At 71.3% G+C, this 113,193-nt stretch carries 103 protein-coding genes, 2 pseudogenes and 2 riboswitches (2 of these 107 cut by a window edge); of the genes and pseudogenes, 28 read left to right on the forward strand and 77 right to left on the reverse strand.

The window, feature by feature from the left end; translation table 11 throughout:
- The 4 genes from QFZ58_RS09285 to QFZ58_RS09300 all read right to left on the reverse strand — a co-directional run.
- On the reverse strand, positions 1-1,754 hold the 5' portion of the coding sequence (locus QFZ58_RS09285; protein WP_307124447.1) for a Na+/H+ antiporter subunit A. The gene continues 1,150 nt to the left of window position 1, outside the view; 1,754 of the gene's 2,904 nt are visible here — the first part of the coding sequence; the start codon lies at positions 1,752-1,754; its stop codon lies off the left edge, out of view.
- A gap of 169 nt (positions 1,755-1,923) precedes the next feature.
- Entirely contained in the window at positions 1,924-2,154 is a 231-nt protein-coding gene (locus tag QFZ58_RS09290; RefSeq protein WP_307124448.1) for a hypothetical protein, read from the reverse strand.
- A 708-nt stretch (positions 2,155-2,862) separates the two neighbouring features.
- Positions 2,863-3,264: a RidA family protein gene (locus QFZ58_RS09295; protein WP_307124449.1), complete on the reverse strand. Its 402-nt coding sequence runs from the start codon at positions 3,262-3,264 to the stop codon at positions 2,863-2,865.
- Entirely contained in the window at positions 3,261-4,394 is a 1,134-nt protein-coding gene (locus tag QFZ58_RS09300) for an acyl-CoA dehydrogenase family protein (RefSeq protein WP_307124450.1), read from the reverse strand. The genes QFZ58_RS09295 and QFZ58_RS09300 overlap by 4 nt, the downstream gene beginning before the upstream one ends.
- Positions 4,395-4,485: 91 nt before the next feature.
- On the opposite strand from QFZ58_RS09300, the gene QFZ58_RS09305 reads away from it, so the two are divergent.
- From QFZ58_RS09305 to QFZ58_RS09320, 4 genes are read left to right on the forward strand one after another with little or no spacing between them, the layout of a single operon-like run.
- A complete protein-coding gene (locus QFZ58_RS09305) occupies positions 4,486-6,105 on the forward strand; it encodes an AMP-binding protein (RefSeq protein ID WP_307124451.1) in 1,620 nt (539 codons plus the stop codon).
- A gap of 4 nt (positions 6,106-6,109) precedes the next feature.
- Positions 6,110-6,940 carry a PaaX family transcriptional regulator C-terminal domain-containing protein gene (locus tag QFZ58_RS09310; protein WP_307124452.1) on the forward strand — a complete coding sequence of 277 codons (831 nt, stop codon included), beginning with the start codon at positions 6,110-6,112 and terminating at the stop codon, positions 6,938-6,940.
- A 43-nt stretch (positions 6,941-6,983) separates the two neighbouring features.
- Positions 6,984-7,805: a GNAT family N-acetyltransferase gene (locus QFZ58_RS09315; protein WP_307124453.1), complete on the forward strand. Its 822-nt coding sequence runs from the start codon at positions 6,984-6,986 to the stop codon at positions 7,803-7,805.
- Positions 7,802-8,260, forward strand: a complete 459-nt coding sequence (locus tag QFZ58_RS09320) for a hypothetical protein (RefSeq protein ID WP_307124454.1) — start codon at positions 7,802-7,804, stop codon at positions 8,258-8,260. The genes QFZ58_RS09315 and QFZ58_RS09320 overlap by 4 nt, the downstream gene beginning before the upstream one ends.
- Here the strand turns inward: QFZ58_RS09320 and QFZ58_RS09325 are convergent.
- The gene (locus QFZ58_RS09325) at positions 8,247-10,532 is read right to left on the reverse strand and encodes a bifunctional salicylyl-CoA 5-hydroxylase/oxidoreductase (protein WP_307124455.1); all 2,286 of its coding nucleotides are present in this window, start codon (positions 10,530-10,532) and stop codon (positions 8,247-8,249) included. The two genes, QFZ58_RS09320 and QFZ58_RS09325, sit on opposite strands and share 14 nt — an antisense overlap.
- 4 nt (positions 10,533-10,536) lie before the next feature.
- Positions 10,537-11,364 carry an enoyl-CoA hydratase family protein gene (locus tag QFZ58_RS09330; RefSeq protein WP_307124456.1) on the reverse strand — a complete coding sequence of 276 codons (828 nt, stop codon included), beginning with the start codon at positions 11,362-11,364 and terminating at the stop codon, positions 10,537-10,539.
- 305 nt (positions 11,365-11,669) lie between these two features.
- On the opposite strand from QFZ58_RS09330, the gene QFZ58_RS09335 reads away from it, so the two are divergent.
- The gene (locus tag QFZ58_RS09335) at positions 11,670-12,116 is read left to right on the forward strand and encodes an ATP-binding protein (RefSeq protein ID WP_373428653.1); all 447 of its coding nucleotides are present in this window, start codon (positions 11,670-11,672) and stop codon (positions 12,114-12,116) included.
- Here QFZ58_RS09335 and QFZ58_RS09340 read toward each other — a convergent pair.
- From QFZ58_RS09340 to QFZ58_RS09420, 17 genes are all read right to left on the reverse strand, one after another.
- Positions 12,082-13,551 (reverse strand): amino acid permease, encoded by a 1,470-nt coding sequence (locus QFZ58_RS09340; RefSeq protein ID WP_307124458.1) that lies wholly within the window; start codon positions 13,549-13,551, stop codon positions 12,082-12,084. The two genes, QFZ58_RS09335 and QFZ58_RS09340, sit on opposite strands and share 35 nt — an antisense overlap.
- A gap of 202 nt (positions 13,552-13,753) precedes the next feature.
- Complete coding sequence (argF, locus tag QFZ58_RS09345; protein ID WP_307124459.1) at positions 13,754-14,770, reverse strand: ornithine carbamoyltransferase; 1,017 nt, start codon at positions 14,768-14,770, stop codon at positions 13,754-13,756.
- Positions 14,771-14,952: 182 nt separating this feature from the next.
- Complete coding sequence (locus QFZ58_RS09350) at positions 14,953-16,185, reverse strand: arginine deiminase (RefSeq protein ID WP_307124460.1); 1,233 nt, start codon at positions 16,183-16,185, stop codon at positions 14,953-14,955.
- A gap of 55 nt (positions 16,186-16,240) precedes the next feature.
- A complete protein-coding gene (locus tag QFZ58_RS09355) occupies positions 16,241-18,784 on the reverse strand; it encodes a polynucleotide kinase-phosphatase (RefSeq protein WP_307124461.1) in 2,544 nt (847 codons plus the stop codon).
- Positions 18,781-20,280 (reverse strand): 3' terminal RNA ribose 2'-O-methyltransferase Hen1, encoded by a 1,500-nt coding sequence (locus QFZ58_RS09360; RefSeq protein ID WP_307124462.1) that lies wholly within the window; start codon positions 20,278-20,280, stop codon positions 18,781-18,783. The genes QFZ58_RS09355 and QFZ58_RS09360 overlap by 4 nt, the downstream gene beginning before the upstream one ends.
- Before the next feature lie 45 nt (positions 20,281-20,325).
- Positions 20,326-21,270: a homocysteine S-methyltransferase gene (mmuM, locus tag QFZ58_RS09365; RefSeq protein WP_307124463.1), complete on the reverse strand. Its 945-nt coding sequence runs from the start codon at positions 21,268-21,270 to the stop codon at positions 20,326-20,328.
- 102 nt (positions 21,271-21,372) lie between these two features.
- Positions 21,373-22,320 carry an LLM class F420-dependent oxidoreductase gene (locus QFZ58_RS09370; protein WP_307124464.1) on the reverse strand — a complete coding sequence of 316 codons (948 nt, stop codon included), beginning with the start codon at positions 22,318-22,320 and terminating at the stop codon, positions 21,373-21,375.
- 92 nt (positions 22,321-22,412) lie between these two features.
- Positions 22,413-22,943 (reverse strand): DUF6099 family protein, encoded by a 531-nt coding sequence (locus QFZ58_RS09375; protein WP_307124465.1) that lies wholly within the window; start codon positions 22,941-22,943, stop codon positions 22,413-22,415.
- A gap of 123 nt (positions 22,944-23,066) precedes the next feature.
- Positions 23,067-23,426, reverse strand: a complete 360-nt coding sequence (locus QFZ58_RS09380; RefSeq protein ID WP_307124466.1) for a nucleotide pyrophosphohydrolase — start codon at positions 23,424-23,426, stop codon at positions 23,067-23,069.
- Complete coding sequence (locus QFZ58_RS09385) at positions 23,423-24,598, reverse strand: AAA family ATPase (RefSeq protein WP_373428538.1); 1,176 nt, start codon at positions 24,596-24,598, stop codon at positions 23,423-23,425. The genes QFZ58_RS09380 and QFZ58_RS09385 overlap by 4 nt, the downstream gene beginning before the upstream one ends.
- 55 nt (positions 24,599-24,653) lie before the next feature.
- Positions 24,654-25,061, reverse strand: a complete 408-nt coding sequence (locus QFZ58_RS09390; protein ID WP_307124468.1) for a cell division protein SepF — start codon at positions 25,059-25,061, stop codon at positions 24,654-24,656.
- A gap of 75 nt (positions 25,062-25,136) precedes the next feature.
- The gene (locus QFZ58_RS09395) at positions 25,137-26,468 is read right to left on the reverse strand and encodes a cytochrome P450 (protein WP_307124469.1); all 1,332 of its coding nucleotides are present in this window, start codon (positions 26,466-26,468) and stop codon (positions 25,137-25,139) included.
- Complete coding sequence (locus tag QFZ58_RS09400; RefSeq protein WP_307124470.1) at positions 26,465-27,079, reverse strand: ATP/GTP-binding protein; 615 nt, start codon at positions 27,077-27,079, stop codon at positions 26,465-26,467. Before QFZ58_RS09400 ends, QFZ58_RS09395 begins: the two co-directional genes overlap by 4 nt.
- A complete protein-coding gene (locus QFZ58_RS09405; RefSeq protein ID WP_307124471.1) occupies positions 27,057-27,410 on the reverse strand; it encodes a DUF742 domain-containing protein in 354 nt (117 codons plus the stop codon). Before QFZ58_RS09405 ends, QFZ58_RS09400 begins: the two co-directional genes overlap by 23 nt.
- Positions 27,407-27,829: a roadblock/LC7 domain-containing protein gene (locus QFZ58_RS09410; protein WP_307124472.1), complete on the reverse strand. Its 423-nt coding sequence runs from the start codon at positions 27,827-27,829 to the stop codon at positions 27,407-27,409. Before QFZ58_RS09410 ends, QFZ58_RS09405 begins: the two co-directional genes overlap by 4 nt.
- Entirely contained in the window at positions 27,826-29,220 is a 1,395-nt protein-coding gene (locus QFZ58_RS09415; protein WP_307124473.1) for an ATP-binding protein, read from the reverse strand. Before QFZ58_RS09415 ends, QFZ58_RS09410 begins: the two co-directional genes overlap by 4 nt.
- Before the next feature lie 81 nt (positions 29,221-29,301).
- Positions 29,302-30,297 (reverse strand): MBL fold metallo-hydrolase, encoded by a 996-nt coding sequence (locus QFZ58_RS09420; protein WP_307124474.1) that lies wholly within the window; start codon positions 30,295-30,297, stop codon positions 29,302-29,304.
- 488 nt (positions 30,298-30,785) lie between these two features.
- Here QFZ58_RS09420 and QFZ58_RS09425 point away from each other — a divergent pair, with 488 nt between their 5' ends.
- Positions 30,786-31,679 carry an SIS domain-containing protein gene (locus tag QFZ58_RS09425; RefSeq protein WP_307124475.1) on the forward strand — a complete coding sequence of 298 codons (894 nt, stop codon included), beginning with the start codon at positions 30,786-30,788 and terminating at the stop codon, positions 31,677-31,679.
- A gap of 66 nt (positions 31,680-31,745) precedes the next feature.
- On the opposite strand, the gene QFZ58_RS09430 is transcribed toward QFZ58_RS09425, so the two are convergent.
- Together QFZ58_RS09430 and QFZ58_RS09435 are read right to left on the reverse strand one after the other, a co-directional pair.
- On the reverse strand, positions 31,746-32,384 hold the full coding sequence (locus QFZ58_RS09430; RefSeq protein ID WP_307124476.1) for a hypothetical protein: 639 nt from the start codon (positions 32,382-32,384) through the stop codon (positions 31,746-31,748).
- A 203-nt stretch (positions 32,385-32,587) separates the two neighbouring features.
- Positions 32,588-33,481 carry a LysM peptidoglycan-binding domain-containing protein gene (locus tag QFZ58_RS09435; protein ID WP_307124477.1) on the reverse strand — a complete coding sequence of 298 codons (894 nt, stop codon included), beginning with the start codon at positions 33,479-33,481 and terminating at the stop codon, positions 32,588-32,590.
- Positions 33,482-33,485: 4 nt separating this feature from the next.
- Positions 33,486-33,672, reverse strand: a riboswitch (cyclic di-AMP (ydaO/yuaA leader).
- Positions 33,673-34,028: 356 nt separating this feature from the next.
- Between QFZ58_RS09435 and QFZ58_RS09440 the strand changes: the two genes are divergently transcribed.
- On the forward strand, positions 34,029-34,265 hold the full coding sequence (locus tag QFZ58_RS09440) for a hypothetical protein (RefSeq protein WP_307124478.1): 237 nt from the start codon (positions 34,029-34,031) through the stop codon (positions 34,263-34,265).
- 117 nt (positions 34,266-34,382) lie between these two features.
- Here the strand turns inward: QFZ58_RS09440 and QFZ58_RS09445 are convergent, their stop codons facing one another.
- The 3 genes from QFZ58_RS09445 to QFZ58_RS09455 form a co-directional block, all read right to left on the reverse strand.
- The gene (locus QFZ58_RS09445) at positions 34,383-35,069 is read right to left on the reverse strand and encodes an SMI1/KNR4 family protein (RefSeq protein ID WP_307124479.1); all 687 of its coding nucleotides are present in this window, start codon (positions 35,067-35,069) and stop codon (positions 34,383-34,385) included.
- 318 nt (positions 35,070-35,387) lie between these two features.
- On the reverse strand, positions 35,388-35,840 hold the full coding sequence (locus tag QFZ58_RS09450) for a flavodoxin family protein (RefSeq protein WP_307124480.1): 453 nt from the start codon (positions 35,838-35,840) through the stop codon (positions 35,388-35,390).
- A gap of 99 nt (positions 35,841-35,939) precedes the next feature.
- The gene (locus QFZ58_RS09455) at positions 35,940-36,530 is read right to left on the reverse strand and encodes a cysteine hydrolase family protein (protein WP_307124481.1); all 591 of its coding nucleotides are present in this window, start codon (positions 36,528-36,530) and stop codon (positions 35,940-35,942) included.
- A 250-nt stretch (positions 36,531-36,780) separates the two neighbouring features.
- Between QFZ58_RS09455 and QFZ58_RS09460 the strand changes: the two genes are divergently transcribed.
- The 3 genes from QFZ58_RS09460 to QFZ58_RS09470 all read left to right on the forward strand — a co-directional run bounded on the left by QFZ58_RS09460 (position 36,781) and on the right by QFZ58_RS09470 (position 39,917).
- Entirely contained in the window at positions 36,781-37,782 is a 1,002-nt protein-coding gene (locus QFZ58_RS09460) for a GlxA family transcriptional regulator (RefSeq protein ID WP_307124482.1), read from the forward strand.
- Positions 37,783-37,895: 113 nt separating this feature from the next.
- Positions 37,896-38,408, forward strand: a complete 513-nt coding sequence (locus tag QFZ58_RS09465) for a hypothetical protein (RefSeq protein WP_307124483.1) — start codon at positions 37,896-37,898, stop codon at positions 38,406-38,408.
- A gap of 438 nt (positions 38,409-38,846) precedes the next feature.
- On the forward strand, positions 38,847-39,917 hold the full coding sequence (locus QFZ58_RS09470; RefSeq protein ID WP_307124484.1) for a glycoside hydrolase family 43 protein: 1,071 nt from the start codon (positions 38,847-38,849) through the stop codon (positions 39,915-39,917).
- 145 nt (positions 39,918-40,062) lie between these two features.
- On the opposite strand, the gene QFZ58_RS09475 is transcribed toward QFZ58_RS09470, so the two are convergent.
- Positions 40,063-41,625 carry a polysaccharide lyase family 1 protein gene (locus QFZ58_RS09475; protein WP_307124485.1) on the reverse strand — a complete coding sequence of 521 codons (1,563 nt, stop codon included), beginning with the start codon at positions 41,623-41,625 and terminating at the stop codon, positions 40,063-40,065.
- Between the two features lie 809 nt (positions 41,626-42,434).
- Positions 42,435-42,902: an Rrf2 family transcriptional regulator gene (locus QFZ58_RS09480; RefSeq protein WP_307124486.1), complete on the reverse strand. Its 468-nt coding sequence runs from the start codon at positions 42,900-42,902 to the stop codon at positions 42,435-42,437.
- Positions 42,903-43,048: 146 nt separating this feature from the next.
- Here QFZ58_RS09480 and QFZ58_RS09485 point away from each other — a divergent pair, with 146 nt between their 5' ends.
- The 3 genes from QFZ58_RS09485 to QFZ58_RS09495 all read left to right on the forward strand — a co-directional run bounded on the left by QFZ58_RS09485 (position 43,049) and on the right by QFZ58_RS09495 (position 44,495).
- Complete coding sequence (locus QFZ58_RS09485) at positions 43,049-43,246, forward strand: hypothetical protein (RefSeq protein ID WP_307124487.1); 198 nt, start codon at positions 43,049-43,051, stop codon at positions 43,244-43,246.
- Positions 43,243-43,974: a CU044_5270 family protein gene (locus QFZ58_RS09490; protein WP_307128810.1), complete on the forward strand. Its 732-nt coding sequence runs from the start codon at positions 43,243-43,245 to the stop codon at positions 43,972-43,974. The genes QFZ58_RS09485 and QFZ58_RS09490 overlap by 4 nt, the downstream gene beginning before the upstream one ends.
- Positions 43,975-44,135: 161 nt before the next feature.
- Positions 44,136-44,495: a hypothetical protein gene (locus QFZ58_RS09495; protein ID WP_307124488.1), complete on the forward strand. Its 360-nt coding sequence runs from the start codon at positions 44,136-44,138 to the stop codon at positions 44,493-44,495.
- 99 nt (positions 44,496-44,594) lie between these two features.
- On the opposite strand, the gene QFZ58_RS09500 is transcribed toward QFZ58_RS09495, so the two are convergent.
- From QFZ58_RS09500 to QFZ58_RS09515, 4 genes are all read right to left on the reverse strand, one after another.
- Positions 44,595-44,903, reverse strand: a complete 309-nt coding sequence (locus QFZ58_RS09500) for an SCO5918 family protein (protein ID WP_307124489.1) — start codon at positions 44,901-44,903, stop codon at positions 44,595-44,597.
- Between the two features lie 48 nt (positions 44,904-44,951).
- Positions 44,952-45,356, reverse strand: coding sequence for a hypothetical protein (locus tag QFZ58_RS09505; RefSeq protein WP_307124490.1), 405 nt, complete (start codon positions 45,354-45,356; stop codon positions 44,952-44,954).
- Between the two features lie 43 nt (positions 45,357-45,399).
- Positions 45,400-46,896: a DEAD/DEAH box helicase gene (locus QFZ58_RS09510; RefSeq protein ID WP_307124491.1), complete on the reverse strand. Its 1,497-nt coding sequence runs from the start codon at positions 46,894-46,896 to the stop codon at positions 45,400-45,402.
- A 361-nt stretch (positions 46,897-47,257) separates the two neighbouring features.
- Positions 47,258-47,461 carry a cold-shock protein gene (locus QFZ58_RS09515; protein WP_045556499.1) on the reverse strand — a complete coding sequence of 68 codons (204 nt, stop codon included), beginning with the start codon at positions 47,459-47,461 and terminating at the stop codon, positions 47,258-47,260.
- Between the two features lie 856 nt (positions 47,462-48,317).
- Between QFZ58_RS09515 and QFZ58_RS09520 the strand changes: the two genes are divergently transcribed.
- A complete protein-coding gene (locus QFZ58_RS09520) occupies positions 48,318-49,514 on the forward strand; it encodes an MFS transporter (protein ID WP_307124492.1) in 1,197 nt (398 codons plus the stop codon).
- A gap of 79 nt (positions 49,515-49,593) precedes the next feature.
- Here the strand turns inward: QFZ58_RS09520 and QFZ58_RS09525 are convergent, their stop codons facing one another.
- From QFZ58_RS09525 to QFZ58_RS09535, 3 genes are all read right to left on the reverse strand, one after another.
- Positions 49,594-49,932, reverse strand: a complete 339-nt coding sequence (locus tag QFZ58_RS09525) for a P-II family nitrogen regulator (protein ID WP_307124493.1) — start codon at positions 49,930-49,932, stop codon at positions 49,594-49,596.
- Positions 49,929-51,251, reverse strand: coding sequence for an ammonium transporter (locus QFZ58_RS09530; RefSeq protein ID WP_307124494.1), 1,323 nt, complete (start codon positions 51,249-51,251; stop codon positions 49,929-49,931). Before QFZ58_RS09530 ends, QFZ58_RS09525 begins: the two co-directional genes overlap by 4 nt.
- A gap of 206 nt (positions 51,252-51,457) precedes the next feature.
- A complete protein-coding gene (locus tag QFZ58_RS09535) occupies positions 51,458-52,684 on the reverse strand; it encodes a right-handed parallel beta-helix repeat-containing protein (protein WP_307124495.1) in 1,227 nt (408 codons plus the stop codon).
- Positions 52,685-53,239: 555 nt separating this feature from the next.
- On the opposite strand from QFZ58_RS09535, the pseudogene QFZ58_RS09540 reads away from it, so the two are divergent.
- Positions 53,240-54,019, forward strand: a pseudogene (locus QFZ58_RS09540) (aspartate aminotransferase family protein); the annotation flags it as partial.
- A 43-nt stretch (positions 54,020-54,062) separates the two neighbouring features.
- On the opposite strand, the pseudogene QFZ58_RS09545 reads toward QFZ58_RS09540, so the two are convergent.
- The 3 genes and pseudogenes from QFZ58_RS09545 to QFZ58_RS09555 all read right to left on the reverse strand — a co-directional run.
- Positions 54,063-54,392, reverse strand: a pseudogene (locus tag QFZ58_RS09545) (SDR family oxidoreductase); the annotation flags it as partial.
- Positions 54,393-54,466: 74 nt separating this feature from the next.
- Positions 54,467-54,952, reverse strand: coding sequence for a rhodanese-like domain-containing protein (locus QFZ58_RS09550; RefSeq protein ID WP_307124496.1), 486 nt, complete (start codon positions 54,950-54,952; stop codon positions 54,467-54,469).
- A 127-nt stretch (positions 54,953-55,079) separates the two neighbouring features.
- Complete coding sequence (locus QFZ58_RS09555; protein ID WP_307124497.1) at positions 55,080-56,099, reverse strand: helix-turn-helix domain-containing protein; 1,020 nt, start codon at positions 56,097-56,099, stop codon at positions 55,080-55,082.
- 825 nt (positions 56,100-56,924) lie between these two features.
- On the opposite strand from QFZ58_RS09555, the gene QFZ58_RS09560 reads away from it, so the two are divergent.
- Entirely contained in the window at positions 56,925-57,485 is a 561-nt protein-coding gene (locus tag QFZ58_RS09560) for a hypothetical protein (protein ID WP_307124498.1), read from the forward strand.
- A gap of 299 nt (positions 57,486-57,784) precedes the next feature.
- Here QFZ58_RS09560 and QFZ58_RS09565 read toward each other — a convergent pair whose 3' ends face one another.
- The 6 genes from QFZ58_RS09565 to QFZ58_RS09590 all read right to left on the reverse strand — a co-directional run bounded on the left by QFZ58_RS09565 (position 57,785) and on the right by QFZ58_RS09590 (position 63,155).
- On the reverse strand, positions 57,785-58,096 hold the full coding sequence (locus QFZ58_RS09565) for an SCO5918 family protein (protein WP_307124499.1): 312 nt from the start codon (positions 58,094-58,096) through the stop codon (positions 57,785-57,787).
- Positions 58,097-58,153: 57 nt separating this feature from the next.
- Positions 58,154-58,558 carry a CBS domain-containing protein gene (locus QFZ58_RS09570; RefSeq protein WP_307124500.1) on the reverse strand — a complete coding sequence of 135 codons (405 nt, stop codon included), beginning with the start codon at positions 58,556-58,558 and terminating at the stop codon, positions 58,154-58,156.
- Between the two features lie 63 nt (positions 58,559-58,621).
- Positions 58,622-60,133, reverse strand: coding sequence for a DEAD/DEAH box helicase (locus QFZ58_RS09575; protein ID WP_307124501.1), 1,512 nt, complete (start codon positions 60,131-60,133; stop codon positions 58,622-58,624).
- 345 nt (positions 60,134-60,478) lie between these two features.
- Positions 60,479-60,682 (reverse strand): cold-shock protein, encoded by a 204-nt coding sequence (locus tag QFZ58_RS09580; RefSeq protein WP_307124502.1) that lies wholly within the window; start codon positions 60,680-60,682, stop codon positions 60,479-60,481.
- A 450-nt stretch (positions 60,683-61,132) separates the two neighbouring features.
- Entirely contained in the window at positions 61,133-62,122 is a 990-nt protein-coding gene (locus QFZ58_RS09585; protein WP_307124503.1) for a helix-turn-helix domain-containing protein, read from the reverse strand.
- Between the two features lie 232 nt (positions 62,123-62,354).
- On the reverse strand, positions 62,355-63,155 hold the full coding sequence (locus tag QFZ58_RS09590) for a M23 family metallopeptidase (protein WP_307124504.1): 801 nt from the start codon (positions 63,153-63,155) through the stop codon (positions 62,355-62,357).
- Positions 63,156-63,385: 230 nt separating this feature from the next.
- Here QFZ58_RS09590 and QFZ58_RS09595 point away from each other — a divergent pair, with 230 nt between their 5' ends.
- Positions 63,386-64,714, forward strand: a complete 1,329-nt coding sequence (locus QFZ58_RS09595; RefSeq protein ID WP_307124505.1) for a hypothetical protein — start codon at positions 63,386-63,388, stop codon at positions 64,712-64,714.
- Positions 64,715-64,749: 35 nt separating this feature from the next.
- Positions 64,750-66,033, forward strand: coding sequence for a hypothetical protein (locus QFZ58_RS09600; protein WP_307124506.1), 1,284 nt, complete (start codon positions 64,750-64,752; stop codon positions 66,031-66,033).
- Between the two features lie 46 nt (positions 66,034-66,079).
- Here the strand turns inward: QFZ58_RS09600 and QFZ58_RS09605 are convergent, their stop codons facing one another.
- From QFZ58_RS09605 to QFZ58_RS09630, 6 genes are all read right to left on the reverse strand, one after another.
- Positions 66,080-66,835, reverse strand: coding sequence for a hypothetical protein (locus QFZ58_RS09605; RefSeq protein ID WP_307124507.1), 756 nt, complete (start codon positions 66,833-66,835; stop codon positions 66,080-66,082).
- A 690-nt stretch (positions 66,836-67,525) separates the two neighbouring features.
- On the reverse strand, positions 67,526-68,830 hold the full coding sequence (locus tag QFZ58_RS09610) for a YncE family protein (protein ID WP_307124508.1): 1,305 nt from the start codon (positions 68,828-68,830) through the stop codon (positions 67,526-67,528).
- Positions 68,831-69,447: 617 nt separating this feature from the next.
- Positions 69,448-69,840, reverse strand: a complete 393-nt coding sequence (locus QFZ58_RS09615; RefSeq protein WP_307124509.1) for a type II toxin-antitoxin system death-on-curing family toxin — start codon at positions 69,838-69,840, stop codon at positions 69,448-69,450.
- Positions 69,837-70,031, reverse strand: a complete 195-nt coding sequence (locus QFZ58_RS09620; protein WP_030703572.1) for a ribbon-helix-helix protein, CopG family — start codon at positions 70,029-70,031, stop codon at positions 69,837-69,839. Before QFZ58_RS09620 ends, QFZ58_RS09615 begins: the two co-directional genes overlap by 4 nt.
- A 408-nt stretch (positions 70,032-70,439) precedes the next feature.
- Positions 70,440-71,798 carry a class I SAM-dependent RNA methyltransferase gene (locus QFZ58_RS09625; protein ID WP_307124510.1) on the reverse strand — a complete coding sequence of 453 codons (1,359 nt, stop codon included), beginning with the start codon at positions 71,796-71,798 and terminating at the stop codon, positions 70,440-70,442.
- A 113-nt stretch (positions 71,799-71,911) separates the two neighbouring features.
- Positions 71,912-73,963 (reverse strand): APC family permease, encoded by a 2,052-nt coding sequence (locus QFZ58_RS09630; protein WP_307124511.1) that lies wholly within the window; start codon positions 73,961-73,963, stop codon positions 71,912-71,914.
- 491 nt (positions 73,964-74,454) lie between these two features.
- Between QFZ58_RS09630 and QFZ58_RS09635 the strand changes: the two genes are divergently transcribed.
- Positions 74,455-75,123, forward strand: coding sequence for a TrkA family potassium uptake protein (locus tag QFZ58_RS09635; protein ID WP_307124512.1), 669 nt, complete (start codon positions 74,455-74,457; stop codon positions 75,121-75,123).
- Complete coding sequence (locus QFZ58_RS09640; protein ID WP_307124513.1) at positions 75,123-75,800, forward strand: TrkA family potassium uptake protein; 678 nt, start codon at positions 75,123-75,125, stop codon at positions 75,798-75,800. The genes QFZ58_RS09635 and QFZ58_RS09640 overlap by 1 nt, the downstream gene beginning before the upstream one ends.
- A 155-nt stretch (positions 75,801-75,955) precedes the next feature.
- Here the strand turns inward: QFZ58_RS09640 and QFZ58_RS09645 are convergent, their stop codons facing one another.
- The 8 genes from QFZ58_RS09645 to QFZ58_RS09680 form a co-directional block, all read right to left on the reverse strand.
- Positions 75,956-76,744, reverse strand: a complete 789-nt coding sequence (locus tag QFZ58_RS09645) for a DUF3159 domain-containing protein (protein ID WP_307124514.1) — start codon at positions 76,742-76,744, stop codon at positions 75,956-75,958.
- A 3-nt stretch (positions 76,745-76,747) separates the two neighbouring features.
- Positions 76,748-77,098, reverse strand: a complete 351-nt coding sequence (locus QFZ58_RS09650; RefSeq protein WP_307128811.1) for an OB-fold nucleic acid binding domain-containing protein — start codon at positions 77,096-77,098, stop codon at positions 76,748-76,750.
- A gap of 151 nt (positions 77,099-77,249) precedes the next feature.
- On the reverse strand, positions 77,250-77,942 hold the full coding sequence (locus QFZ58_RS09655; protein WP_307124515.1) for a response regulator: 693 nt from the start codon (positions 77,940-77,942) through the stop codon (positions 77,250-77,252).
- A gap of 55 nt (positions 77,943-77,997) precedes the next feature.
- Complete coding sequence (locus QFZ58_RS09660) at positions 77,998-80,541, reverse strand: ATP-binding protein (protein ID WP_307124516.1); 2,544 nt, start codon at positions 80,539-80,541, stop codon at positions 77,998-78,000.
- A gap of 166 nt (positions 80,542-80,707) precedes the next feature.
- On the reverse strand, positions 80,708-81,442 hold the full coding sequence (locus QFZ58_RS09665; protein WP_307124517.1) for an ABC transporter ATP-binding protein: 735 nt from the start codon (positions 81,440-81,442) through the stop codon (positions 80,708-80,710).
- Positions 81,443-81,663: 221 nt separating this feature from the next.
- Positions 81,664-82,437 (reverse strand): DUF3710 domain-containing protein, encoded by a 774-nt coding sequence (locus QFZ58_RS09670; protein ID WP_307124518.1) that lies wholly within the window; start codon positions 82,435-82,437, stop codon positions 81,664-81,666.
- Position 82,438: 1 nt separating this feature from the next.
- The gene (gene dut, locus QFZ58_RS09675) at positions 82,439-82,969 is read right to left on the reverse strand and encodes a dUTP diphosphatase (protein WP_307124519.1); all 531 of its coding nucleotides are present in this window, start codon (positions 82,967-82,969) and stop codon (positions 82,439-82,441) included.
- Entirely contained in the window at positions 82,966-83,550 is a 585-nt protein-coding gene (locus QFZ58_RS09680; protein WP_307124520.1) for a PaaI family thioesterase, read from the reverse strand. The genes dut and QFZ58_RS09680 overlap by 4 nt, the downstream gene beginning before the upstream one ends.
- 58 nt (positions 83,551-83,608) lie before the next feature.
- Here QFZ58_RS09680 and QFZ58_RS09685 point away from each other — a divergent pair, with 58 nt between their 5' ends.
- On the forward strand, positions 83,609-84,064 hold the full coding sequence (locus QFZ58_RS09685) for a DUF3093 domain-containing protein (protein ID WP_307124521.1): 456 nt from the start codon (positions 83,609-83,611) through the stop codon (positions 84,062-84,064).
- Between the two features lie 6 nt (positions 84,065-84,070).
- On the opposite strand, the gene QFZ58_RS09690 is transcribed toward QFZ58_RS09685, so the two are convergent.
- The 4 genes from QFZ58_RS09690 to QFZ58_RS09705 form a co-directional block, all read right to left on the reverse strand.
- Positions 84,071-85,024 carry a hypothetical protein gene (locus tag QFZ58_RS09690; protein WP_307124522.1) on the reverse strand — a complete coding sequence of 318 codons (954 nt, stop codon included), beginning with the start codon at positions 85,022-85,024 and terminating at the stop codon, positions 84,071-84,073.
- Positions 85,025-85,035: 11 nt separating this feature from the next.
- Positions 85,036-85,332: a DUF4193 domain-containing protein gene (locus tag QFZ58_RS09695; protein ID WP_003965732.1), complete on the reverse strand. Its 297-nt coding sequence runs from the start codon at positions 85,330-85,332 to the stop codon at positions 85,036-85,038.
- A 404-nt stretch (positions 85,333-85,736) separates the two neighbouring features.
- Positions 85,737-86,969, reverse strand: coding sequence for a cell wall metabolism sensor histidine kinase WalK (locus tag QFZ58_RS09700; RefSeq protein WP_307124523.1), 1,233 nt, complete (start codon positions 86,967-86,969; stop codon positions 85,737-85,739).
- A gap of 7 nt (positions 86,970-86,976) precedes the next feature.
- On the reverse strand, positions 86,977-87,630 hold the full coding sequence (locus QFZ58_RS09705) for a response regulator transcription factor (RefSeq protein ID WP_073721987.1): 654 nt from the start codon (positions 87,628-87,630) through the stop codon (positions 86,977-86,979).
- Between the two features lie 361 nt (positions 87,631-87,991).
- Between QFZ58_RS09705 and QFZ58_RS09710 the strand changes: the two genes are divergently transcribed.
- Positions 87,992-88,165 carry a hypothetical protein gene (locus QFZ58_RS09710; protein WP_307124524.1) on the forward strand — a complete coding sequence of 58 codons (174 nt, stop codon included), beginning with the start codon at positions 87,992-87,994 and terminating at the stop codon, positions 88,163-88,165.
- 94 nt (positions 88,166-88,259) lie between these two features.
- Here the strand turns inward: QFZ58_RS09710 and QFZ58_RS09715 are convergent, their stop codons facing one another.
- On the reverse strand, positions 88,260-89,060 hold the full coding sequence (locus QFZ58_RS09715) for an inositol monophosphatase family protein (protein WP_307124525.1): 801 nt from the start codon (positions 89,058-89,060) through the stop codon (positions 88,260-88,262).
- Between the two features lie 324 nt (positions 89,061-89,384).
- Positions 89,385-90,509: a ferrochelatase gene (locus QFZ58_RS09720; protein ID WP_307124526.1), complete on the reverse strand. Its 1,125-nt coding sequence runs from the start codon at positions 90,507-90,509 to the stop codon at positions 89,385-89,387.
- 126 nt (positions 90,510-90,635) lie between these two features.
- On the opposite strand from QFZ58_RS09720, the gene QFZ58_RS09725 reads away from it, so the two are divergent.
- Both QFZ58_RS09725 and QFZ58_RS09730 read left to right on the forward strand, forming a co-directional pair.
- A complete protein-coding gene (locus QFZ58_RS09725; protein ID WP_307124527.1) occupies positions 90,636-91,883 on the forward strand; it encodes an MFS transporter in 1,248 nt (415 codons plus the stop codon).
- Positions 91,840-93,162: a D-arabinono-1,4-lactone oxidase gene (locus QFZ58_RS09730; protein WP_307124528.1), complete on the forward strand. Its 1,323-nt coding sequence runs from the start codon at positions 91,840-91,842 to the stop codon at positions 93,160-93,162. Before QFZ58_RS09725 ends, QFZ58_RS09730 begins: the two co-directional genes overlap by 44 nt.
- A 19-nt stretch (positions 93,163-93,181) precedes the next feature.
- Here QFZ58_RS09730 and QFZ58_RS09735 read toward each other — a convergent pair whose 3' ends face one another.
- Positions 93,182-94,321: a hypothetical protein gene (locus QFZ58_RS09735; protein WP_307128812.1), complete on the reverse strand. Its 1,140-nt coding sequence runs from the start codon at positions 94,319-94,321 to the stop codon at positions 93,182-93,184.
- Between the two features lie 496 nt (positions 94,322-94,817).
- Here QFZ58_RS09735 and sepH point away from each other — a divergent pair, with 496 nt between their 5' ends.
- Positions 94,818-95,879 carry a septation protein SepH gene (gene sepH, locus QFZ58_RS09740; protein ID WP_307124529.1) on the forward strand — a complete coding sequence of 354 codons (1,062 nt, stop codon included), beginning with the start codon at positions 94,818-94,820 and terminating at the stop codon, positions 95,877-95,879.
- A gap of 179 nt (positions 95,880-96,058) precedes the next feature.
- Here sepH and QFZ58_RS09745 read toward each other — a convergent pair whose 3' ends face one another.
- Positions 96,059-96,886: a sulfurtransferase gene (locus QFZ58_RS09745; RefSeq protein WP_307124530.1), complete on the reverse strand. Its 828-nt coding sequence runs from the start codon at positions 96,884-96,886 to the stop codon at positions 96,059-96,061.
- A 250-nt stretch (positions 96,887-97,136) separates the two neighbouring features.
- On the opposite strand from QFZ58_RS09745, the gene QFZ58_RS09750 reads away from it, so the two are divergent.
- The gene (locus tag QFZ58_RS09750) at positions 97,137-97,913 is read left to right on the forward strand and encodes a VOC family protein (protein WP_307124531.1); all 777 of its coding nucleotides are present in this window, start codon (positions 97,137-97,139) and stop codon (positions 97,911-97,913) included.
- Between the two features lie 486 nt (positions 97,914-98,399).
- Here the strand turns inward: QFZ58_RS09750 and QFZ58_RS09755 are convergent, their stop codons facing one another.
- The 4 genes from QFZ58_RS09755 to QFZ58_RS09770 form a co-directional block, all read right to left on the reverse strand.
- Positions 98,400-99,050, reverse strand: a complete 651-nt coding sequence (locus tag QFZ58_RS09755) for a thymidine kinase (protein WP_307124532.1) — start codon at positions 99,048-99,050, stop codon at positions 98,400-98,402.
- A 98-nt stretch (positions 99,051-99,148) separates the two neighbouring features.
- On the reverse strand, positions 99,149-100,336 hold the full coding sequence (locus QFZ58_RS09760) for an alkaline phosphatase family protein (protein ID WP_307124533.1): 1,188 nt from the start codon (positions 100,334-100,336) through the stop codon (positions 99,149-99,151).
- Positions 100,336-100,932 (reverse strand): DUF5998 family protein, encoded by a 597-nt coding sequence (locus QFZ58_RS09765; protein ID WP_307124534.1) that lies wholly within the window; start codon positions 100,930-100,932, stop codon positions 100,336-100,338. The genes QFZ58_RS09760 and QFZ58_RS09765 overlap by 1 nt, the downstream gene beginning before the upstream one ends.
- 261 nt (positions 100,933-101,193) lie before the next feature.
- A complete protein-coding gene (locus QFZ58_RS09770; protein ID WP_307124535.1) occupies positions 101,194-104,154 on the reverse strand; it encodes a bifunctional GNAT family N-acetyltransferase/acetate--CoA ligase family protein in 2,961 nt (986 codons plus the stop codon).
- Between the two features lie 164 nt (positions 104,155-104,318).
- Here QFZ58_RS09770 and QFZ58_RS09775 point away from each other — a divergent pair, with 164 nt between their 5' ends.
- Positions 104,319-104,600: an HPr family phosphocarrier protein gene (locus tag QFZ58_RS09775; protein WP_012378711.1), complete on the forward strand. Its 282-nt coding sequence runs from the start codon at positions 104,319-104,321 to the stop codon at positions 104,598-104,600.
- A gap of 190 nt (positions 104,601-104,790) precedes the next feature.
- Here QFZ58_RS09775 and QFZ58_RS09780 read toward each other — a convergent pair whose 3' ends face one another.
- From QFZ58_RS09780 to QFZ58_RS09795, 4 genes are all read right to left on the reverse strand, one after another.
- Positions 104,791-105,495 (reverse strand): GntR family transcriptional regulator, encoded by a 705-nt coding sequence (locus tag QFZ58_RS09780; RefSeq protein ID WP_307124536.1) that lies wholly within the window; start codon positions 105,493-105,495, stop codon positions 104,791-104,793.
- Between the two features lie 280 nt (positions 105,496-105,775).
- Positions 105,776-106,558, reverse strand: coding sequence for a M23 family metallopeptidase (locus QFZ58_RS09785; protein ID WP_307124537.1), 783 nt, complete (start codon positions 106,556-106,558; stop codon positions 105,776-105,778).
- Positions 106,559-106,571: 13 nt separating this feature from the next.
- A riboswitch (cyclic di-AMP (ydaO/yuaA leader) is annotated at positions 106,572-106,739 on the reverse strand.
- A 202-nt stretch (positions 106,740-106,941) separates the two neighbouring features.
- Entirely contained in the window at positions 106,942-108,324 is a 1,383-nt protein-coding gene (locus QFZ58_RS09790) for a pitrilysin family protein (protein WP_307128813.1), read from the reverse strand.
- Positions 108,325-108,350: 26 nt separating this feature from the next.
- A complete protein-coding gene (locus QFZ58_RS09795) occupies positions 108,351-109,730 on the reverse strand; it encodes a pitrilysin family protein (protein ID WP_307124538.1) in 1,380 nt (459 codons plus the stop codon).
- Positions 109,731-109,975: 245 nt separating this feature from the next.
- Between QFZ58_RS09795 and QFZ58_RS09800 the strand changes: the two genes are divergently transcribed.
- Entirely contained in the window at positions 109,976-112,426 is a 2,451-nt protein-coding gene (locus QFZ58_RS09800) for a DNA topoisomerase (ATP-hydrolyzing) subunit A (RefSeq protein ID WP_307124540.1), read from the forward strand.
- Positions 112,427-112,497: 71 nt separating this feature from the next.
- On the opposite strand, the gene QFZ58_RS09805 is transcribed toward QFZ58_RS09800, so the two are convergent.
- Positions 112,498-113,193, reverse strand: partial view of a GTP-binding protein gene (locus QFZ58_RS09805; protein ID WP_307124541.1) — the 3' portion only. Its footprint extends 369 nt past the window's final position; 696 of the gene's 1,065 nt are visible here — the last part of the coding sequence; its start codon lies beyond the right edge, outside the window — the gene reads right to left on this strand; its stop codon occupies positions 112,498-112,500.

A 113,193-nucleotide genomic window follows, 5' to 3' on the forward strand; every position in this document is an offset into this window, starting at 1 on the left:
ACCGCCCCCTCCCAGGGGCGGTCCGTGACCAGGACCGCCAGCTGCCCGGCCAGCGTCACCAGCAGGGTGATGGCCAGGTAGCCGGAGAGGGAGCCGCGCTGGACGAAGCCGGTGACCTGCAGGGCGACACGTTCCAGACCGAGCAGGAGGTGGCCGAAGACACTGTCGGCGGTGGGCCAGGCGATGCGCCGGGAGATCCGGGTGACGGTGGCCCGTCCCGCGAAGAGCACGGCGCCGCCGGCCCAGGTGAGGGCGGACAGCAGCAGGACGGTCCCGAAGCCGTGCCACAGCGCCAGGTGGTAGGGGTGGGCGGGGGTGGGGAAGGCGTCGGCGTACGCGCTCAGCAGCCGGTTCGTCCAGCCGACGCCGGGGCCCAGCACCAGGCCTGCGACGGCGAGTACGGCCGGCGGCGCCAGGAAGGCGGCGCCCACGCGGTGCACGGGGGTGTCCGTGACGCCGGCCTTACGGGCGAAGGCGCCCCACACGAAGCGGGCGGTGTACGCCACGGTCAGCAGCGAGCCCGCCACGGTGACGGCCAGCAGCCAGCGGTCGAGGGTGCCGCCGTACAGCAGGGCGTGGAAGGCGGCCTCCTTGGCGGAGAATCCGAGGAAGGGCGGCAGGGCGGCCATGGAGGCGGCTGCGAGGACGGCGACCGTGCACACGTACGGCAGCGCGGGCCCGACTCCGGAGAGCTTGCGCAGGTCGCGGGTGCCGGTCGCGTGGTCCACGATGCCGATGACGAGGAACAGCGCGGCCTTGAAGAGGGCATGGGAAAGGATCATCACGGCGCCCGCCAGGGCCGCGTCCCGGTTGCCGGCTCCGACGAGCACGACGAGGAAGCCGAGCTGGCTGACGGTGCCGTAGGCGAGGACGAGTTTGAGGTCGTTGAGGCGCAGCGCGCGCCAGCCGCCGAGGAGCATGGTCGCGCCGCCCAGCACCAGGACGGTCGGCCGCCAGAGGGGGACGTCGGCGAAGCCGGGGGCGAGCCGCGCCACGAGGTAGACACCGGCCTTGACCATGGCCGCGGCGTGCAGATAGGCGCTGACGGGGGTGGGCGCGGCCATGGCGTTCGGCAGCCAGAGGCTGAACGGCCAGATCGCGGACTTCGACAGGGCTCCGCACAGGACGAGGGCGACGGCCACGGACACGGCGGCCGTGGGCTCCGGCGGGTCGGCGACGATCGCGGAGATCCGGTAGGTGCCGGCCGCCTGACCGAGGATCAGGAAACCCACCAGCATGGCGAGGCCGCCGAGCGTGGTGACGGTGAGGGCCTGGAGGGCCGAGCGGCGGTTCTGTTTACGCTCGCTGCCGTGGCCGATCAGGAGGTACGAGAAGACCGTGGTCAGTTCCCAGAACACGTAGAGGGAGATCAGGTCGTCCGCGAGGACCAGGGCCAGCATGGCACCGGCGAAGGCCAGCAGGTTCCCCGCGAAGGGGGCGAGTTGCGGGGAGTCGTCGGTGAAGTACGAGACGCAGTACAGCAGGACGAGCATGCCCACCCCGGCGGCGAGCAGCACCATCAGTTCGGCGAGCGCGTCCAGACGCAGGGCGAGCGATACGTCGTACGTACCGAGCCACTCCCACGACCAGGTGACCGCGCCCCCGGAGGCGGTCTCCGTCCACCGGGTGGCCGCCCACACGGTGGCGGCCGCCGGCGGCAGGGCGAGCACCACGAAGGCGTACCTGCCGAGCCGCCGCACCAGCGGGCCCGCGCAGGCTGCCAGGGCGAAGTGGCAGACGATGAGCGCGATCACGACGGGTGGTCCGGGACGAAGGGCACCGAATACAGATATATCCCTCGGCCCGGTTCACCCGTACGCCGCGCCGCGCGGCGCCCGGCCCACTGGTTCCGGTCCGCGTCGGCTGTGGTCGGCACTCGCCCCGCTGTGGTCACGAAACGGCGTCTTCCCTGGTTGTCCGTGGTCACACGGCGAAATGCACAGCCCTTTCGCGACCGGTCGCCTCGCGATCGTCCTGTGCGCGCAGGGCCCGGCCGGCGGTCAGGGGCAGATGGGCCGGCACGTCGGGCACCACGTCCGGCATTCCCCGGACCCCCTCCGTGGCGTGCGGGCAGCAGTGCGCGTCGTCACAGATCGTGATGCCGTCGCCGTCGTGCGACGTGGTCGCACCGTGCGCGGCCGGTTCGCCGGTCACCGCCGTCCTCTTCCCCGGCAGACTTCGGAAGGTATGCCTGCATCTCCAGACTCGCCCCGGGGCCCGCAGCACGCCACCGGGACGACACGGGCAACTCCGGCAGTTCGACGGGCATCCGTGCACAGCGTGTGGGCGCGCTCCATTTCCGCACTGCGACTGATATCCATGGGTCCACGTGCTCAACGGATGTCACCGGTCACCGGCTGGCACCATCGCCGAAGAGCCTCCCCTGCGCACGCGCGCGTCACGGCGGACCGACTCGAGACCCATGTCGTCGCGGGCAACCCTCCTCGTACCGGCCGTCGTCCCCGGTGTCGCACTGGCGGCCCTCTGGGCCGCCACCAGTGGCCAGACACTTCTTCACTTCCAACGCCAGTCGGCGCAGGGACCGTTGGCCGAGCAAGCGGGCCAACCGGCGCCCAGGGCGCGGCGACGGCGGTGGAGGCCGCGCTGGTTCTCCCCCGGTCGCCGGACGGTGTGGCCGCCGCGCTCGCCGCCTGGGAGGAACGGCGCCGCCCGCGCGCCATGTTCGTGCAGAACCCGTCGCGCGCCCTCTGAAGCAGGAGACGCCCAGTGCGACGACCTCCGAGGAGGACGAGCTCCTGAAGACCGGCATGCCGGGCGCCGCCCACGTGCTCGTCACGCCGTACTGACCCCTCGCGCGCCGCCACGGGGGCGGGCGGCCCGTCCGTGCCGCTCCGGCCCAGGTCAGTCCAGCACCGCGATGCCGTCGAGCTCGACCAGGGCCTGTTCGTCCCAGAGCCTGACCGTCCCGACGACGGCCATCGCGGGGTACTCACGCCCCGCCAGACTGCGCCAGATCCTGCCCAGCTCCCTGGCGTGGGCCCGGTAGTCGGCGACATCGGTGGCGTACACGGTCACCCGGGCGAGGGCGGAGGGGGCACCACCCGCCGCGCGCAGGGCGGTGAGCAGATTGCCGAGCGCCGTCTCGAACTGCTCGGGAAGGGTGGCGCCGACGACCTTCCCCTCGCCGTCCAGAGCGGTCTGGCCGGCGAGGAAGACCAGCCGGCCGCCGGTGGCCGTGACGGCGTGCGAGAAACCTCGGGGCGGGGCGAGTGCGGCGGGGTTGATCCGGGTGAGCGGGTTCATGCGGACCTCTCCTGTGTCGCGTACAGCTCCTTGGCGATGATGGTGCGCTGCACCTCGGTGGCGCCCTCGTAGATCCTGGGTGCGCGGACCTCCCGGTAGAGGTGTTCGAGCAGGTGGCCGCGGCGCAGGGCGCGCGCCCCGTGCAGCTGGACCGCCGCGTCGACGACGTACTGCGCGGTCTCGGTGGCGTACAGCTTGGCCATGGCCGCGCGCCGGGGCACGCCGGGCTCCCCCGCGTCGTGGGCCGCGGCGGCCGCGTACACCAGGAGCCGGGCCGCCTCGGTGCGGGTGGCCATCTCGGCGACCTGGTGGGAGACCGCCTGCAGATCCTTCAGCGGAGCGCCGAACGCGGTGCGGTCCGCCGTGTGCTCCAGGGTGGCGTCGAGGGCCGCACGTGCCATGCCGACGGCGAACGCGCCGACGCTGGGCCGGAAGAGGTTCAGGGTGTCCATGGCCACGCGGAAACCCCGGTCCACCTCCCCGACGACGTCCTCGGCGGTGACGGGTACGCCGTCGAAACGCAGAGCTCCGACGGGGTGGGGCGAGAGCATCTCCAGGGGCGTCCCGGTGAGCCCGGGGCGATCGGCGGGGACGAGGAAGGCGGTGACGCCGCGGGCTCCGGCCCCCTCGGTCGTCCGGGCGAAGACGGTGTAGAAGTCGGCCTCCGGGGCGTTCGAGATCCAGCACTTCTCGCCGGTCAGCCGCCAGCCGTCCTCGCCCGGTCCGCGCCGGGCGGCGAGCGAGAGGGCCGCCGCGTCGGATCCGGCGCCCGGCTCGCTGAGCGCGAAGGCGGCGACAGCACGGCCTGCGCGCACCTCGGGAAGCCAGCGCGCCCGCTGCGCGGGGGTGCCCGCCCGCAGCACGGGAGAGGTGCCGAGGCCCTGCAGGGCGAGCGCCGTCTCGGCCTCGGTGCAGCCGCGGGCCAGTGATTCGCGCAGCAGGCAGAGGTCCAGCGCTCCGGATCCCAGCATCCGGTCCAGGAGGCCGAGCTCGCCGAGCACGGAGACGAGCGGCCGGTTCACCTTGCCCGGGGTCCCCTTCTCCGCGAGTGGGCGCAGCCGGTCACGGGCGAGGGCGTGGAGCTCGTCGCACCAGGCGGTTCGACCGGGATCGAGGGAGAATGCCGTCATACCGGCGCCTCTCTTGTCACGACTTATCGCGGACCGTTGACTACCGTCACCCAAACGATACGCTCCAAGGGCGACAAGGGGGCGATGCTTCATGAAGCCGTCAGGTACCTGGAGTGCGCACACCGACACGTTCGCACGCGACCATCTCCCACCCGCGGAGCAGTGGCCCGAGCTGCTCCTCGACCTCCCCGGACTGGCCTACCCCGACCGGCTGAACTGCGGGTACGAACTGCTCGACCGCACCCTGGAGCGCATGGGAGCCGACCGCCCCGCCTTCCGGAGCGGCACCGGCGCGGTCTGGAGCTACGGGGAGCTGCGGGACCGGGTGGACCGGATCGCCCACGTACTGACGAGCGACCTGGGCGTCGTACCCGGCAACCGCGTGCTGCTGCGAGGCCCCACCACGCCCTGGCTCGCGGCCTGCTGGCTCGCGGTGATGAAGGCGGGCGCGGTCGCCGTGACCGTGCTGGCCCAGCAGCGGGCGGCGGAGCTGGCCACCATCTGCTCGTTCGCCCGGGTCGGCCAGGCCCTGTGCGACTCGAGGTCGCTCGGCGACCTGGCGAAGGCCGGGGTGCCGGGGCTGCGGATCACCGCGTACGGCGGCGGGGGCCCCGGGGACCTGACGGAGCTGGCGGCGAAGCGGCCGGGGCCGTACCGGGCGGTGGACACGGCGTCCGACGACGTCGCGCTCATCGCGTTCACTTCTGGCACCACCGGGCGGCCCAAGGGCTGTATGCACGTCCACCGCGATGTGCTGGCCGTCGCCGACACCTTCTCCCGGCACGTCCTGCGGCCCGTCGCGGACGACGTGTTCGCGGGCAGCCCGCCGCTCGGCTTCACCTTCGGGCTCGGCGGGCTGGTCATCTTCCCGCTGCGGGCGGGCGCCTCCTCGCTGCTGCTGGAGCGGGCGGGCCCCGAGCAGTTGCTCCCGGCGATCGCCGCCCACCGGGTCTCGGTGCTGTTCACGGCGCCGACCGCGTACCGGGTGATGCTCGACGCGCTCGACGGCCACGACCTCTCGGCCCTGCGGCGGTGCGTCTCCGCCGGAGAGAACCTGCCGGCCGCCACCTGGCGGTCCTGGTACGAGCGGACGGGTCTGCGCATCGTCAACGGCATCGGGGCGACGGAACTGCTGCACATCTTCATCTCCGCGGCCGACGAGGCGGTCCGCCCCGGGACCACCGGCGTCCCCGTGCCGGGCTGGCAGGCGCGGGTGGTGGACGAGGACGGGGCGGAGCTCCCCGACGGCGAACCCGGCCTGCTGGCGGTGCGCGGCCCGGTCGGCTGCCGGTATCTCGCCGACGAGCGCCAGCGCCTGTACGTGCGCCACGGCTGGAACATCACCGGCGACACCTACGTCCGCGAGCCGGACGGCTACTTCCGCTACGTGGCACGCGCCGACGACATGATCATCTCGTCCGGTTACAACATCGCGGGCCCCGAGGTCGAGGAAGCCCTTCTGCGCCACCCCGACGTTGTCGAGGCCGCGGTGGTGGGACAGGCGGACGCACTGCGCGGCCAGGTCGTCGCGGCGTACGTGGTGCTGCGCGAGGGAGCCCGGCAGTCGGCCGACGGGCTGCGCACCCACATGAAGTCGGAGCTGGCGCCGCACAAGTGCCCCCGCGTCCTCACGTTCCTGCCCGCGCTCCCGAGGACCGCGACCGGAAAGCTGCAGCGCTTCCGGCTGCGCGGCACAGGCGTTCTAGAGTGAGCGCGTGGCCGAGCACACCCCCCGTTCCCTGATCGTCAGCCTGTACGGCGCGTACGGCCGAGACGCCGACGACGCCCCGCTGGCGGTGTCCGAGCTGATCCGGCTGCTGCACGCCGTCGGCGTGGACGCCCCGTCCGTACGCTCCTCCGTCTCCCGGCTCAAGCGCCGCGGTCTGCTCCTGCCCGCCCGCACGGCGGACGGGGCGGCCGGGTACGCCCTGTCGCCCGGTGCCCGTCAGCTGCTGGACGACGGCGACCGGCGCATCTACCGGCATCCCTCGCCCCGCCTCCCGGACGGCTGGCTCCTCGCCGTCTTCTCCGTACCGGAGGCCGAGCGCCACAAGCGGCACCTGCTGCGCTCCCGGCTCGGCGGGCTCGGCTTCGGCACGGCGGCCCCCGGGGTGTGGATCGCGCCCGCCGGGCTGTACGAGGAGACGCGGCACACCTTGGAGCGGCTGGAACTCGCGCCGTACGTCGAGCTGTTCCGGGGGGAGCACCTCGGCTTCGCGGCGACGAAGGAGTCCGTGGCGCGCTGGTGGGACCTGGACGCGCTCGCCCGGCTCCACGGGGAGTTCCTGGCGCAGCAGGAACCGGTGCTGCGGGCCTGGGAGGCACGGGCCGGCGAGGCCGGGCCGGACCCGGCGGAGGCCTACCGGGACTACCTCCGCGCCCTCGACGCCTGGCGGCGACTGCCGTACGCCGATCCCGGGCTGCCCGGTGAACTGCTGCCGGAGGACTGGCCGGGCGGCCGCTCGGCCGAGGTGTTCGGGCTGCTGCACGCCCGGCTGCGCGACGCCGGGAGCCGGTTCGTGCGCGCCCGGGCGGCCACAGGCTGAAACCCGGGTGCCTGACGGCCTGTTCACCCGGCACTATGAGGCAATGCCCTGGACCTTCACCGATGACGTCGGCACCTTCCTCGACGCGGCCGGTGCGTCGCTCGCCGTTCGGCCCGCCGAGAACACCCTGGTGCTGACCGTCACGGCGACCCTGCGCCACAGCGGCCCGCACGCCTACGGCGACGGTACGCCGGTGCTGGGCTGGTGGCGCGGGGCCGACGGCGAGGTGGCGGGGACGCTGGTGCGGACGCCGCCGTACGTGCCGGTCCTGGGCACGGTGGCCCCGGAGGCGCTGGGTCCGCTGGTCCGGGCGTTCCCGCTGACCGGCGTCAACGCGGACCGCGCCACCGCGCAGGCCCTCGCCGCCCACTGGCCCGGCCACCGGGTCGACGCGGAGCACCGGCTGTACCAACTGGGCGAGTTGGTACCGCCCTCCCCCGCGCCCGGCGGCCGGCCCCGCACCGCCACCAGCGCCGACCGGGCGCTGCTCGTCGACCGGCTGCGCGCCTTCTGCGAGGAGACCGGCCAGCCGGGCGACCGGGCCGGGCGGGTCGCCGACGAGCGGATCGCACAGGGCGGGCTGACGCTCTGGGAGGACGACGGGGTCGCGGTGTCCATGGCGGGCGTCTCGCGCGAACTCGCGGGCACCGTGCGGGTGGCGACGGTCCACACCCCGCCGGAGCACCGGAGCCGCGGATACGCGGCGGCGGTGACGGCGCAGGTCAGCCGGGTGGCGCGGGAGGGGGGCGCCCGTCAGGTGCTGCTCTTCACCGACCTCGCCGACCCGACGAGCAACGGCGTGTACCGCCGCATCGGTTACGAACCGGTCTGCGACCGGCTGGTGGTCACGGCGGAGCCGAAGTGACGGCCGGGGCCGGGGAGACGCCGGCGGAGCAGCGGTGGCTGGTCGCCGCGAACGTCGTGCGGTGGCGGCGCTACGGCGAGGACGGTCAGGAGCTGCGGCCCGGCACCAAGTCGTACCGGGGCGGCTCCAAGATCTACGTCATCGAGACCTACGCGGGGGCGGGCCATGAGCAGCTGACCACGATCGGGCGCGGGCGGCACACCGGCACGTACATCGCGATCGACATGGCGACGCGCAATCTGCACACCTTCCGGGCCGTGCCGGTCCACAGCCCGACCGTGCTGCGGCTGTGCGAGGAGGCGGGCGTGGGCGGCTGCTGGACGAACCGGCAGGACGCGGAGGAGCTCGCCGCCCGCCTCGGCCCGCTGGCCGCCGGGTACCGCACCGCCCACTGGGCCTCACCCCATCCCGTTCCCTGCCGCTGCCACGAGTGCCTGACGCTCAGCTCAGGGTGAGCCGGGGCCCGGGATGGTCGCCTCGGCCCGTCGGCGGGGTGCGGCTGCCCGCGCGGTACGGGAGCGGCCAGGGGGCGCCCGGGCCGGCGTACCCCTGCTCGGCCGCGGCGTGCAGGGTCCAGTGCGGGTCGTACAGGTGCGGGCGGGCCAGGGCGATGAGGTCGGCCCGCCCGGCCAGGAGCAGCGAGTTGACGTCGTCCCAGGAGGAGATGGCGCCGACCGCGATGACGGGGACGCCCACCGCGTTGCGGATGCGGTCGGCGTACGGGGTCTGGTAGGAGCGGCCGTACTCGGGGCGTTCGTCCGGTACGACCTGTCCGGTGGAGACGTCGATGGCGTCCGCCCCGTGGCGGGCGAAGGCACGGGCGACGGCGAGGGAGTCCTCGGCACTCGTGCCGCCCTCGGCCCAGTCCGTGGCGGAGATCCGGACGGTCATCGGCCGGTCCGCCGGCCACACCTCGCGGACGGCGTCGAAGACCTCCAGAGGGAACCGGAGCCGCTTCGCCGCCGTGCCGCCGTAGGCGTCGGTGCGCCGGTTGGTGAGCGGGGAGAGGAAGCCGGAGAGCAGGTAACCGTGGGCGCAGTGCAGTTCGAGGAGGTCGAAGTCACTGCGGGCCGCCCGCCGCGCGGCGTCGGTGAACTGCGCGCGGACGGTGGCGAGACCGGCCCGGTCCAGCGCCCGGGGGGTCTGGCTGACGCCCGGTGCGTACGGGAGCGGGGAGGCGGCGGTGACGGGCCAGTTGCCCTCCTCCAGCGGCTGGTCGATGCCCTCCCACATCAGCCGGGTGGAACCCTTGCGGCCGGAGTGGCCCAGCTGCACGCCGATGGCGGTACCGGGCGCCGAGTCGTGGACGAAGCGGGTGATCCGGCTCCAGGCGCCGTTCTGCTCGTCGGTCCACAGGCCGGTGCAGCCGGGGGTGATGCGTCCTTCGGGGCTCACGCACACCATCTCGGTCATGACGAGACCGGCACCTCCGAGCGCACGCGCCCCGAGGTGGACGAGGTGGAGGTCGGCGGGCAGGCCTCCGACCGCCGAGTACATGTCCATGGGCGAGACGACGACCCGGTTGCGGAGCTCCAGGCCGCGCAGCCGCAGCGGTGTGAACATCGGCGGGGTGTCCGGCGGGCAGCCGAACTCCTCCTCGACCGCTCCGGTGAATCCGGGGTCGCGCAGCCGCAGGTTGTCGTGGGTGACGCGCCGGCTGCGGGTGAGGAGGTTGAAGGCGAACCGCCGGGGCGGCTGGTCCACGTACAGCGGGAGGTCCTCGAACCAGCGCAGGCTGGCCGCCGCGGCCCGCTGGGTGGACAGGACGGCCGGGCGGCGCTCCGCCTCGTACGCGGCGAGGGCGGTGAGCAGGTCGGGATGCTCCTCGGTGCAGGCGGCCAGGGCGAGGGCGTCCTCGACGGCGAGCTTGGTCCCCGAACCGATGGAGAAGTGGGCGGTGTGGGCGGCGTCGCCGAGGAGGACCGTGGTGCCGTGCGACCAGCGGGCGTTGGTGACGGTGGCGAAGGTCAGCCAGGAGGAGTTGTTGGAGCGCAGCGGCCGTCCGCCCAGGGCCTCGGCGAAGACCTCGGCACAGCGTTCGGCCGACTCGGCGGTGCCGCAGGTGTCGAGCCCTGCGGCACGCCAGACCTCTTCGCGCATCTCGACGATGACGGTGGAGGCGTCGGGCGCGAAGGGGTAGGCGTGCAGTTGCATCACGCCGTGCTCCGTCTCGGCGATCTCGAAGCGGAAGGCGTCGAGGGCGAAGCCTGCGGCGAGCCAGATGTAGCGGTTGTGGTGGGTGGTGACCGTCGGGCGAAAGTGGCCGGCGTGTGCCTTCCGGGTGAGACTGTGCACCCCGTCGGCGGCGATGACGAGGTCATGACTGGTCGCGAGTTCCGCGGCGGGCGGGGCCTCCGTCCCGAAGCGGAGTCGTACCCCCAGGGACGCGCAGCGCTCGTGCAGGATCCGCAGCAGGCGTCTGCGGCCCGTCGCGGCGAAGCCGTGGCCGCCCGACGTCAGGGTCTCGCCCCGGTGCACGACGTCGATGGTGTCCCAGCGGACGAGCGCGTCCCGCAGCGCCCGGTACACGACGGGGTCGGCCTGCTCGATACCGCCGAGTGTCTCGTCGGAGAGGACCACACCGAAGCCGAATGTGTCGTCGGGTGCGTTGCGTTCCCAGACGGTGATCTCGCGCCCGGGTCCGAGCCTTTTGAGGAGGGCCGCCGCGTACAGTCCGCCGGGCCCGCCGCCGATGACCGCGATCCGTCCGATGCCGGGCGGGGTCACGGCGCTACCGGCCTTGCCACTTCGGCGGCCGCTTCTCGCCGAAGGCGGCGTGGAACTCCGCGTAGTCCTCACCGTGCATCAGCAGGGCCTGGGTGGCGGCGTCCATTTCCACGGAGGCCGCGAGCGGCATGTCGAGCTCGGCGGTGAGGAGCGCCTTGGTCTGGGCGAGGGCGAGCGCGGGGCCGTCCGCCAGCCGGCGGGCGAGCGCCGCCGCACGGGCGTCGGCCCGGCCTTCCTCGGCAAGCTCGCTGATCAGGCCGATGCGCTCGGCCTCGGGGGCGCGGACGGGGTCGCCGAGCATCAGGAGCCGGGTGGCGTGCCCGAGACCGACGACACGCGGCAGGAGGTAGGCGGCTCCCATGTCACCGCCGGAGAGACCTACCTTGGTGAAGAGGAAGGCGAAGCGGGCCGAGGGATCGGCGACGCGGAAGTCGGCGGCCAGCGCGAGGACCGCCCCGGCTCCTGCCGCGACCCCGTGCACGGCGGCGACGACGGGGAAGGGGCACTCCCGCAGGGCCCGTACGACCTGCCCGGTCATCCGGTTGAAGTCCAGGAGCTGGGCGGTGTCCATGGCGAGCGTCGCGCCGATGATCTCGTCGACGTCGCCACCGGAGCAGAAGCCACGCCCCTCACCGGCGAGCACCAGCGCGCGTACGGAGCGTTCCCGGGAAAGCTCGGCGAGGAGATCGCGCAGGTCGGCATAGGCGCCGAAGGTGAGTGCGTTGAGCTTCTCCGGGCGGGCGAGCGTGACCGTCGCCACACCGTCGTGCGTCGTCAGGCGCAGATGCTGCCATCGCTCCGTGCGCGGGACGGAGCCGGTGAACGGGCTCATGGAAGGTCTCCTTGGGCCGTCGGGCTGCTGCCGATCCGCTACGAAGTTATCACTCGTACGTGACTTCCGTCAGGAGTACGCGATATGCGACCTGTGGGGACGCTGTGGCGAACGTCCCGTTCGTACCGGCCGACCGCCCCTATGTCTGGAGCGACGCACTTCGTATGGTTGGGCGCAGGAAGTCCTGGTACAGAACTCCTGACGCAGCCGTCCCGGGCGCAGCAACCCCGGAACAAACACCGTGGCGCACGTCCCAAAAACAGAAGTCCCGTCACAGGATGTCTCGCACCCGAACGGAAGCCGCCTTGCCGCCCGACGCCCCCGCACCCGCGCCACCGCCCGCCTCCTGGCGCATCGCCCTACCGCACTCCTCGGCCGCCGTGCCGATCGCCCGCGCCCTCATCCGTACGGCGCTGGCGGACCTCAAGGCGGCCGCGGACAGCGACACCGCCGAGCTGCTCACGGCGGAGCTGGTCGCGAACGCCGTGGAGCACACCGACGGCTCGGGGCCCATCGAACTGGTGGTCGAGCTCATGGCGACCGGCTGCCAGGTGGAGGTCCACGACCACGACCCGGGTCCGCCCGGGGACCTGTCGGCGCTACGGCCGGGCAGCACCCCGGACCCGTGGCAGGAGCACGGCCGGGGGCTGCTCCTGATCCGCACCCTCAGCTCCGCCTGCGGTCACCGTGCCACGGAACACGGGAAGGCCGTCTGGTTCACTCTCCCGGCGACACCGGGTCCGCCGAGCTGACCAGCCGGGAGCGGCTGCGCCCGTATCCGGCGTACAGCAGGGCGCCGGCCGCCAGGAAGACCAGGAACTGCAGCCACGTCGCCCAGCCCGTCCCGTACATCAGGTACAGGCAGAAACCGACGCCCAGGATCGGACTCACCGGGTAGAGCGGCACCCGGAAGGAACGCTTCAGCTCCGGGTTGCGGCGGCGCAGCGCGATCACGGCGATGTTCACCACCGCCATCGTGGCGAGCGTGCCGATGGTCGTCAGGTTCACCACCGCGTCCAGGGACGAGAACGCGGCCGGGACCGCGAAGACGACGGCCACGATCCACGTGTTGGCGACGGGCGTGTGGGTGCGCGGCGAGACGCGCTCGAAGACCCGGGGCACCAGCCCGTCGCGGGACATCGACATGAGGATCCGGGTCTGTCCGTACATCACGGCGAGCACGACGGACGCGATGGCGACGACCGCGCCGAACGCGATGATGCCGCCGCCGACGGTCGAGCCGGTGACCTGGTCGACCACCAGCGAGAGCGCGGCCGGCTTGCCCCCCACGGCGTCCGCGCCCAGGGCGCCGATGGCCCCGAGGGCGACCGCGCAGTAGAGCAGGGTGACCAGACCGATGCAGATCATGATCGCGATCGGGATGTTCCGCCGGGGGTCCTTGACCTCCTCGCCCGCGGTGGTGATGGCGTCGAAGCCGATGTACGAGAAGAACGCCACCGAGGCACCGGCGGTGACCCCGGACACGCCCTGGGGGGCGAACGGCGAGAGGTGCCCGTCCTCGAACGCGGTGAAGGCGATCGCGCAGAACGCGATGAGGATGCCGATCTTCAGGACCGCCATCGCCGCAGTGGCGCCCGCGCTCTCCCTGATTCCGCGCACCAGCAGGGTGGCGGCCATCATGACCACGACGATCGCCGGCAGGTTGACGGCCCCGCCGTCGGCGGGGCCGGAGGAGAGTGCGGCCGGCAGGTGCACGCCGACGAGACTGTCCAGCAGTTCGTTGACGTACTGGCTCCAGCCCACCGCGACCGCCGAGACTGAGACGCCGTACTCCAGGAGCAGACACCAGCCGACGAGGAAGGCGACGCGCTCCCCGAGGGTGGCGTAGGCGAAGGAGTACGAACTGCCGGAGACGGGGATGGCGCCGCCGAGCTCGGCGAAGGAGAAGGCCGTGAAGATGCAGGTGATCGCGGCGAGGACGAAGGAGACCACCACGGCGGGGCCCGCCTCGGCGACGCTGTCGGACAGGCCGACGAAGATGCCGGTGCCGACGATGGCGCCGACTCCGAAGCACACGAGCTGGAACAGGCCCATGGTGCGGCGCAGGCCGTGGCCCTCGAGATCGGCTCCGGACTCGGCGACCAGCACGGCGGGGCTCTTGATGCGCGCCCCTGTGCGGCGCGAGGGGCTCGCGGGGCTCTGCGGGGTGTGGGGGGCCGGGCTCATGGGGGGACGTTCTCTTTCCTGGTGGAGCAAGGGGGAGGCGAGCGGGGACGCGCGGGAACGGGAGCCGTGGGGGCTCCGGCCCGTGCGCGGCCGGTCGGGGGTTCGGGCCCATGGAAATGGGGTTCGAGCGTGCGAGCCCGAACCCCACCAAGTGGCACCATCGTAGCCACCACCTTGCATGTTCACCCAATTGGGTGCATCTTCATACGCTCGGCCCGTCACCGGCCAGCGTCGCCACGAGAACGGCCTTGATCGTGTGCATCCGGTTCTCCGCCTCGTCGAAGACGACGGAGTACGCGGACTCGAAGACCTCGTCGGTGACCTCGAGCTCCGTCAGACCGTGGCGCGCATGGATCTCCCTGCCCACCTTCGTGCCGAGGTCGTGGTAGGCGGGGAGGCAGTGCATGAACTTCACGGCGGCGTTCCCGGTGGCGCGCAGGACGTCCATGGTCACGGAGTAGGGCGCGAGGACGGAGATGCGCTCGTCCCAGACCTCCTTCGGCTCCCCCATGGAGACCCAGACGTCGGTGGCGACGAAGTCGGCCCCCCGGACGCCTTCGGTGACGTCCTCGGTGAGGGTGATGCGCGCGCCGCTGGACCCCGCGAGCTCCCGGGCCAGATCCACGACGGCCTGCGCCGGCCAGTAGGAGGCGGGCGCGACGATCCGGACGTCCATGCCGAGCAGCGCGCCGGTGACCAGGTAGGAGTTGCCCATGTTGAAGCGGGCGTCGCCGAGGTAGGCGAAAGCGATCTCCTCCAACGGCTTCGCGCTGTGCTCGGTCATCGTCAGGACGTCGGCGAGCATCTGGGTGGGGTGCCAGTCGTCGGTCAGCCCGTTGAAGACGGGGACGCCGGCGTGCGCGGCCAGCTCCTCGACGGCTTGCTGGCTGTCACCCCGGTACTCGATGCCGTCGAACATCCGGCCGAGCACCCGGGCCGTGTCCTTCACCGACTCCTTGTGCCCCATCTGGGAGCCCGAAGGATCGAGGTACGTCGTGGAGGCGCCCTGGTCCGCGGCGGCCACCTCGAACGCGCAACGGGTACGGGTCGACGTCTTCTCGAAGATCAGCGCAATGTTCTTGCCACCCAGCCTCCGCACCTCCGTGCCGGCCTTCTTGGCGGCCTTGAGCTCGGCGGACAGGGAGATCAGACCGCGGAACTCCTCGGCCGTGAAATCCAGCTCCTTCAGGAAGTGGCGGCCTGCGAGGTCTATGGCCATGGCGATGCTCCTGGGTCGGACTGCGGACGGGCGGCGGGCGTGCACGGACGCGGCTGCGCGCGAGCTCTGCTTGCGCGCGCTTGCACGCCGGACCGGAAGTCTATACGAAGCTCCGCATCGCTATACAGGCCCCGCAGCGTCGGGCTCTCCCGCGCCGCTCGCACCGGGGCACGGAACACTGCTCACACCGGGTCACGGACCACCGGGCAGCTCATGCACCGCGGGCCGCCCCGCCCCCGGCCCAGCTCGCTGCCGCGGATCTCGATGACCTCGATGCCTTCCTTGCGCAGGTGTGTGTTGGTGGTGGCGTTGCGCTCGTAGGCGACGACGACACCGGGTTCCACGGCCAGCACGTTGCAGCCGTCGTCCCACTGCTCCCGCTCGGCCGCGTGGACGTCCTGGGTGGCGGTGAGCACCCGGATCGTGTCCAGGCCCAGCGCGGCGGCGATGGCCCGGTGCATGTGCTCGGGCGGGTGGTCGGTGACCTTCAGCTCGCGGGGGCCGCTGCCCGGCTCGATGGTGTACGAGCGGAGCATCCCGAGACCGGCGTACTTCGTGAACGTGTCCCCGTCGACCATCGTCATCACCGTGTCGAGGTGCATGAACGCGCGGCGCTTGGGCATGTCGAGCGCCACGATCGTCCGGGCCGATCCGGCGTCGAAGAGGCCCCTGGCCAGCATCTCCACGGCCTGCGGGGTGGTCCGTTCACTCATCCCGATCAGGACGGCGCCCCGGCCGAGCACGAGGACGTCACCGCCCTCGATGGTGGACGGGTAGTCGTCCTGCCCTTCCGACCAGTGGTGGAAGACGCCCGCCTCCGGGCCGGTGAACAGGGGATGGTGCCGGTAGATCGCCTCGAAGTGCACGGTCTCGCGCTGCCTGGCCGGCCATCGCATCGCGTTGATGGACACCCCGTCGTAGATCCACGCCGAGGTGTCACGGGTGAAGAGGTGGTTGGGCAGGGGGTTGAGCAGGAAGTCGTCCAGGTCCATGACGTGGAAGCGGACGGACGTCGGTTCGGAGTGCCGCTCCAGGAACTCCCGTTTCGTCATGCCGCCGACGAGAGCCTCGGTCAGCTCGGCGGTGGTCAGCTCCTCGAAGGCGGCACGCAGGTGTTCGGTGGCGAGCGGTCCGTACTCCTTCTCCTCGAAGACCCGGTCGAGGACGAGTCGCCGCGCCACCGGGATGTCGAGGGACTCCCGGAGCAGATCGCCGAAGAGATGGACCTCGACGCCCCGGTCGCGCAGCACGTCGGCGAAGCCGTCGTGTTCCTCCCTGGCACGACGCACCCACAGCACGTCGTCGAACAGGAGCGCGTCCTTGTTGCTCGGGGTGAGCCGCTTCAGTTCCAGATCGGGGCGGTGCAGGATGACGCGGCGCAGCCGCCCGGCCTCGGAGTCGACATGGAATCCCATGCCTTCATCCTCACCGCGCGGGGCGCCGTTCACCCCTTCGAACCGCCAACGGTCGTCAGAGCCGGGGGTCGACCGGCTCCGACTCCAGGGCGAGGACCGCGAAGACTGCCTCGTGGACCCGCCAGAGCGGCTCCCCCTCGGCCAGCCTGTCCAGGGCCTCGAGGCCGAGACCGTACTCGCGCAGGGCCAGCGACCTCTTGTGGCCGAGGAACCGCGAACGCAGGCGCTCAAGGTTCTCCGGCCGCGTGTACTCGGGACCGTAGATGATCCGCAGGTACTCCCGGCCGCGCACCTTGATGCCCGGCTGGACGAGCCCGCCCTTGGCGTCCCGTACGAGGGCGCCGAGCGGTTTGACGACCATGCCCTCCCCACCACGTCCGGTCATCTCCAGCCACCAGTCGATGCCGGAGCGCACGGAGGCGTCGTCACCGGTGTCCACGACGAGACGGCGGGTGACCTGGAGCAGCCCGGTCGGGTCGTGCTCGACGAGCCGGTCCAGCCAGGCCAGCTGCTCGTCGTGCGGCACGGAGGCCAGCGAGCGGCCCCGCACGGCGAGGATCTGGAACGGTGCGAGCCGTACCCCGTCGAGCCCTTCGGTGCTCCAGCAGTAGCGCCGGTACGCCTCGGTGAACGCCTCGGCGTCCGCGGCCCGCTCGCGCTGCCGGCCGGCGAGGGCGGTGACGTCCACCCCGCGGGCAGCCGCCGCCGCGAGGGCCTCACCGGCCACGGGGAGCGCTGCCCCGGATGCCGCGCCCACGGCCGCGTACTGCGAGCGCAGGAGACCGGCGGCCTTGAGGGACCAGGGCATCAGCTCCGCGTCCAGCAACACCCAGTCGGTGTCCCACTCCTCCCAGAGACCGGCGGCGGTGACGGCGGTCCGCAGCCTGCCGAGGACGACTTCGGTGAGCGCCGCGTCGTCCAGGAACGGCCGCCCGGTGCGCGTGTACAAGGCGCCGGTGGGGCCGTCTGTGCCGAATCGCTCCCGGGCCGTCGCGGCGTCGCGGCAGACCAGGGCCACCGCCCGCGAACCCATGTGCTTCTCCTCGCAGACGACCCTGCCGACACCGTCCGCGCGGTACTGCGCGAAGGCTTCGGCCGGGTGCTCCAGGAAGCCCGCCTCCTGGGAGGTGGCGGTCGGAGCCATGGTCGGCGGGAGGTAGGCGAGCAGCCTCGGGTCGACTGCGAACCGGCTCATCACTTCGAGCGCCGCCGCGGCGTTCTCCTCGCGCACCGCGACACGGCCCATGTGACGGGTCTCCACGACGCGGCGGCCCTGCACGTCGGCGAGGTCGAGCGGGCGGCCCTCCCGGCCCCCGGGCGCCTCGGTGACCAGCGGCCTCACCGGTTCGTACCAGACCTGCTCGGCGGGCACGTCGACGATCTCGCGTTCCGGCCAGCGCAGGGCGGTCATCCTCCCGCCGAACACCGCTCCGGTGTCCAGGCAGAGGGTGTTGTTGATCCACGAGGTGACGGGCACGGGGGTGTGGCCGTAGACCACGGCCGCACGGCCGCGGTAGTCCTCCGCCCACGGATAGCGCACCGGCAGCCCGAACTCGTCGGTCTCGCCCGTCGTGTCCCCGTACAGCGCGTGCGAACGCACCCGCCCGGAGGTGCGGCCGTGGTACTTCTCGGGCAGCCCGGCGTGACAGACGACCAGCTTGCCCTCGTCCAGGACGTAATGGCTGACCAGCCCGTCGATGAACTCCGCGACCTGACCGCGGAACTCCGGGTCCTTGGCGTCCTCCCGCTCCAGCTGCTCGACGGTCTCGGCGAGACCGTGCGTGTGCTGGACCTTGCGGCCCTTGAGGTAACGGCCGAGCTTGTTCTCGTGGTTGCCCGGGACGCACAGGGCGTTGCCGGCCGCCACCATGGACATGACGCGGCGGAGCACACCGGGGCTGTCGGGTCCGCGGTCGACGAGGTCGCCGACGAAGACGGCGGTGCGCCCCTCGGGGTGGACGCCGTCGGAGTAGCCCAGCTTCCCCAGCAGCGACTCCAGTTCGGAACTGCAGCCGTGGATGTCGCCGATGATGTCGAAGGGGCCTGTGAGATGGCGGAGGTCGTTGTAGCGGCGCTCCAGGACGATCTCGGCGGAGGCGGCCTCCTCCTCGGTGTGCAGGATGTGCACCTTGCGGAAGCCCTCGCGCTCCAGGCCGCGGAGCGATCGCTGCAGCTCGCGCCGGTGGCGCTGGACGACATGGCGGGGCATGCCGGCGCGGTCGGCACGGGTGCTGTTGCGCGCGCGGCAGACCTCCTCCGGCAGGTCCAGCACGATGGCGATGGGCAGCACGTCGTACTGCCTGGCCAGCTGCACGAGCTGCCTGCGGCTCTCGGACTGCACGTTGGTGGCGTCGACGACGGTGAGCCGTCCGGCGGCCAGGCGCTTGCCGGCGATGTAGTGCAGGACGTCGAAGGCGTCACGGCTGGCGCCCTGGTCGTTCTCGTCGTCCGCGACGAGGCCGCGGCAGAAGTCCGAGGAGACGATCTCCGTGGGCCTGAAATTCCTGCGCGCGAAGGTGGACTTGCCCGAGCCGCTGGCGCCGATGAGCACGACGAGGGACAGGTCGGTCACCGGCAGCGTGCGAGAGGTACCGGTCATGCGGCCTTCGCCTCCTTCTTCCTCGTCGTCGGCGCCGGTGCCGGTGCCGACGCCGGCGTGCTCATCGTGAACACGGCCATCTGTGTGGGCGGCCCCACCTCCGGGTCGTCCGGCCCCACGGGGAGGAACGTCACCGTGTAGCCGTGGCGTCCGGCCACCTGCTCCGCCCAGTCACGGAACTCCTGCCGGGTCCACTCGAAACGGTGGTCACCGTGGCGCACGTGTCCGGCCGGGAGCGTCTCCCAGCGGACGTTGTACTCGACGTTCGGGGTCGTCACGAGCACGGTCCGCGGTCGCGCCGACCCGAACACGGCGAACTCCAGCGCAGGCAGCCGTTCCAGGTCCAGGTGCTCGATCACCTCACTGAGCACGGCCGCGTCGTACCCCTTCAGTTGTTTGTCGGTGTAGGTCAGCGCACCCTGACGAAGGGCGACCCGGGCGGCCTGCCGCTCGCCCATCCGGTCCACCTTGAGTCGGCGCGAGGCGATGGCCAGCGCCCGCATCGACACGTCCACCCCCACGATCTCCGTGAAACGCACGTCCCTGAGCAGTGCCTGGACCAACTGGCCCTGCCCGCAGCCGAGGTCGAGCACACGGGCCGCCCCGGCGGCGCGGAGTGCCGTCAGGATCGCCTCGCGGCGCTGCTCGGCGAGCGGCACCGGCTTCTCCTCCGTGTCGGTGGTCTCGTCCACCGCGTTGTCGACGCTCTCCACCTCCAGGTCGTCCGACTCCGCCAGCCGCACCAGTTCGAGCCGCTCCGTCGCCTGCCGGGTCAGCCCCCAGCGGCGGGAGAGATAGCGGCTGGTGATGAGCTTCTGCTCCGGGTGGTCGACCAGCCAGCCGTCCCCGGCCCGGAGCAGCTTGTCCACCTCGTCGGGCGCGACCCAGTAGTGCTTGGCGTCGTCGAGGACCGGCAGCAGCACGTACAGCTGGCGCAGCGCGTCGGCCAGCCGCACCTCGCCCTCCAGCACCAGCCGTACGTAGCGCGAGTCACCCCACTGGGGAAACTGCTCGTCCAGGGGTACGGGCACGGCGTCGACCCGTGTCCAGCCCAGCGGCCCGAAAAGCTTGTGCACCAGCTCGGCACCACCTCGCGCCGGCAGCGCGGGCACCTCGACGCGCAGTGGCAAGGACTCCTCGGCCCTCTCGGGCATGGCCCGGCACACACCGTTGAGCGCGGACTTGAAGACCGCCGCCATCGCGACCGAGAGCAGCGAGGACGCCGCGTAGGGCCGGTCGTTGACGTATTGCGCGAGGGCCGCGTCGGGGGCGCCGCCCCTGCCCTTGCCCTTGCCGCGCCGCACCAGCGCCACCGGATCCACCTCCAACAGCAGCGCGGCCGTGCACCGCTCCGCTGACGCCTCGGGGTAGAAGACGTGCGCGGTGCCGTGCGAGGTGGAGAACGCCTGCGCCTTCCCGGGGTGCTTGTGCAGCAGGAATCCGAGATCGGTGGCGGGACGCTCAGGGTTGCCGGTCGTACCGATAGTCAAGAACACACGTCCGAGTATGGTCCCGTCTCCCCGCCCCCTACCAGGCAATTTTCACGGTCGCGCTCCTTTCAGCAGGGCGGCCAGCTCGGTGATCGCAGAGGGGCCGACCCGGCAGCAGCCCCCGACCAGCCGGGCTCCGGCCCGCTGCCACTCCCGCACCCGCTCAGGCCGGAAAGTGCTCCCGCCCGTCCACTCCCGGCGGGTGGCATCCCACGCCTCGCCGCTGTTCGGGTAGACGACGACGGGCTTGCCGGCCGCCGCGGCCGTCTCCACCGCACCGTCCGCGTCCGCGGGAACGCAGCAGTTGACTCCGACGGCCACCACCTGGTCGTTTCCCGCCACGAGTCCGAACGCCTCATCGAGCGGCTGCCCCGCCCGGGTCCGGTCCCCCGCGATGCTGTACGAGAGCCAGACGGGCACCGGAAGGTCCCGGACCGCCCTCAGCAGCGCCTCCGCCTCGTCCGTGTCCGGCACCGTCTCCAGGGCCAGCACATCAGCGCCCGACGCGGCCAGCGCCTCGGCCCTGGGGCGGTGGAAGCGTTCCAGCTCGCGGACGCTCAGCCCGTAGCGGCCCCGGTACTCGCTGCCGTCCGCGAGCATCGCCCCGTACGGGCCGACCGAAGCGGCCACCCAGACGTCCCGGCCGGTCAGGGCCCCCGCCCGGCGGGCCGATTCCACACTCCGGGCCAACAGCTCCACCACCCCGGCCCGCCCGACACCGCGCCGCCCGAAACCTTCGAACGTCGCCTGGTAGCTGGCGGTGACGAGCACCTGCGCACCCGCCCTCGCATAGGCCGCGTGGGCGGCCTCGATCTGCTCCGGCGCGTCGGCCAGCAGCCGGGCCGACCACAGCTCGCCGGACAGATCGCACCCCTGCGCCCGGAGTTGGTTGGAGAGACCGCCGTCCAGCAGAACGGTGCCCTCGGCGAGCGCGTCACCGAGCGTACGGGCGGGCCGGACCTGCGGGGTTCGGTCGGGCGGCACGGCTGCTCCCATGAATCGGCTGCTCCTCGAAATCAGCTGCTTCCGCCGGCTGCTCACTACCGGCAGGGAGCAGCCGGCTGACTGCGCACCGTCTCCCTGCCGGCTCCTGGGCGGCTACATCCTGTCTTCGGTCTCCCTTGCGCCCAGTTGCGACTGCACCTGCGAGGAGATCAGTTCCAGGTGCTCCAGGTCGTCCAGGTCCAGGACCTGGAGGTAGATCCGCGACGCGCCGATTGCCGCGTACCGGCCGATCTTGTCGACCACCTCGTCGGGTGAGCCGGCCAGACCGTTCGCCCTGAGGTCCTCGACCTCCCGCCCGATGGCGGCAGCACGCCGGGCGACCTCCGCGTCGTTCTTGCCGACACAGACTGCCAGGGCGTTGGAGTACACCAGGTCGTCCGGTGCGCGGCCCGCCGCGACGGCCGCGTCCCGGACCCGGCCGAACTGCTTCTCGCTGTCCTCGATCGACGCGAAGGGGATGTTGAACTCGTCCGCGTACTGCGCGGCCAGACGCGGGGTACGGACCGCGCCGTGCCCGCCGATCAGGATCGGCACCTTGGCCTGCGCGGGCTTCGGCAGCGCCGGCGAGTCGGTGAGCTGGTAATACGTGCCGTCGTAGTTGAACGTGTCGCCGACTTCCGTCTCCCACAAGCCGGTGACGATCGCCAACTGCTCCTCCAGCCGGCCGAACTTCTCCTTCGGGAACGGGATGCCGTAAGCCTTGTGCTCCTCCTCGAACCAGCCCGCGCCCAGGCCCAGCTCGACGCGGCCGCCGGACATCTGGTCGACCTGGGCCACCTGGATGGCCAGCACACCCGGCAGGCGGAAGGTGCCCGCCGTCATCAGCGTGCCCAGCCGGATCCGCTTGGTCTCGCGGGCCAGCCCCGCCAGCGTGATCCACGCGTCGGTCGGTCCGGGCAGCCCGTCTCCGGAGCCCATGCGGACGTAGTGGTCCGACCGGTAGAAGGCGTCGAAGCCCAGGTCCTCGGTGGCCTTGGCGACGGTGAGCAGCGTGTCGTAGCTCGCCCCTTGCTGGGGCTCGGTGAAGATTCGAAGATCCATGCCTCCATCCTGCACCTTTCATGCCGCCCGGCCCCGTCTCCCCCTCGCCCCGGTCGTGGACGGACGGCCCGGCGGCCCGCGCCCCGCGCCGCTCATGGCCGGCCGGTCACGGAGCCCGCCGGTCCCCGGATCACGCCGTACGGGCCGTCACGCTCCTGGTCCGTCTCACGCTCGCGTTCCCGCTCCTGCTCCGCGAGCCGTCTCAGCATGCCGTGCACCCGGTCCACCGACTCGTCGACGGCGTCTATGGCTTCGATGCACTGCCAGTAGAGCCCCTCCTCCTCCGTGCCGCAGGCGACGCCGACGAGAGCCATCCCGACCTCTCCGAGAAGCAGGACGAGTGCGCCCAACGTGCGGCTGGTGTCGCTCACTTCGGAGAGATGGGCCGCCCGCACACCACTCGCCGGGACCATCGGGTGGTCGAGCACGGGCGGGCCCGCTGCGCCGATCTCACTGAGGCCGCGCGCGTCCGTCCGTAACTCCGCCGGTCCGAACCGGACCAACTGCCCGCCCACCGCCCGGGCGAGAGCCTGGGCCTGCCATGCCTCCGCCATCACGGCCGGCGCTCCCCTGCTCTCCGCCAGAGACCGCCGGCCCGCCTCGATGAGTCGCTCCGCTTCCATGCCGTCCCCCGTCCGTACGAAAACCCGCTCACCTCTTTCATTACCCACAGTGAGGGGTGTGGCACCGTAAAGCCAGAGGAAATCGGAAATCTGTGGACAGGAGAGCGATTGTGGATAAGTTGATCACTCCGAAGAGTGACCATCCTGTGCTGCGGGGCGGCCCGGGACCGGGAAACGGGTCTCGTTCCGCTCGATCTTGGCCGCCAGCGCCGCCAGGACGTCGACGCCCAGCACCCCGCAGAACTGCAGCAGGTACGCCAGGACGTCCGCGACCTCGTCCTCGACGCGGTGCGCCGTTTCCGGGTCCTCCATGACCCGCGCCGCCTCCTCGGGCGTCAGCCACTGGAAGATCTCCAGGAGTTCGGACGCCTCGACACTCAGAGCCGCGGCGAGGTTCTTGGGCGTGTGGTACGGCCCCCAGGCCCGGGCAGCGGCGAAGTCGGCCAGCCTCCGCTGCAGTTGCGCCACGTCGAGTTCGGTCACCGGGCCAGGTCTACCACTGTCACGCCGGCCGTCGCACGTGCCACCGCCGCGGTCGTCTCCGTGACCGTTCCGAGAAGCCGCATGTGTCCGCCCGCGCAGGTCGACGCGGCCAGCCCCAGTAGTTCCGTCGCCTGCCGTACGTCCATGCTCCGGTCGAACCCGTCGGCCAGAACCGTGAGCGCCTGCATCGCCGAGGGCACCTCCGCGGCCGGGTCCACCACAAGGACGTGGGGCCCGGTCAGGAGCACCAGCGCGAGGGCCAGGTACCGGAGCTCCCCGTCTCCTAGGTGGCCGAGGGGAATGCTGCGCCCCGCTCCCCGCTCCGTGCGGGCACGCACCGTCCCGTCCGCCAGCCGCTCGACGCCCAGTCCCGTCACCCGTCCCGCGCATCCCGTGTCCGCGCCGGCCACCAGCCGGGCGTGCCGCTGCGGGCACTGGCTGTGGGTGCGGTACAGCACCTCCGCCAGGTTGTCGCAGCAGGAGGTCAGCCGCCCTTCCCCGACCGGGACCGCCGCACGCATCCGGCCGGGCTGCGGATCACAGACGAACGCCGACCGCAGCGCCACCACCACCTGCTCCGCGGCGGCCAGCACCCGCAGCTGTCCGTCCGTCGTGCCCGCGACCCGCAACGGCAGCAACGCGGTGCCGAGCCGGTCGTCGGGGAAGGGCGCGCGCGTCACCGGGACCACCCCCGCGGTGTGCCAGGCCGCCTGGACGGTGGGGCGCCGGGGGTCCCGCAGCGCCGTGGTCAGCAACGTCTCGCCGTTGTCCGTCAGCCGCTCGCCGACGATGCGCAGGGTGGGCTCGGCCTGGACGGCCAGGTCCAGCCTCACCGGCCCGGCCGGGCCCTCCACCGTGCAGCCGATCCGAAAGCCCCGGCGCCCCTGCGCGTCGGCCCCGGCCTGCGCGGGCACCCAGGCCGCCGGGTCGGGGAAGACCTCTTCCAGCGGGTCACCGGCGGCGAGCCTCGCCAGCGCCTCGTACGCGCGCAGGGCGGTCGACTTCCCACTGCCGCTGCCCCCGGCGAGCAGGGTGAGCGGTCCGAGCGGGATCACGGTGCGGCGGTGCGAGGCGAAGGCGTCGAGCCGTAGCTCGCCGACGTACGGACGGGGCGTGCGGGCGGCGCGGCCGGGCGCCGGTGCCCGGCCCGCCACGGTGGGGATCACAGTCATGAGCGGACCGTACGCACGCCCGGGACCGGCGAACCGTTCCGCCCGCACGACCTTCCTACGATTGAGGTACGCCCGCCGCGGTGACCCCCTCGACCTCCATACCGACCGGCGCGAGCAGGAACACGTTGCGATCGACACGGTGCATCCCGCTGCCGAGTCCGAAGACCACGCCGCTGCTGAAGTCCAGGATCCGCTTGGCCACATCGCTCTCGGCCCCGGTCAGGTCCAGCAGGACCGGAATCTGCGCCACCAGGTATTCGGCCACCTCGCGCGCGTCCGCGAAGACCTGTACCCGCAGGACGACCAGGCGCCGCTGCTCGGCGGCCTCCTGCTGGTCCGGGACCATACGGTGGTCGACCCGGGAGGGCCACTCGTTGCGCCCCCTCAGGGGTACGACCTGCGCGAGCCCTTCCCACTGTTCGTCGGTGGCGTCGTACCTGTCGTACCTGTCGTACCTGCTCACAGAACCACCCCGTCCGTATGCCGGTTGGCTGTGCGCCGGCTGCGCTCGCTGTTCATCGGGCAATTCTCGCCCCCCTCACCCGTTCGGCGTACCACCGACACGGGCCGGACCGTGATCGACACTCCGGGACGCGGCGGGGACGTCCGTCCCGGGAAGCGTGTCGAGCGGTGTGAAGCGGACCGGGAGGTGAGCGGGCGCACGGTGGAAGGGGCCGGGGCGCCACAGGATCTCGCTGGGGTCGACGGCGAGTTCGAGGTCGCAGAGCTGGCTGGTGAGCTGCTCGATCGCGGTCATCGCCATGAGCAGGGCGGGCTGTTTCGCCGGGCACCGGTGCGGCCCCGTCGACCAGGCCAGGTGAGCGCTGTCGCCGGAGCGCACCGCAAGGCCCGAAGCGGCGGGCGGGGATTGCGTGTTGGCGGCGGCGAAGGAGACCAGGACCAGCTGTCCTGCCCGCAGCGCGACACCGTGGAACTCGGTGTCGCGCCGGGGGTAGTGCGCCCCCATGTTGGCCAGCGGAGGATCCCGCCAGAGCACGTCGTTGATCGCCTCCTGCGCTGTCATGGCGCCGCCGTGCAGAAACCCTCCGTACCGGGTGTCGCTGAGCATGCGCAGCAGCGCGTTGCCGATCAGGTTCGTCGTCGGGTCGTGGCCCGCGCTCATGATGAGTGTGATCTGACGCACGGCCTCGTCGTCGTCGAGGCCGGCCGGGTGGGCGAGGAGGTACGTGGTGAGGTCGCGCCCCGGCCGGGCCCGGCGGTCGGCGACGAGGTCGGTGACGACGCCGACGAGGTCGGCGTACGCGGCTGCGGCGCCCTCGGCGGGGTCCATCATTCCCGAGACGCCGCGGACGATCCGCTCGCCGTCCCGCGGTGCGACACCGAAGGACTCGGTGAAGACGTGCAGCGGGAGCCGGCGCGCGTACTGGGCGATCAGGTCACCGGTGCCCGTCGCGGAGAAGTCCGCGATGAGCTGCCGGGCGATCCTGGCCACCTCGGCGCGCAGCAGGTGCGGCTCGATGAGGGCGAGGGTGTCGTTGACGGCCTCGCGGTAGCGGGCGTGGACGGCGCCGTCGCTGAAGAGCGCCGTGGGCCGGTAGCCGAGGACCGGCAGGACCGGCGAATCGGCCGGCACGCCCTCCTGCCAGGCGCGCGGATCCTTGGTGAAGGTCTCGGTGTCCCTCAGCAGGTCGACGGCGGCCTGGTAGTCCGTGACCAGCATCGCGTCGATGCCCGGGGCGATGCCGACCCGGGCCAGCGGGCCCTGGGCGCGCAGCCGGCGGTAGTGGCTGTGCGGATCGGAGGCGAAGCCGGGGCCGTAGAGCGGGAGCCGCTCGTGGGGCGGGGTGGCGGCATCGGGTGCGGCAACGGCGGCGGCGCCGGGCGCCGTACCGGCTTCGGGCAGGTTCATGACGGGTCCTGGGACGGGGGCAGGCACGTCAGTGCGTGCTCGGCGAGGGCGATCAGGGCATCGATGCTGCCGCGGCGTTCGCGGGCGTCGCACTGCACCAGCGGGGTCCGTGGAGCGAGGTCGAGGTGCTTGCGCAGGACCTCGTCCGTGTGCGCGGGGGCGTCGGGGAAGCGGTTCACGGCGACGGCGTAGGGCAGACCCTGTTCCTCCACCATGTCCATGACGGCGAAGGAGTCCTCCAGGCGGCGGGTGTCGACCATGACGAGGGCCCCCAGGGCACCGCGGGCGATGTCCTCCCACAGGGGCAGGAACCGCTCCTGACCGGGGGTACCGAACATGTAGAGCACCAGGTCGTCCTGGACCGTCAGCCGGCCGAAGTCGATGGCGACCGTGGTCGTGGTCTTCTCCGGAAGGCCGGCGGTGTCGTCGAGTCCGGTACTCGACTGCGTCATCGCCTCTTCCGTGTGCAGGGTCGGGATCTCCGACAGGGTACGGATCAGGGTCGTCTTGCCCACGCCGAAGGGACCCGTGACGACGAGCTTCATCAGGGTCTCGGCAGCACTCGGCAGATAGCCGACGCCGCCCCGGTCAGTGGAGGGAACGGAGTCCAACGAGCAGCCTCTCGACGAGCGACCGGTCGATCTCACCGGCACGGGGGATCGGTGGCCGGGCGTGCAGGTGTCCCGCGGCCACGAGGTCCGTGGCCAGGAACACCGTGGCGCTGACCGGCAGTTCCAGGTGGGCGGCGCACTCGACGACGGTGAGGGCTCCCGGCTCCAGGAGTTCACACAGTCTGCGCTGCTCCGAACCGGCGTCCGGCGGCAGGGCATTGTCCGTGCGGACGAGTACGGCGAGCCGGTCGAGCGCGGGACCGGTGGGCGCCGAGCGGCCACCGGTGACCAGATAGGCGGGAATCAGGCGGCGCCCTGGACCGGGGGTCATGGCCGGGTGGCGGCGTCCGGTTGGCGGGTGGGGGCGTGCATGGCCCGGGTCAGCGCGGTGACCTGCACCTGCATCTGGTAGGCGATGTTCCCCAGGTGCGCGTCGGGTGCCGCGAAGAGGGCCAGCGTGGTGTTCCGGCCCGCGGGTACGACGACGGCGAAACCCAGGTCGGACTCCACGACCGTCTGGGCCAGGCGCGGCGACTCCGCGTCGGTGAAGGCGGTGGTGAAGGCACGGGCCGCCGCGTGCAGGGTGGCGGTCATCGCGGCGACCCGCTCGGCGGACGCGCGCTCCAGGCCGGGTGACGCCCCTTCGACGAGGCCGTCGCCGGTGGCCACGACGGCGTGCTGCACGCCGGGGAGTTCGAGCAGCGGGGTCAGCACCCAGGCAAGATCACCGGTGGTGGGGGTGGCGCTCACGTCTCGTCGTCTCCTTGGTCGTCCGATGAGGATGCTGTGGGTGCGGGCGCGTTCCTGCCGCCGAGGGTGCCCTCCTGGAGGGCGGCCCAGGAGGCCCCGGCCCGCTCAGGCGTCCGGAGCGCGGGTTCTTCCCGCTCCTCGGGCTGGTCCGCCCCGGCGCCCGGGGACACCGTCCGGCGGGTCTTCCGCCGCCGGCTGGGCAGTCCGGTCGCGGGTGCCCCCTCCTCGGCGGGCGCGGCAGCCGTGTCCGGCTCGGGGCCGGCTGCGGGGGTGGCGGCCTCGCCGGTGGGTGCGGCGGTACCGGCTCCGGCCCCTGCCCCCGCACCCGCGCCCCGGGCGTCGACCGCCTTCGGCGCGAGGACGGACAGGGTCCGGTCGTCGTCGATCACCGTCAGCAGGTGCGCGGGGATGCGCAGCATCGTGCGCATGCCGCCGTACGGGGACGACTCGATGTGACAGCTGAAGCCGTAGCGCGCCACGAGACGTCCCACCACGGCGAAGCCGGTCTGCGGCGGATCCCCGAGCTCGGTCAGCAGCACCTCGGAGGGCCCCGCCAGAAGCGCCCGGGCCCGCTTCAGCGCGTCGTCGTCCATACCGATCCCGGCGTCGTCGACCAGGACCAGAGCGCCTCGACCCGCCGTCTGCTGGACGGTCACCGGCACTTCGGTGTCGGGGTGCGAGTACGCGGTGGCGTTGGCCAGCAGTTCGGCGAGCGCGATCGCGACGGGCTCGGCCGCCCGGGCGACCAGTGCGAGCCGTTCCAGACGCAGATGGTTGGCGACCTTGACGCGTTCGTACCCGGCGACCCGCGACTGGGCGCCGAGCACGACTTCGACGAGCGAGGAGTTCTGCCGGGCGAGTCCCGGCCAGGCGTCGCACAGCACGGCGGTGGCCTGGGTGCGGCGCAGGGCGAGTTCGTTGCGGAAGTCGAGCTGCAGGATCCGCGGGTCGTCGTATTCGTGCTGGAGCTCCTGCAGCAGGTGCTGCGACTGGTTGAGCAGCGACTGGATCTTGGCGGAGCTGCCGCGCATGGCCGACCTGGCGGCCGCGTCGACCCGGCCGCGCTCCTCGAGGATCGCGGTGCGCGCCGCCTCCACCGCGTCGGACAGCAGACGTGCGGCGTCACCCTCGATGCCGGCTGCCTCCCGCAGTCCCGGGACCGGCGCGGCGCGGTGGGAGAGCGCGGTGGCGGCGGCCGGGATCCGCTTCTCGGCCAGCTGGCGTATCTCCTCGCCGAGGGCGAGGGTGCGGGCCTCTGCCGCCTTGGCCTGGCGCTCGGTCAGTTCCGCGCGGGCAGCCGCACCGTAGGCGTCACGCCGGGCCTGGTGTGTCCGGGCGGACGCCCATATCGCCACGACCACGGCGATCAGGGCCACGATCCATGCCACCACGGCGTCACCGCTTCTCTGTTGTCGGGCACCCGGCGCACGCCGCGTGACGGCAGGGCGTACGGCTGTCGATCCGCTCGGCCGTCACTCCGGCCCGCCGCCCGTGGCGGCCGGGCCGGTCTCGTGCGCGACGGCGGCCACCTCGGCCATCACCTCCAGGACGCCCGGCAGTGCGGAGCCGTCCAGGTGCCGGTACTCACTGCCGATGGTGACCACGAGCCGCTCGGGCAGTCCGAGGTCCGGGTACCGGCCCTCGCCGATCACCCGGCGGGCGGCCTCGGTCGCGGGCACCCCGGAGGCGTGGAGGGCGTGCGCGCGGTCGCGTACGTAGGAGAGGTAGCCGATGTGCTCCCGTACTCCGGCGGGATCGAGCACCGGTCCGTGGCCGGGCACGATGACCTCGGCTCCGGTGGCGAGGACCCGCTCGCAGGCGGCGATCACGTTCTCCAGCGGGCCGGCCCAGTGGACCGGGTGGTCCCCGGGCTGCCGCGGGGTGGAGGAGAAGATCACGTCGCCGCTGAAGACCGCGCGCTGGGCCGGCAGGTGCACCATCAGGTCGCCCGTGGTGTGTGCGGGCGGCAGGGACGACACCTGGACCGTGTAGTCGCCCAGCGTCAGTTCGAGCTCTCCCGTGAAGTACGTCGTCGGCTGTACCGGCGTGGTGGCCGACCAGTCGAAGCCGCCGAAGTGACGGCCGAGGTACGCGCCGAGCGGGGTGCCCGGATCACTACCGGCCACCAGGGCGTGCTGTTGCTGCGGGGTGGGGTCGTAATGGATGTGTTCCCTGGCCTCGCGGGTCGCGATGATCTCCGCGTCCGGCAGCACACCGGCGCCCCAGAAGTGGTCCCCGTTGGCATGGGTCACGATCACGCGGTCGATGCCCACCCCCTCGGGCAGCCGCTTCCGGCTCTCCACGAGGAACTGGCCGGCCAGCAGGGGGTCGTACGGGGTGTCGATCCACAGCGCGCCGCGCGACGACACGAGGAGGCCGCAGTTGGCCAGCCCCCAGCCGCGCTTCGGCGGCAGCCAGGCGTACAGACCCGTGCCGAGGTCAACGACGTCCCCACCCGTGATCGACATGGGGCGATTATGCCGACCGCGGTGCGCTCGCGCGTTCGATCTCGGCCGAACCGTCGATCGGGTGACGCGAAATCGCCCCTCCCGTCGGCCTTCCGGCGTACGGCCGTGACCGTACGGGGTTGTGTGCCGCCCGCACCGTGCAGGATCTATCACCCGATACCGCCCGTACCGGTCCCTGAGATCACGCCGCGCCGTTGCTACCCACTCGGGACCGACGGAACCGGATTGAGCCGACTACCCACCGAGCATGGCCGAAAACTGCCATACCCCTCACTCTCGGCCCACATGCCCTCTGCTTGTTTTTGCTCATTTGACCCCAGTAGCATGCAGAATTGAGCACGCGGACGACTACTTCACCCAGGCCGGTCACCGGCCGGGCCGACACGGTCCCCGGCACGGCACGGCCCTGGGCACGGCACACCTCAGGCACAGCACACCCAGGCCCAGCACCTCCCCGGTGCGAGCAGCAGTGGAAGCGGAGCACGGACATGTCCCATGTCGAAACCGAGACAGCCGATCAGCCGGAGTGCTGGCGTCGCGCGGCGCAGGTCGCGGTCGACCGCGCGGCGGTCCTGCCCGCCACGGGTGAGCGCATCGCCGTGGTCGGCTGCGGCACGTCGTACTACATGGCCCAGGCGTACGCCTCGCTCCGCGAGGACTCCGGGCAGGGCGAGTCCGACGCCTTCGCCGCTTCCGAGTTCCCCCTCGGCCGCCGGTACGACCGGGTCGTCGCCCTGACACGCTCGGGGACGACGACCGAGGTACTCGACCTGCTGATCCGGCTGAGCGGAACCACGGCCACCCTCGCGGTGACGGCCGACCCGGACACGCCGGTGATGTCGGCCGCGGACGAGGTGGTCGTGCTCGACTTCGCCGACGAACGGTCGGTCGTGCAGACCCGCTTCGCCACGACCGCGCTCACCCTGTTCCGGGCCCACCTGGGGCTGCACAGCGACGAGGTCGTCCGGGACGCGGAGAGGGCACTGGCCGAGCCGCTGCCCGCAGGGCTGCCGGACTGCACGCAGTTCAGCTTCCTGGGCCGCGGCTGGACGGTCGGACTCGCCAACGAGGCTGCGCTCAAGATGAAGGAGGCGTCACTGTCCTGGACCGAGTCGTATCCGGCGATGGAGTACCGCCACGGCCCCATCAGCATCGCCACTGCCGGGACGGCCACCTGGATGTTCGGTTCCGCCCCACAGGGCCTGGCGGAGCAGGTGCTGGCGACCGGTGCCCGCTGGGTGGAGAGCGGCCTGGACCCGCTGGCGGATCTGGTCAGGGTGCAGCGGCTCGCGATCGCCCGGGCGGTGGCCCGCGGCCTCGATCCCGACCTGCCCCGCCACCTGACCCGGTCGGTGGTCCTCGACGAAGCGGCCGAAGCCTGATCCGGCGCACGGCGAAGGTGCGCCGGGCGGTCCGTCCGCCCGGCGCCGCGTTGCGGAGACCAGGTGTCAGGCCTCCTCGAAGTAGGCGTCCAGCGCCGCGTCGAGGTCCGCCGTCCACTTCTTGAGGCTGCTCCGGGCCGCCGCCTCGACCTCGGCGTTGAACCACCGGCGGCTGGACAGATGGACCGTGACGGTGAACCGGCGTCCGAAGCGGGCGGTCTTGACTTCGACCGCGCCGATCTCCGACCAGTCGAACTCCGCCTCCTGGTCGTCCAGCCGGAACCGGACACCCTCGCGGTCGACCCGGATGGATCCGCGCCGGTCGCTGACCTCGAAGACGGGCCCGTCCCCCTTCCCGGCGTCCCCCTTCCCGGCGTCCCTCTTCCCGGCACCCGCGTCCCCAGGCACCGCCGCGTCGTCCGCGTCGTCCGCGTCGGCCGCGTCGGCCGCGTCGGCCGCGTCGGCCGCGTCGGCCGAAGCCGCGTCAGCCGCGCCGTTCGGCACCCGCGCCTTGTCCGCGACAGCCACCCGGTCGCTCCGGCTTCCCGCCTCGACGTGCGTGCCGGCGTCACCGGCAGTCTCGGCCTTCTCCTCCGTTTCCCCCTCCGTCCGTGCGGGGGCAGGGGCCGTCAGGCCGGGGATGTACGCCGGGTCCGTACCCGCGGCGAACTCTGGCTTGGTGTTCGAATTCATGCGCTGCTCCACGGCGGGCAGTATGGACGACGAACCTGTACGTGACCAGTCACCCGGGGCCGGCGGGACCGCGGCCCGTCCACCTTCCCCGGCGTGCGGGCCCTGCGGCGAACGGCTGACGCGCGTGCCGGCGTACACACGCGAAGACGGGTGGTGCCGGTTCGTCAGAACCCGCACCACCCGTCGGACGTCGTCCGCTGTCACACGGTCATGTCTCAGTAGGCGCTGAACACGTTGTCGATCGAGCCGTACCGGTCGGCGGCGTAGTTGCACGCGGCCGTGATGTTGGCGACCGGGTCGTAGCTGTCCATCGACGTACCGGGCACGTGGTAGGCCTGGAAGGTCGGGTCGATGACCTGCAGAAGACCCTTGGACGGGACACCGTTGATCGCGTTGATGTCCCAGTTGTTGATGGCCAGGGGGTTACCGGAGGACTCGCGCATGATGTTGCGGTGGATGCCCTCGTAGCTGCCGGGGATGCCGTGCTCGGCCATGACGGCGAGCGACTCCTTGATCCAGCCGTCGAGGTCGTCGGTGTACGCCACCGGCTCGGCGGCGACGGCCTCGGTGGCGGCGGGCGCACCCTGGGCGGCGAGCTCCGTGGTCCGCTCGGAGCGGTCGGCACGGTCGGCGCTCTGCTCGGCGCGGTCCGAGGAAGCGGAGGTCTCGGAATCGGCCGCAGCGGCGCTTCCGGCCTTCTTCTCGGCCTTGCCGGCGGAGGCCGCCGCATTGTTGTCGGCCTTGGCCCCGATGGTCAGCTTCAGGCCGGGGTGAATCAGGTCCGGGTTACCGCCGACAGCCTTTCGGTTGCCGTTGTAGAGCTCCTGCCAGCCACCGCTGACGGAATGATCGCGTGCGATCTTGGCAAGGGAATCACCCAAGATCACGGAATAGGTGACGGGCGCGGACTTCTGCGCGGCAATTTCCTTGCCGGACACGGCAGTCGACGTGGTCGCCTTTTCGACCGCCACCGGATGTGCCGGTGCGGCGAACGCTCCGGTCGCGCCGATCACGGGGAGGGCGAGGGCGGCTCCGCCCGTGCTCACGGCGATGATGCCGCGGGTGAGCGAACTGGTCCTGGAACGACGGTGCTTGGCCTGTGCGGGCATGCTGAATTCCTCTCCGTCGCCTGCGAAGTGAGCTGTCGGGTTCGGGCTGGAGATGCCCGGTCGCATGCGAATGCGACTTCACCCCGAGCCGTTCCGGATAGCCGGATCGGCGCTTACCTGGGTCCCCCGCTCCTGCCGTACGAGATGTGGTCGGGTTCCCGGACGGCGGCAGGATTCGGCGTTCCATCCGGAGTGAGGGTGACCGTAGGCGAGAAATGCCGAAAGGAACAAGCCCTGAATTCGTGATCACAATTCATCGGCAAGATCAATTCATTGAAATTCGTGTAACCGGCCCCACACGCCCGTCTCAACTTTCCCGGCGCGCAAGGGAACCGGAAGGTGCGGCGCAGCGTCCCGGGCAAGCAAGGTGACCCTGGTCACGGCGTCCGATAAGGGCGATTTGCACTGCACGGGAGGGCGGTGGTCGCCCGGGAGGCTTTAGCGGATATTAAGGTATTAATTCCAGAAAAAAGCTCAAAACGGGCATACGACTCACCCATGACGCTCTCGGGCATATCAGGGGCCACGGTGTGGGATCCGTCCACTCATGACCGAAAGCGTGAACCCTGACCTCTCGCAGCCGCGGATCACCGTCCTGCCCGTGCAGCCGGGACGTCCGCCCTTCCGCATCGTGGAGATCGACGGAGAAGTGGTCGGCGGGGCGACCTCGATGACGGATGTGCTGCTCGCCGCTGCCGCAGCCGGCATCACGGTCCATGACCTCGACGACCCGGCCGTCGTGCGGTGGGTGGGGGGTGGCAAGCTCACCTGGAGGCGTCACTGAGCCCGGGGGTCCAGCCCTGCGGGCCACCGGTCCGCCCCCGCCGGCCTGCGGCGCGCCCCGTCACAGGAGTCTCAGGGCCTTCCCCGGCGCAGGGGTCTCAGAGCCCCGGCCCGCCCCTCACCGGGCCACCGGCTCGCCGGTCCAGGGGTCGAGGCCCGCTCGGCGGCGGGCCCGTTGCACGGCCCGGCTGACGAATGCGTGGGGGCGCGGCCACGGCACGCCGTCCACGGTGACAGGCGGCATGTCGAACCCGCCGGTCAGCAGCCTGCGCAGGAACTCGGCCATCCCGAACCGGTACAGCGCGAACGTGGGCACGGTGTGACGTCCGCAGACCACCACGGGCCAGCGGTCGGGGTCCTCGTCCATCGTCAGCCAGCACAGGATCGCGGCCTCGGCGGTCGCCCCCCAGGCGAGCAGGGCACCGGGATCGAGCACCAGGTCGGGGCCGGCGGGATCGGCCCACACCTCGTCGGCCTCCGCCTTCCAGACCTCCCGTACGGTGCCGGTTCCCTCGGCCATGGCGTCGGGCGTCCGTTCACCCTCCGGGGCGTCCATGGGCAACGGCCGGTGGACGACGATCGCACCGTCCACGGAGCCCTCCCCGTAGGCGCGCATGAAGGCTTTGTAGTCCGCCGGGAAGCGGGCACCCCAGCGGGCTTCGGCGACCGCCCAGTCGACTTGTTCGTCGATTCCGTACGTCGTCGGCAGCAGGGGCTCCAGCGCCTCGATGGGCGCGGGTAAGGCCGGCCGCCTCCGCTCCCCGCCGTGCCGTCCCCGCCGGACCGCCGGAGTCCAACCGCTCACGCCCCGTCCCAGCACCTCGCGACTCCTGCCTGTTCTGTGGGAGGACCCGCTCCTCCCACAGAACCCAGCGCCGCGCGGGGCCCATGCATCACACCGTCGGGATCCGGTGACGGGAGCGGGTGCGCCGCCCCCGCGGCTCCCCGGCGCTCCGCCCCGGCCCGTGGGATGCGGGCAGCGGGCAGCGGGGCGTACGGCTCCGGTGGGCGGCCGGACGCGGCAAGAGCCCGCCGGACAGGGCCGTCGGGACCACCGACGCGGTCTTCGGGGCCGTGCGCCCGCCGCGCGTCCCCCGGCGGGCGTCCCCCGTAGCCCGCGCCGTCAGTCCATGAGCCCGGCGGCGACCGTCGCCCCCAGCTCCCAGCAGGCCTCGATGTCGGCCTTGCCCGGCTCGCCGGTCACGGTCACGGCGTCGGCCGTGCGGCGCCATCCCAGGCCCGTAGTGATCGACTCGACGCCCCGTACGGCTCCGGTGACGTCGTTGCCCCCGTGCACGTAGTAGCCGAAGGGGCGGCCGCGCGTCGTGTCCAGGCACGGGTAGTAGACCTGGTCGAAGAAGTGCTTGAGAGCACCGGACATGTAGCCGAGGTTCGCCGGGGTGCCGAGCACGAGACCGTCGGCGTCGAGCACGTCGGACGCCGTCGCGGAGAGCGCGGCACGACGTACGACGCGCACGCCTTCGATCCCGTCCGCCGTCGCGCCCGCGACCACGGCCTCGAAGAGTGCCTGGCAGTTCGGCGAGGGCGTGTGATGCACGATCAGCAAGGTGGCCACATCACCGAACCCTGCCGTCCCGGCCCCACGACCGCAAGCGAGCACGTCCACCCGTCACGAAGAAGGGGGACGTGCTCGTGCCCCTCGTGGCGCCGTGGTTCAGGAGAGGGACTTCTCCGAAGGGACGACGACCCCGTAGAGGTCGGCGACCGTCGCCAGGGCGCTGTGGTGGATCTGGCCGGCCGGCAGGTCGCCACCCACCGAAGGCAGCGGCCGCGTCGCGCAGGCGTCGGCGACCACCGTGGGCCGGTTGCCGCGCAGGAAGGCGCCCTCGGCGGTGAACATGACGCACATGTGTGTCATGAATCCCGCCAGGATGACGTCCTTGTGACCCGCCGCATCGACGTGCTCGCCCAGGTCGGTGTCGACGAAGGCGTTCGGGGCCTTCTTGACGACGACGGGCTCTCCTTGGACCGGCGCGACACTCGGGTGGATCCGGCCGATGTCCGCACGGATGTCGTACGGGGTCCCCTCCCCACCGTCGTTGACGACGTGGACAACCGTCGCGCCTGCCTCACGAGCCCTTTGCAGCAGCGCGGAAGCGGCGTCGAGTGCGGCTTGCCAGCCTTCCAGTTCCATGACGCCACCGACATAGGTGTTCTGGTAGTCGATGAGGACGAGGGTCGCGTCGGCCAGCGAGGCGGGTGTCTCGTCCAAGCCGTTGAGCTCGCGCAGAGTTGTCGTAACCATTGCAGTACCACCTCAGGTTCGGTGCCGGTGCTTGTGCCGGTTCTCGGGCCGGTGCTGTGCCGGTTCACGCAGGCCCGGTTGCCCGCGCCGTTGCCGGGTTCTGTGCCGGATCTCGTACCGGGCTCGTGCGGCTCACCCACTCGGTGAGCCGCCTCCGCGACGCTACGGCCCGCCCCGGCATGTCTGCAATGTCATCTAGCATGCAGATCCAGACATGGGCATCAGTGTTGCCGACCGGGCGGAGGCCCCCGTGAGCGCTGTCGAACGACTCGTCGTGATCGTCCTCTTCGACGGTGTCGACCTGCTTGACGTCACCGGGCCACCGGAAGTGTTCTCCCTCGCCCGGCGCGAGACGGAGGCCGCGGCGGGCTACCAGGTCGTCCTCGCCGCCGGGACCCTGGACGCCGTCACCACCTCCGCCGGGGTGCGCGTCCTCCCCGACATCACCTTCCACGAGGCGTCCGCACGGAGGATCGACACCCTTCTGGTGCCCGGCTCGGTCGAAGTCGACGGCCGGCGCCGCGTGCACGCCCTCACGGACCCGGCGGTCGTCGGCTGGGTGAGGACCCTCGCCGGCAGGGCACGCAGGGTCGCGTCCGTCTGCGTCGGAGCGCATCTCCTCGCGGCGGCCGGTCTGCTCGACGGCAGACGCGCCACCACCCACTGGTCGACCGCAGATCAACTGGCGGCCGAACACCCGCTGGTGGAGGTCGACGCCGACCCGATCTTCATCCGGGACGGCGACGTGTGGACCGGTGCGGGCATCAGCGCCTGCCTCGACCTGTCGCTCGCCCTCGTCGCCGACGACCTGGGCGAGCCCGTCGCGCTGCGCGTGGCCCGGCAGCTGGTGATGTACCTCAAACGGCCCAGTGGGCAGAGCCAGTTCAGCGTGCCCCTCGAACCCGTCTCCACGACGCGGCGCGTCGAGGACCTGCGCCACCACATCATGCGCAACATCGGCGGCCGGCTCACCGTGGCCGACCTCGCCGCGTACGCCCATGTCAGCGAACGTCAGGTCACCCGGATCTTCAAGGCCGAACTCGGCACGACTCCGAGTGCGTACGTCGAAGCCGCCCGTGTCGAAGTGGCGCGCAACCAGCTCGAGTCCACCGACGCCACACTCGAACGCATCGTCTCGGACTGCGGTTTCGGCACGACGGACACCCTCGTACGGGCGTTTCGCCGACGGCTCGGCACGACACCGACGGACTACCGGCGGCGCTTCCGGGCCACCGCCGGCCGAGGAACCTGACCCCGCCCCCGGGCCCGGGGCGCGGGGCGCGGCCCGTGGGCGAGGCCGTTCGCCGCCGACCGGGGTGCGAGACTGTTCGGCCGTGGACGGCGACACAGGGGGCGGACGACATCGTGCGAGTGCGACGGGGATCCATACGGCTGGCGGCATGGGTCATGGCGGCGACGGTGCCGCTGACGGCCTGCTCCCACCTCCTCCGGGACCTCGGCCCGCTTCCGGCCCGTTCCTCCGCCCCACCGGCCCCCGCGGACACGGTGGTGGCGGAACTGACCTCGGCCATGGCGGCGGAGGGCGTCCAACTCCGGCGGACTCCGCCGGAGTTGCTCCCCCTCGAGTGCCAGGAGAGCCTCGCCGGTGAGTACCCGTCACCGGCCACGGTCGACGCGGCCCTGAAGTCCGGTTTCGCACGCGCCCGCTCGGAGCACGGCTGGGATTCCGGCCCGGACCTCGGCAGCGGATGGCTCAGCCTGCGCAAGGCCGACTGGATCGCGGCGGCCACCCTCCCCGGCGCCGGGGCGGCGGGCACGCCGACGGCGCCGGTCGTGATCACCCTGCAGTGCGACTCCGCCCGAGTGAAGCCCGCACAGCCCGCGGCTTCCCCCGTGCCCACTCCCTCCACGCCCTGAGCTCGTCCGCCGCACTCCGGTGGCGGGCCGGGCCGAGGCCCTTGACCGCTGACGGTGCGGCCGTGGCACGTCCTGGCGTGTGTGCGCCCGGAAGAGTCCTGGCCATGGCCGCCCTTGCGCACGTCCCGTCGGAGAGCCGGCGCGCCGCAGCGCGCGGGCTTTTCCGTGCTGCGGGTGCGTGGACGGCGCAACAGCTCCCGTCAGCGCCGGTGTTCACGTAGAGGCACCGAGCCGCCGAAGTGACGGGCGGTGGGTTGCTCGCTGCGCGGGCACGCACGCGAGGTCGCGAGGGGCCGCGCCTCCTGATCGCCCCCTGTGGACGCATTGACATGTTCACCACCAATCGCAATGCTGTGGAGAACACTCTTTCTATCGATGTACAAGCCTCCGCGGCAGCCGGTGCGGAAGCATGTGCAGCAGCCGATGCCGAGGTGGACGATGAAGCTCTCCCGATGCCTGACCGGCGCCGCCGCGGCCGCGCTCGCAGGCGTCCTGGCCGCCGTGCTGTCACTCTCCTCCCCCGGAACGGCCCACGCCGAGCAGACCGGCCTCCGGGCCGCCGACCCGAGTGTGCTCCGGGTCGGCGCCACGTACGTCTCGGTGCAGTCGGCCGGTGGCGGGATCGCCGTGCGGCAGGCCTCGTCGACGGCGGCCCTCGCCTCGGCGCCCGCCCGTCAGGTGTGGTCGGACACCCGCAACCTCGGTGAGGTCTGGGCCCCCGAGATCGTGCGGGACGGTGGCCGCTACCACATCTACTTCTCGGCCGGCCGGGGCTCCGCCCACCGGATGTACGTCATCAGCTCGGCCGCCCCGGACAGCGGATACACCGCGGAGTCGAGGCTGGCCCTGCCCGACGACAAGTGGGCCATCGACGGCACGATGTTCACCTTCGAAGGGCAGCGATGGTTCGTCTGGTCCGGCTGGGCGGGCGACACGAACGTCGAGCAGAACCTCTACATCGCCCGGATGAGCAGCCCCACCACCACGACCGGTGCGCGGTACGTCATCTCGCAGCCGCGGGAGAGCTGGGAGCGGGTGGTCGGGAACCCGTTCATCAACGAGGGCCCCGAGGCGATCAAGGACCCGAACGGGCAGTTGCACATCACGTACTCGGCCAACGGGAGCTGGAGCGACCGGTACTGCGTGGCGGATCTGCGGCTGCGGGCCGGCGGCGACCCGGCCTACGTGTGGGACTGGTACAAGTCGAACGGCTGCCTGTTCGGCTCCGACCGCGCGACGATGATGCCCGGCTGGGATCCCACCCTGTACGTCAACGGCCCAGGCCATCACAGCTTCGTCCTGCTCGACGGCGACATCGGCACCAGCCCGCCCGCCGGCCCCCGCTTCCCCCTGATGTTCCACGCCGTGCCCAAGGGCACGCCCTACTCGTGGGAGAACCGGTACTGGTACACCGGTACGTTCGCCTGGTGGGGCAACACCACGTACAGCCGCGCCGACGTCCCCGGTCCCACCACCGACACGGGCTGGAGCCTGAAGTTCTTCGAGTGACCCGGGGTACCGCACGGCAGCCGCCCGCACCACCGCGGACGGCCCGGAGGGCGGGCCGGTGGGCACACACCGGCACAGCACTCCGGGCCGTCGTCAGCTCCCCGTCCGAAGGGGGAAGGACCTGGCGGACGTCGCGACCGCCCCGCTACTTGGCGTACGTCTCGAACTCGGCGACCTTCGGCGTGCCGGTCGAGCCCGTGATCTCGAAGGTGATCTTGCGGAGGGAGGTCGTGGCGAACTGGATGACGCCCGCCCCGCTGCCCGAGGTCAGGACGGCACCGGTGTCTCCGTTGACGACCCTCCAGGAACCGATACTGCCCGCGGACCCCGAGGCCTCCCGGATGCTGGCCTTGGAGACGGCGGTGGCGGAACCCCACTTGATCGATACGGCACCGGTCGAACCGGCGGGCGACCAGTAGGTGCTCAGGTCACCGTCCCGCACGTTGCCGTAGCTCGTTCCGCCGGCCTTGCTGGTGCCGTCGGCACCGGCGCCGATGCTCAGGTTGGTACCGCTGGGCTGGGTGGGGTCGGGCGTCGGGTCGGTCGGGTCCGGCGTCGGGTCGGTCGGGTCGGGGGTGGGAGTGGTCGGGTCCGGCGTCTGCGGCGAGCACGTGCCGTCCGACACCTGCAGCCCCTTGTTGGCGCCTGCCGTCCGGGTCACGACGTCCGGAACGCAGCTCGCGGCGTCGAGGCTGTAGGAGTAGGGGATGCTGACCGTCGTGTTGGACTTCGGATCCGGTCCGGCGGGGTTGTTCTCGCTGCCGGGGCTGGACCAGGTCACGTTGTCGAAGGTGTTGCCGCTGACCTGCCAGTATCCGGCCGCGTCGGTGTAGAAGGTGCCCAGGACGTCTTTGGAGTCCTTGAAGTAGTTGTTGTCCACCTTGGCGCGCGCACCGGCCCGGGAGTTGATGCCGGACTCGTTGAGCTTGACGTAGTAGTTGTTGTAGATGTGGGCGATGCCGCCACGCAGCAAGGGCGCACGGGAGTCGATGTTCTCGTACAGGTTGTGGTGGTACGTGATGAAGCCGTTGGAGAGCTCCGTCTCACTCGACCCGACGAGGCCACCCCGGCCGGAGTTGCGCAGGGTGCTGTAGGAGAGCGTGACGTACTGGGTGTTGTCCTTCATGTCGAAGAGGCCGTCGAAACCCTCCGACTCCCCGCCCGACGCCTCGAGAGTGGTGTGGTCGACCCATACGTTGCGGACGTCGCTCTCCATGCCGATGGCGTCACCGCCGTTGGAGGTGGGTGAGCCGGACTTCTTGACGTTCCGGACGGTCACGTTCTGGATGATGATGTTGCTCGACTGGCGTATGTGGATGCCCAGTTGGTCGAAGACTGCTCCGCTGCCCACGCCCACGATCGTGACGTTGCTGATCTGCTTGAGCTCGATCACACCGGCGGCGGTGTTGCAGCTGTCACCCGACACCTTGGCGGTGTTGCCGTGGTTGATGGTCCCCTCCACCTGGATGGTGATCGGGGTGCTGCTGCTGGCCCGGCCACAGAGGGCCGCGTGGATCGCGGTCCCCGTGGTGGCCCGTACCGTCTGCCCGCCCGCCCCGCCGGTGGTCCCGCCGTTCTGGGTTGCGTAGCCGGTGGCACCTCCCGTCGCGGCCGACGCCTGAGGCATCGTCAGAACCGCTCCGGTTGCGGCGGCCAAGACCATCGTGGCCAGTCCCGCATAGAGTCGCCGAGCGACTGGTCGTCCCATGTCTGTCTCCCTACTCGTCTTCGGATGCCGGGAATCACCCCTGCATGGCATGTGCATGACAGATCGACGACAGGTCGCCGAAACCGCCCTTTGTTCGCCGGGGCAGGTCCCGGTCGGCCCAGTTGATGCTGCTCCGTGCCGCGTTCGGATCGGCCGTCCCACTGCGGCCCGGCCTGCGCGTCATGGGCGCCGACCGCGGGGTCACCGTGGTCGCGCTCCCACCGCTCCGGCCGTGCCGCCGGCGCGGCGCCCGCCGCGGCGGGTGACTTCGAGCAGCCACCCGCCACGACAGTCGTCGACGCTGAACAACCTGGTGAAGCCCCGTGCCGAATCGGTGGCGGCTCATGCTTCAAGTCGCGGGAACGTTCCGCGACTTCACTTCGCCGGTGCGGGACTCCCTCAGAGGGAAAGCGCTTTCTTGAGGTGAGAATAGGGCCGCTCCCGCCGGGCTGGCAAGGTTCTGGACACGCACGGAATACACCGGGGTCACACCCTCTTCACCATGCCGTCATGACCGGACCCCCCGGAGCGCGGGGTGGCGGCATGACGGAACGGCAGGACACAGGGGCTGCCGGCTCTCACGCGCGTACGCGAGTGCCACGTGTACGGAGGCCCCCCGCCTGCCCGGATAGGTCGGAGCTGTCCGGCCGCTTCGCGTGGGTCCCCGTTCAGGGTTCGGTCCGTGGACCACGCGCCGCCACCGCAGGCCGGGCTCCACGGGCAGGCCGGGCTCGACGGGCAGACCGGACCTCACGGGCAGGCCTGCGTGGACCCCGACCCCGCGATACGGATCGACGTGGGCGGCCGGTTCAGCCCAGCACGGAGCGGACGATGTTGCCGAACACGGGCGTGCGGTCGAGTTCGGTCCGGATCTCCGCGAGGCTCTGACCCGCCAGCGCCTCGCGCCAGGCCCGGTCGGCGCGGGCCATGGCCGCCTTGACCGCACACGCACCCGTAGGGGCCGGAGCGAGCTCACCGATCTTGCCCTGGCAACGGATCTCGGCGCACGGGAAGAGCTGGGTGTCCCCCTCGATGGCCTGCACGACGTCGAGGAGTGTGATCTCCTCCAGCGGGCGCGTGAGCCCGAACCCTCCCCGTGGGCCCGGGGTGGAAGCCAGCAGGCCCGCCTTCACCAGCTGCTGCAGCTGCTTGTTGAGGTAGGCGGCCGGAAGCCCGTGAGCATCGGCGAGCCGGACGCTGCCCACCGGGCCGCCCCCGACCACCGCCAGGTTCAGCAGCGTGTGGATGGCCCATTCGACGCCCTTACCCATTCGCATGATGCGGACATTGTATGTCCTGGAAGAGTTCCGCGAGCTGTCGGCGCCGACTGCCCACCGGGTGCGGAGCACCGTCCCACCAGGCGTGAGCTGAGGTCGAGTCGTACCTTCCGCCGACGCTGCACCTTCGTCACAAGGAACGCCTCATGAACCACATCGACGACGACCTGGCCGATCGGGCCAGGCCGGTTCACCGCCGGGCCCCACGTCTCGTGGTGCCGGCGGCGGCACTGGCCCTGGCCTGCGCGGTTGCCGCGGGCATCACCCTGAGCGGTCACGAGCAGGAGACCGTCTCCGGACGGCGGGACACGGTGACGGGCATGCAGCCGCTGCGGCGCTGCTGAACCGGATCTCCGTCGCAGCCGGAAAGCGCGCCGGACCCGTCGTGGACGACGACCAGTTCGTGTACACCAGGCATAAGGTGCGTGGAGCCGACCTGACCAGTGGCAAGGCGGTCGTCGGCCCGATGGAGGACTACGAGAAGTGGCTCGCGCAGGAACCCGGCCCCCTCCGCACACTCGGCCTCATCCGCTCGGGCGGGGAAACGCTGCCACTCAACGCGGAACTCGGCGACACCGGCGGAACCCCCGCGGGTATGAGCCGGCCCACCTATCGCTGGCTCAGCACCCTGCCCACCGACCCGGACGAGCTGCTCGCCTACTTCTACGCCAGGACCCCCTCGGTCGAAGGCCGGGAGCGGGACCAGGCGGTGTTCGAGAAGATCGGCTCGCTGCTCGGAGGGGTCATGCCGCCCGACACGGCCGCCGCCCTCTACCGGGCTTCCGCGAAGATACCCGGCGTGACGGACACCCCGCGGGCCCGGGACGCGATCGGCCACGCCGGCATCGGCATCGTCCGCGAGGACACTCGGTACGGCATACGTACCGAGTGGGTCTTCGACCAGGAGGACTTCACGTTCCTCGGTTCCACCAGCACTCCGGGCAGGCGGACCTCGTACGGCAAGGCCGGAACCCTGCTGTCGGGCGCGGCCGAGATCGGGCACGGTGTGGTCGACGAGGCGGGGCACCGGCCGGCCGAGACGAACACACCGGAGTCCGGCGTCGGGAGCTGACGGCAGCTGCGGACACCCGGCGCCCGGAGCGTCACTCGTCCTCACCGTACCGCGGTCACCTCCGCACCTCGGGCGGAGGACAGCGAACGACCACTCCGCGCCACCCGGTCCCGGGCACCGGCCCTCGGGCAGCCCGAGGGCCGGTGAATATAATTCGTCTCATGTCGAAGCCTGACGAGCTACTCGTTGCCATCGCCGCCCTGGTGGAGTCCGGGCAGAGCAACCAGATGTCCCTGACCGTGGTCGCCGGCGGCGCCGTCATCACCGGTCGACTGGCTCCCGAAGCCGTGTGGAGCCAGCGCGTGTCGGAGGTCCTGACGGATTCCGCCCACCTGGGCGAGTTCTCCGCCGTCTTCGATTACTCCGCGAAGAAGGACGCACCGCCCACGCATCTGCACTTCCACGTCGCCCGGATCCTGCAGGGCACGGTGGGAATCCCGGAGACGGGTGGGATGTACCGCGTCGCGATCGAGGACGTCAGCGCCTGGACCATCGGCGACTTCAGCTATTCCGACCACTGAGCAACGGCTGCGACGGGGACCCGTCGACAGCGGTGTGGGCCCGACCGCCGGTCGGGCCCACACCGCTGTTCAGGACTTCCTGTGCGTCCGTACCCTCGGTCAGGCGGCCACAGGGGAGCCGAGCATCGCGGAGGCCTGCTGAAGCGGGCTGAGGGCGTGTACGGGTGCGGTGCTCGGCGCGGTGCGACAGGTGAAGCCGAGGTGGGCCATGGCCCGCAGGACCTCGCCCGCACTGAAGTCACGGCGGTCCTGGCGGGTGACGACCTGGCCGACCTGCTTCACGGGGTAATGGCGGCGGCCGATGGTCACGGATGCGCCGGTGCCCGGTTCGGGCTTGACGCCCTTCATCGATTCCAGCACGCCGCTCCTGGTGAGCTCGAAGGGGAAGCGGGCGATGACGCAGCGCATGGGGCCTCACAGGGGAGAAGGGAAGGACGGCCGTTCAGGGGAGCCGGCTCAGCGGGAAAGGGCGGGGATGCCCGGGGCGATGCCCTGCTCGTCGACCGGCGGCAGGGCGCCCGGCCGAAGGGTCCGCACCGCGTACCGGCTTCCGGCCGCGTGGGCCGCAGGTGAGGTGATCGCCCCGCGGTCGCCGAGGATGTCGCGCAGCCGGACACGATCCGTGTACGCGGAACTGTCCCGGACGGCGTCGAGTTCGGTCAGGGTGACCAGGCCGGTACGCCGGCCGTCCTGGTCGCAGACGGCCAGTCGACCCGTGCGTGCGGCTGCCATGACGGCCAGCGCCACCTCGACGCTCATGTCGTCACAGACCTGCGGCCCGGCCGCGTCCGCGGCCTCCACCACTGTCCGCTGCTCCCGATGTGCGCTCGCCGGGCGGTACTGCGTCTGAACAGCCGTCAAAGGGGCCTCCTGCTCGATGGGACAGCTTCCTGATCACGAAGTTCTACGCAGCCGCGCCGAAGTCGGGCCGGCCCACGGGTGCGCGCCGGGGCGCGGACGAGGGGCGGCGCCGGCCTCGCGAGGAGGCACCGCTGCGCTTGGGGCGCTCGACCACCGGTGCGGTGATGACGACCGGGATTCCGGACGGTGCCTGGGCGCCGGTGATCCGGTTCAGGGCCTCGTCGCCCGAGTGGACCTGCGTCGTCCGCGGCCGGATCCCGGCGTCCGACATCAGGCGGACCATGTCTCGGCGCTGGTTCGGGGTGACGAGGGTGACGACGCTCCCGGACTCGCCGGCGCGGGCCGTTCGGCCACCGCGGTGGAGGTAGTCCTTGTGGTCGGTCGGCGGGTCGACGTTGACGACGAGGTCGAGGTTGTCGACGTGGATGCCCCGCGCCGCCACGTTGGTCGCCACCAGCACGCTGACGTGCCCCGTCTTGAACTGCGCCAGTGTGCGGGTGCGCTGGGGCTGCGACTTGCCCCCGTGCAGCGCTGCGGCCCGGACACCGCTGTCGAGGAGGTCCTTGGTCAGCCGGTCGACGGCGTGCTTGGTGTCCAGGAACATGATGACGCGCCCGTCGCGGGCGGCGATCTCGGTCGTGGCGGCGTGCTTGTCGGCGCCGTGGACGTACAGGACGTGGTGCTCCATCGTGGTCACAGCACCGGCCGACGGGTCGACCGAATGCACGACGGGGTCCGTCAGATAGCGGCGCACCAGCAGGTCGACGTTACGGTCCAGGGTGGCGGAGAACAGCATCCTCTGCCCCTCCGGAAGGACCTGGTCGAGCAGCGCGGTGACCTGCGGCATGAAACCCATGTCGGCCATCTGGTCGGCCTCGTCCAGTACCGAGATGCTGACCTGGTTCAGCCGGCAGTCGCCACGGTCGATGAGGTCCTTGAGCCGGCCCGGGGTCGCGACCACGACCTCGACCCCGCCGCGCAGCGCTCCGGCCTGCTTGCCGATCGACATCCCGCCGACCACCGTGGTCATCCGCAGTTGGACGGAGCGGGCGTACGGAGTGAGGGCATCGGTCACCTGCTGCGCCAGCTCACGCGTCGGTACGAGAATCAGCCCCAGCGGCTGGCGGGGCTCGGCGCGCCGGCCGGCCGTGCGGGCGAGCAGGGCGAGGCCGAAGGCGAGGGTCTTGCCGGAACCGGTACGCCCGCGTCCCAGGACGTCGCGGCCCGCCAGGGAGTTCGGCAGCGTCGCTCCCTGGATCGGGAACGGCACCGTCACGCCCTGCCTGCCGAGCTCGGCCAGCAGCTGCTCGGGCATGCCGAGATCGGCGAAGCCTTCGACGGCGGGCAGTGCCGGAGTGATCGTCCTGGGGAGCGCGAACTCCCCCTGCACGGCGGCGGGCCGGCGACCGTGACCGCCGGTACGGGCCGGCGCGCCGGAACGTCGCGGTGCCTGCGAGCCGTAGCGGCTGCCGCCCTTTCCGGCGTCGGCACTGCCACTACGGGTGCGGGCGGAGCGATCGTTCGTACGTGTGCGGTTCATGCGGAACCTTCCTCGATGTGGCGCATGTGGCGCATATCAAGGAATTCCCGCAGCGATGAGCGGCACGGCAAATCACAGGTATGGGCCGATGATGTGGCAAAAGAATGCAGCCGGCGGAAATTGCCGCGGGCGCATGCGCCGAAATGGGCGACGTGATGGGGCGCACGATGTGGGCGCCGGCCGCGACGCGGCTCGACAGGGATGCACCTGCATCCACCGAACGAGGAGCGCGGGCGCGTGGGGTGGGGTGGGGACGCGGAATTTTTCCGGACCGTCCGCGGTGGAATCACCCCGGGAAATGCCTGTAGCTGGGGCCCGCACCCCGAAGGATGCGGGCCCCAGCTACAGGTGCGCGTCAGCGTCAGGCCGGAACGATGTTCTCGGCCGTCGGGCCCTTCTGACCCTGCGCGATGTCGAAGGTGACCTTCTGGCCTTCGAGCAGCTCACGGAAGCCCTGGGCGGCGATGTTCGAGTAGTGGGCGAAGACGTCGGGGCCGCCGCCGTCCTGCTCGATGAAGCCGAAGCCCTTTTCCGCGTTGAACCACTTCACGGTACCAGCAGCCATGTCATATCTCCTTTGGGGCAGTACATCGGAGCCCGCACTGTGCGGACTCCGTGTCGCCGCGATGATTACCCCGCCCGGAAAATGACCGGAAATACAAAAGCGCTCCCGCCGGCAGAGCCGAGTGGGGGCACTTGAAGTTTTGGGAACCACAACTGCAACTGAGATCGACAGTAGCACGCCGGCGCGGCCCCCCTGCGCCGGATAATCACACCGCGCCCATTGCGGCGAAAACCCTCATCGCCTGGGCCGTCAAACTCTCAGCCGGCGGGCACAGATATTGCCGCACTCAGGAGTACAGCCTTTCGGGAAAAGCGGTGTCGCAGGCCGCTCCCGGGCCGCCAGGGCGCGAAAACGCGCAGAGCCAGGGCTGTCCGCAGGATCGACTGCATTTCAGTGTGCGTCGTGGTGTGCCTCGCGGGTGGAAGTTCGGCGTACAGCAGTCGGGACCACCTCCTCGCCGAGTACGACGACGCTCACACCGACCAGCCGAGGTCGACGACGGCTCGTGACGCCCGGCCGTCACCACGCCCGGCCGGCGAACGGCTGAACGGGCGGCGCAGCCGTCCGCATGAGGCCGGAGGTCCCACGGCGCCAGGATGCGCGTCGGCGGCTGTGGGATCACCTCGCCCTGAAAGCGCAGGTGGACGGTTCCGGCGGGGACGAGCGACCCACCCGTGTCGCGAGCGGCCGGTCTCCCGCACGGTGCAGGTCAGGGTGCGGGTCCCGGGACCGCCGCTCCGCTCGGGCCGGCCCGCAGGGCAAGCGCGGCTCAGGATTCCGAAGCGGTTAGGGTCTGCTTCCGGCCGCAGGCGCGCGGGGCCAGGGTGAACACGGACTCGGTCAAGGGGGACGCTCGGTGAACGTCGGTGTGCAACGCGGTGCGATCGCCGCCGTGCAGGTGCTCGGCCTCGCCGTGTGGTTCTCCATGTCGGCGGTGGTGCCGAACCTGCGGAGCGACTGGGGGCTCACGGCCGGTGGCGCCGTATGGCTGACGGCCTCCGTGCAGGTCGGCTTCGTCGCCGGAGCCGTGACGTCGACCGCCCTGAACCTGGCGGACCGCGTGCCTCCCCAGCGCCTCCTCGCCGCCAGTGCCGCGGCCGCAGCCGCCTGCACCCTGGTGCTGGCCCTGTTCGCCGGCCGGCTGGCCGTCGCCGTTCCGCTGCGCTTGCTGACCGGGGTGTTCCTGGCCGGGGTCTACCCCACCGGCATGAAACTCATGGCCTCCTGGGCCGGCAGCGCCGGGCGGGGCAGGACCATGGGCGTCCTCATCGCCGCCCTGACCCTCGGCTCCTCGCTCCCCCATCTCATCGCGGGGCTGGGGTCCCTGCCCTGGCGCGGTGTCCTGCTCGCCGCAGCAGCAGCCGGACTCGCGGGCTCCGTCATCGCACTGCTCCTCCTGCGGCCCGGCCCCTACGCAGCACCGGCCGCCCCCGTCCGCAACCCCCGGTACGCGCTGGCCATGTTCACCGAACGCGGTCCACGCCTGGCCAACCTCGGCTACTTCGGGCACATGTGGGAGCTCTACGCCCTGTGGACCTGGATCCCGTCGTTCCTCCTGGCAACCGGCACCTCGAGAGACCTCCCGGTCTCCGTGGAGATCACCGTGTTCCTCACCATGGGGATCGGCGGAGTGGTCGGCTGCCTACTCGGCGGCTGGGGTGCCGACCGTTTCGGCCGTCCTCCCGCCGCCCTGACGGCGCTCCTCGTCAGCGGCCTGTGCTGCCTCGTCTCACCGCTCTTCTTCCACGCTCCGCCGCTGCTCCTGTTCGCCTTCTGCACCCTGTGGGGCGCTGCCGTGATCGCCGACTCAGGGGTGTTCTCGACAGCGCTGAGCGAGGTCGCCGACCACCGTTACATCGGGACGGCCCTCACCGGCCAGACCGCGATCGGGTTCGCCCTCACCGTCATCAGCATTCAGCTCACCCCCCTCCTGGCCGAGGCCGTCGGCTGGCACTACGCCTTCCTCCTCCTGGCTCCCGGCCCCCTCGCCGGCGCTCTGGCCATGCGCGCCTTCGGTAACAGCACCACCCCCTCCCCCAAGGGCACCTCCTGACGGCCGAAGCCGTGCGGCCCCGGCGGTCGACCGGCCCCGCCGGCACGGCCCGAGATCAATTCCGGCCCGTGAGCGCGCTTCAGAGGGCCTCCGGCCCCCGCTCGCCCGTGCGGACCCGTACGGCCGTCTCGACCTGCAGCGCCCACACCTTGCCGTCGCCGATCTTGCCGGTGCGGGCGGCGCGGACCACCGCGTCGAGGACCGGCTCCGCGTCCGCGTCCTCGACGAGGACCTCTATACGGACCTTCGGCACCAGGTCCACCCGGTACTCGGCGCCCCGGTAGACCTCGGTGTGCCCGTGCTGGCGTCCGTACCCGCTGGCCTCCGTGACCGTCATCCCCTTCACCCCGAGGTCCTGCAGCGCGGTCTTCACCTCGTCGAGGCGGTGCGGCTTCACGACGGCGGTGATGAGCTTCATGGGGCGGTGCTCCTGTCCTTGAAATGAAGTGCGGAACGACCCGGGGGCTGCGTGGCCGCATGACCCAGACCGGCGTGATCGTAGGCGCTCTCCGCGTGCACCGTCTGGTCCAGGCCCGTGAGTTCCTCGTCCTCGGACGCCCGCACACCCATGAGCCGGTCGATCGCCTTGCCGATCCCGTAGGTCACCAGGAAGGTGTACGCGGCCACGGCGAGCACGGCGACGCCCTGCCGGGCGAGCTGGCCCGCCCCGCCGCCGTAGAGGAGACCCTCCGTACCACCCGTCATCGTCGCCGTCGCGAACAGCCCGACGAGCAGTGTGCCGACCACGCCTCCCACGAAGTGCACGCCCACCACGTCCAGGGAGTCGTCGTAGTCGAACCGGAACTTCCACGCGACCGCGTACGAGCAGACGACGCCGGCCACGAGTCCGACGACGGCGCCGCCGAGGACGCCGACCGTTCCGCACGCCGGGGTGATCGCCACCAGGCCCGCGACCGCACCGGACGCCGCACCGAAGGTGGTCGGGTGGCCGTCCCGCCTCTGCTCGACGAAGAGCCAGCCGAGCAGGCCGGTGCACCCGGCGACCAGGGTGTTGAGGACCGAGGCGGCGGCCAGGCCGTTGGCACCGAGAGCCGATCCGCCGTTGAAGCCGAGCCAGCCGAACCAGAGCAGGCCGGCACCGAGCATCACCATCGGCAGGTTGTGCGGCCGCATGGCGTCCTTCTTGAAGCCGATGCGCGGGCCGATCACCAGGGCGAGGGCGAGGCCCGACGCCCCGCACGTGATCTCCACGACGAGGCCCCCGGCGAAGTCCAGGGCGCCGAGCGAGTCCGCGATCCACCCACCGGGCCCCCATACCCAGTGGGCGACGGGAACGTATACGAGCAGGGTCCACACCGGCACGAAGACCAGCCACGCCGCGAATTTCATACGGTCCGCGATCGCTCCGCTGACCAGCGCGGCGGTGAGGATCGCGAAGGTGAGCTGGAAGGTGGTGAACAGCAGGGTGGGGACGCTGCCGGTGAGGTCGTCGGGTCCGATGCCGACCATACCCACGTGGCCGAGCCCGCCGATGAGTCCGGCGAAGGTGTCGTCGCCGAAGGCCAGCGAATAACCGGCGACCAGCCAGACGACGGTGACCAGGGCGATCGAGACGAAGCTCATCATCAGCATGTTGAGGACGCTCTTCGTACGGACCATGCCGCCGTAGAACAGGGCCAGGCCCGGCGTCATCAGCAGGACGAGGGCGGTGGCGGCGAGGAGCCAGGCTGTGTCGCCTGTGTCGAGGCCTGCCGAGGCCAGAGTCACGGGGGTCAAGAGAGAGGTCCCTCCTCGGAGCGGCGTGGGATCCGGCCCGAAGAGGGTTGCGGGCGCGCGTTTCACGGAGGGCGCCGTCGCGTTTCCGGCATGTTTCATTGCGGGAAGGTGACCGAAACCTCACCGGAAGCGGACCCACGGCCTCCACCGGCCCGTCCGGATCAGGCGGACGGAGCGGCGGAGGCGTCGGGGGGTGCGCCGACGGACTACGGCGTCACCTTGTTGCCACCGAAGGTCACGACGAGGGAGCCGTCCTCCGCGAAGGACCAGTCCATCGCGCCCGGGTACGCGGAACAGGCCGAACCGTTCGAGCCGGTCCAGAACTGGTTGGAGCCGTCGGCGTCACCCACGGTCTTGTCGTTGGACCCGTCGCCGCTGCGGCACGAGACGTTGTCGCGGAACACGGAAGTGCCCTTGTCGAAGGAGAAGTTGCGCTCGGCGTTGTCGATGCTGACGTTGTCCGACACCGTCATCGAGCCAGGGTTGCTGTTGTAGGTGAATCCGTGGTGGCCGTTGTCGTAGGCGATGTTGCGCCGGACGATGTGGTCGACCTCGATGCCGTCGCCGCCGAGCTTGTAGCCGTTGCGGTCGCCGTCCTCGTTCACGGTCCCGTCGGAGAGGGTGCCGTTGCCGTAGGAGAGTGAGTCCTCGATGGTCACCGGGCCGATGGGGCCGGTCTCCGACTTGGTGTAGAGGTCCCAGCCGTCGTCGATGTTGTTGTGGGACACGGTGTAGCGGAAGACGTTCCCGGGGCCCGAGGTGAGTTTCGAGGCGAAGCCGTCGGCGTCCTCCCCGTCGGAGTCGGCGTTGTCGTGCGACTCCGAGCTCAGGATGAGGTTGTCGGCCGGCCACTCGTCGTCGGGGGTGTCGGAGGCGATCCGCGAGATCTGCAGGCCCGAGTCGTGGTTGAAGCGCGTCACGACCCGTTCGATGACGTTGTGGCTGCCGCCGACGAAGATCCCGTTGTCACCGGCGTGCTCGACGACGATGCCGTTGACGTGCCAGTACGACCCGTTCACGGCCAGGCCGCGGTTGGCCGGGTCCTCCGCCATGTCCGAGAAGTCGAGGACCGGGGTCTCGTCCGGATAGGCGGACAGCGTCGTGCGGGCGCTCGATGTCCCGTCGTTGCCCGGTGGGATGACGACCGTCTCGGAGTAGGAGTACGTCCCACCCCGGAGATAGATCGTCCCGCCGGACGCGACACGGCTGATGGCCGAGGACAGCGTCGTCGGGTCGGACTCCGTACCCGCCGCGTCGTCACCGCCGTCCGGTGCCACGTACAAGGCACCCGCGGCCGGCCGCACCAAGTCGACCGCTGTGCGCGTCTCGGCTCCGCGGGGGCCGGGCGCGGCCTGAGCCATGGGGCCGGACAGTGTGATGAGCGAGCCGGCCAGCAGGCCGGCGCAGGCGATGACGGGCTTTGTCTTCTGCATCGTTCGTCTCCAGGTCGGGTGATCCGTCTGACCAGTGGGGTGGAGGGGCGAATCCAGGAACTGACGGGTGCGCCGGCTCAGCTCGGTCCGGGGGCGACCCGGGCGATGTGTTCAGGTCGGCGCAGGGGGTCCGGTCCTTCCTGTTGCGGCTCCGGCTGCGATCGCCCGACTGATCAGGATCCTGAACAGACGGTGCGACCGCTTACCTCACCGAATGCGGGGCAAGCGCTTTCTAAGGGCTGTCCAGGACGGTAGACCCATGACGTGTACACGTCAATATACTTGTACGTGATTACTGTTCAGCAGCATGAACACATGGGACCGCGACCGGTGGCGAGCGGTATACCGCCTCGTAGGCCGCGACACCGATGACGGGGCGCCGTCGGTGTCCCCCGCCCCGTCCCTCTCGTCCGTAGGCAAGCCCGCCTCTTCGATCTGCGCGAGCAGCCCTGCCGGCTTCTGCATGGCGCCGGGACCGACGTGGACGAGGCACCCGACGGGCCCGGCGACGACGGTGAGCCGGGCGGGGGCGGCGACGCGGCCGGCGGTGATGTCGCTCATGCGGGCGCGTACGCGTTCGGCGACGGTGTCACCGTCGGCCTTGCCATCGCCCGCGAATGGCTCGGAGAACAGCAGGGCATTTCACCGGCTGAGCACGGCGCAGGTGCGCTCGGCACTCTGCGGGTGCTGTCAGGAGCTGCGCACTCCAGCGTGCCCAAGGGGTTGTCGATGCTCGGCCTGGGACGCCAGGCCCTGGTACGGGTGCCGACCCGCCCCGGGCGGGAAGCGGTCGACCTGGCGGCCCTGGAACACGCGCTCGCCGAAGGTGAGGGCGACGGCCCTGTCATCGTCGTCGCCAACGCAGGTACGGTCAACACCGTCGACTTCGACGACTTGCGCGCCATCGCCGTACTGCGCGAGCGCTACTCGTTCTGGCTGCACGTGGACGCAGCCTTCGGCGCCTTTGCAGCCCTGTCGCCCGAACACGCCCACCTGGTCGACGGCCTCGACCTGGCCGACTCGATCTGCATCGACCTGCACAAGTGGCTGAACGTTCCCTATGACAGCGCCGTACAGTTCACCCGCCGCCCCGACCTGCAGACGAGCGTCTTCCAGAACGCGGCGGCCTACCTCGGCCCGCTCGGGGACACCCCGGACATGGCTCACCTCACCCCGGAGAACTCCCGTCGCCTGCGCGCTCTCGCTGCGTGGTTCACTCTGCGGGCCTACGGCCGGGACGGTCACCGCGAAATCACCGAAAGGTGCATCGACTGCGCCCGTGCGCTGGGCGACGCCGTCGAGAACGCCCCCGGACTGCGGCGCTGGGCAGACATCGCAGCGGCGCAGAGCTTCACGTCATGTCCGATGCAGCACGCGCTCATAGGCCACCGGCAACGCGCAGGACCGCGCGGTTGTGTAGGCGACATCGGACGACAGGAGCCAGGAAACGGCGCCGGCGATCTCCGCGGGCTGCCCGGCCCTGCCCATGGGGATATGGGTCGGCAACCTTGGCGGGGCGCTCGGGGTCGGCGTGGAAGTCCGTCCAGATAGTGCCGGGAGCGACGCAGTTGACGCGTATGCCGTCCGGGGCGACTTCCTTGGACAGCCCTACGGTCATCGCGTCCACTGCGGCTTTCGCTGCGGCGTAATGCACGTACTGGCCGGGGCTGCCTATGGTCGCTGCGGCCGAGGAGATGTTGACGATCGCGCACAGGTGGGCTATCGCCGGCAGGTCGGCCGCGGTGGCCGGACGGATGACACCGTCCGGCCATGCGGCTTCCTTCAGCATGCGCAGGAGATGCCCGAGCGCGGGGCGGTCAGATCGTCGACAGGACGCTGCTCGGAGCCGGCGGCGGAGTCGTAGGCGAAGCCCTCACGTGCCCAGTACTCGAAGCCGCCGAGCATTTCCTTGACCGGGTGGCCGAGGAGGGCGAAGGCCAACGCCGCGCGGGTCGCGCCGTTGCAGCCGGGGCCCCAGCAGTAGGTGACCACGGTCTGGGCCGGGTCGATCAGCCGCGGTGCCAGGTCGGCGATCTGTGCGGTGGGAATGTGGAGGGCGCCGGGGATGTGGCCCTGGTCCCAGGCGGCCTCGCTGCGGGTGTCGACCACCACGATCCCGGGTGCGCCGGATGCCAGATCGGTGTGGACGTCGGAGACATCCGCCTCGAAGGCGAGTCGGGCGGCGTAGTGGGCGGCGCCCTCGGCCGGGGCGGCGGCGGGCACGCTCAGGACGGCGCTGGTGATCTCGGCGGAAGCGGTGGCAGACATGGGGTGCCTCTTGTTCTTGCTGGTCGGGACGAGGGCCGGTGGGCCGCGCCGGGTTTCCCCGGCCGACGATGGCTCCATCCTCTGATTCCTGGGCCCGCCCTACGAGTGGCGTGGACGCCACTGGTCATCAAGATTCCGCCAGCCGTGCCGGTCGTACGGGCCGACCGTCACGCGCGCTCGGGACGCGGGTGAACGTCTTGCGGTAGGCCGTCGGCGTCGTACGCATCTGACGGGTGAAGTGGTACCGGTACGTCCCGGTGCTGTCGAAGCCGACCGCGGCGGCGACCTCGTCCACGGTGCCCTCACCGGACTCGAGCAGCGGCAGGCTGGCGGCTACCCGCTGGGCGATGACCCAGCGCATCGGGCTCACGCCGTTGCGGCGGGCGAAGTGCCTCGAGTACGAGCGTTCCGACATGCACGCTGCCCGGGCCAGGGCGGGCACGGACAGCGGTGTGTGTAGATGGCGCAACGCCCAGTCCATGCTCTGCGTGACGCCGTCGTCCTCGGGGCCGATCTCTCCCACCGCCGCCTCGATGAACTGGGCCTGCCCGCCCTCGCGGTGCGGCGGAACGACGAAACGGCGCGCCACCGTGTTGGCCACGGCCGCACCGTGATCCGCCCGGACCAGGTAGAGGCACAGGTCGATACCGGCGGCACTCCCCGCGCTGGTGAGGACATCGCCGTTGTCGACGTACAGAACGCCGGGGTCGACCTCGATCCCGGGATGCCGTTCGGCAAGCGCGCGGGCGTAGCGCCAGTGGGTGGCGGCGCGCCGGCCCTCCAGCAGGCCGGACGCGGCCAGTGCAAACGCCCCCGAGCAGATCGATACCAGGCGCGCCCCCCTGGCATGGGCCCGCAGCAGCGCTTCCACCAGGGCGGGTGAGACCTCCGCCCCGGCCTTGGCCACTCCCGGCACGATCACCGTGTCCGCCGCGGTGAGCGCATCGAGCCCGTGCTCGGCGCGCAGCGTGAATCCGCCGACCGCCCGCAGATCCCGGCCGGGTTCCTCGGCGCACACCCGCAGCTCGTACCAGGGCAGGTCTCCCAGCTCGGGCCGGGACAGGCCGAAGACCTCCACCACCACGCCCAGCTCGAAGGGCGCCATTCCATCGAAGGCCAGTACAGCCACCACGTGCGCTCTCGCCATGGCTGGATCTTAACAATCGGCAAGATCCAGCCATGGTGGGGCGGGCGGCGAGGTGGGGCGACCGGGTGCGGAGGCGGGGCCAGGGCCCCGCCGGGGCCGTCACGGGGCGAGGACCTGCATGGGTGTGGAACAGCCGAAAGGCCACCCGCGCAGGTCAGCGCACCGCATCCGCCCATCGAGGTCACAGGGCCGCCTGGTCTTGGGGACACCTGACCAACCGGAACCCGGCAACTCTGTGCTCCAGCGTCAATTACCTCGCGCCCCGTCGGCAAGTGCCGCCTCGACAGGGCGACACGGCGCAGGCCATGGTCGCCTGCGGGGTGCGTGCCAGGCAGATGAGTGCGATGCCGTCGATCAGCGCGGCCGGGACCATTCCGGCATGGAGCCAGCCCCGCAACCTCGGCTCGAACGGTTCCACCAAGTCGGCCGCATGCTCCACCAGAGCGGCAACAGGCTAACTGTTTTCTGCCACGCCGTTATCCGGTGGTTCGCGGAGCAGCCCGGCTCCGCGGTGTTCTCCACGCTCCGAGACGACGTGGACACATTCGACCTCAGCGGCGTCACGGGGCACGGATTCCCGTCCTCCCCCGGACTCCTGGGCGTCACTGGCAATCATGCGTTCATGCCAGGAGAGCTCGCAGGAAAGCCTGTCGAGAGGGCGGCCGGAAAGCCTGCCGCACGTCACCGGATGTGGGCTCTCACCGCTGTGTGGTCCCTTGGTTTGCCACCGCTTGAACACTCAAAGCCGAGTAGACCGGCTCCTCGTGGGGAACGATCAGGGCTTCCGAACGGGCACCACCGCTCGCCTACCCGCAAGGACCACCGATGCTTCCTGAGGTCCTCCCTCACGTATCCGCCACCCTCACGGGCCAGTTGGAACACCAATTGGGCCTGGCTCCGAACCGCGGAGCCGGCCATCTCGATGTGGAGCGTGTCGCCGGCATCGCAGTCGTCGCGGCTGCCCACTCAGGTGGCTACGCGGCCATCGGCCATCTCCTCGGACTGCTGGCCGCGCTCCCTGCCCCCACCGAGGCAGGGGAACGTTTCTGGTCGGACCTGTGGAGGTCCTCCGGCACCGCCTACCTGCTACCCGCCACCATCAAGGCCGAGGTGCTGCGAGCCCTGGCAGGCGAGGGGACCGCCCTGGCCCGGCAGATCCTTTCGGCAGTCGACGAGATGACCCCACCGCAACGCGTCGCAGCCGGAGAGGTGATCGGCCAAGCCCTCGCCGAATCCGACCATCTCCCCGACCTCAAGACACAGGTCATCGGAGAACTCTGGCTCCGCGATCTCGAACTCACCGCCTGGCACGTCCTGCACGCCGACCGCAGGGCGGACGATCCCACAGGACGGAAAGCCTTCCTCGAAGCCTGGACGAACGCATGAGGGCCCGCTGAGCCTCCGCCAACCGGAATCCGCCGGTCGAACGGCTGGCGTGACGGTCCTCCGGCCTCGCGCACGACACGGTCGGGCGCCTGGGCGAACGCGGCGGCGGCGTCACGCCAGCGCTGGGCGTCCTCGGGAGACGCGTCGAATGGACGCCTGGACGATGGGCGACTTCGGCTACTCCGGCCACCGACCCGCTTGCCGCACCGGAAAACCCCGGTACACGGTGAGGGTCCTGCCGGCGCACCCCGGTAGGACCCTCATCGCCGCTCTGCCGGCGGCTCGCGCCTGCCCGCCGGTCAGGCGGCCACAGGGGCACCGAGCATCGCGGACGCGCGTTGCAGCGGGTTGAGAACGCGGGTCGGTGCGGGGTCCTGGGGGAGGCTGCGGCAGGTGAAGCCGAGCTGGGTCATGGCTCGGAGGACTTCGCCGGCGCTGAAGTCCCGGCGGTCCTGACGTGTGACGACCTGGCCGACCTGTTTGACGGGGTAGGTGCGTCGGCCGATGATCACGGACTCGCCGGAGGCCTGCTCGGGCTTGATGCCCTTCATCGATTCCAGGACGCCGCTCCTGGTCAGGTCGAACGGGAAGCGGGCGATGACACAGCGCATGATGCCTCACAGAGAAGAGGAACGAAGAGGGAGTGGTTCTGCCGCGGTTGAGGCGGTTCAGCGGGCATGGACGAGGAGGCCCAAGGCGCTGCCGTGCTCGTCGACCACTGGCAGGGCTTCGACGTGGCTGTAGCGCATCATGTGCCTGGCTTCGGCCATGGTGGTCACGGGCGAGGTGAACGGCCCGCGATCGCCGAGGATGTCGCGCAGCTGGGCCCTGTCCGAGTACGCGGAGCCGTCACGGGCTGCTGTGAGTTGAGCCCGGGTGACCAGTCCGGTACACAGGCCGCTGTCGTCACAGACAAGCAGATGCCCGGTTCGGGCACTGGCCATGACGGACAGGGCCACCTCGACGGTCATGTCGTCACAGACCTGCGGTCCGGCGTTGTCCATGGCGTCGGCCACCGTCATGGGTACGGCAGTGGCACTCGTCGAGCGGGGCTGCGTCTGGGCCGGCGTCAAAAGGTGCCTCCTGCATGAGTGGGTAAGCTTCCGTCCGCGAATTGCGCACGCCACCGCGAGTTCTCACGCCGCCGCGTCGAAGGAGGACTGATGCGCGGTCACGCGACGGGCGGCCGAAGCGGGGCTGCGCCGGCCGCGTGAGGACGTGCTGCGCTGACGCCGCTCGACGACCGGAGCGGTGATCGTCACCGGGATGCCCGAGGGGGTCTGGGCGCCGGTGATCCGGCTGAGGGCCTCTTCGCCGGACCGGACCTGGGTGGTCTGGGGCACGATGCCGGCGGCGGTCATGAGGCGGGTCATATCGCGGCGCTGGTCAGGGGTGACCAGGGTGACGACGCTGCCGGACTCCCCTGCCCTCGCGGTACGCCCGCCGCGGTGCAGGTAGTCCTTGTGGTCGGTCGGCGGGTCGACGTTGACGACGAGTTCCAGGTTGTCGACATGGATACCCCGCGCCGCGACATTCGTCGCGACGAGCACCGTGACGTGTCCGGTCTTGAACTGGGCCAGCGTCCGGGTGCGTTGCGGCTGCGACTTCCCGCCGTGCAGGCCGGCGGCCCGTACACCGCTGGCCAGCAGGTGGTCGGTGAGCTTGTCCACGGCCCGCTTGGTGTCCAGAAACATGATCACCCGGCCCTCGCGTGCGGCGATCTGTGTCGTCGTCCGGCTCTTGTCGGCGCCGTGGACGTGCAGCACGTGATGTTCCATCGTCGTGACCGCGCCTGCGGACGGGTCGACGGAGTGGACGACCGGGTCGGTCAAGTAGCGGCGGACCAGACGGTCGACGTTGCGGTCGAGGGTCGCGGAGAACAACATCCGCTGGCCCTCGGGGCGGACCTGGTCCAAAAGCGCTGTGACCTGAGGCATGAAGCCCATGTCGGCCATCTGATCAGCCTCGTCCAGGACAGTGATCGCGACGTGGTCCAAGCGGCAGTCACCGCGGTCGATGAGGTCCTTGAGCCGACCCGGCGTCGCGACGACGACCTCGGCACCACCACGCAGCGCGTTGGCCTGCCTCCCGATCGACATTCCGCCGACAACGGTGGCCAGGCGCAGCCTCACCGAGCGGGCATAGGGGGTGAGCGCGTCGGTCACCTGCTGGGCCAGCTCACGCGTCGGCACGAGGACCAGGGCCAGCGGCTGGCGGGGCTCGGCACGCTGACCGGCGGTGCGTGCCAGCAGCGCCAGGCCGAAGGCGAGGGTCTTGCCGGAGCCGGTGCGCCCGCGCCCCAAGGCGTCACGGCCCGCGAGGGTGTTGGGCAGGGTCGCACCCTGGATCGGGAACGGGACGCTCACGCCCTGTGCGGTCAGCGCCGCCAGCAGCTGCTTGGGCATGTCGAGATCGGCGAACGCCTCGACCGCCGGCAGCGCAGGAGTCACCGTCTTCGGCAGGGCGAACTCACCCTGCACCGCCGCGGGCCGCCGGCCATGTCCGCTTGACCGGCTCGGACCCGCTGAACGGCTCGGGGCGGACGAGCCGATCCGTCCGCCCCGCCGCGAACCGGCGTCGGAGCCGAAAGCCGGACCGTCGGTCCGGTTGCGGCTGGAGGAACGGCTGTTCGTACGTGTGGGGTTCATGGAGAACCTTCCTTGATACACGGCACGTACCAAGGAATTCCCGCGGCGGAAAAGCAGTGCAGGGAATCACAAGAAACGGCCCGAATGGAATGCGAAAGAGAATCTGGTGTGCAGTGGATCTGGTGCAGTGCACCTGGCGCAATGACGCAGGAGGAGGGCCATGAAGCGCATGACGCCGCGTGGGGCGTGCAATCCCGGACTTCGACCGATTGCAGCTCCGAAGAGGCACGGATCCCTGAAGAAGGGATACAGGCGGCACTCAGGGGACACCACTGCGGAACATGTCCGTAGCTGGGGCCCGCACCCCGAGGGATGCGGGCCCCAGCTACGAAGTGCGTGAAAGCCTCAGGCGGGAACGATGTTCTCGGCCATCGGGCCTTTCTGGCCCGGCGCGATGTCGAAGATGACCTTCTCGCCTTCGAGCAGCTCGCGGAAGCCCTGGGCGGCAATGTTCGAGAAGTGGGCGAACACGTCGGCGCCGCCACCATCCTGCTCGATGAAGCCGAAACCCTTGGCCGCGTTGAACCACTTCACGGTGCCTGATGCCACGTCATGTCTCCTTTGGGGCAGTACGCCGGGATCCGCGATGCCAGGAACCCGGGTCGCCGCAATGATGCCCCGACCGGAAGGTGACCCGGCGATACAAAGCGCTTCCGGTCGCCGATAATTCCGGCGAGGGCGCTTGGAGTTTTGGGAACCACGACTGCAACTGAGATCGACAGTAGCATGAAGTAACGGCCCTGGCACGATAAACAATTGCACTCTGTCAGTTAGGGTACAAACATTCCCCGCACAGCACGTTAAACCCTGACCTCGCGGCCATAGATATTGCCCCATCCGGAACGCACGGTTTCATGAAGAGCGGTCGCTGTCCGAGACCGAAGATCATTCGCAGACCTGAGCACCGTCATCCACAGGACCGGCGCAGACGTGCGCGTAAGCCGTGATCGAACCTGACGGCTCTCCCTCGCCCGGGTCCCCGCCCTGCACGGGAGCCGCTCATCGCGAGCCGCCCTCCAGCACCGCCCGGCCGAGCCGGGTGCGGTGGTGGAGCACTCGCACGCCCTGGCGCTCGGAGAGCAGCAGGCCCGCCTCGCGGAGCACGGTGGCGTGCCGACTGGCCGTCGACGGGGCGAGCCGCAGCGCCGCGGCGATGTCCATGGTCGTCATGGGGCGGTCCAGCATCCGCAGCAGTTCGGCTCGCGAGGCTCCGATGAGCTGCGCCACCGGGACCTCCCCGCCGTGGTGCCGGCGTTCGATCCAGCCAGGCGCGGGCGAGAGCGGGTGGACGAGGACCGGAGGCAGTCCCTCATCGACGAGGGCGAGCGGGGCGCGGACACAGAAGAAGGCCGGAATGAGTGTCAACGCCCTTCCACGCAAGGCAAGTTCCCGATCCACCGGGTACGGGGCCCGGAGCCTGCCGTCCCGGTAGCGCCACCCGGGCAGTTTGTCGTAACCGGTGAGCAGGCCCTCCGCTCCGTGGGTGAGGACGGCTTCGGCCCGTACGGTCCGGTCGGTCGCCGCCTGCGCGCGTATGGCGAACAGGTAGGGCTCGACGGCCACCCGGTGATAGGCGCGCAAAGCCGAGCCGAGGCGGCGCAGCGCCTCGGGGGAGCCGTCGGCGAGCCGGCGCACGCCGGCCGGGACGGGATGGCCGGTGTGCGCGTGCAGCCGGGCGATGTCGGCGCGCAGACGGTGCCGGGGAGTGGAGAGCAGCCGATCGAGTCCGGTGTCGAGGTCGGCGTCACCTCGGCCGGGCGTCAGGAAGTCGGGGAAGTACGACTCGTCCGGGCACAGCCGGGTCAGGGAACGGGTCACGGCGACGAGGCCGGATCGCCGCAGGGCCGCGCCCACCTCGCGGCGCCAGGCGGTGAACGCGAGGGGCACCTCGCGGTTCTGGAGCAGGTGCAGGCTGAGCGCGGTCTCCCAGAGCGGGTCCACGCCGGCCGCGACGCGCAGGCGGGCCAGCTCCTGGCTCGCGAATTCCACCCGTAGCACGGCGCACCCCCGGTGGTCACGGGTGCTCGTCGGCGCCCGCCCGTCGGGACTCTACGCGCATCACGGAAATGACGCATGCATGTCAGGTTAGTCGGGCTGCTGATGCTCACACTCGCGGCAACCTCGGCTCGAACTCGCCGCGGCCCGGCCGGAATACGCCCGCCGGCCCGGGCCGAGCCGTGGTCACGGCTCGGCCTGGGCCTCCATGAGCCGTCGAGACGGCTCAGCAGAGCGGAACGCCCGGAAGTTTCGCGTCCGGGTGGTCGATGTAGATGTTGCTGATGAAGCCGTTCTGGTCACGCAGCTTGCTCCACCAGTTGTTGCTGTATCCCTCGGCGTTGACGGTGTCACCCTGCTTCTGGCACAGCACCCGTACGGCCGTCGGACCGGTGAGGGTGGTGACGACGGCGGCGGTGACACGGGCGTCGGCGCGGACGTTCACCCCGCTGCCCCAGGTGCTGAACGGGTAGCCGCTGCCACCGCAGCCGTTGTCGCTGGTCAGGTACGCCTGGTAGTAACTGCCCGGGTAGGCCAGGCCGACGCCGTTGATGACGATGTTCTGGCCCGCGCCGTTGTACAGCTGCTCGTAGTGGATGTGCGCCCCGGAGGAGTTGCCCGTACTGCCGGTGACGCCGATCTGCTGTCCCTGGGCGACCCACGCGCCGCTCGCCACCGAGTACGCGGAAAGGTGGAAGTAGTACGTGGTCCAGCCGCCGCCGTGGTCGATCGCTATGTAATTGCCCGCACCGCTCGGCTGCGAGTAGCGGGTGGCCGTGCCGGCGGCGGAGGCGAGCACCGGGGTGCCGGCCGTCGCGCCGCCGTCGGAACGTACGAAGTCCAGCGCCCGGCGCACCTCGGCCGAGTGGTGGCTGTACGTCCACTGCTGGCCGCAGGGGTAGGGCGCCTTGAAGACGGGCGCGGCCGACGCACCGGCTTCGCCGGCCTGTGCCGGGGCGGCCGACAGTGCGGTGAGCGCCAGTAGGGCTCCGGCGACCAGGGCCGGAAGACGTCCGAGAAACCTCACGATTGCTCCTAGGGGGGAGGCGGCCCGGTCGGAACGGCCGGGCCGAGCGGCGGTGAGACGTCGGGAACGTAGCGGTGGTCCGGGCAGCCGACAAGCGTGCGACGGGCTTCTTCGACCAGGAACGAATGTGTTGCGCGACGGCCCGGCCCCCAGCACTCTGACGCCACGTGCCACAGCGTCACCGGGCCGCCGGCCGGGTGCGCCCGCGCCTCGAAGGAGCCCCCACTCCCATGCCCCCGGTCCGCCCCGCCCGCCGTCCGCCGCTTCCCGTCACCGCCCTCGCGGCGGTCGGGCTGCTGATCGCCGCGTTCACCGGACCGGCGGTGGCCGCACCCGCCACGGCCCCGCCCTTTCCGACCGCCGCCGCCGCCGGCAACGCACCGTCACCCGTCGGGCCCACGGTGGCGGACGCCGGTGCCGGGCAGGTGACGGACAGAACGAGGACCAGCACCGTCGTGGACATCCCGGCAGGCGTCACGGCGGGAGTCGCCGTGTACGACAGGCTCACCGGCCGCTTCACCGAGCAGTACCAGGCGGACCGCGCCTTCCGTTCCGCCTCGGTGGTCAAGCTGTTGCTGGCACTGGACTTCTTATGGAACCGGGGCCCGGCCTACGACCTGCCCCAGGCCGACCGGGACCGCCTCGACGCCATGTTGCGCAGCAGCGACGACGACGCCGCGAACCACTACTGGTCCACGGGCGGCGGCAGTGCCGTGATCACCCGTATGGCGCTCCGCCTGGCACTCACCGGCACCACGCCACCACCGGCCGCGTACCCCGGCTACTGGGGCTACACGGCGACCACCGCCGCAGACACCGTCCGGGTCTACCGCTACCTCCTCGACGAGGCGCCGGCACCGGTACGGGGTCTCGTCCTGGAGTCCCTGCACCGGTCCACCCGCTGCGCCACCGACGGCTTCGACCAGCACTTCGGGCTGCCTTCCGCGTTCGACGCGCCGGGGGCGGTCAAGCAGGGCTGGTCCGGCTTCGCTTCCGGGGGCTGCACCGCCGCCGGGACCCGGACGGCCGCACCCGGCACGTCCGTCTCCGCCGCACCCGGCACGTCCGTCTCCGCCGCGAGCGGCACCGGCGGGAACAGGCCTCGGGGGACATCCACCGACAGCCTGGCGCCCGTGCTGGATCTGACGTCCGACGCACTGCACACCACCGGCACCGTCGGCTCCGACGACCGGACGGTGGTCGCCGTCCTCACCCTGCACCCCGACGGCACTCCATACGGGTCCGCCTACAGCAAGGTCACCGCGCTCACCGATTCCCTGGACGTTCCCGGAGCCGTCCGCCCGTCCGGCACCCGGTTCACCACCTGGGGCAGTGGCGTCCGGGTCCGCAGCGGCGCCACCACGTCATCCACCGCCCTCACCACCCTGCCCGCCGGGGTGGACGTCCTCGTCGGATGCCAGCGGCAGGGCGAACGGGTGTCGGTCCCTCCCTACGTCAACGACTGGTGGGCCTACCTGCCCCAGTACGGCGGCTGGATCACCAACATCTACGTCGAATCCCCCGACAACACCCTCCCGGGCGTACCCCACTGCTCATGACGCCCCACACGCCCCCACCGAGAAGGAGGCGCACCGTGCGCCGCAACCACAGATCCCGTTCCGCCGCCGTCCACGTCCGCCGCGGCCCGGCCGTCGCCGTGTCCCTGCTGGCCCTCGCCGCTCTGACCCTCGCCTCGGGACCCGCCGCCGCCCGCGACGCCGCGCCCGACGGCGACGCCCCGCTCGGCAGCGTCGGCTGGCGGGTGGACCTGTCCGCGCCGACCGCCGACGAGACCAACGTGAGCCACGCCGACGGCACGCTGCGCCTCCGCGACCGCACACTGCGGCCCGCGTCCGCCCGCACCACCCGGGGGCAGGGCACGGTCCTGGTGCCCGAGCGCGTACTCGACCGCGCGGTGGACCGGATCACCCCCGAACTCGACGCCACCCTTCCGGCCGGATCCGAGGTCGCCGTCGACGTACGCGGACGGGACGGGCTGGGCGCCTGGACCGAATGGCGTGAAGCGAGCACCGACACACCGGCTCTGCTCCCCCGGGCCGTCACCCGGGTGCAGACCCGGGTCACCCTGATATCCGCCCCGGACGGCGCCGCACCGGTCGTGCGCGACCTGCATCTGAGTGCCGAACTCGACGACGGGGCACCGCGGGCCGTCGCGGCCGCCGCCTACACGGCCACCGTCTACGCCACCCGCGAGGGCCTGGTCGGCGGAACCACCGCGAACGGGCACGTGATCGTGACCAATGATCACTTCGTGGCGCTCCCGTCCCGTCGCGGCCTCTCCCCGAAGGGCAGCGCCCAGTACTCGGTCCGCGTGTGCGGTCCGGTGCGCTGCGAGACCGCCCCGGTGTGGGACGTCGGCCCGTGGAACACCCACGACGACCACTGGAATCCGTCCTCCGTCCGCGAGACCTTCAAGGACCTGCCGCAGGGCAAGCCGGAATCGCAGGCCGCCTATCAGGACGGTTACAACGGCGGGCTGGACGAATTCGGTCGCCGGGTGCTCAACCCGGCCGGCATAGACCTCGCCGACGGCACCTTCTACAACGTCGGCCTGAACAACAACGGGTACGTCACCGTCACTTACCTGTGGACCGGCGCGGGCGCGGCGACCACGTCCTTCCCGACCTGGGGCACCGACGTCAACGTCCGCCAGCAGCCGACCAGCACGTCCACCCGGGTCGCACAGCTCCCGGATCCCACGACGGTGCGCGTGCAGTGCCAGGTGCACGGCCAGCTCGTCCAGGCCGACGGCCACAGCAACGACGCCTGGTCCTACCTGCCGGACTACGGCGGCTACGTCTCCAACATCTTCATCGACGTCGCCGACAGCTGGCTTCCGGGCGTCCCGACCTGCTGATGCCGGACGGACGGACGGCGAGCACGTCGCCCGCCGTCCGTCGCCGTCACCGACTCCCGTAGTCCTCGACCAGTTCGCCGATCAAGGCGAGGAGCGCGTCCGCCCGGTGCCGGTCCTCACGCTGGTCGCGCAGCCTGCGGTCAAGCTGCCGCAGACCGGACACGGCGGCCGGATCACGGCGCCGCACCGCTTCCAGCCGCGGCGTGGTGACGAGGTCCATGCACGCGGTGAACAGGACCCGGGTCGACAGGGCGGGAGGAGCCGGGTCGGGGGCGGCGAACCCGGTGGTCAGGTACCGGACCGGGTCGGTCAGGCTCCACCCGACGACGGCACCGTCCTGAACGAGCAGTGCCACGTCCGGGGCGATACCGACGCGAGCCTCCAGCGGCTCGTCCAAGACATCGAGGTCACGAAGACAGGTCAATACGGCATCCTCCGGGGCACGGCAGAGCTCGGTGGTCACCTCCAAGCGGAAGTCGCGGACCTCTGCGGCGCGAAGACCTCCCGGGTGGACGGCGGGGGCCGCGGACAGGTGGGCGCAGTCCTCGGGGTCGGCGGCCTCACCGGCGACCTGGAACTCGGCGCCGACCAACTCCCGGTCTTCTCGATCGAACCGGAGTTCGTCAGGTGTGTCCCACAGCCACGGCCCACTGCCGAAGGTGTCCAGAAGGAACGCGCCGCGTTCCTCCACGTTCGAATACTCCGCCACGCGTACGAGGAAGTCCCGGAAGTCGAAACGCGGGGTGAGGCGCAGCGGCTCACCCGTCATCAACACGGTCCAGTCGCCAACGGTGATTCTCATGGGGGAGGCCTCCTCATCCGACCTGCTCCGCGGGGGCCATGTAGCCGTTCTCGGCTGGAACCCTGCCCTCCACCACGTCGATGTGCGTAATCGGCGCACCCGGGTCGGTGGGCAATCCGCCTGGAACGGCTGTGCAACTGTGCGCCGCTGGCCAGGCGCGCCACGACGCCGAACTATTCTGGGCGCGTCGGACCGCGGCCTGTGCGGGATGTACCCGTAGGCGATGTAACGGGTGAGGTGGTTGCCCTGCCTGCCACTGCCTTCCGGGGTCAGTCGGCCGACGACACCCCGGAGCGGCGCAGTCGCGCCCTGGACGCGTATCTCCGTCACACCTGGCATACCCGCCCCTCGGCCGTCGCGGAGGCGGAGCGCTGCACGGTGAAGTCCATTGCGGAACTGCCCTGCAGCCGTGCTGAGTTCCACTTCTCTCTGACCAGGGCGTGCGGACGCGAGGTCAAGCTCGCGGACGTGGCGTTGTGCGCGGATGGTCCGGTCCGGTCGCTGGAGGAGCTGCCGCCGGTGCACGAACACCATCACCGGCACGGCGGGCTCTACGCCGCCCTGGCCGCGGCGCCGCGGGTAGCGGACGGCTTGCGTCCGCTCATACCGTCGGCCCCGGTTCGGCGGGGGCACGACCGGACGCTGCGGGTTCGGGTTCAAAGCGGCGTGAGGCTCGGACTCCGAAGCGTCTCAGCCGCTGGCGGGGCCGGTCCAGTCCGTGGGGACGTGGCCGAGGCGGACCCGCTGCGGGTGGTCCCCGACAGGGATCGAGACGACCTTCCTGCCGGTGGCGAAGTCGATCGCCGTCACCTGGTCGGCGCCGCTCTCGGACACCACGCAGTGCTTGCCGTCTCCGCTGACTGTGGCCCAGTAGGGCTTGGAGGCGGCGACGAGTGGGCCCTCCTGCAGCGTCTCGCGGTTCACGACGGTGACATAGTCGTCCATGGTCCCGGCGATGCAGAGCTTGTCCCCCCGAGGGCTCATGGACATGCCGTGATGACGGGAGTCGTTGACGTAGGTGGTGCGTTCGTCGCTGGTGTCCGGGTTCTTCGGCAGCGTCTTCACCCGGGTGATCCTGTCGTTGTGCACGTCGTACTCGACGAAACCGTTGAAGAAGGAGACCTGGAAGTACATCTTCGACTCGTCGGGCGTGAAGGCGACGGGCCGCAGCGCGTCGGACAGGTCCTTGCGGCCGAAGGCGTCGAGCCGCTCGCGCATGTCGATGATTTTCTTGACCTCGAAGGTCTTCGCGTCGGCGACGGTGATGCGGCGGTCTCCCTTGGTGAAGTCCTGCCAGGGCGCGTCCATGTCGGTGTTGACCTCGCCGATGGCCATGTTCCAGAGGTACTTGCCGCCGTCGGTGTACACGTTCTCGTGCGGTTTGTCGCCCGTCTTGAACGTGCCCGCCTCCTTGCCCGTCACCATGTCGAGTACGTGCACGGTGTTGGAGGTGGACGAGGAGACGGCGACCTGGGTGCCATCGGGTGAGACCGCCATATGGTCGGAGCGGAAGCCGGACACCGGGAAGCGCCAGTTGATCTTCCCGCTCTCCACATCGATGGAGACCACGTCGGCGAAGCTCGGCCGGGAGGCGACGACGGACTTGCCGTCCTTCGTGGTGTACATGTCGTCGACGTACTGGTCGTGGCCCTCGCCCGGGCCCGTCCGGATACCGAGGAAGAAGGCGAGCCTGACGGGGTTGAGGTAGATCTCCCACAGGCGCTCCTTCTTGTCGGGGATCATGTCGATGCGGCCGATCCTGGCGTAGTCGCCACGGGAGTTGATGACGTCGGCGGTGCCCTCCCAGTTGTTGCCCACGAAGAACACCTCCTTGAGCTCCTCCGAGCCGGTTTCCCGTTCCTGTTGCGGGATCTCGCTCGCGCCGGCCGAGCCAGGGCTGGCGGGCAGCACGCCCACGGCCAGCCCCACGGCGACAAGGACGGCCACGCCGAAGGGGCGTCGACGGCGAGGACAACGGACAGCGGAACGCGTCATGATGAACTCCAGAGGCAGGGGTGGGCGGCGCGGCCGTCAGACAGGCCCGCATCTGTTACTGGAGGTAACGTAGCCAGAAGAGGAAAACTTGAACAGAGTCCCATCGAGATTCCTCGCCGGGTGCGGTCGGGCCTTCCAGACGGGGCACCACCAAGGGTGCACCTGAGCCCACTTGCGCGCGACAGACGGCGTCGGTGACATTGCGGGCCGTCGTCTCGTCCACCTGCGCCGCAGCCGGCCCGGCCGGCACCACCCCGTGCTCGCATCAGCCGAAGCCCCGCGCCCGCGCTTGGCCCCACTCGGATCGCCAGGGCTGGTCGGGTGCCTCTCCGGCAACGCCCCGCTCCACGGAGCGGCATCGACGTCGGAGTGGTTCTGCGGGTGTGCAGGCCACGGTGATGCGCCGATGTCCGGCCGTGCCCTGAGCATGCATCGGCGGCCCGTTCGGACAGCTGAGCACCGCGGGGCAGGCCGGGGCGGTGAGGGTCGTGGTCATCGCCAGGCGCGGGGGTTCGGCCGGGCCTTCCTCTGCCGTCGTCGCGACCTTTTCGGCCAGGTCCACGCCGGGGCCGCCATACCGCCTGAGGCCTGGGCGGCTGACAGGTGAGTCATCGTTGTCAGGAGACGGGGAACCATGCCGACAGGCGCTTGGCGATGACCGGTACATCCATGTTGTCCTGCGCGACTTCCTCGACGAACGGGCCGGCAGTGGAGGCAGGTGGCGGGACGGTACTGGCGCTGACACCGTTGAGCCGCAGGAAGACGCGCATGGCGAGCCAGGCGGTGCGCTTGTTGCCGTCGATCAGGGCGTGATTTCGGGCAACGGAGTGCAGCAGTGCCGCCGCCTTCTCGTGCAGCGTGGGATACAGCTCGGCTCCGAACACGTTGGTCCGGGGCCGTTCGATCGCTGACACCAAAAGTCCCATGTCACGCACGCTGTGGTCGGTACCGTTGACCGTGCGAGCGATGGCAAGGATCTCGTCGATCTGGATGTAGCGCACTTCGGTCACTTCAGGTAGTCCAGGATCTCCGCATCGCTGTCCATGAGCTCGGCCAGGACATCGTCGACCTTCAGCTCGGCCCGGTCCTGGGCGTCTCGGATGGCCTCGACAGCGAGTTCCTGCTTGCTTCGGCCCTCTCGACGAGCACGCTCAGTGAGCTTCGCATCAAGATCGTCGGGGAGTCGGAGTGTCATCGCCATACAGCGATGATACCTGACTGGTATCTGGGTGGCGAGGTGGTACCAGCCACTCAAGACCTCGGATCGCGGCGCCACGTTCTGCCGCTTGGACTGGCGCACGCTGGGCTCAAGAGAGCCGGGGACCGGGATGGCGGCTCGCGCCGCCTCCAGGAGAAGTTCCTCGCCCTCCATGCCGATAGTCCGGTCCGCACGGCCCCAGCCGGGGAGGTCCGGGAGGTTGGGACTCTCGCTTCGAGCGTCATCCGAGCGTCAAGAATTTCCGAACGAGGCCCTGAAGGCGTCGCCGATACGAGCGCCTCCCCATACATTCGCAGGTCAGGCCCGCCTTCAAGGGGCGATCTGTCCGCTCGACCCGCTGCACGGAGGAAAACAGGTCGAGCGACCCACCCGGACCGTTCAACCCGCAGGTCAGGCGCCCTTGTCAGCAGGCTCCAGAATCGCTACGCACTCAACATGCGACGTCATCGGGAACAGGTCGAACGCCCGCAGCGTCCGCACCTTGTATCCCCCGTCCCGGAAGTACGCCAGGTCCCGCGCCAGCGCCGCCGGGTCACACGCGACGTACGCGATGCGGCGGGCGCCCAGCGAGGCCAGGTGCTTGACCGTTGCCTTGCCCGCGCCCGCGCGAGGCGGGTCGAGGACGATCAGGTCACACTCGGTGATGCCGGTGCGCGGCAGGACCTGGTCGACCTTGCCGTGTTCGATGCGGACCCGCTCCAGGTCCTTCAGGTTGTGACGGGCGTCCTCGACCGCGCGCTTGCCGGACTCGATGCCCAGCACCGCGCCCTTCTCCCCGATGCGCTGGCCGATGGCGCCGGCGAACAGGCCCACGCCGCAGTAGAGGTCGAGCGCCATGTCGTTCTTGCGGGGCAGCAGACCCTGCATGACCGCACGGACCAGGGTGTCGGCCGCCTGCGGGTGGATCTGCCAGAAGCCGCCGGAGCCGACGCGGTACGTCCGGTCGTCGGCCCGCTCGCGGACGAAGGCGCGGCCGTGGACGCGGTGGACGCCGCCGTCCTTCTCCTCGACGCGGAGCACGGAGACCGGCTTGTCCAGCTCGACGAGCGGGAGCCGGCCGCCCTCGCGCGGGGTCAGGATGACCTGGCGGTCGTTGGAGCCGGTGGCGGAGATGGCCTCGACCGTGGCCATCTGCGGCCAGTCCTGCTTCTCGATGCCGAGCTCGGACACGCCGGGGGCGGCGATCATGCAGTGGTCGATCGGCTGGACCTCGTGCGAGCGGTGCTTGCGCAGTCCGGCCAGGCCGTTCTCGTCGATCGCGTACTGGACGCGCGTGCGCCAGGCGGGGACCTGCCCCGGCGGGAGCTTGTCGCCCTCGGCCGGCATGACCGTGCCGTCCCAGCCGGCCTCCTCGGGCGTCAGGCCCGCGAGGCGCTGGAGCTGTTCGGCGATCACTTCGCCCTTGAGGCGGCGCTGGGCTCCGGGCTTGGCGTGCTGCCAGTCGCAGCCACCGCACTTGCCGGGGCCCGCGTACGGACAAGGGGCCTCGACGCGGTCCTTGGACGCCTCGATGACCGTGACCGCGTCGGCGCGCAGGAAACGTGAGTCGCTCGCGCCCTCCGTGACCCGGGCGACGATCTTCTCGCCGGGCAGGGTGTGCCGGACGAAGAGCACCTGACCCTCGTCGGTGCGGGCGATGCAGTGGCCGCCGTGCGCGACGGGGCCGACCTCGACCTCGTACTCCCGTCCGACGAGCGACTCCCCGCTCTGCTGCTCCCCGGTCTGCGACGAGGTGGATTCGTTCTGCATGAGGGGGTGGCTCCAGAGATCAAGGGGAACGGCGAACGGAAAAGCGGCCGGACAACAACCTACGAGTCTACGTGGGTGCCGGCCGACCGCTTACCACGAGCGGAGGCGCCGCGTCAGCTCTTGGTGCCCGTTTCCTTGTGGTGCCGCCGTTCGACGGGCCCGCGGCGGACCGATCCGGGTGCGATCCAGTCCGCACGCCTGCGCGCCCGCTGCTTCGCGACCTCGGAGGACTCCAGCTGGTACGGCACCGAGGTCACCATCACACCCGGCGTGAACAGCAGCCGTCCCTTGAGCCGCAGGGCGCTCTGGTTGTGCAGCAGGTGCTCGTACCAGTGGCCGACCACGTACTCGGGGATGTAGACGCTGATCACATCGCGCGGGCGGTCCTTGCGCAAACTCTTGACGTACTCGATGACGGGCCGGGTCACCTCGCGGTAGGGCGAGTCGAGGATCTTCAGCGGGATGTCGATGCCGCGCCGCTCCCAGTCGTCCCTGAGCGCCTTGGTCTCGGCCGGGTCGACGCTGATGGACAGCGCCTCCAGGTGGTCCGAGCGCACCAGCTTGGCGTACGCGAGGGCGCGCAGGGTGGGCCGGTGGAGCTTGGAGACCAGGACGATCGAGTGGACGCGCGAGGGCCTGATGGTGTCGTCCGACGGGATGTCGGACGCCGCGATCTCCTCGGCGACCCGGTCGTAGTGCTTGCGGATCGCGGTCATCGTGCCGAAGAAGATCACCATGCCGAGCAGAGCGACCCAGGCGCCGTGGGTGAACTTGGTCGCCAGCACGACGACCAGGACCAGGCCGGTGAAGAACGCGCCGAAGGTGTTGATCGCACGGGAGCGCATCATGTGCCGCCGCTGCGCCGGGTCACTCTCGGTGCTCAGGTGCCGGTTCCAGTGACGCACCATGCCGGTCTGGCTGAGCGTGAAGGAGACGAAGACGCCGACGATGTAGAGCTGGATGAGCCGCGTCGAGTCCGCCCCGTAGATCCAGACGAGGAGCATCGCGGCACCGGCGAGCAGCACGATGCCGTTGGAGAACGCCAGCCGGTCGCCGCGCGTGTGCAGCTGGCGCGGCAGGTAGCGGTCCTGGGCGAGGATCGAGCCGAGCAGCGGGAAGCCGTTGTACGCGGTGTTGGCTGCGAGGAAGAGCACGAGAGCGGTGGCCGCGGCCAGGAAGACGAAGAAGAACGTCCCGTCGCCGAAGACCGCCGCGGCGACCTGGGAGATGACCGGGTCCTGGGTGAAGCCCGCACCGACGGCGGCGCCGTTGTGGATGAGGTCCTTCGCCGGGTTCTCGGCCATCTTGACGTCGGTGGCCATGGCGAGGCCGATGATGCCGCAGAACATCGTGACGGCCAGCAGGCCCATCGCCGCGAGGGTCGTCGCGGCGTTCTTGCTCTTCGGCTTGCGGAAGGCGGGCACACCGTTGCTGATCGCCTCGACGCCGGTCAGCGCCGCACAGCCCGAGGAGAAGGCGCGCAGCAGCAGGAAGACGAGGGCGAAGCCGGCGATTCCCTGGTGCTCGGGCTTGATCTCGTAGTCCGACGTCGGCGCGTGCATGGTGTCGCCGAGGACGATGCCCCGGAACGCACCCCAGAGGATCATGACGAAGACCCCGGCCACGAAGAGGTACGTCGGGATGGCGAAGAGCTTCCCGGACTCCTTGACACCGCGCAGGTTCATCAGCGTCAGCAGGACGATCGCCCCGATGGCGCAGAACGTCTTGTGCTCGATGACGAAGGGGATCGCGGAGCCGAGGTTCTCGACGCCCGAGGAGATCGACACGGCGACGGTGAGGACGTAGTCGACCAGCAGGGCGCTCGCGACGGTCAGTCCCGCCTTGGGGCCGAGGTTGGTGTTGGCGACCTCGTAGTCGCCGCCACCACTGGGGTAGGCGCGCACGTTCTGCCGGTAGGAGGCGACGACCGTGAACATGAGGACCACGACGGCGACCGCGATCCACGGGCTGAAGTGGTAGGCCGACACGCCCGCGATGGAGAGCACGAGGAGGACTTCTCCCGGTGCGTACGCCACGGAGGACAGCGGGTCGGATGCGAAGACGGGGAGCGCGATGCGCTTCGGGAGAAGTGTTTCCCCCAGCTTGTCGCTGCGCAGCGCCCGGCCGATCAGGATCCGTTTGGGCACGTCGGTCAGTTTGGACACGGTGAGGATCGTAAACGCTGTCGAGACACGCCGCCGAGGCACCACCCCCTCGGCCCCCGGAAAACCTTCATAGTTACCGCCCTCACCGGGAAAGTCCATGGAATCCTTAACGCAATCCTTGCGCGCGGGCAGGTGGGATCAGAGCGGTCCGGGCCGGACGGCCGGCACGTGCCGGCCATGGGGGACGCGGTCGCTCCTGGGCCCTGGCCGGCAGGCGGCTCCCCCCGTCGGATCCGCCCCGTCGCCTCGGCGGGGCCGCGCCACGGCCCCCGCGCGGGCCGGGCGCCGGCGCGTCCCGGGGCCCGCTTTGCCCATCGGCCCCGGGGATACGCACACTCGGATGAGGCGGCGGATGCGGGGCCGCATAAGCTCGACCCCGGGCAACGCCGAAGGTCGTTGCCCCATTGTTTGCCCCGCAAGCGGAGAGAGAGATGTGAGCAGGGTGTTTTCGCAGGTCATCCGGACGACCAGGACGGCGAGGTAGGCGCGAGGTGCACATCGTCATCATGGGCTGCGGGCGTGTCGGAGCCGCTCTCGCGCAGACCCTGGAGCAGCAGGGGCACACGGTCGCCGTGATCGACCAGGACCCCACGGCGTTCCGCCGCCTCGGTTCCGGGTTCGGCGGCCGGCGGGTCAGCGGGGTCGGTTTCGACCAGGACACCCTGCGCGAGGCGGGGATCGAGGAGGCCGGGGCCTTCGCCGCGGTCAGCAGCGGCGACAACTCCAACATCATCGCGGCCCGCGTGGCCCGCGAGATGTTCGGCATCGAGAACGTCGCGGCCCGCATCTACGACCCCCGGCGCGCCGAGGTCTACCAGCGTCTCGGCATTCCCACCGTCGCCACGGTCCGCTGGACGGCGGACCAGATGCTGCGGCGGCTGCTGCCTTCGGGCGCCGAGCCGCTGTGGCGGGACCCCAGCGGCGGTGTGCAGCTCGCGGAGGTGCACACCACGTCGGCCTGGATCGGCCACAAGATCAGCACACTGCAGGAGGAGACGGGCGTCCGCGTCGCCTTCCTCACCCGGTTGGGTGAGGCCATACTGCCGACGTCGCAGACGGTTCTGCAGGAGGGCGACCTCGTCCACGTGATGATGCGTACGGACGAGATCGCGAAGGTCGAGGAGGCCTTTGCCGAAGGTCCCGAGGAGGGCGGTCACTGATGCGCGTGTCGATTGCCGGGGCGGGTGCGGTGGGTCGTTCCATCGCGGCCGAGCTCCTGGAGAACGGGCACGAGGTGCTGCTGATCGACAAGGCGCCCACCGCGATCTCGGTGGAGCGGGTGCCCATGGCCGAGTGGCTCCTCGCGGACGCTTGCGAGATCACCTCGCTCGACGAGGCGGCGCTCCAGCGGTGCAACGTGGTGATCGCCGCGACCGGTGACGACAAGGTCAACCTGGTCGTCTCCCTGCTCGCCAAGACCGAGTACGGCGTCCCCCGGGTCGTCGCCCGGGTGAACAACCCGAAGAACGAGTGGCTGTTCAACGAGTCCTGGGGCGTCGATGTGGCGGTCTCCACGCCGCGCCTGATGTCCGCCCTGGTCGAGGAGGCGGTGAGCGTCGGCGATCTGGTCCGCCTGCTGCGGTTCAGCCACGGTGACGCCAACCTCGTCGAGCTGACGCTGCCCCCGGAGTCGGCACTGGCCGGCACCCGGGTCAGCGATGTGGCCTGGCCGCAGGACACGTCGCTGGTCACCATCATCCGCGGTACGCGCGTCCTGACGCCGAACGCCGAGGAGAGCCTGGAGGCCGGTGACGAGCTGCTGTTCGTGGCGGCGCAGGCGCGCGAGGAGCAGTTGGAGGACCTGCTGTCGGTCCGCCGCGAGCCCTCCGACGACTGAGCGGCGCGCACGGACTGAGCGTCACGCACGGACTGAGCGTCACGCACGGAAGGACGCGGGCGCGCCGGAGCGGGATACGAGCGGGCCGTATGCACGAGAGGGGCCCGGACCGTGGCAACGGTCCGGGCCCCTCTCGTATGCCGTGTGCGGGCCGGTCAGGCCTCGTAGCCGCGGGCCTCGGCGGCCTGGGCGGTCTGCGCCGCCTGTGCGTCGCGCGCGGCCTTGCGGGCCTTCTCGGCCTCCTCCTCCGCCTCCATCTCGGCGAAGACGTCGATGGGCGGCGGCGCCTTGGCGAGGAAGACCCACGTGAGGTACACCGCGAGGAGGAACGGCGGGATCTTGAGCGCGACCAGCACCCAGCCGAGCTGCGTCGTGTCGGCCCACCAGTACAGCGGGAAGAGGATCGCGCACTTGGCGAGGAGGATCAGCCCCCAGGCGTAGCTCGCCTTGGCGTAGGCCTTCTTGCGGCCGGGGTTCCTCGTGCGCCAGGAGAGGTTCTCCTTGAAGACCGGGCCGAGGATCAGGCCGATGAGCGGCACCCCGGCGACGCTGGTGACGAGGTAGGCGAGTGCCAGGCCGAGCGTGTACAGCATGCCCGGCAGGTAGAAGTCCTTGGCGTTGCCCGTCATCATCGCGAAGACCACACCGAAGGCCACGCCGAAGACGCCGCTGAAGGCGTGCTTGACGGTGTCCCTGCGGATCAGCCGTACGGCGACGAGGATCACGGACACGGCCAGGGCCGCGATGGCCGAGACGTGCAGGTTCTTGTCGAGGGTGAAGATCGTGACGAAGAGCAGCCCGGGCAGGACCGTCTCCACCATGCCGCGCACACCGCCGAAGGCCTCGAAGAGAGCGGCCTCGGTGACGGCCCTCGCCTCGGCGTCCTGCTGGTCGGTGCGGTGGGGCTGGTCCGTGTCGGACGTCGGCTTGTCGTGAGACGTCACCGGCTACTCCTTGCCGAGCGGTCGGAGTTCGTATTTGGGATTGAACAGCACCCGGCGCCCGTGGCTGATGGCGATACGGCCCGAGGCGATGAGCTTGCGGCCCGGCTCGATGCCGACGATGGAGCGCCGGCCCAGCCAGACCACGTCGAGCGGTGCCGTGCCGTCGAAGAGCTCCGCCTCCAGCGCGGGCACTCCGGCCCGCGGGCGCAGGGTGACGGTCCGCAAGGTACCAGTCACCTTGACGATCTGCCGGTCCGTGCACTCCGAGATGCGCGTGCAGCCCGAGGCGTGCGAGTCCTCCCGCAGTTCCTCTGACTCCAGGTCCTCCTGGGAGCTGGACAGCCGGTCGAGCATGCGGCGGAAGCGGCCCGACGGCCTCTCCGCCCTGCCTGGCTTCTCGATTCGGTGAACAGCGCTCATACCGGAAGGGTACCGGTCCCCTGTGGTAAGGGCGGGCCGGCAGGGCTGCCACCCGAAAGGGTGACACGGCTCGCGGCATGAGCGGTCAGCCGCGCTCGAAGCGGTAGCCCATCCCCGGCTCGGTCACGAAGTGCCTGGGATGCGCGGGGTCGGCCTCCAGCTTGCGGCGCAGCTGGGCCATGTAGACCCGCAGGTAGTTGGTTTCCGTGCCGTACGAGGGTCCCCAGACCTCCTGCAGGAGCTGCTTCTGGCCGACGAGCCGGCCCGCGTTGCGGACGAGGACCTCCAGCAGGTGCCACTCCGTGGGGGTGAGCCGCACGTCACGGCCCTCCCTGTGGACCTTCTTCGCCGCCAGGTCCACGGTGAACCCCTGGGTCTCGACGACCCCCAGGGTGTCGGCGCCGTCGGGGCCGACCGGTTCGGCGCGGCGTACGGCGGCGCGCAGGCGGGCCAGCAGTTCGTCCATGCCGAAGGGCTTGGTGACGTAGTCGTCCGCCCCGGCGTCCAGGGCCTCGACCTTCTCGTCGGAGGTGTGACGGGCGGAGAGCACGAGGATCGGCACGCGGGTCCAGCCGCGCAGGCCTTTGATCACCTCGACGCCGTCCATGTCCGGCAGTCCGAGGTCCAGGACGACGACGTCGGGGTGGCGGGCGGCGGCGAGCTGCAGGGCGGTCGCCCCGTCCGGCGCCGCGTCCACCTCGTACCTGCGCGCCTTCAGATTGATCACGAGGGCGCGCACTATCTGCGGTTCGTCGTCGACCACCAGCACCCGGGTCATCGGGTCCCTGCCTTTCCATGATCTGTGTTGGGGGCAGCCGTGCGCTCCCGGTGCCTCATGAGGTGACCTGCAGCGGCAGCCGGGGGCCGTCCCGTACCCGACCCCGTGCGGCCTTGAGCGTGAGGACCATGGTGAGGCCGCCGCCGGGGGTGTCCTCGGCGTCCAGCGTGCCGCCCATGGACTCCACGAAGCCGCGGGCGACGGCGAGTCCCAGGCCGACCCCCGCGCCGCGCGGGGCGTCGCCGTACCGCTGGAAGGGCTCGAAGATGCGCCCCTTGCCCTCGTCGGGCACGCCGCGGCCCCGGTCGGCCACCCGGAGCTCGACGCGTTCGCCCAGGGCGCTGGCGGCGACGGTGACGCGCTCCCGGTCCGGGCTGTACTTGACCGCGTTCTCCACGATGTTGGCGACGGCCCGCTCGAGGAGCCCCGGGTCGACGGCGACCATCGGCAGCGTCTCGGGGATGTCGAGGTCGACGCTGCCCTCCGGCACGCCGCCGAGCGCCATGGGGACGACCTCGTCGAGATCGATCTCGCGGATCAGGGGCGTGACGGTGCCGGTCTGCAGGCGCGACATGTCGAGCAGGTTGCCGACCAGGTGGTCGAGGCGGTCCGCACCGTCCTCGATGGCCGCGAGGAGCTCGGCCTCGTCCTCGTCGGACCAGGACACGTCGTCGGAGCGCAGGGAGCTGACGGCGGCCTTGATGGCGGCCAGCGGCGTGCGCAGGTCGTGGCTGACAGCTGCGAGCAGGGCGGTCCTGATCCGGTTGCCCTCGGCGAGACGCCGGGCCGCCTCGGCCTCGTCCACCAGCCGCTGACGGTCGAGTACGACGGCGGCCTGCGCGGCGAACGCCCCGAGCACCCGGCGGTCCTCGGCGGGCAGCACGCGGCCGGACAGGGCCAGGGCCATGTGGTCGCCGACGGGCATGTCCACGTCCGCGTCGTCCGGCCTGGCCACCGGAGCGGGTCCGACGGACCCGGCGCAGGTCCACGGCTCGACGTCGCTCTGCCGCTCCAGCAGCGCGACGGACTCCATGGCGAAGGTCTCCCGGACGCGGTCCAGAAGGGCGTCCAGGGCCGTTTCGCCGCGCAGGACGCTCCCGGCCAGGGCCGAGAGGATCTCCGACTCGGCGCGCAGCCGCGCGGCCTGATGGGTCCGGCGGGCCGCCAGGTCCACGACGGAGGCGACCGCGACGGCCACCGCGAAGAAGATCACGATGGCGACGAAGTTCTCCGGGTCCTGCACGGTCAGGGTGTGGGTGGGAGGTGTGAACCAGTAGTTGAGCAGGACCGAGCCGGCCGCGGCGGAGGCGAGGGCTGGTGCCAGCCCGCCGAGCAGGGCCGCCCCTACGGTCATGAAGAGGAAGAGCAGGACGTCGTTGGCGAGTCCCGGCCCGTTCTCCAGGCTCCGCAGGAGAAGCGTCAGGAACGCGGGTCCGCCCACGCCCACCGCCCACCCCCAGAGGATCCGGGTGCGGCTGAGCCGGGCGCCGCGGGCGATGGGCAGTCCGCGTCCCTTGGCCACCTCTTCGTGCGTGACGATGTGGACGTCCAGGTCGGGGCCGGACTCCCGGGCGACGGTGGCGCCGACACCGGGCCCGTAGACGTACTGCCAGGTCTTGCGGCGGCTGGAGCCGAGAACGATCTGGGTGGCGTTGACGCCCCGGGCGAAGGCCAGGAGCGCCGAGGGGATGTCGTCGCCGATGACGTGGTGGAAGGTGCCCCCGAGGTCCTCGACGAGCGTGCGCTGGACGGCGAGCTCCTTGGGCGAGGCGGAGGTCAGTCCGTCGCTGCGGGCGATGTACACCGCGAGGATCTCGCTGCCGGAGCCCTTGGCCGCCATCCGGGACGCGCGGCGGATGAGCGTACGGCCCTCGGGTCCGCCGGTCAGTCCGACGACGATGCGCTCGCGGGCCTGCCAGGGGGTGCTGATGTCGTGCTCGCCGCGGTACTGCTGGAGGTATTCGTCGACCCGGTCCGCGACCCAGAGGAGCGCCAGTTCGCGCAGGGCGGTGAGGTTGCCGGGGCGGAAGTAGTTGGAGAGGGCCGCGTCGACCTTGTCGGACTGGTAGACGTTGCCGTGGGCCATGCGCCGGCGCAGTGCCTGGGGGGACATGTCGACGAGCTCGACCTGGTCGGCCCTGCGGGCCACCTCGTCGGGGATCGTCTCCTGCTGGCGCACGCCCGTTATCGCCTCGACGACGTCGCCGAGGGATTCCAGGTGCTGGATGTTGACGGTGGAGATCACGTCGATGCCGGCCTGCAGGAGCTCCTCGACGTCCTGCCAGCGCTTGGCGTTGCGGGATCCCGGCACATTGGTGTGTGCGAGCTCGTCCACCAGCACGACAGCCGGTGCCCGCTCCAGGACGGCGTCGACGTCCATCTCGGAGAACACGGCCGCGCGGTACTCGATGTCACGGCGGCGGATCTGCTCCAGGCCGTGCAGCAGCACCTCGGTGCGGGGCCGCCCGTGGTGTTCCACGAACCCGACGACGCAGTCCGTACCCCGCTCCACCCGGCGGTGGGCCTCGGAAAGCATCGCGTACGTCTTGCCGACGCCGGGTGCCGAGCCGAGGTAGATCCGTAGCGTGCCGCGTGCCATGGCCCCATCGTCTTCTGTGAACCGGCTGCCGCCGGTGCGGGAGCCACTCCCGAAGCTACCCCGAGCATTCCCGGCAAATAGGGCCGGGGGTGGATGCCGGGTCCTCATCGACGGGAATCCGGCGCCTTCCTGGACCCGGCGCGTCCGGTGCTCCTGCCCGACGCGCTCACGCCTCCTCGACGATGTGCCCGTCGCCGAGTTCCAGGACCCGGTCCGCGAAGCCCAGCAGCTGGGGGTCGTGGGTGGCCACGAGAGCGGTGACGCCCTCGCTGCGCACGACGGCCCGCAGCAGTTCCATGACCGCGAGACCGGTCTCCGCGTCGAGTTGCCCGGTGGGTTCGTCGGCGATCAGGAGCGCCGGCCTGTTGGCGAGCGCGCGGGCGATGGCGACGCGCTGCTGCTGGCCGCCGGAGAGCTCAGCCGGGCGCTGCTGCGCGTGGTCCCCGAGGCCCACGAGGGAGAGCAGCAGGGCCACCCGGTCCTCGCGCTCGCGCGGGTCGGCCTTGCGCAGCCGCATGGGTACGCCGACGTTCTCCGCCGCGGTGAGGATCGGGATGAGTCCGAACGACTGGAAGATGAAGCCGATCCGCTCCCGGCGCAGCTCCAGCAGCCCGTCCTCGCCCAGCTCGGACAGGACGCTTCCACCGACCGTGATCCGGCCCGCGTCGGGGGTGTCCAGGCCGCCGACCAGGTTGAGCAGCGTCGTCTTCCCGGATCCCGAGCGGCCCTTGAGCGCGACGAGCTCCCCGCGCGGTATCTCGAAGGAGACCCCGCGCAGGGCGTGCACGGCGGTGGCGCCGGTCCCGAACGAGCGGTGCAGGTCCTCGACCCGCACCATGGGTCCGCCGGCCGGGCTGTCGGCCGTCGCCGTGCCGCCCCGCCTGCCGGTGCTCCGTGTCATCGCTCTCCCCCGTGCGTACGCTGCCGTGCGTCCTGCTCCCTGGCCGCCGCCAGTATGTGCGTGAGGCAGTCGGCCGGGCAATGCTTCCGGGGCCGGCGTGGGGACGGGTTCCCGGACCTTCCGGGTGATCGCCCACACGCGGCCCCGGCAGCGCGAAGGCCGGTGGGCCGCCCGCAGGGAAGGGGGCGGCCCACCGGCCTCGACATGCTGACGGGAGCGGGTCAGCGCACCTCGGTGATCTCGGGGCCGCGCTGGAGCTGGCCCATGCCCCCGGAGAACTTGGAGCCCTCCTGGTCCTCCTGCTGCACACCCTCCGGCACCATCTGGGCGTCGTCGGGGAGCTTGAGGACGATCGGGTCGCGCGGGGCCATCGGGCCCTCGCCACGGACGACCACGGTGTCCCGGAAGATGGTCTCCAGCAGACCTGCGGCCTCCGGCTGCACGGCGCCCTGACCGGAGATCACGCCGCGCAGGAACCATCGCGGCCCGTCGACGCCGATGAAGCGCACGAGCTGCACGCCGTTCGTCCCGTCCGGAAGCTGTACGGGGACCTGGGCACGCAGCTCCCAGCCCAGCGGGCCCTCGACCTCGTCGATGATCCCGCCCTGCTGGGTGATGCCCGAGGCGATCTCCTCGCGGACCTCTCCCCAGATGCCTTCCTTCTTGGGCGCCGCGAAGGCCTGCAGCTGCACCGCGCTGTCGCGCAGCACGACGGTGGCCGCGACGATGGCGTCACCGGCGACCTCCACCCGCAGCTCCATGCCCTCGACGCCGGGCACGAAGATGCCGCCGAGGTCGACCCGGCCTTCGCCGGGCTGGGACACCTCGGAGACGTCCCACGGCCCGTCCGGCCGGGGGGCCGGCGGGAGGTTGGTGCGGCGTGAGCTGCCCGAGGCACCGTCCGCGCCGTTCAGCTCGTCGGCGACCTGCTCGGCCTCGCGCGCCTCGTCCGCCGCGTCCTCGGCGGACCCACTGTTCTTGCGACGTCCGAACACGTCACTGTCCTTCCCGGTCGGATACGACCGAAGCGTAGCTGTTCCCACCCTGGGTGTTACCGCCCCTGACGCCGTCCACGGCGGCATGACCGCCGGTGGACCCGAAGCCCCCCTCGGCCCGCGCCGAGCCGGGGAGTTCCGCCACCTCGTGGAAGCGCACCTTCTCGACCTGCTGGACGACCAGTTGGGCAATCCGGTCGAACCGCTCGAACCGCACGGTCTCGCGTGGGTCGAGATTGACCACGATTACCTTGATCTCCCCACGGTACCCGGCATCAACCGTCCCCGGGGCATTCACCAGGGCCACTCCGCAGCGGGCCGCGAGGCCGGAGCGGGGGTGCACGAAGGCCGCGTACCCGTCCGGCAGCGCGATCGACACACCGGTGGGCAGCACCGCGCGTTCACCCGGGGCGAGCTCGGCGCCCTCGGTGGTGACCAGGTCGGCACCGGCGTCGCCCGGGTGCCCGTAGGCGGGAATCGGCACGTCCGGGTCGATCCGGCGGATCAGCACGTCGACGGAGTGGCGCGTCACGGGTTCACCTCGAAGGCGCGGGCTCGCCGGACCTGGTCCGGGTCGGACATGGCCGCCTGGATCTCCTCGGGCCGGCCGTTGTCGATGAAGTGGTCCACCTTGACCTCGATGAAGAGAGCCTCGGCGCGGACCGCGACAGGCCCCTCGGGGCCTCCGATCCGGCCCGTGGCACGGCAGTAGATCTTCCGGTTGTGCACGGCGGTCACCTCGGCGTCCAGGAAGAGCACCGTGCCGACCGGCACCGGCAGGACGTAGTCGGTCTCGAGACGTCCGGTCACCGCGATGAGCCGCAGCAGCCAGCTGAGCGCACCGAGCGTCTCGTCCATCGCCGTCGCCAGGACGCCACCGTGGGCGAGCCCGGGAGCACCCTGGTGCGCGGGCTTCACGGTGAACTCGGCGGTGACGGTCACTCCCTCGCCGGCCCGGGCCTGGAGGTGCAGTCCGTGCGGCTGCTCACTTCCGCACCCGAAACACTGTTCGTAGTGCGATCCGAGCAGCTCTCCGGGGGCCGGGGCGTCGGCATGCCGCACCGGCCGCACGGCGCCGGCCGGGGGTGTCAGGCGTGTAGATGTTCCACTCACAGGCGCAGACCTTACCCGCGCGGCCGACCGACGGTCTCGCCGTGCCAAGCTTGGCTTCATGCAGCCTTCCGCACCGCCCTTCGACGAACGTCTCACCGCGCCCCGGTCGTGGTGGCTCATCGCCTTCGGGATCGGCATCGCCTGTGCCCTGATGTTCCTCCCGCTCGGCACCCTGCCCATGCTCGGCGGCCTGGTGGCCGGGACGGCCGTGGCGGCCGCGGTCGTGAGCTCGTACGGCTCCGCCCGGATCCGGGTCGTCTCGGGCGCCCTCGTCGCCGGGGACGCGCGGATCCCGCTGGAGGCACTCGGTGACGCCGAGGTACTCGACCGGGACGAGGCGCGTGCCTGGCGCTCGTACAAGGCGGATCCCCGGGCGTTCATGGTGCTGCGCAGCTACGTGCCCACAGCGGTGCGGGTGCGGATCACGGACCCGGCCGACCCGACGCCGTACGTCTACCTGTCGACGAGGGAGCCGCAGGCCCTCGTCGCGGCCCTGGCCGGCGTGCCCGCCTGAGAGCGGTCAGGCGCCGGGGCCGTCGAGGCCCTCGGGCAGTTCCTCCACGGGCTCCTCGGGCTGTTCCAGCGGCGGGAGGCCGGGCAGCCGGTCCCAGGGGACCTGCTGGCGCCGCAGGTCGTTCCTGACGCGCTCGGCAAGCCTTCTGGTGTCCCGGCGGTTCATCACCGCGCCGACGGCGGCGCCGACCATGAACGGGATGAGATTGGGCAGGTCGCGCACCATGCGCTTCATGATCTGCTGGCGCAGTTCGCGCTTCATCTGACCGCCCAGCGCCGCGTTCAGCGTGGTGGGGCGTGACACGTCGATTCCGCGCTCCTCCGTCCAAGACGTGAGGTAGGCGGTGCTGCGCTGTCCGAGGTTGCCCGGCGGGCGCAGGCCGTAGACCTCGTGGAGCTCGGCGACGAGCTTCATCTCGATGGCGGCCACGCCGGTGATCTCCGCCGCCAGCTCGGCCATCATGGCGGGCGGCACGGGCATCATGGCCGCCGCCCCGATGCCGGCTCCGACGGTCGCCGTGGCGTTGCAGGCGCCGGCGACGAGCTTGTCGGCGAGCTCTTCGGGGCCGAGCCCCGGGAAGTGCCTGCGCAGGGTGTGGAGGTCGCGCACGGGGACGCGCGGAGCCGTGTCGATGATCCGGTCGGCCAGCTGGGCGACCGCGGCTCTGGCGCTCTCCCCGCCCTTGCGTACGCCTCGTTTCAGGGTGTTCAGACGGCCGGACCCCGTGGGCTCCTCGCGGCCGTCCTGTCCGGATCGCCGCGGTGAGCCCGCCGCCCGGACTGCTTCGAGCGAGGCCGGCCGGCCCCGCTCGTCGTCAGATGTGCCGGGAGAGGCCTGCAGGGCGGCCTGCTGCTCGGCAGTGGGGCTTGCGCCCTCTGCCGGGCCGGTGCCGCCCTGATCCGCCTCCGACGACTTCGTGCGCCGCAAGCGCCGCTTCCGGAACGGTGTGTCGCCTGCCACGGCCGACGGCCTCAGTCGCAGTCGCGGCAGATCGGCTGGCCGTTCTTCTCCCGTGCCAGCTGGCTGCGGTGGTGCACGAGGAAGCAGCTCATGCAGGTGAACTCATCGGCCTGCTTGGGCAGAACCCGCACTGCGAGCTCTTCGTTGGACAGGTCTGCTCCGGGCAGCTCCAGTCCTTCTGCCGCGTCGAACTCGTCCACGTCGACGGCCGATGCCGTCTTGTCGCTCCGACGAGCCTTGAGCTCCTCGAGGCTGTCCTGATCGACGTCGTCGTCGGTCTTCCGTGGGGTGTCGTAATCCGTTGCCATGTCGCTCTCCCCCTCATGGGTGTCTGCGGTGTCTCAGCGCACGTAACGCGTGAGAGGCCGGACTTGTGCCCGACCTGAGGCGGAGATTTTGCCTCACATCAAGGTCTGTTACTCAATCGACACCCAACCCGACCTCTCGGGAGCGATCAGCTTGGGTGGCGAAGGGGACCGTACACGGTCCGATTGCTGCACTACACGGGCGCCACCCCGTGTACTTCCCGTGATATCGCCCCCTGGAAACCCGGACGTTTCCAGGCTTTCAGGGAGAGATGTGATCACGGAGAGTGGAGGGACCGAAAATCGCTCCTGTGATCGATCACACAGGGGCGGGGTGGAGATGAGCCTCTAAAATTCCGCCCAAAGCGAACAGAGCGATCCATTGCGGCTTCACACCGCGAAGCCTCTCAGACCGGAAGGGTGACGCGCATCACGAGACCACCGCCCTCACGAGGCTCCGCGATGATACGGCCACCATGGGCCCGCGCGACGGATCGCGCGATCGACAGGCCGAGCCCCACACCCTTGTCGCTGCCTGTACGTTCCGTACGCAGCCGCCTGAAGGGCTCGAAGAGGTTGTCGATCTCGTACGCCGGCACCACAGGACCTGTGTTCGAGACCATGAGGAGCGCCTGTCCGTGCTGGAGCTCGGTGGTGACCTCGACCCAGCCTCCCTCCGCCACGTTGTAGCGGACCGCGTTCTGGACGAGGTTGAGCGCGATGCGCTCCAGGAGGACGCCGTTGCCCTGGACGACGGCCGGAGCCCGCTCACCGCGGATCTCCACGTCCTTCGCGGCAGCCTCCGCCCGCGCCTGGTCGATGGCCTGGTCGGCGACCTCGGCCAGGTCGACCGGTTTGCGTTCGACGATCTGGTTGTCGCTCCGGGCGAGCAGGAGCAGGCCCTCGACGAGCTGCTCGCTGCGCTCGTTGGTGGCCAGGAGCGTCTTGCCGAGCTGCTGCAGCTCCGTGGGAGCCTCCGGGTCGGAGAGATGCACCTCGAGCAGCGTGCGGTTGATGGCGAGCGGTGTGCGCAGTTCGTGCGAGGCGTTCCCCACGAACCGCTGCTGCGCCGTGAAAGCGCGCTCCAGACGGTCGAGCATCTCGTCGAACGTGTCGGCGAGCTCCTTCAGCTCGTCGTCCGGGCCGTCCAGCTCGATCCGGCGCGAGAGGTCCGTACCGGCCACGCGGCGGGCGGTGCGGGTGATCCGGCCGAGCGGGGACAGGACACGGCCCGCCATGGCGTAGCCGAAGGCGAACGCGATGATGCTGAGGCCCACGAGGGCGAGCAGCGAGCGGTTCAGCAAGGAGTCCAGCGCCTGCTGACGCTGATGGTTGACGCACCGGTTCATCGCCGCGTTGAACGCCTCGGGGGTCGCGTTCTTCGGCAGGTCGCACACCTCGCTGGTGACCTGGCCGTTCACGATCTGGAACGGCAGGTCGCTCCCCACGTTCAGGGCCTGCGCGGCCAGCATGTAGATGATCGAGAGCAACAGGATGCCGGCGATCAGGAACATGCCGCCGTACAGCAGCGTCAGCCGTATCCGGATCGTCGGACGCAGCCAGGGGTAGGGGGCCTCCTGCTGTTTGGGCTCCCACGTCGGTTTGGGAGGCGCTGCGACCGGCCGGGGAGAAGCTGCCATCACGCCCTCAGATCCGGTATCCGGAACCGGGGACGGTGACGATGACGGGCGGCTCCCCGAGCTTGCGGCGCAGGGTCATGACCGTGACCCGCACCACGTTGGTGAAGGGGTCGGTGTTCTCGTCCCAGGCCTTCTCCAGCAGCTGCTCGGCGGAGACGACCGCGCCCTCGCTGCGCATCAGGACCTCGAGGACCGCGAACTCCTTGGGGGCGAGCTGGATCTCCTGCTCGTCCCGGAAGACCTCGCGGCGGTTGGGGTCCAGCTTGATGCCGGCGCGCTCCAGCACGGGCGGCAGCGCGACCGTCGTACGCCGGCCCAGGGCCCGCACCCGCGCGGTCAGCTCACTGAAGGCGAAGGGCTTGGGCAGGTAGTCGTCCGCGCCGAGTTCCAGGCCCTCCACCCGGTCGCTGACGTCACCGGAGGCCGTGAGCATGAGCACCCGGGTGGGCATGCCGAGCTCGACGATCCTGCGGCAGACGTCGTCGCCGTGCACCAGTGGAAGGTCCCGGTCCAGCACGACGACGTCGTAGTCGTTGACCCCGACGCGCTCCAGAGCCGCGGCTCCGTCGTAGACGACGTCGACGGCCATGGCCTCCCGGCGCAGTCCGGTGGCCACCGCATCGGCGAGCAGCTGCTCGTCCTCGACGACGAGTACGCGCACGGCGCAGTCCTTCCCTAGTTCTCCGGAAAATACGGGGAGCGGCCATCTTTCCCGGCCGCTCGCTGCACGTCAGCGGCACCGACTGTGCGCGTCCATCCTGCCTGTAACGCGCATAAACCGGCGGTAAGACGACGCGGGCAGGCCCGCGGCCGCGGGGAATCCATCGGAATAGCGGGCCAGTTGAGGTTTCTCCGGGAGCCGGCCCGGGGAGTACGCATTCACACCCCGCGATCACGCCATGCATGTGGCGTACCACAGCCCGCTCTGTTTCCAGAGGGACTGCGTGATCACCCGCCTCCGGCCCCGGCCGGGGAATCCGGGCACACCCCCGTGCCACCGACCCACGATGAGGGGGCGCTTCATGGACGCTTTCACCGCAGGTCTGCTGCAACGAATCAAGACCACCGAGTCCGACCTCACGAGGGCTCGCGAGACGGGCGACGACTTCCTCGCGGACGTCGAGCAGGGAGAGCTGGACGACCTGCACCGCCTCGCCGCCGAGCACGGCGTCGAAATCGGCGCCTCAAGCGTCTGAGCCGCCATGAGAGGGCCCCGGGAGCCGAAGCAGGCTCCCGGGGCCCTCTCTGTGCCCGGCCGGCGCAGGTGCCCCCTCCAGGGGCCGGGCCGGGTCAGTCGTGCCAGGCGCCCAGGTCGTCCAGGATCGCCTGGAGGGGCTCGAAGACGCCCGGGGTCGCTGCGACCGTGAGGTCCCCGTCCGCGGGCAGCCCGGGGCGTCCGCCGGTGAGGGCCCCCGCCTCCCGGGCGATGAGGTCACCGGCGGCCAGGTCCCACGGGTGGAGCCCTCGCTCGTAGTAGCCGTCGAGCCGGCCCGCCGCGACGTCGCAGAGGTCGATGGCGGCGGACCCGCCGCGCCGGATGTCGCGCAGTTGCGGGATCAGCCGCTGGGCGACGGCCGCCTGGTGGGTACGCACGTCGGTGACGTAGTTGAAGCCGGTCGACACGAGGGCCTGGTCGAGCGGAGGCGCGGGACGGCAGCGCAGCGTCTCGCCGTTCCCGTACGCGCCGCCGCCGAGCACCGCGTGGAACGTCTCGCGGCGCATCGGGGCCTCGACCACGCCCACCACCCGCTCGCCGTCGCGCTCGGCGGCGATGGAGACGGCCCAGGTGGGGAGCCCGTAGAGGTAGTTCACCGTGCCGTCGAGCGGATCGATGACCCATCGGATTCCGCTGCTGCCCTCCGCACCCGCCCCCTCCTCCCCGAGGAAGCCGTCGGTGGGACGGCTCTCGGCGAGGAAGCCGGTGATCAGCTTCTCCGCCCGGATGTCCATCTCGGTGACGACGTCGATGGGGCTGGACTTCGTCGCCGCCACCTGCAGATCGGCGGGCCGGCCGTCGCGCAGCAGGGCGCCGGCGCGGCGGGCCGCTTCCAGGGCGAGTTCGAGCAGTTCGGGCAGGAGGGGGTCGGTCACGGCGCTCCAAGGTGGGTGACGGGGCAGCTACGGGCGGTGGGTGCCCGCGCGGCGAGGAAAGGGGCCTGCGTACGGATCGGACGGACGACGCGCCGGGCACGCGGGCCCGGCGTGATCCTCACGAGGGGTCTCAGGTCGTCCCAGGTCGTGTCCGCGCAGGCCCGGCACACGCCCGGAGGGCGTGGCCTGCGGCGTCCGTCGCCTGCGGCGAGCGCAGGGCGGAGGACCGTTCTCGTCCGGGGCGTACCCGGACGCCTCCGGCGACGCGGCGCGTGCGCGTGCCGGGCGTCGTGGGCCGGGCGGGATCCTGCGGACACGGCCGGCCTAGAACGGGCTGTCGGCGCCCGCGGCTGCCGGCTTCGGCGCCCTGGCCGGGCAGCAGCCGACCGGACAGAGGTCGTGCGAGGGGCCGAGCTCGCCCAGGGCGCACCTCTCGGCCGGGCGGCCCCGCTCGGCGGCGGCGCGTTCCACGACGAGCTCGCGCACGGCGGCGGCGAACCGGGGGTCCGCCCCGACCGTGGCGGACCGGCGGACCGGCAGCCCCAGCTCTGCGGCCTTCGCGGCGGCCTCCGTGTCGAGGTCGTACAGGACCTCCATGTGGTCCGAGACGAACCCGATGGGGGCCATGACGACCGCCGGGACGCCGTTGCCGTGCAGTGTCTCCAGGTGGTCGCAGATGTCCGGCTCGAGCCACGGGATGTGCGGGGCGCCGCTGCGCGACTGGTAGACGAGCTGCCAGGGGTGTTCGACGCCGGTCTCCTCGCGCACGGCCTCGACGATCGTCCGGGCGACGTCGAGGTGTTCGGCCACGTAGGAGCCGCCGTCGCCGTGCGTACCGGCCGGACCGGAGGTGTCTGCCGCCGCGGTGGGGATGGAGTGCGTGGTGAAGGCGAGGTGGGCACCCGCCCTGACGTCCTCGGGGAGGCCGGCCAGCGAGGCCAGCACGCCGTCCACCATGGGCCGGACGAAGCCGGGGTGGTTGAAGTAGTGCCGCAGCTTGTCCACCCGGGGTACCGGCAGTCCCTCCGCCTCCAGGACGGCCAGCGACTCGGCGAGGTTCTCGCGGTACTGACGGCAGCCGGAGTACGAGGCGTAGGCGCTGGTGGCGAGCACGGCGATCCGGCGGCGCCCGTCCGCGGCCATCTCGCGGAGTGTGTCGGTGAGGTACGGAGCCCAGTTGCGGTTGCCCCAGTACACCGGGAGATCCAGTCCGTGGGCCGCGAAATCCTTGCGCAGGGCGTCGAGCAGGGCCCTGTTCTGGGCGTTGATCGGGCTCACGCCGCCGAAGAGGAAGTAGTGCTTGCCCACCTCCTTGAGACGTTCCTCGGGGATGCCCCGGCCGCGCGTCACGTTCGCCAGGAACGGGACCACGTCGTCCGGGCCTTCGGGACCTCCGAAGGAGAGCAGCAGCAGGGCGTCGTAAGGAGCGGGGTCGCGCAGATCGGACATGGACCCGATCCTGCCACCCGTCACCGGCAGCGCCACAACCGACGCCCTCCCGGCCCCTCGCGCCCATGGCCGCCCGTAAGCTGTGCAGGCCATCCACACCCCTGACAGGCTTCCCCGGAGCTCCTCTTGCCCAGCCCCTACCGTGCCATCTTCGCCGTCCCGGGGACCCTGGGGTTCTCGGCCGCGGGACTCCTCGGCCGGATGCCGCTGTCGATGATGGGCATCGGCGTGGTGACGATGGTGTCCCAGATGACCGGCCGCTACGGGCTCGCAGGGGCGCTCTCCGCGACGCTCGCCATGGCGGCGGCCGTCATGGGGCCGCAGGTCTCCCGGCTGGTCGACCGGTACGGACAGCGCCGGGTGCTGCGCCCGGTCACCCTGTTCTCCGCCGCAGCGGTCGCCGGGCTCCTGGTCTGCGCCCAGCAGCGGCTGCCGGACTGGACCCTGTTCGTCTTCGCGGCCGGCGCGGGCTCCGTGCCCAGCATGGGTTCGATGGTGCGGGCCCGCTGGGCGGAGATCTACCGGGGCTCCGCCCGTCAGCTGCACACCGCGTACTCGTGGGAGTCGATCGTCGACGAGGTGTGCTTCATCTTCGGGCCGATCGTCTCCATCGGCCTGTCGACCGCCTGGTTCCCGGAGGCCGGGCCGCTGCTCGCCGCGGTCTTCCTGGTGACCGGCGTCCTCTGGCTGACGGCCCAGCGCGCCACCGAGCCGAGACCGCATCCCCAGGCGCACCACTCGGGCGGTTCGGCGCTGCGCTCGCCCGGCCTCCAGGTGCTCGTGATCACCTTCGTCGCGACCGGTGCGATCTTCGGTGCGGTCGACGTGGTGACGGTGGCATTCGCGGAGGAGCGCGGCCACAAGGCGGCGGCCAGTCTCGTCCTGGCGGTCTACGCTCTGGGGTCGTGTCTGGCCGGAGCGGTCTTCGGCCTGCTGCACCTGCGGGGGAAGCCGTCCACCCGGTGGCTGGTGGGCGTGTGCGCGATGGCCGTGAGTATGATCCCCCTCCAACTGGCCGGGAGCCTGCCGTTCCTGGCCGTGGCGCTCTTTGTCGCGGGCCTCGCCATCGCACCCACGATGGTCACCACCATGGCTCTCGTCGAACGGCACGTACCGCGCACCCGGCTGACCGAGGGCATGACCTGGACCGGTACCGGACTCGCGGTCGGAGTGGCGCTCGGCTCCTCCGCCGCGGGCTGGGTGGTCGACGCCGCCGGGGCAGGGGCGGGGTACGCGGTGCCCGTCGTGGCGGGGGCGCTCGCGGCCGCGGTGGCGCTCCTGGGGCATCGCCGGCTCGCCGAGCCGGTTCCTACGGGAGGGCGCGGGGAAGATGACCGACACCTACGCACGGACGACGACGAGCACGTGGCGTAACTGGGCGGGCAACGTCACCGCCCGGCCGGTGCGGGCCGTGGCGCCCGCCTCCGTCGACGAACTGGCCGAGGTGCTGCGCAGGGCGTCCGAGGACGGTCTGCGGGTCAAGCCCGTCGGCACCGGGCACTCGTTCACGGCGACGGCGGCCACCGACGGGGTCCTCGTACGCCCGGACCTGCTGGCCGGTGTCCGGAACATCGACCGGACGGCGATGACCGTGACGGTGGGGGCCGGCACCCCGCTGAAGCGGCTGAACACCGCCCTCGCCCGTGAGGGACTGTCGCTGACCAACATGGGCGACATCATGGAGCAGACGGTCGCCGGGGCCGTCTCCACCGGCACCCACGGCACCGGCCGCGAGTCGGCGTCGATATCCGCGCAGATACGGGCGCTGGAGATGGTCACCGCGGACGGCACGGTCCTGCGCTGTTCGCCGGCCGAGCACCCGGACGTCTTCGCGGCCGCCCGGACAGGGCTCGGAGCGCTCGGGGTGATCACCGCGGTCACGTTCGCGGTGGAACCGGTCTTCCTGCTGCGGGCGCGTGAGGAACCGATGACCTTCGACCGGGTCACGGCCGACTTCCAGCAGCTCGTCACCGAGAACGAGCACTTCGAGTTCTACTGGTTCCCTCACACCGGCAACTGCAACACCAAACGCAACAACCGCAGCGCGGGCCCCGCCGCTCCGCCCGGAAGGATCAGCGGCTGGATCGAGGACGAGCTCCTCTCCAACGGGATCTTCCAGGTCGCCTGTTCGGTCGGCCGTGCGATGCCGGGGACCATCCCCACCCTCGCGCGGATCTCCAGTCGCGCCCTGTCGGCCCGTACGTACACGGACCTCCCGTACAAGGTCTTCACCAGCCCCCGGCGGGTGCGCTTCGTCGAGATGGAGTACGCCCTCCCGCGCGAGGCCGCGGTCGAGGCCCTGCGCGAGGTAAGGGCCATGGTCGAGCGCTCACCCCTGCGCGTCGGCTTCCCGGTGGAGGTCCGCACGGCGCCCGCGGACGACATCACGCTCTCCACGGCCTCGGGCCGGGAAAGCGCGTACATCGCGGTGCACTTGTACAGGGGCACCCCGTACCAGGCGTACTTCACGGCCGTCGAGCGGATCATGACCGGCTACGCCGGACGCCCGCACTGGGGCAAGATCCACACCCGGGACGCCGGCTACCTGGCCGCGGCGTACCCGCGGTTCGGCGAGTTCACCACCCTGCGGGACCGGCTCGACCCCGGACGGCTGTTCGGCAACGACTATCTGCGCCGGGTACTCGGCGACTGACCCCGGCGGCGACCGCGGGTCACCGGCCGGTGGCCTGGCCGCCCTCCTGTCCTTCCCCGGTCCCGGCCTCGCCGGTCGGTGCGTCGCCGGACGCGGTCGGGTCCGGCGAGGCGGGGGCGCTGTCCTCGGGCGCCGCGGAGCCGGTGGGCTCGGGCGCCGTGCTCCCGCCGGTCGTGGAGGGCGCCGGGTCCGGCTCCGTCGTCGACGTGTCGCCGTCACCGCTGCCGGGCGCGGAGCTTTGGCCGTCACCGGGGTCCGTCGCCGGGGCGGACGAGCTGTCGGCGCCCGGCTCGCGGTCCTCCGGGCCGGCGCTGCGCTCCGGGTCCGTGCTGCTCGTGGGAGCCGGGTCGGTCGTCGTCGCGCCGTGGCCGCCGCGCACCACGGAACCGACGGTCGTGCCGCCGCCGCCGCTGAGGTCGTTGCCCGAGGCCAGTTCGTACACCGTGATACCGCCCATCGACACGGCGAAGACCGCGACGGCCGCGAGGGCCGGGCGCTTCCAGCCGCGGACGCGGGTGCCATGGGTGTGCGCTTCCGAGTACACGTCGGGCGGACCGGCGGCCTCCTGCCCGAACAGCTGCGTGCGCTCGGGGTCGTTCCTGATCAGCTGCGTGCGCTGCGGATCGACCCGCCCGAGCAGCTGGGTGCTCTCCGGATCGACCCGCCGGAGCAGCTGGGTGCTCTCCGGATCGACCCGCCGGAGCAGCCGCGTGCGCTCCGGGTCCGCGGCGCCGGGCAGGCAGGGGCCGACCGCTCCGAGCAACTGCGTGCGTTCCGGGTCGTTCGTGACCCCCTCCGTGGCGTCACGGTCCGGCCGCGCCGTACGCAGCACCGTCGTGGCGTCGTCCTGCGGCTTCGGGGCGGCCGGAACCGTGTCCCTCGTGCGGACGGTCACCTGGCGTCCCCCCGGATGCTTCACCTGGACCGTGACCTCGCGGATCTGCTCCCCCGTGCGACGGAAGAAGTGCTGGAAGACCGAGCCACCACAGGTCGCCACCACGCTCATCACGCCCGCGCCTGCGATCGTTCCGTACACGCCGAGCTGCGACGCCATCACCGCCGCCGCGACGGCCGCCACGGCACTGCCCGCGACCTGCGGCAGGCTCAGATCTATGCGCCTCTCCTCGGATCCCGCATCACCTTGCGGCTTCTGCACCATTACCAGCCCTTGCTCGACAACCACCCCACCTTGCACCAGGAAGGGACATATGAGCGAAGCGAATAGTTCCGGTTCTGGAGGTTCTGTGAAGCAGCACACGCTGGAGGGGGCAGCCAGGGCGACGAGGTGTCCCGGCCCCCGCACCCGGCGAGAACTCCGGCGGCGCGCCGGTCCACCCGCATGGCCCGAATGGAGTACTGTGGCGAGCCCTGGGGCCGGACTCCCGCATGGGTATCCGGGACTTACGGGAGAGAGCCTGAGACGGCACTCGAACCGGCGGCGCCGCGGCATCGCACGGGCGCCCGCGACACGGAGCGACCACCAGGTCGCTGCGCGTCACGAACAGGTAACCGTGCCACCGTGTCGATCCAGGGCCAAGGCCCGACACGCCGGGGAACTTGGCAAGGTTGTGGCAGGCTGAACCCGGGCAGGTCACACTCGACTAGCGGAAGCAGCGACGCACGTGACGTCGGCAGGCACCACCCGGGAGGTTCCCATGCCCGAACTGCGTGTCGTGGCCGTCTCGAACGACGGCACACGACTGGTGCTCAAAGCTGCGGACAGCACGGAGTACACGCTTCCGATCGATGAGCGGCTCCGTGCCGCCGTTCGCAATGACCGCGCCCGGCTCGGCCAGATCGAGATCGAGGTGGAGAGCCACCTCCGGCCCCGCGACATCCAGGCACGGATACGAGCCGGTGCCTCCGCCGAGGAGGTCGCCCAGTTCGCCGGGATCCCGGTGGACCGCGTGCGCCGCTTCGAGGGACCCGTGCTCGCCGAGCGCGCGTTCATGGCCGAGCGTGCCCGGAAGACTCCCGTGCGCCGTCCCGGCGAGAACGCCGGCCCCCAGCTCGGTGAGGCGGTGCAGGAGCGCCTCCTGCTGCGCGGCGCGGACAGGGAGACCGTCCAGTGGGATTCCTGGCGCCGGGACGACGGCACCTGGGAGGTCCTCCTGGTCTACCGCGTGGCGGGCGAACCCCACTCGGCGAGCTGGACCTACGACCCGCCGCGGCGGCTGGTCCAGGCCGTGGACGAAGAGGCGCGCTCGCTGATCGGCGAGACCGATGACGTGGCCGCCCCGGAGCCGAGCTTCCCGTTCGTGCCCCGGATCGCGCGGCTTCCGCGGGACCGGCCGCTGGACCGTGCACTCGACCGTCAGATCGAGCGGCCCGCCCCGCCCGCACCCGAGCCCGAGGAGCGGTTCGGCGGCGTGTCCGCAGTCGAGCGCGACTCGCTGACGAGCCTGCTGGAGGCCGTGCCGAGCTTCCGTGGCGACATGGTGGTGCCGGAGCGCCCCTCCCAGCCCGAGCCGCCGGCGATCGAACCCGCGTCCCAGGAGCCCGAGGCGGACGAGCCCCCGGCCGCGGTGGCGTCCGCGGGTGCCGGTTCGGCCTATGCCGATGTCCTGATGCCGCGTGCGGTGGCCGGCCATCGCGACCGGCTGACGGGGACGACCGACCGGCAGGCCGAGGCGGACGGAGTCCGTCCGGGCCGCAGGGCCGCCGTGCCCAGCTGGGACGAGATCGTCTTCGGCACCCGCAGGAAGAAGCAGGACTGAGGCCCGGTGCAGGGTTGACAGGCCGCGGCACCGCAGCGGCAGCAAGCACGACGGACGGCGCTCCTGCGCCGGAGCGCCCCTGAGCGCCGTGGCGCCCCTGCGCGCGACGAGGGCCCGCACGCCACCGCGTGCGGGCCCTCTGCCGTGCGGGCGCTCTGCCGTGAGGGCCCTGCGTTCCGTCAGCGGGGGTCCGGCCCGGTGGCGACGGGACGGGACTCGTCCGAGGACCACTCGGACCAGGAGCCCGCGTACAGAGCCGCCCGCTGTCCGGCGATCTCCAGCGCCAGCACCTCGTGCGCGCCCGAGACGCCCGATCCGCAGTAGACGCCCACCTCGGCCCCGCCGTCCACGCCCAGGGCGGCGAAGCGGGAGGCCAATGCCTCGGCGGGAAGGAAGCGCCCGTCCTCGGCCACGTTGCCGGTGGTCGGCGCGGAGACCGCTCCGGGGATGTGGCCGCCCACGCGGTCGATCGGTTCCACGTCCCCCCGGTAGCGCTCGGCGGCCCGCGCGTCGAGGAGCAGTCCGGAGTGGGCGAGTGCCGCGGCGCCGTCCGCGTCCAGCAGGGGCAGCGCGCCGGGCTCGGGCCGGAAGTCGCCGGGAGCTGGGTGCGGTGTCTCGTCGCTGAGTTCGCCGGTCCAGGCGGCGAGACCGCCGTCGAGCACCCGGACATCACGGTGCCCCGTCCAGCGGAGCAGCCACCAGGCGCGGGCCGCCGCCCAGCCCTGGCCTCCGTCGTAGACCACCACCGGCGTGTCCGGCGAGACTCCCGCACGCCGCATGACGGCCCCGAAGGCCTCCGGGTCCGGCAAGGGGTGCCGGCCGCCGCCGCCTGCCGGGCCGGCGAGCTCCGCGTCGAGATCGACGAACACCGCGCCGGGGATGTGCCCGGCCTCGTAGTCGGCGCGGCCGTGCGGGCCGCCGAGCTGCCAGCGGACGTCCAGGAGCACCGGCGGACGCGGTCCGGTCGATTCGCTCACGTATTCGGATGCGGTGATGATGGGCTTCATGGGTGCCATCTTCGCGCAGGGACTCCGGCCTCCGGCACGATGCCGGGCGCGACTGTGGCAGGGATGTACCGCACCAAAACGGCCTTCCTCGTGACCGTTACCCCGAAACGCGGCGCGGCCGGGGTGTCTGCGAAGCTCGGTGGTGCGAGCATCGACACGGAGCGTACGTGCCCGCATTCGTACCGCTGGAGGGCGTATCGGCTGGCGTGACCCGTACGGCCACCACGATGGTGCGAGGAGAGAGACGAAGATGACCGAGGCTGCCGCCCGGCGCGTGCCCGGAGCACCGTGCTGGGTGAGTCTGATCGTGCACGGCCTGGCAACGACCCAGGAGTTCTACGGCCGGTTGTTCGGCTGGGAGTTCAGTCCGGGGCCCGACGAACTGGGGCCCTACGTCCGCGCCTTGCTGCAGGGGAAGGAGGTCGCGGGTATCGGCCAGCTGCCTCCCGACCGGCATCTCCCGATCGCCTGGACGACCTACCTCGCCTCGGACGACGCCGACGCCACGGCCGAGGCCGTCCGCTCGTGCGGCGGGACGGTGGCGGTGGGACCGCTGGACGCCGGCCGCGCCGGCCGCCTCGCGATCGTCTCCGACCCGGGCGGGGCGGTGTTCGGCGTGTGGCAGGCCGCCGAACACCTCGGTACGGTCCTGAAGGGCGTGCCGGGCACCCCTGTGTGGAACGAACTGGTCACCCGGGAGACGGCCTCGGTCGCCAAGTTCTACCAGGTCGTGTTCGGTTTCGAGGCCGAGGCGGTCGTCTCGGCCGACTTCGACTATCAGACGCTGCACCTGGAAGGCCGGCCGGTGGCCGCCCTCCACGGGGTGGGGAACGCCCTGCAGCGCGATCGGGGACCGCACTGGATGACCTACTTCGAGGTGGCCGACACCGACGAGTCCGCGGCGCGCGTCGTGGAGCTCGGCGGACATGTCCTGCAGCCGCCGCGGGACACCCCGAGCGGGAGGCTGGCCACGGTCGCCGACCCGGAGGGCGCTGTGTTCACGATCCAGCGGTCGGTCGGGGGCTGAGCGCCGGGCCCACGCGCCCGCGCGGTCCGGCGGCGTCCGGCCCGCGGGACGGGGCAGGACGTCCGGCGGGAGAGCCGCCGCCCGGGGCGCGGAATCCGGCATGGATCGCCTCTTCCGTCTCGGAGGTGACACCCTGCGCAGCTCTTCTCCGCGCCAGCGCTACCGGCGTACTCGGCGTTCTTCTCGGTCCCCGGCACTCCCGGCGCCGAAGACGCCTCCCGAGGCGAGAACAAGCCAGTCACCATCGGTATGACATTAAGATTGACCGTTTAATTATCGTTGGTTCGAGCTGAGCGGCGTGGATGGGCGTGGATCATCCGGGAACGGCGGACCGGTTCGGTGTCCGACCGGGAGCCACCGCCGTTCGCGCGGCTCAGGAACGTGCCGCCCCGTACACACCGGCTTCCCTCTGCCTCTTGGGCGGGCGGACGTGCCGGGTGACGGGTCGTCGGAGAAACGGCTGCGGGACGGATACGGGGATCGCGGTCAGGCGTGGTTGACCGGGAGGACGTCCGGCGAGAGGGCGCCCGCGAGGGCTACGGCGCTCGTCATGCGGCGGCGGTGGTGGCGGCGGCAGAGAACCTCGTAGCCGGTCTCCCCCGCCGGGTGGTTCACGTCGCCGACGACCACCTGGGCGCCCTCGACCACCATCTCACCGCCTACGGTGCGGGCGTTGTGCGTCGCACGGGCCCCGCACCAGCACAGCGCCTCGACCTGGAGGGCCTCTATGCGGTCGGCCAGCTCGATCAGGCGCTGCGAGCCCGGGAAGAGCTTCGTGCGGAAGTCCGTCGTGATGCCGAAGGCGAACACGTCCATGTCGAGGTCGTCGACGATACGGGCCAGCTGGTCGATCTGCTCCGGGGCCAGGAACTGCGCCTCGTCCACGATCACGTAGTCGACCCGGCCGCCCTTGGACAGCTGGTCGACCAGGTAGGCGTACAGGTCCATGCCCTCGCCGGCCTCGACGGCATCCGTGACCAGGCCCAGGCGCGACGACAGCTTCCCCTCCCCCGCCCGGTCGTCACGGGTGAAGATCGTCCCCTGCAGGCCGCGGGCCGACCGGTTGTGGCCGATCTGGAGGGCCAGCGTGCTCTTTCCGCAGTCCATCGTTCCGGAGAAGAACACAAGCTCGGACATGAGAAGTCGGGCGCCTTTCAGGTGTGGTGCAAGAAGGAGGGTGCACAGGGTGCGGTACGAGGGCGGTCCGTAGGGGAGCGCGGCTGCGGGATCGTGGGTTACGAGCGTACTTCCAGAAGCGGAACCAGCTGCTCCACGGCTGTCAGCGAGCCGTGCATCCCTGCCATCGCCGACTCGTGGGGTTCGTTCACCGATGCGGTGATCGCCACGTCGTCGTGGGCGGCCGCCACCACGTCGCCGATCCTGCCGTACACCCGCTCGTCGATCCGCGGACCGAACCAGCCCGCCGCGACGGCCTCGTCCCGGCTCGCCACCCAGAACTGCTCACCCAGCACCTCGCGCCAGACGGTCAGCACGTCCGCCTCGGCCCCGGGGACCGCGTAGACATGACGGGCGCGGCCCTCGCCGCCGAGCAGGGCGACACCGGCGCGCAGCTCCCAGTCCTCGTCGAAGTCGATCCGGGACTGCTCGTCGAACGGGATGTCGATCATGCCGTGGTCCGCGGTGATGTACAGCGCGGAACGGGGTGGGAGCTGCTCGGCGAGGCGCCGGGCGAGCCCGTCGACATACATGAGCTGGCCGCGCCAGGCGTCGGAGTCGATGCCGAAACGGTGGCCCTTGCCGTCGACCTCGCTGTAGTAGGTGTAGACGAGGGACCTGTCGCCGGCGGCGAGCCGTTCGGCGGCGACGTCCATCCGCTCCTCGCCGGAGAGCCGGCCGAGGAACGAACCGCCGCTGAGCGCGACCTTGGTGAGCGGGGTCTGCTCGAAGGTGGGGGCGGAGACCTGGGCCGTGGCCACGCCCGCCGCGTCGGCCAGCCGGAAGACGGTGGGGTACGGCTGCCAGACCTTGGGCGCGGTCCACGGCTTCCAGCGGAGCTGGTTCATCAGCTCGCCCGTTTCCGGGTTGCGGACGGTGTAGCCGGGAAGGCCGTGCTCGCCCGGGGGCAGCCCCGTGCCGACCGAGGCGAGCGAGGTGGCCGTCGTGGACGGGAAGCCGGCCGTGACCGGCCGGCCGGTGCCGCCTCGGGAGGTGGGGAGCAGGGAGTGCAGGAACGGCGCCTCGTCCGGATGTGCCTTGATCTGCTCCCAGCCGAGCCCGTCGATCAGGAAGACGCAGTTGCGGTCCGCGGGCGTGAGCTCCGGGATCGTCGCCTCGAAGCCGGGTACCCCCTGCCCGGCGGCGAGCGTCGGCAGCAGGTCCGCGAGGGATCCGCTGCCGTACTCGGGCACGGGAGCGGTGTCGGGAGCGAGCAGAACGGGGTCCTGCCAGGCCGGCTGGGCCATCAGCGGCCGGTCGCCGCGGTCGCGGCCGTGGCCTCGGAGAGGGACTGGGCGAAGGCGAGGGTCTGGCGCACGGCGTCCGGGCCGTCACCGGCCTCGCTGACGCGCAGGCTCAGGTCGTCGGCGGTGGAGCTGCCGGTGTAGCCGTGGTCCGCCTCGCAGTTGGGGTCGCCGCAGGCGGCGGGCTCCAGATCGATGCGGGAGACGGCCCCCCAGCCGATGGTCAGGACGACCTCGCGGGGCAGGGTGCCGGCCACGTACTTCTCCGGGTCGGCGACCACGCGGCTGACCACGACGGACGAGATCCGGTCGATCTTGACGGACTCGGTGGACGTCGTGGCGTACGGCGTCGGGGAGCTGGTGTCGGCGGCCTGCTCGTCGGTGTGGCTGACGATGAAGCGGGTGCCCGTCAGCACGAGGACCGTGACATGCCGGCGCACCTCGTTGGAGTCGAAGGTGGTCTCCTGGTGCACCAGGTACGAAGCGACCGGCTCCCCGCCGACGGCGGCCTCCACCGCCTCGGCCACGAGGGCCGGGTAGTAGCCGCTGCGCTCGATTGCCGCGCGCAGCCCCTGGGTCGTCGTACCGGTCTTTGCCATACGGACCATCCTACGGGGGGCCGGTGACTGCCGGGGACGCCGTGCACGGGTCGGTGCGGGGCGCGCACGGATCCGCACCGTGATGCGCGGGCCGGTGCGCGGACCACCCCCGGATCAGCGCCTGGTGTGCGCGCCGTGGTGCGCGCAGCTCCGCAGTGCGTCCGTCCGCCCGTCCGCCCGGCCCGTGCGCCGGTGCGCGCCGCGTGCACCCGGTCGCCCGCCCGTGCGGGGCCCGGATCCCGCGCCCCCGTCCGCGGCCGGTCAGTAGCTGGGGAGCCGGCGGGGGCCGAGGTCGGTGCGGGCCGGGGGCGGGGCGAGCCGGACGCTCGCGCCGAGGACGGTCAGGCCGTGTGTGGCGACCACGACGGGTTCCAGGGCGACCGACACGACCTCGGGGTGGTCGTCGACCAGCCGGGAGACCCTCAGCAGGAGCTCTTCGAGCGCCGCGGTGTCCACCGGCGCGGAACCGCGCCAGCCGAACAGCACCGGCGCCGCCCGGATGGAACGGATCAGGTCGGCGGCGTCCCGGTCGGTGGCGGGCACGAGGCGGTGCGCGGTGTCGCCGAGGAGTTCGGAGGGCGCGCCGGCCAGGCCGAAGGAGAGGACCGCCCCGGCGGCGGCGTCGATCGAGGCCCGTACGACGGTGTCGACCCCGCGTGGTGCCATGGCCTGGACGACGGGCCGGAGTTCGGCGGGCGTGCCGAGCAGATCGGTCAGTTCGTCGTAGGCCCGGCGCAGGGCGCCCTCACCTGCCAGGTCGAGCCGGACCCCTCCGAGGTCCGCGCGGTGGCGGAGGTGCGGCGCCGTGGTCTTGAGCGCCACCGGGTAGCCGATCCGTGCGGCAGCGGCGACGGCGGTCTCCGGATCGGGGGCCGGAAGGGCGGGCCGGACGGTGATGCCGTAGAGCCCGAGCAGTTCCCGGGACTCGTCGGGAGTGAGCGGGCGGCCCCGGGGGTCGGGGTCCTGGCCGATGAGGGCCTCGATCAGGCCTGCGGCTCCCTGTTCGTCGATCGTCTCGTCGAGGAACTCCGGCACCTTCCCGGGCACGGCCGCCTGCCGCTTCCACTGTGCGTACTTCACTGCCTCGGCGAGCGCGCGGACGGCCCGCTCGGCCGCGGGATAGGCGGGAATGCGCTCGGTGCGGGAGTCCAGGGGGCGTACGCCGGAGCCCGGGGCCTGGGCGTGCGGGGCACCGACTCCGGGCGGCGCCGTCACGGGAGTGCGGCCTCCCGGCCCCCGCACGTGGGTCCCGGCGGCGTCCGCCTCCGGTTCCGGGGCGCCGGGTGCCGGCCCGCCTGCTCCCGCCGTGTGCGGCGCACGCGCGCCCGGCTCGGCGGCGGGCGGGGTGGCGGTGCTCGTCGCGGCGGCGAGGGCCTGGGCCAGGCCGCCCATCTCCACGTGCACCACCGCCACCGGCTTGGCGGGGCCGGTGGCCGCCGCCTCGCGCAGCGCGGCGGCGAGCACCTCACCGTCACCGGTCTCCGCCTCGCCGTTCTCCCCCACCCACGGGATCGCGGTCACGACGACGGCGTCGCAGGTCCGGTCGGCGAGCGCTTCGGCCAACGCGGCCCGGAAGTCCTGCGGCCCCGCCGCCGTGGTGAGGTCGCGGGGCGGGCGCGGACGCAGCCCCTCGGCCAGGCAGGCGTCGTACGTGAGGAGACCGAGCGACTCGGAGTTGCCGAGGATCGCCACCCTGGGGCCGGCCGGCAGGGGCTGGCCGGCAAGGAGCAGGCCCGCGTCGACCATCTCCGTCACCGTGTCGACGCGGATCACTCCCGCCTGGCGCATCAGCGCGGAGACCGTCGCGTCGGGGATCCGGCTCACCGGGACGGCGTGGCCGGGTGGGGCAGAGCCGCTGTGCCGGGCCCCCTTCACCACGACCACGGGCTTCACCGCTGCCGTGCGGCGGGCGAGCCGGGTGAACTTGCGCGGGTTGCCGAGCGACTCGAGGTAGAGCAGGGCCACGTCGGTGTCCTGGTCCTCGAACCAGTACTGCAGGAAGTCGTTGCCGGAGACATCGGCCCGGTTGCCCGCGGAGATGAAGGACGACAGACCCGCACCGCGCCGGTGGAGACCGGAGAGTACGGCGATGCCGATGGCACCGGACTGGGTGAAGAGCCCGATACGCCCCGCCGAGGGCGACTCCGGGGCGAGGGAGGCGTTCAGCCGGACGGCCTCGGAGGTGTTGATGATGCCGAAGGCGTTGGGGCCGATGATCCGCATGCCGTACGAACGGGCCTGCCGGACCAGTTCGCGCTGCCGCTCCCGTCCTTCGGCGCCGCGCTCGGCGTAACCGGCGGACACCACGACGAGTCCCCGGACCCCGTGTTCACCGCAGTCGGCGACGGCCTCGGGCACCCGGTCGGCGGGGACCGCGACGATCGCGAGATCGACCCGTTCGCCGACCTCTCCTACCGAACGGTGCGCGGGCACGCCGTCGATCATGTCCTGACCGGGGGCGAAGGACCGGTTCACGGCGTACGTGCGTCCGGTGAAACCCGAGCCGAGCAGGTTGCGCAGCACCGTGCGGCCGACGCCGCCGGGTGCCCGGCCGACGCCGACGACGGCGACGGAGCCGGGAGCCAGCAGGCGCTGCACCGAGCGCGCCTCGGCCCGCTGTTCACGGCCACGCTGGACGGCGAGCGACTCGGCGGTCGGCTCCAGGTCGAGGGTGAGGTGGACGGAGCCGTCCTCGAAACTCCGCTGCTGGGTGTAGCCGGCGTCCCGGAAGACTTTGATCATCTTGTTGTTGGCGGGAAGGACCTCGGCGGCGAAGCGGCGGATGCCCCGCTCCCGGGCGACGGCCGCGATGTGTTCGAGGAGCGCGGAGGCCACGCCCCTGCCCTGGTGGGCGTCCTGGACGAGGAAGGCGACCTCGGCCTCGTCGGCGGGGGCGGAGGCGGGTCTGCCCTGGGCGTTGATCCGGTCGTAGCGGACGGTGGCGATGAACTCGCCGCCGATCGTGACGGCCAGGCCGACCCGGTCGACGTAGTCGTGATGGGTGAAGCGGTGCACGTCCTTGGCGGAGAGACGCGGATACGGGGCGAAGAAGCGGTAGTACTTCGACTCGGCGGAGACCTGTTCGTAGAAACTGACCAGCCGCTCGGCATCGTCCGTGGTGATGGGCCTGATGCGTGCCGTGCCACCGTCACGGAGCACCACGTCCGCTTCCCAGTGGTCGGGGTACGCGTGATGCGGACTCTGCTCCGGGATCGGCTCCATGGGCAAAGCCTACGGCTCGGCGCACCGGTCGCGGCGGGTTCATGGCAGGGCCACGCTGAGGGTGCCGGCCGGCGGTGGGCGGGCGGGGCCCGGGACCGGGGACAGCAGTGTGTGCCGCATGAGAGACTGGTCTAGACAACCATTGATACGTGAAGGGCAGAACCATGGCTGAGCGCCGCGTCAACGTCGGATGGGCCGAGGGCCTGCACGCCCGCCCCGCTTCCATCTTCGTCCGTGCCGCCACGGCCTCCGGCGTCCCCGTGACGATCGCCAAGGCCGACGGCAACCCGGTCAACGCCGCTTCCATGCTCGCGGTGCTCGGCCTGGGCGCCCAGGGCGGCGAGGAGATCGTGCTCGCGTCCGAGGCCGACGACGCCGAGGCCGCCCTGGACCGTCTGGCGAAGCTGGTCGCCGAGGGTCTCGAGGAGCTCCCCGAGACCGTCTGATCCGGCTGGTTCCCACCGGAACGCTACAGCGCCAGAGCCGCGGCATCCCTTTCCGGGAGCCGCGGCTTTCCTGTTCCCGAGTTCCCCCGTGCACACGCACCAGAAAGTCCGGGGCGGCCACGGAATAGCGTTTCCGGACAGCCGAAAGAAAGCTCTCCAGGAATTACCTTCTTTGTATACGGCGCCATTGTTAATGGCGGACGCCCGCGATGTTTACGGCATGTTGCGAAGTGCTCACCCGGGATCCGCCCGTCCCGCGACCCGTCCGGCCCGTGCGACGCAGCCGGTGCGCGGCGGTGGCACGCTCGGCGTGCTGGGCCGCGAGCGCCCTGGCCCGTTCCGCATCGCCGCGGGCCACGGCGTCCACGATGGCGCCGTGCTCGGCCCAGGAGTCGGCGGGGCGGACCGGCTGCTCGACCGCGTACATCCAGGCGATCTTGTGCCGGAGCTGGGTGAGGAGCGCGATCAGGGCGGGGCTGCCGGAGGCCTGCGCCAGCGTCTCGTGGAACCATCCGCCCAGTGAGCGCAGGTCCTCTCCCTCGCCCCGCCGTACCCGCTCCTGCCCGAGCCTGACCAGCCCGCGCAGCACCTTGAGGTGCGCCTCGGTACGGCGCTGCGCGGCTCGGGCGGCACCCAGCGGCTCCAGGAGCATCCGGATCTCCAGCAGGTCGGCGGCCTCCTGCTCCGTGGGCTCGGCCACACAGGCCCCCGCATGCCGGCGGGTGACCACGAACCCCTCGGACTCCAGGGTGCGCAGTGCCTCGCGCACCGGGACGCGGGAGACGCCGTAGCGCCGCGCGAGCACCTCTTCGGTCAGGCGGCTGCCGCGCTCGAAGACACCGGAGACGATGTCGTCACGGATTGCCGTGCATACCGAATGCGCGGGAATGTGCATGTCCGAACCTCCGCCTTAATCCCCGCGGAACGCGGCCGATCGACGCCTGTTCTGCGACTCTATTGCAATCCACCGCAATTTCCGACGGCGAGGTGGAATTCATGGATATCTTCTGGCCACGGAAGGCTTCCGCGCGGCTCGGACCGGCACCGCCGCCCGGGCACGCCGAAGGCCCCGGCGGATGCCGGGGCCCGGGCGGAGCGGTGTCGCGCGACACCGGACGGGGTGCCGGAGCCGGACGACCGTCAAGGGTGGTCAGACCGTCAGGGCGTCGAGGCCCTCAGAGCTGGACGCCGTGCGCGCGGAGATAGGCGACGGGGTCCATGTCCGAGCCGTACTCCGGCGTCGTCCGCGCCTCGAAGTGGAGGTGCGGCCCGGTGGAGTTGCCGGTCGAGCCGGAGAGGCCGATCTGCTCGCCCGAGGCGACGCTCTGGCCGACGGCGACGCCGATCGAGGAGAGGTGGCCGTACTGGGTGTACGTGCCGTCCGCCATCCGGAGCACGATGTTGTTGCCGTACGCACCACCCCAGCCCGCCTCGACGACCGTACCGGCGCCGACCGCGACGACGGAGGTGCCGGAAGCGGCGCGGAAGTCCACCCCTGAGTGGGTGCCGGAGGACCAGAGCGCACCACCGGACTGGTAGCCGGTGGTCACGTACGAGCCGGCGACCGGGAGGTGGAAGGCGTTGAGCCTTGCGCGCTCCGCGGCGCGGGCGGCGCGGGCCTTCGCCTCCCGGGCCTCTGCGGCGCGGGCCTCGGCCTTGCGCTTCGCCTCGGCCTTCGCCCTGGCCGCGGCCTCGGCCTTCGCCGTGACGTCGGCCTGGTGCTGCTGGGCCTCGGCCTGTGCGGCGATCTGGGCGGCGAGGGTGGTGTCGATGGCGGCGGCCTGGGTCAGCCCGCTGTTGCTGACGGAGAGGGCTTGGGAGTCCGCGGCGAGGGCCGGGGACGCCGTGGCGCCGATGACGCCGGTGGTGGCCAGGGCCGCGATGCCGACGGCCCGGGCGCCGTGGCGCGAGAGGCGGCTCGGGGCACGGTGCTTCCCGGTGGCTCGGGTGAACGCCATGGAGGGGCTGATCCTTTCCTTCCTTCTCGCCTACCGGGTTAGCTGACGGGTTCGGAGCAGGAAGGTCTCCTACGGACCCCCGCGCCTCTCGCGAGACGCGGACATCCGATTCACCCCAGGGACTGCGTGGGTCCCCGGCTCCCCAGGCTCGCGCCTGACGGGGACTCGGCGATGACTGTCCGGCGCCGCGGACGCGGCTCATGTTCGGCGGACAGCCGAGCCGACGCTAGGGCGGGCCCTTCACGTTCACCAAATGAACGGGGCCATTTGTCACACATCCCACAGGCTATAGACCCCTCTTTGCCCGTAAGTCGGACAAAAGGGAGGGCCCGGCGAGAGGTTGCTCACCGGGCCCTCGTCCTTCCGCCGCAGCGGCTGCCGTGTCAGCCGCTGACGACCGACACCTCACCGATGCCCAGCGCCCTGACGGGCTCCGAGATCTGCGCGGCGTCCCCGACGAGGACGGTGACCAGACGGTCCACCGGGAACGCGTTGACCACCGCGGCGGTCGCCTCGACCGTGCCGGTCTCGGCCAGGCGCGCGTACAGCCGGGCCTGGTAGTCGTCCGGCAGATGCTGCTCCACCTGGTCGGCCAGGGTGCCCGCGACGGAGGCCGCCGTCTCGTACTTCAGCGGGGCGACCCCCACGAGGTTCTGCACCGCGGTCTCGCGCTCGGCGTCGGTGAGCCCCTCGGCCGCCAGGGTCCGCAGGACCGTCCACAGGTCCTCCAGCGCGGGGCCGGTGGACTCCGTGTCCACGGAACCGCTGATGGCGAGCATCGCGGCCCCGGTCGCCCCGGAGGAGGAGCCGGGCGCCGTCGAGCGCAGCACCTGCCCGAAGGCCCGGACCCCGTAGGTGTAGCCCTTCTCCTCGCGCAGCACGCGGTCCAGCCGCGAGGTGAGGGTGCCGCCCAGGCAGTACGTGCCGAGGACCTGGGCCGGCCACACGCTGTCGTGCCGGTCGGCGCCGATCCGGCCGATCAGCAGTTGCGTCTGCACGGCGCCGGGCCGGTCCACGATGACGACGCGGCCGGTGTCGTCCGCCGTGATCGGCGGCACCGGGCGGGCCTGGCCGGCGTTGCCGGACCAGTCGCCGATCGTGTCGGCCAGGAGGGCGTCCAGGTCCACGCCGGTGAGGTCACCGACGACGACGGCCGTCGCCGTGGACGGCCGGACGTGGGCGTCGTAGAAGGCGCGTACGGCGGCGGCGTCGATCCGGCGCACCGTCTCCTCGGTGCCCTGGCGCGGACGCGACATCCGCGCCGTGGCGGGGAAGAGCTCCTTGGAGAGCTGCTTGGCGGCGCGCCGGGCCGGATTGGCCTGCTCGTGCGGGATCTCGTCCAGCCGGTTGCCCACCAGGCGCTCGATCTCGCTCTCGGTGAAGGCCGGTGCGCGCAGCGCTTCGGCGACCAGCCCCAGCGCCTTGGCCAGCCGGGAGACCGGCACCTCCAGAGAGACACGGATGCCGGGGTGGTCGGCGTGCGCGTCGAGTGTGGCGCCGCAGCGCTCCAGCTCGGCGGCGAACTCCTCCGCGGAACGCTTGTCCGTGCCCTCGGACAGGGCTCGCGCCATGATCGTGGCGACGCCGTCCAGGCCCTCGGGCTCGGCGTCCAGCGGCGCGTCCAGGAAGATCTCCACGGCGACGACCTGCTGGCCGGGGCGGTGGCAGCGCAGCACCGTCAGCCCGTTGGGCAGGGCGCCGCGCTCGGGCGCGGGGAAGGCCCAGGGCCTGGCCTCGCCGGCGGTCGGCTGCGGGTGGTACTCCATCGCTACTCCAGTCACGGCGGCGTCGGTCACTTGTCGGCCCCTTCGTGCGCGTCGGCGGCGTCCGTCGAGGCTGCCTCTGCCGTCTCGTCGGCCTCGTCGGCCGGTTCGACCGGCTCATAGACCAGGACCGCCCGGTTGTCGGGCCGCAGGTGGGCCCGGGCGGCGTCCCGGACCTCCTCCGCGCTCACGTCGAGCACGCGCCCCACCGCGGTCAGGGCGAGCTGCGGGTCACCGAACAGAACGGCGTAGCGGCACAGTTCGTCGGCGCGGCCCGCGACCGTCCCGAGCCGGTCGAGCCATTCGCGCTCCAACTGCGCCTGGGCCCGCTCCATCTCCTCGGGAGTGGGACCCTCCTCGGCGAACCGGGCGAGCTCCTCGTCGACGGCCGTCTCGATCTGCGGGACCTCGACGCCGCCGGACGTCTTGACGTCCAGCCAGCCCAGCGAGGGCGCACCGGCCAGTCTGAGCAGCCCGAATCCCGCGGCCACCGCCGTACGGTCGCGGCGCACCAGGCGGTTGTGCAGGCGGGACGACTCGCCGCCGCCGAGCACGGTCAGGGCGAGGTCTGCGGCGTCGCACTCCCTGGTGCCGTCGTGCGGCAGCCGGTAGGCGGCCATCAGCGCACGCGCGGGCACCTCCTCGTGGACCACTTCGCGCAGCTGCTCGCCGATGATGCCTGGGAGCGTACCGTCGCGCGGCGGCTGCTTGCCGTCGTGGGAGGGGATGGAGCCGAAGTACTTCTCGACCCAGGCCAGTGTCTGCTCCGGATCGATGTCCCCGACCACCGAGAGGACCGCGTTGTTGGGCGCGTAGTACGTGCGGAAGAACGCCTGCGCGTCCTCGAGGGTCGCCGCGTCCAGGTCGGCCATCGAGCCGATCGGCGTGTGGTGGTACGGGTGGCCCTCCGGGTAGGCGAGGGCCGTGAGCTTCTCGAACGCCGTGCCGTACGGAACGTTGTCGTACCGCTGGCGGCGCTCGTTCTTCACGACGTCCCGCTGGTTCTCCATGGACTCCTCGTCGAGCGCGGCGAGCAGCGATCCCATCCGGTCCGCCTCGAGCCACAGGGCCAGCTCCAGCTGGTGTGTGGGCATCGTCTCGAAGTAGTTGGTGCGCTCGAAGCTCGTGGTGCCGTTGAGGGAACCGCCCGCCCCCTGCACCAGCTCGAAGTGCCCGTTCCCCTTCACCTGGCCGGAGCCCTGGAACATCAGGTGCTCGAAGAGGTGGGCGAGACCGGTGCGTCCCTTGACCTCGTGGCGGGAACCGACGTCGTACCAGAGGCAGACAGCGGCGACCGGGGTCAGATGGTCCTCGGAGAGCACCACGCGCAGGCCGTTGGCCAAGCGGTGCTCGGTCGCCGTCAAGCCGCCGGAACCGGCCTGGGCTGTGGCCGTGTGACCCATGGGCATGTACGTCCCTTCGATCGGTACAGGATTTCCTGCCGGACCTGCCACTGTAAGCAAGCGCACGGGCACCTGGCGAAGTTCCCGTGGGGTGAATGTTGTCGTGGACGGCGCCGTACACCGAGGCACCGCGGCGGGTCCGGAGGCCGTTCGGACGGGTCGAGGTCGGTGTTGTCGGTGCGGCGGTCCACAATGGTCGGCGTCAGAACCTGAGGTTGCCCGACAGAATCTGTGAAGGAGTCGCAGCCGCGATGGCCCGCCGCAGCACGAAAACCCCGCCGCCGGACGACTTCGAGGAGAAGATCCTCGACATCGACGTCGTCGACGAAATGCAGGGCTCCTTCCTCGAGTACGCGTACTCGGTGATCTACTCGAGGGCTCTTCCCGACGCCCGCGACGGCATGAAGCCCGTGCACCGCCGCATCGTGTCCCAGATGCACGAGATGGGGCTGCGCCCCGACCGGGGCTATGTGAAGTGCGCCCGCGTCGTGGGCGAGGTGATGGGCAAGTTGCACCCCCACGGTGACGCGTCGATCTACGACGCACTGGTGCGCATGGCACAGCCGTTCTCGATGCGCCTGCCCCTCGTCGACGGACACGGCAACTTCGGTTCGCTCGGCAACGACGACCCGCCTGCCGCCATGCGGTACACCGAGTGCCGGATGGCCGACGCCACGTCCCTCATGACGGAGTCCATCGACGAGGACACCGTCGACTTCCAGTCGAACTACGACGGCCAGGAGCAGGAGCCGGTCGTCCTCCCCGCCGCGTACCCGAACCTCCTGGTCAACGGCGCCTCGGGCATCGCGGTCGGCATGGCGACCAACATGCCCCCGCACAACCTCGGCGAGGTGATCGCCGCGGCCCGCCACCTCATCAGGCACCCGGGCGCCGACCTCGAGACCCTGATGCGCTTCGTCCCGGGCCCCGACCTGCCGACCGGCGGCAGGATCGTCGGGCTCGGCGGCATCAAGGACGCGTACGCCAAGGGGCGCGGCACGTTCAAGATCCGCGCGACCGTCGCCATAGAGAACGTCACGGCCCGCCGCAAGGGTCTCGTCGTCACCGAACTCCCCTTCACCGTCGGCCCGGAGAAGGTGATCGCCAAGATCAAGGACCTCGTCGGGGCGAAGAAGCTCCAGGGCATCGCCGACGTCAAGGACCTCACCGACCGGTCCCACGGCCTGCGTCTGGTGATCGAGATCAAGAACGGCTTCGTACCGGAGGCCGTGCTGGAGCAGCTCTACAAGCTGACGCCGATGGAGGAGTCCTTCGGCATCAACAACGTGGCCCTGGTCGACGGGCAGCCGCTCACCCTGGGGCTCAAGGAGCTCCTGGAGGTCTACCTCGACCACCGCTTCGACGTGGTGCGCCGGCGCAGCGAGTTCCGCAGGACCAAGCGCCGTGACCGGCTGCACCTGGTCGAGGGCCTCCTGGTCGCGCTGCTCGACATCGACGAGGTCATCCGCCTGATCCGGGACAGCGACAATTCGGCGCAGGCCAAGGAGCGCCTGGTGGAGCGCTTCTCGCTGAGCGACATCCAGACGCAGTACATCCTGGACACGCCGCTGCGCAGGCTCACCCGCTTCGACCGGATCGAGCTGGAGAGCGAGCGCGACCGGCTGAGCGACGAGATCGCGAAGCTGACCGCGATCCTGGAGTCGGACGCGGAGCTGCGCAAGCTCGTGTCGAACGAACTCGCCGCCGTGGCGAAGAAGTTCGGTACCGACCGGCGTACCGTGCTGCTGGAGTCGGCGGGTTCGCAGGTCGCCTCCGTGCCGCTCGAGGTCGCCGACGACCCGTGCCGGGTGCTTCTGTCCTCGACCGGCCTGCTGGCCCGTACGGCCAATGCCGACCCGGTCGTCGCGGCGGAGGACGCCAAGCGCACGAAGCACGACGTGATCGTCTCGGCCGTCCCCGCGACGGCGCGCGGGGACGTGGGGGCGGTGACGTCCGCCGGACGACTGCTGCGCCTGTCGGTGATCGACCTGCCGCAGCTGCCGGACACCCACGCGGCTCCCAGCCTTTCGGGAGGGGCGCAGATCTCGGAGTTCCTCACGCTGGAGGCCGGCGAGGAACTGATCTGCCTCACCACGCTGGACGAGGCGTCGCCCGGTCTGGCCGTCGGCACCGCGCAGGGGGTGGTGAAGCGTGTGGTGCCCGACTATCCGGCGAACAAGGACGAGCTGGAGGTCATCACGCTCAAGGACGGTGACCGGATCGTCGGCGCGACGGAGCTGCGTACGGGCGAGGAGGACCTGGTCTTCATCACGTCCGACGCACAGCTCCTGCGGTACCCGGCCGCGCAGGTGCGCCCGCAGGGCCGTGCGGCGGGCGGCATGGCGGGCGTCAAGCTCGCGGCGGGGGCTTCGGTGCTCTCCTTCACGGCGGTGGACCCCGCTGCGGACGCCGTGGTGTTCACGGTGGCCGGATCGCACGGCACGCTGGACGATTCGGAACTGACCTCGAAGCTCACCCCGTTCGACCAGTATCCGCGCAAGGGCAGGGCCACCGGCGGGGTGCGCTGCCAGCGCTTCCTCAAGGGGGAGGACGTCCTGGTGTTCGCCTGGGCGGGCCGGGTACCGGCCAAGGCCGCGCAGAAGAACGGCACGCCGGCCGAGCTGCCGGTCCCCGATCCCCGTCGCGACGGTTCGGGAACGCCGCTGGCGAGCCCGGTCGCGGTGATCGCCGGACCGCTGTAGCCGCGAGGCCGGGGGCGCCGGGGCCGGTCGGGCCTCGTCGTCCTCCGGCCGGCGCACACTGCCGGGGCCGGTCAGGCCTCGTCGTCCTCCGGCCGGCGCACGTACCGCAGGACGCCCCACATGCCGCGTTCCAGCTCCTCGGTGGCGTCCTGCCCACCGACACAGCAGTCCACGAGCTCCTTGTGCAGTGCCTCGGCGTCGATGCCGGAGCCGATCAGCACCAGCTGCGTGCACCGCGGCTCGTCCCGGGTCCATGGCCGCGGGGCGAAGCGCAGGAACCTGCCGACGGCGTGGAGGGTGTACGCGTTGGCCCGGTCGCCGGCGCCGAAGTCGGCGAAGCCCTTGATCCGGTAGAGACCGGCTGGCCTGGAGTCGAGGAACGCCATGAGCCTGCGTGGGTCCACCGGCGTCCCGGAGGTGAAGGAGACGCTTTCGTACGCCGCGTGCGGATGCTCGCCGTGGTCGTGGTCCGTCTCCGCGAGGAGGTCCTCGAAGGTGAGCTGGCGCGCGGTGTCGTCCTCGTCCGGCCGGAGCACGGGGTCGAGGAGCAGGCCGGGATCGACCCTCCCGTAGGCGGTGCGCACGAGCGCGGCCCTGCTTCCGGTCGCCGCGATCACCTCGTGGACGGCCTGGAGCTCCGCGTCCGTCACCCGGTCGGCCTTGTTCAGCACGACGAGGTCCGCGACCGCGAGGTGGCGGTCGGTCTCGGGGTGACGCCGCCGGGTGGCCGTGAACTCGGCGGCGTCGACGACCTCGACCAGTCCCCC

The organism is Streptomyces sp. B1I3 (assembly GCF_030816615.1).
Taxonomy (GTDB): domain Bacteria; phylum Actinomycetota; class Actinomycetes; order Streptomycetales; family Streptomycetaceae; genus Streptomyces.

Excerpts from the sequence above, each read along its gene's own strand:
- QFZ58_RS09495 (WP_307124488.1), top strand. The coding sequence starts at position 44,136 with ATGTCGAAGCCTGACGAGCTACTCGTTGCCATCGCCGCCCTGGTGGAG.
- QFZ58_RS09665 (WP_307124517.1), bottom strand. The coding sequence starts at position 81,442 with ATGACACGGAGCACCGGCAGGCGGGGCGGCACGGCGACGGCCGACAGC.
- QFZ58_RS09610 (WP_307124508.1), bottom strand. The coding sequence starts at position 68,830 with ATGACGCGTTCCGCTGTCCGTTGTCCTCGCCGTCGACGCCCCTTCGGC.
- QFZ58_RS09730 (WP_307124528.1), top strand. The coding sequence starts at position 91,840 with ATGACCGACACCTACGCACGGACGACGACGAGCACGTGGCGTAACTGG.
- QFZ58_RS09455 (WP_307124481.1), bottom strand. The coding sequence starts at position 36,530 with ATGGTTACGACAACTCTGCGCGAGCTCAACGGCTTGGACGAGACACCC.
- QFZ58_RS09695 (WP_003965732.1), bottom strand. The coding sequence starts at position 85,332 with ATGGCAACGGATTACGACACCCCACGGAAGACCGACGACGACGTCGAT.
- QFZ58_RS09305 (WP_307124451.1), top strand. The coding sequence starts at position 4,486 with ATGAAGCCGTCAGGTACCTGGAGTGCGCACACCGACACGTTCGCACGC.
- QFZ58_RS09640 (WP_307124513.1), top strand. The coding sequence starts at position 75,123 with ATGCGCGTGTCGATTGCCGGGGCGGGTGCGGTGGGTCGTTCCATCGCG.
- QFZ58_RS09350 (WP_307124460.1), bottom strand. The coding sequence starts at position 16,185 with ATGGGATTCCATGTCGACTCCGAGGCCGGGCGGCTGCGCCGCGTCATC.
- QFZ58_RS09550 (WP_307124496.1), bottom strand. The coding sequence starts at position 54,952 with ATGTCTGCCACCGCTTCCGCCGAGATCACCAGCGCCGTCCTGAGCGTG.
- QFZ58_RS09435 (WP_307124477.1), bottom strand. The coding sequence starts at position 33,481 with ATGCCCGCACAGGCCAAGCACCGTCGTTCCAGGACCAGTTCGCTCACC.
- QFZ58_RS09355 (WP_307124461.1), bottom strand. The coding sequence starts at position 18,784 with ATGACCGGTACCTCTCGCACGCTGCCGGTGACCGACCTGTCCCTCGTC.
- QFZ58_RS09510 (WP_307124491.1), bottom strand. The coding sequence starts at position 46,896 with ATGAACCGCACACGTACGAACGATCGCTCCGCCCGCACCCGTAGTGGC.
- QFZ58_RS09440 (WP_307124478.1), top strand. The coding sequence starts at position 34,029 with ATGACCGAAAGCGTGAACCCTGACCTCTCGCAGCCGCGGATCACCGTC.
- QFZ58_RS09395 (WP_307124469.1), bottom strand. The coding sequence starts at position 26,468 with ATGAACCTGCCCGAAGCCGGTACGGCGCCCGGCGCCGCCGCCGTTGCC.
- QFZ58_RS09555 (WP_307124497.1), bottom strand. The coding sequence starts at position 56,099 with ATGGCGAGAGCGCACGTGGTGGCTGTACTGGCCTTCGATGGAATGGCG.
- QFZ58_RS09480 (WP_307124486.1), bottom strand. The coding sequence starts at position 42,902 with ATGCGAATGGGTAAGGGCGTCGAATGGGCCATCCACACGCTGCTGAAC.
- QFZ58_RS09780 (WP_307124536.1), bottom strand. The coding sequence starts at position 105,495 with ATGCACATTCCCGCGCATTCGGTATGCACGGCAATCCGTGACGACATC.
- mmuM (WP_307124463.1), bottom strand. The coding sequence starts at position 21,270 with ATGGGAGCAGCCGTGCCGCCCGACCGAACCCCGCAGGTCCGGCCCGCC.
- QFZ58_RS09405 (WP_307124471.1), bottom strand. The coding sequence starts at position 27,410 with ATGACCCCCGGTCCAGGGCGCCGCCTGATTCCCGCCTATCTGGTCACC.
- QFZ58_RS09770 (WP_307124535.1), bottom strand. The coding sequence starts at position 104,154 with ATGGAGCCGATCCCGGAGCAGAGTCCGCATCACGCGTACCCCGACCAC.
- QFZ58_RS09525 (WP_307124493.1), bottom strand. The coding sequence starts at position 49,932 with ATGAAGCTCATCACCGCCGTCGTGAAGCCGCACCGCCTCGACGAGGTG.
- QFZ58_RS09340 (WP_307124458.1), bottom strand. The coding sequence starts at position 13,551 with ATGAGCCCGGCCCCCCACACCCCGCAGAGCCCCGCGAGCCCCTCGCGC.
- QFZ58_RS09700 (WP_307124523.1), bottom strand. The coding sequence starts at position 86,969 with ATGGCAGCTTCTCCCCGGCCGGTCGCAGCGCCTCCCAAACCGACGTGG.
- sepH (WP_307124529.1), top strand. The coding sequence starts at position 94,818 with ATGCCCGAACTGCGTGTCGTGGCCGTCTCGAACGACGGCACACGACTG.
- argF (WP_307124459.1), bottom strand. The coding sequence starts at position 14,770 with ATGGCCATAGACCTCGCAGGCCGCCACTTCCTGAAGGAGCTGGATTTC.
- QFZ58_RS09385 (WP_373428538.1), bottom strand. The coding sequence starts at position 24,598 with ATGACTGTGATCCCCACCGTGGCGGGCCGGGCACCGGCGCCCGGCCGC.
- QFZ58_RS09575 (WP_307124501.1), bottom strand. The coding sequence starts at position 60,133 with ATGAACCCCACACGTACGAACAGCCGTTCCTCCAGCCGCAACCGGACC.
- QFZ58_RS09745 (WP_307124530.1), bottom strand. The coding sequence starts at position 96,886 with ATGAAGCCCATCATCACCGCATCCGAATACGTGAGCGAATCGACCGGA.
- QFZ58_RS09785 (WP_307124537.1), bottom strand. The coding sequence starts at position 106,558 with ATGGCGTTCACCCGAGCCACCGGGAAGCACCGTGCCCCGAGCCGCCTC.
- QFZ58_RS09775 (WP_012378711.1), top strand. The coding sequence starts at position 104,319 with ATGGCTGAGCGCCGCGTCAACGTCGGATGGGCCGAGGGCCTGCACGCC.
- QFZ58_RS09795 (WP_307124538.1), bottom strand. The coding sequence starts at position 109,730 with ATGCCCATGGGTCACACGGCCACAGCCCAGGCCGGTTCCGGCGGCTTG.
- QFZ58_RS09475 (WP_307124485.1), bottom strand. The coding sequence starts at position 41,625 with ATGGGACGACCAGTCGCTCGGCGACTCTATGCGGGACTGGCCACGATG.
- QFZ58_RS09790 (WP_307128813.1), bottom strand. The coding sequence starts at position 108,324 with ATGGAGTACCACCCGCAGCCGACCGCCGGCGAGGCCAGGCCCTGGGCC.
- QFZ58_RS09515 (WP_045556499.1), bottom strand. The coding sequence starts at position 47,461 with ATGGCTGCTGGTACCGTGAAGTGGTTCAACGCGGAAAAGGGCTTCGGC.
- QFZ58_RS09660 (WP_307124516.1), bottom strand. The coding sequence starts at position 80,541 with ATGGCACGCGGCACGCTACGGATCTACCTCGGCTCGGCACCCGGCGTC.
- QFZ58_RS09420 (WP_307124474.1), bottom strand. The coding sequence starts at position 30,297 with ATGTCGATCACGGGTGGGGACGTCGTTGACCTCGGCACGGGTCTGTAC.
- QFZ58_RS09295 (WP_307124449.1), bottom strand. The coding sequence starts at position 3,264 with ATGAACCCGCTCACCCGGATCAACCCCGCCGCACTCGCCCCGCCCCGA.
- QFZ58_RS09755 (WP_307124532.1), bottom strand. The coding sequence starts at position 99,050 with ATGTCCGAGCTTGTGTTCTTCTCCGGAACGATGGACTGCGGAAAGAGC.
- QFZ58_RS09595 (WP_307124505.1), top strand. The coding sequence starts at position 63,386 with ATGCCCCCGGTCCGCCCCGCCCGCCGTCCGCCGCTTCCCGTCACCGCC.
- QFZ58_RS09375 (WP_307124465.1), bottom strand. The coding sequence starts at position 22,943 with ATGGAAGCGGAGCGACTCATCGAGGCGGGCCGGCGGTCTCTGGCGGAG.
- QFZ58_RS09655 (WP_307124515.1), bottom strand. The coding sequence starts at position 77,942 with ATGACCCGGGTGCTGGTGGTCGACGACGAACCGCAGATAGTGCGCGCC.
- QFZ58_RS09485 (WP_307124487.1), top strand. The coding sequence starts at position 43,049 with ATGAACCACATCGACGACGACCTGGCCGATCGGGCCAGGCCGGTTCAC.
- QFZ58_RS09760 (WP_307124533.1), bottom strand. The coding sequence starts at position 100,336 with ATGGCCCAGCCGGCCTGGCAGGACCCCGTTCTGCTCGCTCCCGACACC.
- QFZ58_RS09720 (WP_307124526.1), bottom strand. The coding sequence starts at position 90,509 with ATGTCCGATCTGCGCGACCCCGCTCCTTACGACGCCCTGCTGCTGCTC.
- QFZ58_RS09685 (WP_307124521.1), top strand. The coding sequence starts at position 83,609 with ATGCAGCCTTCCGCACCGCCCTTCGACGAACGTCTCACCGCGCCCCGG.
- QFZ58_RS09710 (WP_307124524.1), top strand. The coding sequence starts at position 87,992 with ATGGACGCTTTCACCGCAGGTCTGCTGCAACGAATCAAGACCACCGAG.
- QFZ58_RS09300 (WP_307124450.1), bottom strand. The coding sequence starts at position 4,394 with ATGACGGCATTCTCCCTCGATCCCGGTCGAACCGCCTGGTGCGACGAG.
- QFZ58_RS09565 (WP_307124499.1), bottom strand. The coding sequence starts at position 58,096 with ATGCGCTGTGTCATCGCCCGCTTCCCGTTCGACCTGACCAGGAGCGGC.
- QFZ58_RS09315 (WP_307124453.1), top strand. The coding sequence starts at position 6,984 with ATGCCCTGGACCTTCACCGATGACGTCGGCACCTTCCTCGACGCGGCC.
- QFZ58_RS09735 (WP_307128812.1), bottom strand. The coding sequence starts at position 94,321 with ATGGTGCAGAAGCCGCAAGGTGATGCGGGATCCGAGGAGAGGCGCATA.
- QFZ58_RS09650 (WP_307128811.1), bottom strand. The coding sequence starts at position 77,098 with ATGCTCGACCGGCTGTCCAGCTCCCAGGAGGACCTGGAGTCAGAGGAA.
- QFZ58_RS09605 (WP_307124507.1), bottom strand. The coding sequence starts at position 66,835 with ATGAGAATCACCGTTGGCGACTGGACCGTGTTGATGACGGGTGAGCCG.
- QFZ58_RS09765 (WP_307124534.1), bottom strand. The coding sequence starts at position 100,932 with ATGGCAAAGACCGGTACGACGACCCAGGGGCTGCGCGCGGCAATCGAG.
- QFZ58_RS09470 (WP_307124484.1), top strand. The coding sequence starts at position 38,847 with ATGAAGCTCTCCCGATGCCTGACCGGCGCCGCCGCGGCCGCGCTCGCA.
- QFZ58_RS09535 (WP_307124495.1), bottom strand. The coding sequence starts at position 52,684 with ATGCAGAAGACAAAGCCCGTCATCGCCTGCGCCGGCCTGCTGGCCGGC.
- QFZ58_RS09625 (WP_307124510.1), bottom strand. The coding sequence starts at position 71,798 with ATGCAGAACGAATCCACCTCGTCGCAGACCGGGGAGCAGCAGAGCGGG.
- QFZ58_RS09560 (WP_307124498.1), top strand. The coding sequence starts at position 56,925 with ATGCTTCCTGAGGTCCTCCCTCACGTATCCGCCACCCTCACGGGCCAG.
- QFZ58_RS09620 (WP_030703572.1), bottom strand. The coding sequence starts at position 70,031 with ATGGCGATGACACTCCGACTCCCCGACGATCTTGATGCGAAGCTCACT.
- QFZ58_RS09800 (WP_307124540.1), top strand. The coding sequence starts at position 109,976 with ATGGCCCGCCGCAGCACGAAAACCCCGCCGCCGGACGACTTCGAGGAG.
- QFZ58_RS09500 (WP_307124489.1), bottom strand. The coding sequence starts at position 44,903 with ATGCGCTGCGTCATCGCCCGCTTCCCCTTCGAGCTCACCAGGAGCGGC.
- QFZ58_RS09425 (WP_307124475.1), top strand. The coding sequence starts at position 30,786 with ATGTCCCATGTCGAAACCGAGACAGCCGATCAGCCGGAGTGCTGGCGT.
- QFZ58_RS09370 (WP_307124464.1), bottom strand. The coding sequence starts at position 22,320 with ATGGATCTTCGAATCTTCACCGAGCCCCAGCAAGGGGCGAGCTACGAC.
- QFZ58_RS09750 (WP_307124531.1), top strand. The coding sequence starts at position 97,137 with ATGACCGAGGCTGCCGCCCGGCGCGTGCCCGGAGCACCGTGCTGGGTG.
- QFZ58_RS09330 (WP_307124456.1), bottom strand. The coding sequence starts at position 11,364 with ATGAGCCCGTTCACCGGCTCCGTCCCGCGCACGGAGCGATGGCAGCAT.